The organism is Idiomarina zobellii (genome assembly GCF_900100855.1).
GTDB classification, from domain to species: domain Bacteria; phylum Pseudomonadota; class Gammaproteobacteria; order Enterobacterales; family Alteromonadaceae; genus Idiomarina; species Idiomarina zobellii.
On record NZ_FNCB01000007.1, the window covers coordinates 1 to 98,309 of the forward strand.

At 46.2% G+C, this 98,309-nt stretch carries 95 protein-coding genes, 1 tRNA gene and 2 pseudogenes; 65 read left to right on the plus strand and 33 right to left on the minus strand.

Translation table 11 applies throughout. From position 1 onward, the window contains the following. Positions 1 to 162 precede the first annotated feature (162 nt). From BLT32_RS07585 to BLT32_RS07595, 3 genes are read right to left on the minus strand one after another with little or no spacing between them, the layout of a single operon-like run. On the minus strand, positions 163 to 1,227 hold the full coding sequence (locus BLT32_RS07585) for an HD domain-containing protein (RefSeq protein ID WP_053953845.1): 1,065 nt from the start codon (positions 1,225 to 1,227) through the stop codon (positions 163 to 165). Between the two features lie 4 nt (positions 1,228 to 1,231). Beyond that, the gene (locus tag BLT32_RS07590; RefSeq protein WP_053953844.1) at positions 1,232 to 2,416 is read right to left on the minus strand and encodes a site-specific integrase; all 1,185 of its coding nucleotides are present in this window, start codon (positions 2,414 to 2,416) and stop codon (positions 1,232 to 1,234) included. 12 nt (positions 2,417 to 2,428) lie between these two features. Next, complete coding sequence (locus BLT32_RS07595; protein ID WP_053953843.1) at positions 2,429 to 2,638, minus strand: hypothetical protein; 210 nt, start codon at positions 2,636 to 2,638, stop codon at positions 2,429 to 2,431. Positions 2,639 to 2,763: 125 nt separating this feature from the next. Between BLT32_RS07595 and BLT32_RS07600 the strand changes: the two genes are divergently transcribed. Further along, entirely contained in the window at positions 2,764 to 2,970 is a 207-nt protein-coding gene (locus tag BLT32_RS07600) for a helix-turn-helix domain-containing protein (protein ID WP_053953842.1), read from the plus strand. A gap of 235 nt (positions 2,971 to 3,205) precedes the next feature. Here the strand turns inward: BLT32_RS07600 and BLT32_RS07605 are convergent. Together BLT32_RS07605 and BLT32_RS07610 are read right to left on the minus strand one after the other, a co-directional pair. Next, positions 3,206 to 3,282, minus strand: a tRNA-Val gene (locus BLT32_RS07605). A gap of 98 nt (positions 3,283 to 3,380) precedes the next feature. Continuing rightward, a complete protein-coding gene (locus tag BLT32_RS07610) occupies positions 3,381 to 4,424 on the minus strand; it encodes a DUF3080 domain-containing protein (RefSeq protein WP_053953841.1) in 1,044 nt (347 codons plus the stop codon). 30 nt (positions 4,425 to 4,454) lie between these two features. Between BLT32_RS07610 and BLT32_RS07615 the strand changes: the two genes are divergently transcribed. After that, entirely contained in the window at positions 4,455 to 5,063 is a 609-nt protein-coding gene (locus tag BLT32_RS07615) for a riboflavin synthase (RefSeq protein ID WP_053953840.1), read from the plus strand. Here BLT32_RS07615 and BLT32_RS07620 read toward each other — a convergent pair. Then, positions 5,057 to 5,266, minus strand: a complete 210-nt coding sequence (locus BLT32_RS07620) for a CPXCG motif-containing cysteine-rich protein (RefSeq protein WP_053953839.1) — start codon at positions 5,264 to 5,266, stop codon at positions 5,057 to 5,059. The genes BLT32_RS07615 and BLT32_RS07620 overlap by 7 nt on opposite strands. Positions 5,267 to 5,548: 282 nt before the next feature. Between BLT32_RS07620 and thrS the strand changes: the two genes are divergently transcribed. The 7 genes from thrS (at position 5,549) to BLT32_RS07655 (ending at position 12,495) form a co-directional block, all read left to right on the plus strand. After that, the gene (gene thrS / locus BLT32_RS07625) at positions 5,549 to 7,462 is read left to right on the plus strand and encodes a threonine--tRNA ligase (protein ID WP_053953838.1); all 1,914 of its coding nucleotides are present in this window, start codon (positions 5,549 to 5,551) and stop codon (positions 7,460 to 7,462) included. A 22-nt stretch (positions 7,463 to 7,484) separates the two neighbouring features. Then, positions 7,485 to 8,030, plus strand: coding sequence for a translation initiation factor IF-3 (gene infC, locus BLT32_RS07630; protein ID WP_074668937.1), 546 nt, complete (start codon positions 7,485 to 7,487; stop codon positions 8,028 to 8,030). A gap of 73 nt (positions 8,031 to 8,103) precedes the next feature. Then, positions 8,104 to 8,301: a 50S ribosomal protein L35 gene (rpmI, locus tag BLT32_RS07635; protein ID WP_053953836.1), complete on the plus strand. Its 198-nt coding sequence runs from the start codon at positions 8,104 to 8,106 to the stop codon at positions 8,299 to 8,301. Between the two features lie 14 nt (positions 8,302 to 8,315). Beyond that, complete coding sequence (gene rplT, locus BLT32_RS07640; RefSeq protein WP_053953835.1) at positions 8,316 to 8,669, plus strand: 50S ribosomal protein L20; 354 nt, start codon at positions 8,316 to 8,318, stop codon at positions 8,667 to 8,669. Positions 8,670 to 8,803: 134 nt separating this feature from the next. Next, positions 8,804 to 9,784 carry a phenylalanine--tRNA ligase subunit alpha gene (gene pheS / locus BLT32_RS07645; RefSeq protein WP_053953834.1) on the plus strand — a complete coding sequence of 327 codons (981 nt, stop codon included), beginning with the start codon at positions 8,804 to 8,806 and terminating at the stop codon, positions 9,782 to 9,784. 26 nt (positions 9,785 to 9,810) lie between these two features. Further along, positions 9,811 to 12,198: a phenylalanine--tRNA ligase subunit beta gene (gene pheT / locus BLT32_RS07650; RefSeq protein ID WP_053953833.1), complete on the plus strand. Its 2,388-nt coding sequence runs from the start codon at positions 9,811 to 9,813 to the stop codon at positions 12,196 to 12,198. A 3-nt stretch (positions 12,199 to 12,201) separates the two neighbouring features. Beyond that, on the plus strand, positions 12,202 to 12,495 hold the full coding sequence (locus BLT32_RS07655) for an integration host factor subunit alpha (protein WP_053953832.1): 294 nt from the start codon (positions 12,202 to 12,204) through the stop codon (positions 12,493 to 12,495). Between the two features lie 27 nt (positions 12,496 to 12,522). On the opposite strand, the gene BLT32_RS07660 is transcribed toward BLT32_RS07655, so the two are convergent. From BLT32_RS07660 to BLT32_RS07670, 3 genes are all read right to left on the minus strand, one after another. Continuing rightward, entirely contained in the window at positions 12,523 to 13,203 is a 681-nt protein-coding gene (locus tag BLT32_RS07660; RefSeq protein ID WP_053953831.1) for a ChrR family anti-sigma-E factor, read from the minus strand. After that, entirely contained in the window at positions 13,193 to 13,813 is a 621-nt protein-coding gene (locus tag BLT32_RS07665) for a sigma-70 family RNA polymerase sigma factor (protein ID WP_053953830.1), read from the minus strand. Before BLT32_RS07665 ends, BLT32_RS07660 begins: the two co-directional genes overlap by 11 nt. A gap of 82 nt (positions 13,814 to 13,895) precedes the next feature. Next, on the minus strand, positions 13,896 to 14,477 hold the full coding sequence (locus tag BLT32_RS07670) for an LON peptidase substrate-binding domain-containing protein (RefSeq protein ID WP_053953829.1): 582 nt from the start codon (positions 14,475 to 14,477) through the stop codon (positions 13,896 to 13,898). A gap of 137 nt (positions 14,478 to 14,614) precedes the next feature. Here BLT32_RS07670 and BLT32_RS07675 point away from each other — a divergent pair, with 137 nt between their 5' ends. The 5 genes and pseudogenes from BLT32_RS07675 (at position 14,615) to BLT32_RS07695 (ending at position 18,172) form a co-directional block, all read left to right on the plus strand. Beyond that, positions 14,615 to 15,583, plus strand: coding sequence for a YbgA family protein (locus BLT32_RS07675; protein WP_053953828.1), 969 nt, complete (start codon positions 14,615 to 14,617; stop codon positions 15,581 to 15,583). 12 nt (positions 15,584 to 15,595) lie between these two features. Next, entirely contained in the window at positions 15,596 to 17,002 is a 1,407-nt protein-coding gene (gene phrB / locus BLT32_RS07680) for a deoxyribodipyrimidine photo-lyase (protein ID WP_053953827.1), read from the plus strand. Next, a complete protein-coding gene (locus tag BLT32_RS07685; RefSeq protein ID WP_053953826.1) occupies positions 16,995 to 17,429 on the plus strand; it encodes a nuclear transport factor 2 family protein in 435 nt (144 codons plus the stop codon). Before phrB ends, BLT32_RS07685 begins: the two co-directional genes overlap by 8 nt. Before the next feature lie 110 nt (positions 17,430 to 17,539). Next, positions 17,540 to 17,775: pseudogene (locus BLT32_RS13050) on the plus strand (FAD-dependent oxidoreductase); the annotation flags it as partial. Between the two features lie 139 nt (positions 17,776 to 17,914). Continuing rightward, positions 17,915 to 18,172, plus strand: coding sequence for a DUF3912 family protein (locus BLT32_RS07695; RefSeq protein ID WP_053953854.1), 258 nt, complete (start codon positions 17,915 to 17,917; stop codon positions 18,170 to 18,172). Between the two features lie 74 nt (positions 18,173 to 18,246). Here BLT32_RS07695 and BLT32_RS07700 read toward each other — a convergent pair whose 3' ends face one another. Further along, positions 18,247 to 18,663 carry a hypothetical protein gene (locus BLT32_RS07700; protein WP_053953824.1) on the minus strand — a complete coding sequence of 139 codons (417 nt, stop codon included), beginning with the start codon at positions 18,661 to 18,663 and terminating at the stop codon, positions 18,247 to 18,249. Between the two features lie 139 nt (positions 18,664 to 18,802). On the opposite strand from BLT32_RS07700, the gene BLT32_RS07705 reads away from it, so the two are divergent. Genes BLT32_RS07705 through BLT32_RS07715 form a run of 3 tightly spaced genes read left to right on the plus strand, consistent with a single transcriptional unit; the run spans position 18,803 to position 21,221 of the window. After that, positions 18,803 to 19,564, plus strand: coding sequence for a Nif3-like dinuclear metal center hexameric protein (locus tag BLT32_RS07705; protein ID WP_053953823.1), 762 nt, complete (start codon positions 18,803 to 18,805; stop codon positions 19,562 to 19,564). A gap of 11 nt (positions 19,565 to 19,575) precedes the next feature. Then, positions 19,576 to 20,355 (plus strand): methyltransferase domain-containing protein, encoded by a 780-nt coding sequence (locus BLT32_RS07710; protein ID WP_053953822.1) that lies wholly within the window; start codon positions 19,576 to 19,578, stop codon positions 20,353 to 20,355. Next, the gene (locus tag BLT32_RS07715; protein ID WP_053953821.1) at positions 20,352 to 21,221 is read left to right on the plus strand and encodes an NAD(P)-dependent oxidoreductase; all 870 of its coding nucleotides are present in this window, start codon (positions 20,352 to 20,354) and stop codon (positions 21,219 to 21,221) included. Before BLT32_RS07710 ends, BLT32_RS07715 begins: the two co-directional genes overlap by 4 nt. 117 nt (positions 21,222 to 21,338) lie before the next feature. On the opposite strand, the gene BLT32_RS07720 is transcribed toward BLT32_RS07715, so the two are convergent. Beyond that, positions 21,339 to 22,688 carry a DUF1329 domain-containing protein gene (locus BLT32_RS07720; protein WP_053953820.1) on the minus strand — a complete coding sequence of 450 codons (1,350 nt, stop codon included), beginning with the start codon at positions 22,686 to 22,688 and terminating at the stop codon, positions 21,339 to 21,341. 162 nt (positions 22,689 to 22,850) lie between these two features. On the opposite strand from BLT32_RS07720, the gene BLT32_RS07725 reads away from it, so the two are divergent. Further along, entirely contained in the window at positions 22,851 to 24,026 is a 1,176-nt protein-coding gene (locus BLT32_RS07725; protein WP_053953819.1) for a WD40/YVTN/BNR-like repeat-containing protein, read from the plus strand. A 2-nt stretch (positions 24,027 to 24,028) separates the two neighbouring features. Further along, entirely contained in the window at positions 24,029 to 26,362 is a 2,334-nt protein-coding gene (locus BLT32_RS07730; protein WP_053953818.1) for an efflux RND transporter permease subunit, read from the plus strand. Positions 26,363 to 26,391: 29 nt separating this feature from the next. Here the strand turns inward: BLT32_RS07730 and BLT32_RS07735 are convergent. Both BLT32_RS07735 and sbcB read right to left on the minus strand, forming a co-directional pair. After that, positions 26,392 to 26,526 (minus strand): annotated as a pseudogene (locus tag BLT32_RS07735) (GMC oxidoreductase); the annotation flags it as partial. 71 nt (positions 26,527 to 26,597) lie between these two features. Further along, positions 26,598 to 28,049 (minus strand): exodeoxyribonuclease I, encoded by a 1,452-nt coding sequence (gene sbcB / locus BLT32_RS07740; RefSeq protein WP_053953817.1) that lies wholly within the window; start codon positions 28,047 to 28,049, stop codon positions 26,598 to 26,600. Between the two features lie 228 nt (positions 28,050 to 28,277). On the opposite strand from sbcB, the gene BLT32_RS07745 reads away from it, so the two are divergent. Further along, complete coding sequence (locus BLT32_RS07745; protein WP_053953816.1) at positions 28,278 to 28,598, plus strand: type II toxin-antitoxin system RelE/ParE family toxin; 321 nt, start codon at positions 28,278 to 28,280, stop codon at positions 28,596 to 28,598. Then, positions 28,579 to 28,866, plus strand: coding sequence for an addiction module antidote protein (locus tag BLT32_RS07750; RefSeq protein WP_053953815.1), 288 nt, complete (start codon positions 28,579 to 28,581; stop codon positions 28,864 to 28,866). The genes BLT32_RS07745 and BLT32_RS07750 overlap by 20 nt, the downstream gene beginning before the upstream one ends. Positions 28,867 to 28,882: 16 nt before the next feature. Here the strand turns inward: BLT32_RS07750 and BLT32_RS07755 are convergent, their stop codons facing one another. Further along, positions 28,883 to 29,122: a hypothetical protein gene (locus BLT32_RS07755; RefSeq protein WP_053953814.1), complete on the minus strand. Its 240-nt coding sequence runs from the start codon at positions 29,120 to 29,122 to the stop codon at positions 28,883 to 28,885. Positions 29,123 to 29,211: 89 nt separating this feature from the next. On the opposite strand from BLT32_RS07755, the gene BLT32_RS07760 reads away from it, so the two are divergent. Continuing rightward, positions 29,212 to 30,243, plus strand: coding sequence for an isoaspartyl peptidase/L-asparaginase family protein (locus BLT32_RS07760; protein WP_053953813.1), 1,032 nt, complete (start codon positions 29,212 to 29,214; stop codon positions 30,241 to 30,243). Between the two features lie 11 nt (positions 30,244 to 30,254). Then, positions 30,255 to 34,181: an ATP-dependent RNA helicase HrpA gene (gene hrpA / locus BLT32_RS07765; protein ID WP_053953812.1), complete on the plus strand. Its 3,927-nt coding sequence runs from the start codon at positions 30,255 to 30,257 to the stop codon at positions 34,179 to 34,181. A 35-nt stretch (positions 34,182 to 34,216) separates the two neighbouring features. Here the strand turns inward: hrpA and BLT32_RS07770 are convergent, their stop codons facing one another. The 6 genes from BLT32_RS07770 to ubiG all read right to left on the minus strand — a co-directional run bounded on the left by BLT32_RS07770 (position 34,217) and on the right by ubiG (position 40,036). Then, positions 34,217 to 34,483 (minus strand): GrxA family glutaredoxin, encoded by a 267-nt coding sequence (locus BLT32_RS07770; protein ID WP_053953811.1) that lies wholly within the window; start codon positions 34,481 to 34,483, stop codon positions 34,217 to 34,219. 115 nt (positions 34,484 to 34,598) lie between these two features. Next, positions 34,599 to 34,859: a class I ribonucleotide reductase maintenance protein YfaE gene (gene yfaE, locus BLT32_RS07775; RefSeq protein WP_053953810.1), complete on the minus strand. Its 261-nt coding sequence runs from the start codon at positions 34,857 to 34,859 to the stop codon at positions 34,599 to 34,601. Positions 34,860 to 34,862: 3 nt separating this feature from the next. Continuing rightward, complete coding sequence (gene nrdB / locus BLT32_RS07780) at positions 34,863 to 35,996, minus strand: class Ia ribonucleoside-diphosphate reductase subunit beta (protein WP_053953809.1); 1,134 nt, start codon at positions 35,994 to 35,996, stop codon at positions 34,863 to 34,865. Between the two features lie 17 nt (positions 35,997 to 36,013). Next, on the minus strand, positions 36,014 to 38,344 hold the full coding sequence (gene nrdA / locus BLT32_RS07785) for a class 1a ribonucleoside-diphosphate reductase subunit alpha (RefSeq protein ID WP_053953808.1): 2,331 nt from the start codon (positions 38,342 to 38,344) through the stop codon (positions 36,014 to 36,016). 270 nt (positions 38,345 to 38,614) lie between these two features. Then, positions 38,615 to 39,301 carry an HAD family hydrolase gene (locus tag BLT32_RS07790; RefSeq protein WP_053953807.1) on the minus strand — a complete coding sequence of 229 codons (687 nt, stop codon included), beginning with the start codon at positions 39,299 to 39,301 and terminating at the stop codon, positions 38,615 to 38,617. A gap of 3 nt (positions 39,302 to 39,304) precedes the next feature. Further along, entirely contained in the window at positions 39,305 to 40,036 is a 732-nt protein-coding gene (gene ubiG, locus BLT32_RS07795; RefSeq protein WP_053953806.1) for a bifunctional 2-polyprenyl-6-hydroxyphenol methylase/3-demethylubiquinol 3-O-methyltransferase UbiG, read from the minus strand. Positions 40,037 to 40,185: 149 nt separating this feature from the next. Here ubiG and gyrA point away from each other — a divergent pair, with 149 nt between their 5' ends. From gyrA to BLT32_RS07850, 11 genes are all read left to right on the plus strand, one after another. Further along, entirely contained in the window at positions 40,186 to 42,813 is a 2,628-nt protein-coding gene (gene gyrA / locus BLT32_RS07800) for a DNA gyrase subunit A (protein ID WP_053953805.1), read from the plus strand. Then, positions 42,813 to 43,898, plus strand: a complete 1,086-nt coding sequence (serC, locus tag BLT32_RS07805) for a 3-phosphoserine/phosphohydroxythreonine transaminase (protein WP_053953804.1) — start codon at positions 42,813 to 42,815, stop codon at positions 43,896 to 43,898. The genes gyrA and serC overlap by 1 nt, the downstream gene beginning before the upstream one ends. Before the next feature lie 54 nt (positions 43,899 to 43,952). Further along, complete coding sequence (gene hisC, locus BLT32_RS07810; protein WP_053953803.1) at positions 43,953 to 45,056, plus strand: histidinol-phosphate transaminase; 1,104 nt, start codon at positions 43,953 to 43,955, stop codon at positions 45,054 to 45,056. Then, positions 45,049 to 46,338 carry a 3-phosphoshikimate 1-carboxyvinyltransferase gene (gene aroA, locus BLT32_RS07815; protein ID WP_053953802.1) on the plus strand — a complete coding sequence of 430 codons (1,290 nt, stop codon included), beginning with the start codon at positions 45,049 to 45,051 and terminating at the stop codon, positions 46,336 to 46,338. Before hisC ends, aroA begins: the two co-directional genes overlap by 8 nt. A gap of 110 nt (positions 46,339 to 46,448) precedes the next feature. Next, the gene (gene cmk, locus BLT32_RS07820) at positions 46,449 to 47,141 is read left to right on the plus strand and encodes a (d)CMP kinase (protein ID WP_053953801.1); all 693 of its coding nucleotides are present in this window, start codon (positions 46,449 to 46,451) and stop codon (positions 47,139 to 47,141) included. Positions 47,142 to 47,251: 110 nt separating this feature from the next. Beyond that, positions 47,252 to 48,928, plus strand: coding sequence for a 30S ribosomal protein S1 (gene rpsA / locus BLT32_RS07825; RefSeq protein WP_053953800.1), 1,677 nt, complete (start codon positions 47,252 to 47,254; stop codon positions 48,926 to 48,928). Between the two features lie 44 nt (positions 48,929 to 48,972). Then, positions 48,973 to 49,248 carry an integration host factor subunit beta gene (gene ihfB / locus BLT32_RS07830; protein ID WP_053953799.1) on the plus strand — a complete coding sequence of 92 codons (276 nt, stop codon included), beginning with the start codon at positions 48,973 to 48,975 and terminating at the stop codon, positions 49,246 to 49,248. 80 nt (positions 49,249 to 49,328) lie between these two features. Further along, positions 49,329 to 49,586 (plus strand): lipopolysaccharide assembly protein LapA domain-containing protein, encoded by a 258-nt coding sequence (locus BLT32_RS07835; protein ID WP_053953798.1) that lies wholly within the window; start codon positions 49,329 to 49,331, stop codon positions 49,584 to 49,586. An 11-nt stretch (positions 49,587 to 49,597) separates the two neighbouring features. Then, positions 49,598 to 50,755 carry a lipopolysaccharide assembly protein LapB gene (lapB, locus tag BLT32_RS07840; RefSeq protein WP_053953797.1) on the plus strand — a complete coding sequence of 386 codons (1,158 nt, stop codon included), beginning with the start codon at positions 49,598 to 49,600 and terminating at the stop codon, positions 50,753 to 50,755. Positions 50,756 to 50,759: 4 nt separating this feature from the next. Beyond that, the gene (gene pyrF, locus BLT32_RS07845; RefSeq protein WP_053953853.1) at positions 50,760 to 51,452 is read left to right on the plus strand and encodes an orotidine-5'-phosphate decarboxylase; all 693 of its coding nucleotides are present in this window, start codon (positions 50,760 to 50,762) and stop codon (positions 51,450 to 51,452) included. Positions 51,453 to 51,562: 110 nt separating this feature from the next. Continuing rightward, positions 51,563 to 51,868: a ComEA family DNA-binding protein gene (locus BLT32_RS07850; protein WP_053953796.1), complete on the plus strand. Its 306-nt coding sequence runs from the start codon at positions 51,563 to 51,565 to the stop codon at positions 51,866 to 51,868. Positions 51,869 to 51,926: 58 nt separating this feature from the next. Here the strand turns inward: BLT32_RS07850 and rne are convergent, their stop codons facing one another. Then, a complete protein-coding gene (rne, locus tag BLT32_RS07855; protein ID WP_082343228.1) occupies positions 51,927 to 54,794 on the minus strand; it encodes a ribonuclease E in 2,868 nt (955 codons plus the stop codon). A gap of 456 nt (positions 54,795 to 55,250) precedes the next feature. On the opposite strand from rne, the gene rluC reads away from it, so the two are divergent. From rluC to BLT32_RS07940, 17 genes are all read left to right on the plus strand, one after another. Next, entirely contained in the window at positions 55,251 to 56,198 is a 948-nt protein-coding gene (gene rluC, locus BLT32_RS07860; RefSeq protein WP_053953794.1) for a 23S rRNA pseudouridine(955/2504/2580) synthase RluC, read from the plus strand. A 14-nt stretch (positions 56,199 to 56,212) separates the two neighbouring features. Continuing rightward, entirely contained in the window at positions 56,213 to 56,872 is a 660-nt protein-coding gene (locus BLT32_RS07865) for an HAD-IA family hydrolase (protein ID WP_053953793.1), read from the plus strand. Continuing rightward, the gene (locus tag BLT32_RS07870) at positions 56,869 to 57,462 is read left to right on the plus strand and encodes a Maf family protein (RefSeq protein WP_053953792.1); all 594 of its coding nucleotides are present in this window, start codon (positions 56,869 to 56,871) and stop codon (positions 57,460 to 57,462) included. The genes BLT32_RS07865 and BLT32_RS07870 overlap by 4 nt, the downstream gene beginning before the upstream one ends. 76 nt (positions 57,463 to 57,538) lie before the next feature. After that, positions 57,539 to 58,066 (plus strand): 23S rRNA accumulation protein YceD, encoded by a 528-nt coding sequence (gene yceD, locus BLT32_RS07875; RefSeq protein WP_053953791.1) that lies wholly within the window; start codon positions 57,539 to 57,541, stop codon positions 58,064 to 58,066. A 16-nt stretch (positions 58,067 to 58,082) separates the two neighbouring features. Beyond that, positions 58,083 to 58,253, plus strand: coding sequence for a 50S ribosomal protein L32 (gene rpmF, locus BLT32_RS07880; protein WP_011234590.1), 171 nt, complete (start codon positions 58,083 to 58,085; stop codon positions 58,251 to 58,253). Between the two features lie 8 nt (positions 58,254 to 58,261). Then, the gene (plsX, locus tag BLT32_RS07885) at positions 58,262 to 59,287 is read left to right on the plus strand and encodes a phosphate acyltransferase PlsX (protein WP_053953790.1); all 1,026 of its coding nucleotides are present in this window, start codon (positions 58,262 to 58,264) and stop codon (positions 59,285 to 59,287) included. Between the two features lie 14 nt (positions 59,288 to 59,301). Continuing rightward, positions 59,302 to 60,261, plus strand: a complete 960-nt coding sequence (locus BLT32_RS07890) for a beta-ketoacyl-ACP synthase III (RefSeq protein ID WP_053953789.1) — start codon at positions 59,302 to 59,304, stop codon at positions 60,259 to 60,261. Between the two features lie 10 nt (positions 60,262 to 60,271). Next, complete coding sequence (gene fabD, locus BLT32_RS07895; RefSeq protein WP_053953788.1) at positions 60,272 to 61,189, plus strand: ACP S-malonyltransferase; 918 nt, start codon at positions 60,272 to 60,274, stop codon at positions 61,187 to 61,189. 14 nt (positions 61,190 to 61,203) lie between these two features. Further along, the gene (gene fabG, locus BLT32_RS07900; protein WP_053953787.1) at positions 61,204 to 61,938 is read left to right on the plus strand and encodes a 3-oxoacyl-ACP reductase FabG; all 735 of its coding nucleotides are present in this window, start codon (positions 61,204 to 61,206) and stop codon (positions 61,936 to 61,938) included. A gap of 117 nt (positions 61,939 to 62,055) precedes the next feature. Next, the gene (gene acpP / locus BLT32_RS07905) at positions 62,056 to 62,295 is read left to right on the plus strand and encodes an acyl carrier protein (protein ID WP_053953786.1); all 240 of its coding nucleotides are present in this window, start codon (positions 62,056 to 62,058) and stop codon (positions 62,293 to 62,295) included. Between the two features lie 35 nt (positions 62,296 to 62,330). Beyond that, positions 62,331 to 63,140, plus strand: a complete 810-nt coding sequence (gene pabC, locus BLT32_RS07910; protein WP_235443985.1) for an aminodeoxychorismate lyase — start codon at positions 62,331 to 62,333, stop codon at positions 63,138 to 63,140. Beyond that, positions 63,137 to 64,156, plus strand: coding sequence for an endolytic transglycosylase MltG (mltG, locus tag BLT32_RS07915; RefSeq protein WP_053953785.1), 1,020 nt, complete (start codon positions 63,137 to 63,139; stop codon positions 64,154 to 64,156). Before pabC ends, mltG begins: the two co-directional genes overlap by 4 nt. Positions 64,157 to 64,158: 2 nt before the next feature. Next, positions 64,159 to 64,776, plus strand: coding sequence for a dTMP kinase (gene tmk / locus BLT32_RS07920; RefSeq protein ID WP_053953784.1), 618 nt, complete (start codon positions 64,159 to 64,161; stop codon positions 64,774 to 64,776). Further along, positions 64,776 to 65,642 carry a DNA polymerase III delta subunit-related protein gene (locus tag BLT32_RS07925; RefSeq protein ID WP_053953783.1) on the plus strand — a complete coding sequence of 289 codons (867 nt, stop codon included), beginning with the start codon at positions 64,776 to 64,778 and terminating at the stop codon, positions 65,640 to 65,642. The genes tmk and BLT32_RS07925 overlap by 1 nt, the downstream gene beginning before the upstream one ends. Before the next feature lie 28 nt (positions 65,643 to 65,670). After that, positions 65,671 to 66,012: a hypothetical protein gene (locus BLT32_RS07930; RefSeq protein ID WP_053953782.1), complete on the plus strand. Its 342-nt coding sequence runs from the start codon at positions 65,671 to 65,673 to the stop codon at positions 66,010 to 66,012. A 17-nt stretch (positions 66,013 to 66,029) separates the two neighbouring features. After that, on the plus strand, positions 66,030 to 66,818 hold the full coding sequence (locus BLT32_RS07935) for a TatD family hydrolase (protein ID WP_053953781.1): 789 nt from the start codon (positions 66,030 to 66,032) through the stop codon (positions 66,816 to 66,818). A gap of 311 nt (positions 66,819 to 67,129) precedes the next feature. Then, the gene (locus tag BLT32_RS07940; protein WP_053953780.1) at positions 67,130 to 68,614 is read left to right on the plus strand and encodes a bifunctional 2-methylcitrate dehydratase/aconitate hydratase; all 1,485 of its coding nucleotides are present in this window, start codon (positions 67,130 to 67,132) and stop codon (positions 68,612 to 68,614) included. Positions 68,615 to 68,664: 50 nt separating this feature from the next. Here the strand turns inward: BLT32_RS07940 and BLT32_RS07945 are convergent, their stop codons facing one another. From BLT32_RS07945 to sppA, 3 genes are read right to left on the minus strand one after another with little or no spacing between them, the layout of a single operon-like run. Then, entirely contained in the window at positions 68,665 to 70,011 is a 1,347-nt protein-coding gene (locus tag BLT32_RS07945) for a sodium-dependent transporter (RefSeq protein WP_053953779.1), read from the minus strand. Positions 70,012 to 70,051: 40 nt separating this feature from the next. Then, a complete protein-coding gene (ansA, locus tag BLT32_RS07950) occupies positions 70,052 to 71,071 on the minus strand; it encodes an asparaginase (protein ID WP_053953778.1) in 1,020 nt (339 codons plus the stop codon). 43 nt (positions 71,072 to 71,114) lie between these two features. After that, complete coding sequence (gene sppA / locus BLT32_RS07955; RefSeq protein WP_074668941.1) at positions 71,115 to 72,977, minus strand: signal peptide peptidase SppA; 1,863 nt, start codon at positions 72,975 to 72,977, stop codon at positions 71,115 to 71,117. Positions 72,978 to 73,085: 108 nt separating this feature from the next. Here sppA and BLT32_RS07960 point away from each other — a divergent pair, with 108 nt between their 5' ends. Further along, a complete protein-coding gene (locus BLT32_RS07960; RefSeq protein ID WP_053953777.1) occupies positions 73,086 to 73,652 on the plus strand; it encodes a nitroreductase family protein in 567 nt (188 codons plus the stop codon). Here the strand turns inward: BLT32_RS07960 and asnS are convergent. Then, the gene (asnS, locus tag BLT32_RS07965) at positions 73,649 to 75,049 is read right to left on the minus strand and encodes an asparagine--tRNA ligase (RefSeq protein WP_053953776.1); all 1,401 of its coding nucleotides are present in this window, start codon (positions 75,047 to 75,049) and stop codon (positions 73,649 to 73,651) included. The genes BLT32_RS07960 and asnS overlap by 4 nt on opposite strands. Positions 75,050 to 75,155: 106 nt before the next feature. Here asnS and BLT32_RS07970 point away from each other — a divergent pair, with 106 nt between their 5' ends. After that, positions 75,156 to 75,515 (plus strand): hypothetical protein, encoded by a 360-nt coding sequence (locus BLT32_RS07970; RefSeq protein ID WP_053953850.1) that lies wholly within the window; start codon positions 75,156 to 75,158, stop codon positions 75,513 to 75,515. On the opposite strand, the gene bioA is transcribed toward BLT32_RS07970, so the two are convergent. Then, a complete protein-coding gene (gene bioA, locus BLT32_RS07975; protein WP_053953775.1) occupies positions 75,512 to 76,804 on the minus strand; it encodes an adenosylmethionine--8-amino-7-oxononanoate transaminase in 1,293 nt (430 codons plus the stop codon). The genes BLT32_RS07970 and bioA overlap by 4 nt on opposite strands. 102 nt (positions 76,805 to 76,906) lie before the next feature. Here bioA and bioB point away from each other — a divergent pair, with 102 nt between their 5' ends. From bioB to BLT32_RS08010, 7 genes are all read left to right on the plus strand, one after another. Then, the gene (gene bioB, locus BLT32_RS07980) at positions 76,907 to 77,944 is read left to right on the plus strand and encodes a biotin synthase BioB (RefSeq protein WP_053953849.1); all 1,038 of its coding nucleotides are present in this window, start codon (positions 76,907 to 76,909) and stop codon (positions 77,942 to 77,944) included. A gap of 11 nt (positions 77,945 to 77,955) precedes the next feature. After that, on the plus strand, positions 77,956 to 79,092 hold the full coding sequence (locus BLT32_RS07985) for an aminotransferase class I/II-fold pyridoxal phosphate-dependent enzyme (protein ID WP_053953774.1): 1,137 nt from the start codon (positions 77,956 to 77,958) through the stop codon (positions 79,090 to 79,092). Further along, positions 79,089 to 79,874, plus strand: coding sequence for a methyltransferase domain-containing protein (locus BLT32_RS07990; protein WP_053953773.1), 786 nt, complete (start codon positions 79,089 to 79,091; stop codon positions 79,872 to 79,874). Before BLT32_RS07985 ends, BLT32_RS07990 begins: the two co-directional genes overlap by 4 nt. A gap of 12 nt (positions 79,875 to 79,886) precedes the next feature. Next, entirely contained in the window at positions 79,887 to 80,561 is a 675-nt protein-coding gene (gene bioD, locus BLT32_RS07995; protein WP_053953772.1) for a dethiobiotin synthase, read from the plus strand. Positions 80,562 to 80,618: 57 nt separating this feature from the next. Beyond that, positions 80,619 to 81,476: a protease HtpX gene (gene htpX, locus BLT32_RS08000; RefSeq protein ID WP_053953771.1), complete on the plus strand. Its 858-nt coding sequence runs from the start codon at positions 80,619 to 80,621 to the stop codon at positions 81,474 to 81,476. A gap of 71 nt (positions 81,477 to 81,547) precedes the next feature. Continuing rightward, a complete protein-coding gene (locus BLT32_RS08005; protein WP_053953770.1) occupies positions 81,548 to 82,906 on the plus strand; it encodes a class II 3-deoxy-7-phosphoheptulonate synthase in 1,359 nt (452 codons plus the stop codon). Between the two features lie 40 nt (positions 82,907 to 82,946). Next, positions 82,947 to 83,744, plus strand: coding sequence for a DUF1338 domain-containing protein (locus BLT32_RS08010; RefSeq protein ID WP_053953769.1), 798 nt, complete (start codon positions 82,947 to 82,949; stop codon positions 83,742 to 83,744). 31 nt (positions 83,745 to 83,775) lie between these two features. Here the strand turns inward: BLT32_RS08010 and ppsR are convergent, their stop codons facing one another. Next, positions 83,776 to 84,585, minus strand: coding sequence for a posphoenolpyruvate synthetase regulatory kinase/phosphorylase PpsR (gene ppsR / locus BLT32_RS08015; RefSeq protein ID WP_053953768.1), 810 nt, complete (start codon positions 84,583 to 84,585; stop codon positions 83,776 to 83,778). Positions 84,586 to 84,693: 108 nt separating this feature from the next. Between ppsR and ppsA the strand changes: the two genes are divergently transcribed. Both ppsA and ydiJ read left to right on the plus strand, forming a co-directional pair. Beyond that, on the plus strand, positions 84,694 to 87,060 hold the full coding sequence (ppsA, locus tag BLT32_RS08020) for a phosphoenolpyruvate synthase (protein WP_053953848.1): 2,367 nt from the start codon (positions 84,694 to 84,696) through the stop codon (positions 87,058 to 87,060). A gap of 2 nt (positions 87,061 to 87,062) precedes the next feature. Next, positions 87,063 to 90,092, plus strand: a complete 3,030-nt coding sequence (gene ydiJ, locus BLT32_RS08025; protein ID WP_053953767.1) for a D-2-hydroxyglutarate dehydrogenase YdiJ — start codon at positions 87,063 to 87,065, stop codon at positions 90,090 to 90,092. A gap of 22 nt (positions 90,093 to 90,114) precedes the next feature. Here the strand turns inward: ydiJ and BLT32_RS08030 are convergent, their stop codons facing one another. The 6 genes from BLT32_RS08030 to BLT32_RS08055 all read right to left on the minus strand — a co-directional run bounded on the left by BLT32_RS08030 (position 90,115) and on the right by BLT32_RS08055 (position 96,207). Beyond that, a complete protein-coding gene (locus BLT32_RS08030; protein WP_053953766.1) occupies positions 90,115 to 91,152 on the minus strand; it encodes a Glu/Leu/Phe/Val dehydrogenase dimerization domain-containing protein in 1,038 nt (345 codons plus the stop codon). A gap of 126 nt (positions 91,153 to 91,278) precedes the next feature. Then, positions 91,279 to 92,427: a cupin domain-containing protein gene (locus tag BLT32_RS08035; RefSeq protein ID WP_053953765.1), complete on the minus strand. Its 1,149-nt coding sequence runs from the start codon at positions 92,425 to 92,427 to the stop codon at positions 91,279 to 91,281. Further along, positions 92,424 to 93,794, minus strand: coding sequence for an adenylosuccinate lyase (gene purB, locus BLT32_RS08040; RefSeq protein ID WP_053953847.1), 1,371 nt, complete (start codon positions 93,792 to 93,794; stop codon positions 92,424 to 92,426). The genes BLT32_RS08035 and purB overlap by 4 nt, the downstream gene beginning before the upstream one ends. 23 nt (positions 93,795 to 93,817) lie before the next feature. Continuing rightward, the gene (gene hflD, locus BLT32_RS08045) at positions 93,818 to 94,438 is read right to left on the minus strand and encodes a high frequency lysogenization protein HflD (RefSeq protein WP_053953764.1); all 621 of its coding nucleotides are present in this window, start codon (positions 94,436 to 94,438) and stop codon (positions 93,818 to 93,820) included. After that, entirely contained in the window at positions 94,435 to 95,550 is a 1,116-nt protein-coding gene (mnmA, locus tag BLT32_RS08050; RefSeq protein ID WP_053953763.1) for a tRNA 2-thiouridine(34) synthase MnmA, read from the minus strand. Before mnmA ends, hflD begins: the two co-directional genes overlap by 4 nt. A 78-nt stretch (positions 95,551 to 95,628) precedes the next feature. Next, positions 95,629 to 96,207 carry a pseudouridine synthase gene (locus tag BLT32_RS08055; RefSeq protein ID WP_053953762.1) on the minus strand — a complete coding sequence of 193 codons (579 nt, stop codon included), beginning with the start codon at positions 96,205 to 96,207 and terminating at the stop codon, positions 95,629 to 95,631. Between the two features lie 105 nt (positions 96,208 to 96,312). On the opposite strand from BLT32_RS08055, the gene BLT32_RS08060 reads away from it, so the two are divergent. The 3 genes from BLT32_RS08060 to BLT32_RS08070 all read left to right on the plus strand — a co-directional run. Next, positions 96,313 to 97,065, plus strand: coding sequence for a DUF2189 domain-containing protein (locus BLT32_RS08060; RefSeq protein WP_053953846.1), 753 nt, complete (start codon positions 96,313 to 96,315; stop codon positions 97,063 to 97,065). 22 nt (positions 97,066 to 97,087) lie between these two features. Beyond that, on the plus strand, positions 97,088 to 97,939 hold the full coding sequence (locus BLT32_RS08065) for a glucosaminidase domain-containing protein (protein WP_053953761.1): 852 nt from the start codon (positions 97,088 to 97,090) through the stop codon (positions 97,937 to 97,939). A gap of 88 nt (positions 97,940 to 98,027) precedes the next feature. Continuing rightward, positions 98,028 to 98,309 (plus strand): transposase (locus BLT32_RS08070; protein WP_176764950.1); only part of this gene is annotated, 282 nt, incomplete at its 3' end.

The window sequence follows — 98,309 nt, forward strand, 5'->3', positions numbered from 1 at the left end:
GTTGTGTATACTGCTCTTATGGAACAGTGAAATGCCCACCAATTCAAGAAGGCCAAAGTTGTTGTAAGAGCTAAGTGAATGTCTCTTAATGGCACATAGCAGACATTTAGTTTATAAAGGTGAGAAGCGCAATCGGTAAATTGGCTTCTCATTGGGGACACATCAGGCTAGTCGACAGTACTCTAATTGACCAAGCCTCGCTAGGTTCTGGTGAGTTGAGGCGGACGCAAATGCGGCGTTTTCATTACCGAATTCGGCACTAATTCTATCTGCCGTTGCAACGACATGTCCGATTGCAAATTTAGTAGGGCGGCCATAACGAGACCCTGGTGATGAACACGTCCAAATATGGCGTAGTGTTTCAGCCAAATTGTAGTTGTCGGAGTCCAGCTCTTTTAGTGCTTCGGCACAAATTTCTAGCGTTTGAGCATTGTGGTCGGTTAATTTCCCATTAAGGCTCATACTTCCGTAGTTATTGTAACTTCGGACCTTTCCAATATCGTGCAGAAGACCGCCTACAATAGCCAGCTCTTTCTCATTAGGACTACGGTAAAGTTCAATATTATTTATAATACAAGCAACTTCAACGGAATGCTCTAAAAGACCACCTGGGTAAGAATGATGATACTTAGTACTGGCAGGTGCTTGTAAGAACCTTTGAAATACTTGATCTTGATTGAGAACGCGACAAACAAATCGTTTCAACGGCGGGCTTTCTAGTTCTCTGGCGGTACTGATTAACTTATCGAATACATCTTTATTTGGGCAATATAACCGGGGTAAAGTAGTTAACGCTGGCGCTTCATGAAGTTCATTTTCTGTTGCTAAACGAATTTCGTCAATAACGATAGTTGGTTTCTTTTCAGCAGGATTTTTATTACATGAAGTAAAATAATTAACAGAGCCCGAGGCATAAACACAAGTGTTCATTGAATTTCTGTAGGGCGGGTTCCAATCAAGTGGTTTTCGCTCAGGCCATATAACGGCATGGACGTCACCTGTTGAATCACTCAGTCGGATGCTTACGTATGGCTCACCGTTTTTGGCGATTTTAACTATGACACCGGTAATGCGATACAAACCCGTGAGATAGCCATCGTTAATGCTTTGTGCAATAGTTTTAACGTGCACGTTTTCATTTTTTTGATTGACGGGCGAGGGATTATCACCCCAGTTAGTGATGTTATGATTATTAACGTAACTTGCATTTGCTACTGAATTTAACATTGTATTAATCCTCCGACTTATTTAAGTCATTTAAATGTTCAGTAAGTACCTTGTCTAAAAGAGAGCCGTCTTTGCGTGTAAGGTTTGGAACATAACGAGAGTAAACTTTGAAGAGCATCTGGGTATTTGCGTGACCCAATTGCCGGGCAATCCACTCTGCATTTTCGCCAGCAGCGAGCCATAAAGAAGCTGCTGTATGCCTTGTTTGATAGGGTTTGCGTTTGGCAAGCCCAAGGTACTCTAGGGTTGGATACCAAACACGTTTTGTCACATTGTTGTGCTGGAGGGGGGAACCGTTCGGCGAACAAAACACAAAGTCGGATTTTCCGTATGTGATTTTCATTTGTGATTTTAGTGCGTCAAAAACAGTTTGGCTCATGTCAATTTGCCGAAATGAACCGTCAGTTTTGGTGTCAACAAGCTCATCCATGACTTTAGAGTGACGCACTAAAACCTGACGCTTGTTAAAATCAATATTATCCCAATGGAGCCCATCTATTTCGCCTGTTCTCATGCCGGTAAAGAAACGAACGATGTAGTAATTTTTGAAATCCGGCCGAACAGCATTGATAAAACGTTTGATTTCCTCTAGCGAAAACGGGTTTACATCTGTGCGTTTAATTTTAAGTGGTTTGATATTTAGCCACGGGTTGGGGAAGTCAAATCGGTCAGATGCTTCCACTAAGATCATTCTAGCGATGCTCATGATTTTATTGATGCGAGCGTTACTTAAGTTGGTACCAAGATGCGAGGTGGTCTTGAGTAACGACGCTCGAAACTCCATAATCACCGCTTTAGTGATTTCATTTACTTTTGACTTGCCTAGCTGCGGGATCAAATATGAATCGAGCGTATACCGAACTGTTTGTATATAGCTTTTTCTCCATTCGCCTTCGCGCTCCCGAAACCAAAGCTCAGAGAAGTCAGAAAAAAGTGGCGCAGTGTTAGTTTGTGAGGCCGCTCTTAATTGGTTTAACTGAGATAGCTTTCGACCGCGTTCGGAGTTGGGAAAATATTCCTCATATTTGAAGGTTCCCAGGATAAGTTCAGCTTCCATCCGCTCGATTATTTTTTTAAGTTTTTTTCTGTTGCTTGGGGTATCAACGTAAACGGTCGTTTCTCTGCACCGCTGTTTTTCATACCTAAAATCTACGACTAGCTTTCCAGCTCTCGAATTGATTGATGCCATTATCAGTTCTCCTTATCCAATCGCTTTGCTATCCAAGAAGGTATCTCTCATCATTTCAGATTCGACTTTTTCCCAAATAAATAGGATCTTTCGGCCACCAAAAGGGTGAAAGTAATGGATGCCCTCAAGAAGCACTGAGTCTTTAAGGTAATTGCGGATAGTGCGTGGCTCATATTTAATGCGTTTAGCAAGCTCATCAGTTGTCAGATATGTGCGACTCATAGTAATATCTCCAATCAACAAAAAGTATTTTTAGTAGATTAAAATTGTCTACAGGAGATAATTTAGCATATATAAAATCCCCTGCAAGCATTTTTTGTCTATAGAAGATAAAAAAGGTCTATTGAATGATAAAATCTAACATTGCTGTTCTTTTAGCTGAGAGAAAGTTAAAGATGTCAGATCTTGCCAAGGCGACAGGAATTAATAGGGGTACGATCCAGCGGATTTACCACGATGAAGCAGCTCGAATAGAACTAGAAGTTATGAACAAAATGTGTGAATTTTTTGAATGTACGCCTGGTGATCTATTTATTTACAGCCCTGATGAGTAATTATTCTTTTTGCTTATCGATAGATTTTTTGTAAAGCCGTATTCATAAAAATGAATAATTAGTCAGGTTAGCTTTTGAGTGCATGGTACAAAAGGTTTTGAAAAAAGCGGGTGGTAAAATAGGCCAGGGCACTGAATGGTCACCGTTTGGTCACCAATAAAATTTGTGGCTGAGATAGTGGATTTATCGTGGTTGCCAACTTGTTGAATATTTGAGATTTTTCTTGATAAGAGAGTGGTGCGTCCGAGTTGACTCGAACAACCGACCTCTGCCATGTCAAGGCAGCGCTCTAACCAACTGAGCTACGGACGCACATTTTTGAGGTATGTCGTGAAGACGGGCGGTATATTAGTTATTTGCGGCCGCTCGTGCAAGTCATTTTTTGCAAAAAGTGACTGTTTGTCGAATTTCTAGTCAGGCGCTGGTGTGAAGTTGCACGCGCTGTAAAAACGCTGCCAGGGCCGAACAAAGTGAACGGTGGCATCGGTCAACACTTTGCTGAGCTTACCGAGCTCTGCAATATAGCCTTTCAGCGCCGGTTGTGGGGCTATTCCCTGAAGGTTTTCCAGTGTCATTAACAGGCGCTGATGTTGCTCAATAACTTCTGCAATGTCGCCCTGCATTTCTTTAATGTATATGTTGTTAAACGAGTCTCTCAGCTGTTCTGCTTTTTTGGGGACGCTGCCATTAGGACAGTGCAGGGCTTCCGGAATTTCCGGTAACTGGTCACGCATGGCCTCTAGCTTGTGTTCGTAGTCCAACATGGTTCTGAATAAGTCGGGTAAATAGTTACTGCGCTCAAGTCGTCCCAGCATTTTTATCATTTCGGACGGGTCATCCGCTTCTTTCGTATAGTTCCAGCGCTCCAAAATTCGGGTGAAACGCTCCAGAGCATTAACGGCGTAGTTATATTCGGTAACATGAATTTTCGGCAGAGAATTGTTGCCAACAGACAAGGCTCTGCGAAGGCCCTCTTCAAATGCGAAGGCATTGGCCAGGCTTGCGTTTAACTGCGACTTTTTATGTGCTAGTGCTTCTTCTAGTTGTGCTTTTACGTTAGCGGACTCAGGGTGTTCAATGCAGTCTTCCAACGCCTGTATCATGGTTAAATCTGCATGGTATTTACTGAAGCCGTCTTTTAACTTGCCTAGCGAGCTGTTGTTTTCGGCAATTTCCTGACCCAGCCGACAATGATTCAGACGCATACTGTCCATAAAGCCGAGGCTGGTGCGCTCAACATCACGCTTTAACTCACTTTTTGCAGGATACTGCAGCACTGGCTTCTCTGGAGTGATGGAGCGGGCCGGTAACTCGAGTGTGTCATGCACGTCGCTGTGCAGTTTGTCCGCGTACTCGGTTAACCCGGGATTGTCTGAGCAAGCGACCATTCCCAGTGCGCTAAAGGCAATGAGTGCATAGCCAACGGGCCTAAAAATAAGTACACTTCGAGTCATTTCTCCGGTTCCTTGTCACACGGGTGGTTCATGTTTACAGGTATTGTACAAACACAAGCTACGATATTTTCGGTCTCTGACCAAGCTTCTTTTCGACATATTGTGGTCGGAACTGAACCTAAATTTTTAAAAGACTTAACCATTGGTGCCAGTATTGCTATTAACGGCTGTTGTTTAACGGTCGTTGAATTCAGTGACACGCAGGTGCATTTTGATGTTATCGATGAAACCCTGCGTTTAACGAATTTAGGCAAGTTGAAAGAAGGTGACAAGGTTAACTTTGAGCGGTCACTGAAAGTTGGTGATGAAATTGGCGGCCATGGTGTATCGGGACATATTCATTGTTCAGGTAAAGTAACTGACGTGGCACTGTCGGAAAATAACTGTGCCATGTGGATCCAAATACCAGAAAAGCATAGCAGTTACCTGTTTGATAAAGGCTTTATAAGCGTTAATGGCGCCAGTTTGACCATTGGCCAGGTTAAGGGAAATTGTTTTTCATTGCACCTTATTCCAGAAACGTTGCGCATTACCAACTTAGGTGAGTGCGAAGTGGGCTCAGAAGTCAACATTGAGCTTGACCAGCAAACCATTACAACGGTCGATACGGTTGAGCGTGTCTTGGCTAAACGTCAGTAAAACTGTTCGTCATTGCCGTCGACTTTAATACGCGCCTGTTGATTGATTTCATCGACCTGTAATTGCACGTGAATGAGATCACCACAGGCGGAGCACTCCTCCTGGTAATCCTGGTTTCCCTCGGAAGCATCAATATCTAAAAAGGTATTGTGGCCGCAATGCGGACATTTCACTGGCACACTTTTTAGGTTCTCTTCGTTCATTGTTTTGTCCTGCTCTTTGAGTCTTTCTGTAACTATAGAAATAAAATGCCAATTCCGCCTAATGAGACTAAGGCACCTGTGACAGAGCGAGCAGTAATTCGTTGTTTTTTCAGAAAAGAAATAGGTATTAAAAAGAGCGGCGCGGTAGGCTCTAAGGTTGCTCAAAAGTAAGCGGTCGATTATAGTAGCGTCTTGCGTTCGATGGTACCGAACGCACCAAATTTCAATAAATAGAGCATGTGGCACTTGGTAGGTGTCACCACTGGATAGGAAGGAAGTTTCATGCCTGTAATTACTCTCCCTGACGGAAGTCAACGCGAATTTGATAAACCGGTTTCAATCATGGATATCGCTATGGATATCGGGCCTGGTCTGGCGAAAGCGACTGTTGCTGGTCGCATCGACGGTGAGTTGGCCGACGCCTGCGATAAGATTGAACACGATGCTAAAGTAGAAATTGTCACACCGAAAGACGATGACGGCGTGCATATTATTCGCCACTCGTGCGCGCATTTAATGGGTCACGCGGTTAAGCAACTGTGGCCAGACGCGAAAATGGCGATTGGTCCGGTTATCGACAACGGTTTTTACTATGATATCGACGTTGACCATACCTTCACCGACGAAGATTTAGAGAAAATTGAAAAGCGGATGAAGGAGTTGGCGAAAACCAACTACCAAGTCATTAAAAAGAACGTCAGCTGGAAAGAGGCGCGTGAAACTTTCGTAGACCGTCACGAACCCTACAAAATTGAGATTTTAGACGAGAATATTCCGACCGACTCGCGTCCGGCGCTTTATCATCACGAAGAATACATTGATATGTGCCGTGGTCCGCATGTACCTAGCATGAAGTTCTGCGAGCATTTTAAAGTGATGAAAATGGCGGGTGCGTATTGGCGCGGCAACTCTGACAATAAAATGTTGCAGCGTATTTACGGCACTGCCTGGGCAGACAAAAAACAATTAAAAGCCTATTTGAAACGCTTGGAAGAAGCCGAAAAACGCGACCACCGTAAAATTGGTAAGAATCAGGATCTATTTCACTGGCAGGAAGAAGCGCCGGGTATGGTGTTCTGGCATCACAATGGTTGGACTATATTCCGTGAACTCGAAGAATTTGTGCGCGAGAAACTGCGTGAGTACGACTATCAGGAAGTAAAAGGTCCAATGATGATGGACCGTGTGTTGTGGGAAAAGTCGGGTCACTGGGAGAAATTCTCTGATTTGATGTTCACAACCGTTTCAGAACACCGTGAATATGCCGTTAAGCCCATGAACTGCCCGGGACACGTGCAAATCTTTAACCAGGGGCTTAAGTCATACCGCGATTTACCGTTGCGCATGGCAGAGTTTGGTTCGTGCCATCGAAATGAACCTTCTGGGGCATTGCATGGTCTGATGCGTGTACGTGGCTTTACTCAGGATGACGCGCATGTTTTCTGTACTGAAGGCCAAGTTCAGCCTGAGGTTGCAGCCTGTATCAAAATGGTTTACGAGACCTATGAAACTTTTGGTTTCGACAAAATCGACGTAAAACTGTCAACGCGTCCTGAAAAGCGTTTAGGCGACGATGCAACCTGGGATCGCAGTGAAAAAGCCTTGGCCGACGCACTGAAAGCGCACGATATCGACTTTGAATACCTGCCGGGCGAGGGCGCATTCTACGGTCCGAAAATTGAATTTACTTTGTTCGATTGCTTAGGCCGTGCGTGGCAGTGCGGAACGATTCAGCTGGACTTTGCACTACCAGGCCGCTTAGGTGCGACCTACGTGGGTGAAGACAACGAGCGTCATACTCCGGTGATGATTCACCGTGCTATTCTGGGCTCGCTGGAGCGCTTCATGGGTATTCTTATTGAAGAATACGCAGGGCATTTCCCGGTTTGGTTAGCACCGACGCAGGTTGTTTTGATGAATATCACCGATAATCAGAGCGATTATGTGAAAAAGGTGGTAAAATCACTGAATGAAAAGGGAATTCGTGCCACGGCTGACTTGAGAAATGAGAAGATTGGCTTTAAAATCCGTGAGCATACTCTTAAACGAGTTCCTTATTTGCTGGTTGTCGGCGACAAAGAAGTCGAAGCTGGCGAGGTTGCGGTTCGTACTCGTAGCGGTGAAGACCTGGGTAAACTGGCTCTGGAAGACTTCATTGCAAAAATTGAAGACGAAGTACGTACACGCAAAATTTAATAATTAGTTGGAGGAATAAACCATTAAAGGCGGAAAAAGAACTCAAAAAGCTGCAGATAAAAACCGTATCAACGACCAAATTACCGGCGTTGATGAAGTTCGCTTAATCGGAACCGATGGTGAACAAGCTGGTGTCGTCAGTATTAACGAGGCTCTTGATGCAGCAGCAGAAGCTGGTGTTGATTTGGTGGAAATGAGCCCTAACGCGGAGCCACCTGTCTGCCGCTTAATGGATTACGGCAAGTTCCTCTTCGAGAAGAGTAAAGAACAGAAAGAGCAAAAGAAAAAGCAGAAACAGATTCAGGTTAAGGAAGTTAAATTCCGACCTGGCACAGATGAGGGCGACTACCAGGTAAAACTGCGCAACCTGCGTCGCTTCCTCGAGGGAGGTGACAAAACTAAAGTCACTATCCGTTTCCGTGGCCGGGAAATGGCACACCAAGAGTTGGGTATTGACCTGCTAAACCGTGTTAAAGCGGATTTAGAAGAAATCTCAACTGTTGAGTCGTTCCCTAGAAGGGCTGAAGGTCGTCAGATGATTATGGTTCTGGCACCGGTTAAGAAGTGATCGTGGTTTACAAGTAGGCAGCTTGCTGTCTCACCCTTTCACACTTTCAATCAACAATGCGGAGTTTAATTTCATGCCAAAAATGAAATCAAACAAAGGCGCTTCTAAGCGCTTCAAAAAGACTGCTTCAGGCGGTTATAAGTGCAAGCAATCTCACTTGCGTCACATTCTGACTAAGAAAACTCCTAAGCGTAAGCGTCAGCTGCGTGCTAAGAGCATGGTCCACGAAGCGGACATTAAATTAGTCGATCGTATGTTACCGTACGCATAAGAGGAGATTAGCAAATGGCACGAGTAAAACGTGGTGTAATCGCGAGAGCGCGTCACAAGAAAGTCCTGAAGCAGGCGAAAGGTTATTATGGTGCCCGTAGTCGCGTTTATCGCGTTGCGGTACAGGCAGTCACTAAAGCAGGTCAATATGCGTACCGTGACCGTCGCAACAAGAAACGTCAATTCCGTCAATTATGGATTGTGCGTATCAATGCTGCGGCACGTCAAAACGGTTTGTCTTACAGCCGCTTTATTAACGGTCTTAAGAAAGCATCAGTAGAAATCGATCGCAAGATCCTTGCTGATATCGCAGTTCACGATCAAAACGGCTTTGCTGCTTTGGTTGAGAAAGCGAAAGGCGCACTGTAAACAACGACTTTTTAAGTTCGTTTAAACAGATTTCAAAGGGAGCCATTAGGCTCCCTTTTTTGATCGTTTTTCTGATAGAATAACGCCTTTAAAAATCACGCTATAAAAGCCTATTGTCAGTGTTGAGGGAAACAATGCAATTAGAGGAAATCGTCGCACAAGCCGAAGCGGCCATCGCCAATGCGGATAACCCGCAAGCGTTGGATGACGTTCGTGTTCAATACATGGGGAAAAAAGGCCAATTAACAGAGCTGTTAAAAGGCTTAGGAAAACTTGACCCGTCAGAGCGTCGCGAAGCCGGCCAAAAAATTAATGAAGCTAAGCAACAGGTTCAAACCAGCATCAATTCGCGCAAAGAGTTGCTAAAAGCCGAAGAGCTAAAAGCCAAGCTAGAAGCAGAGCGTATTGATGTCACATTGCCTGGACGCAACTCTGCGGTTGGTGGTGTCCACCCGGTTACGCAGACTATTCGCCGTATTGAACAGTTCTTTGGTGATTTGGGCTTTAGTGTTAAAGAAGGTCCTGAAGTGGAAGACGGTTTCCATAACTTCGATGCATTGAACATTCCGGCGAACCATCCGGCTCGTGCAGACCACGATACCTTCTATTTTACTCCCTCAACGATGCTGCGTACTCAGACTTCGGGTGTTCAAATTCGTACCATGGAAGTGGAAAAGCCGCCATTGCGTATTATTTCGCCTGGTCGCGTTTATCGTAACGATTACGATCAGACCCACACCCCAATGTTTCATCAGGTCGAAGGCTTGATGGTAGACACTGACGTATCCTTTACGCAGTTAAAAGGCATTTTAGAAGATTTCCTGACTCACTTTTTTGAAGAGTCATTGCAAGTGCGTTTCCGTCCGTCCTACTTCCCATTCACAGAGCCTTCAGCAGAAGTGGATGTCATGGGTAAAGACGGTAAATGGTTAGAAGTACTGGGCTGCGGCATGGTGCATCCTAACGTGTTGAAAGCGGTTGGCATTGACCCGGAAAAATACACCGGCTTTGCCTTTGGTATGGGCGTTGAGCGCCTAACCATGTTGCGCTACGGCGTAACCGACCTGCGTGCGTTTTTCGAAAACGACTTACGTTTCTTAAAACAATTCAACTAATCCAGAATTCAGAAGGCATTTGCAGCATGAAATTAAGTGAACAGTGGTTAAGAGAGTGGGTTAACCCAGCCGTAGACAGCAATGAGCTTAGCGAGCAACTGAGCATGGCTGGTCTTGAAGTAGACGGTGTCGAGCCAGTTGCAGCAGACTTCCATACGGTAGTGGTGGGTGAAGTGGTCGAGTGTGGCCCTCATCCCGATGCGGACAAGTTGCAGGTTACCAAAGTGAACACCAACGACGGCGAGTTGCTAGACATTGTGTGTGGTGCGCCAAACTGTCGTCAGGGTATTAAGGTGGTTGTCGCTAAGGTTGGCGCAGTTCTGCCGGGCGACTTCAAAATTAAAAAAGCAAAACTACGTGGGCATCCGTCGCACGGTATGCTTTGCTCATTCAAAGAGCTGGGCTTAATTGACGACCATGTAGGTATTATAGAGTTGCCGGAAGACGCACCGGTTGGCAAAGATTACCGAGAGTATTTAGGCCTTGAAGACCACAGTATTGATATCGACTTAACGCCAAACCGCGGTGACTGTTTAAGTGTTCGTGGTATAGCTCGTGAGCTGGGTGTATTGAATCGACTGGATGTTAACGAGCCCGAGATTAACGACGTGTCAGCTAAAATTGATGAGCAAAAGGCGGTTCATTTAGACGCGCCTGAGCAATGTCCACGTTATTTAGGTCGTGTGATTAAAGGCATTGATGTGTCACGTCCAACGCCTATCTGGATGAGTGAAAAGCTGCGTCGCAGTGGTATCCGTAGTATTGATCCGGTGGTGGATATTACCAACTACGTATTGCTTGAGTTGGGCCACCCAATGCACGCGTTTGACTTAGATACGCTACAAGGCGATATTCACGTGCGTTTGGCAGCAGCGAAAGAAAAGCTGACACTGCTAGACGGTGAAGAAGTGGAACTCGATGACGATGTTCTGGTCATTGCTGATGAGCAAAAAGCCTTAGCAATGGCAGGCGTTTACGGTGGTAAAGACAGTGGTGTGACCGTTGAAAGCAAAAACATTTTCTTAGAAAGTGCGTTTTTTGCGCCGGACGCTATTTTAGGTAAAGCACGTCGCTTCGGCCTGCACACGGATGCATCTCACCGCTATGAGCGTGGTGTCGACCCGCAATTGCAACGTACTGCTATGGAGCGTGCAACGCAGTTATTGCTGGATATTTGCGGCGGCGAAGCAGGGCCGGTTACTGAAGCGGTGTCTGAGAAGCACCTGCCCGAGCGTGCTAACGTAAAATTACGCAGCGCTCGTTTGGCCAAAGTGCTGGGCGTGCAAATTGCCGATGACGAAGTAACAGAAATTCTTCAGCGTCTGGGCCTGGAAGCAACCTATAACAGCGGCGAATGGCAGGTTCAGGTTCCGTCATACCGTTTCGACATCGCTATTGAAGAAGACTTAATTGAAGAAGTGGCGCGTGTGTACGGTTACAATGCGATTAAGGCAGCGGCGCCGGCGGCACAGCTTCGCATGACTGATCGCAAAGAAGCTTCGATTAGCCGCCATACCTTAACGAATGCGCTGGTTGAGCGTGGTTATCAGGAAGCTATTACTTACAGCTTTGTTGATCCTAAACATCAGGCCATGTTGTTTAACGAAACCGCAGCATTAACCTTGCCGCACCCAATTTCGGTCGATATGTCGTCTATGCGTGTCAGCCTTTGGCCGGGTTTAGCTGGCGCTGTTGCGCACAACCAGAAACGCCAGCAAGCTGTATTGGCGTTTGTCGAAACAGGCTTACGTTTTATTCCAGATGAAAGCGCTGAAAATGGCGTTCGTCAGGAACCGGTGCTTGGCGGTATTCGTGCCGGAAAAGCACATACGGAACACTGGTCAGAAGGTGAGCGTGCTGTCGACTTTTTCGATGTAAAAGGCGACGTTGAAGCTTTATTGGAAAAAACAGGCGAGGCGCACTTATTCCGCTTTGTGGCTGACCAGCACGATGCATTACACCCAGGGCAGTCTGCGGCAATTTATAAAGGTGAGCGTAAAGTCGGTTTCATGGGTGCTTTGCACCCACAGCATGAAAAGGCGCTAGGCTTAAATCAGCGTGCTTTTGTGTTTGAAATTGAGCTGGACGCGATAGCTGTACGTCGTATTCCGGTAGCGCAGCCTGTGTCGCGTTATCCGAGTATTCGTCGTGACTTAGCCGTTATCGTTGATAAGCATATTGCGGCGGGTGAACTCTTAGCTGCGATGGAAAATATTGGCGTAAAACAGTTAGTTGACCTAAACTTGTTTGATGTATACGAAGGTGACGGTGTGCCGGAGAACAAACGTAGTTTGGCATTGTCTGTAACATTACAGGATGCCGATAAAACGTTAGAAGAGGCAGACGTTACCGAAATAATGACTCAATTTGTAGAGATCTTAAAAAGTGAGTTTAATGCAACACTGAGGGATTAAACTATGGCGCTAACCAAAGCAGAATTGGCGGAAGTCCTGTTCGAGAAACACGGTATTAGTAAGCAAGACGCTAAAGCGCTTGTTGAAGATTTTTTTGAGGAAATACGTTCTGCTTTGGAAAGCGGTGAGCAGGTCAAATTATCAGGTTTTGGTAACTTTGAGCTGCGAACTAAGGGCCAACGTCCAGGTAGAAACCCTAAAACGGGTGAAGAAATTCCAATTAAAGCTCGCCGTGTGGTGAGCTTTAAACCAGGACAGAAATTTAAGAGTCGTGTAGAAAATGCAGAGCCTGAGTAAAATCAGGCTTCCTTTTTATGGAAGCAGTTAAGCTCTAAAAAATAAGCTGCTGAATGGATTAAGCAAACGGCTGATACCAGAAGTGAAATGCAGCGGGTCATCAAGCGTTGCCAGAGTCAGGCAGTCTTGCTCCCGAGTTTCGGGCGTATGTGTTTTAGACGGATCCAGCAACACAAAGTCACCATCCCTGTACTCATCTCTCTCGTCATTGAACACACCATCTAATACAAGTGTCGCTTCTTGACCCTTATGAGTGTGCTCCGGCACTTTGGCGCTGGGCGCCATGTATATCAGGTTCGTCTGATTACCGTTATCTAAAGTCAAAGGTGCACGCCACAATTTACCAACCAACTTCGACCATTCGCCAATACGATGACTGTTATGGGCTAAGGTTCGGGGCAGGGTGAAACAGCGACCTTCAAGATACAATGTCTCATTAGGCTCGTTTTCAAGCTTACTGCAGACAGACGACTCGAAAATGGCTTCCAGCATTTGGTCGCATTGAGCTTTTGTCATTGCGTTGCTGGCCACATTAACAATAGTGTCGAGGTTGTCCTCACACAGCTTTTGTTCAATGTCGCACACCGTGCGGCGACATGCTTTACACATATCGACGTGAGTTCCCACGACTATCGCCATTGCTGCGCTGACATCACCAGCAGCGTATTGATATAAAAGGCCTTCGCCCGGGTGCGATTTAATCATCATTTACTATCAACTCTTTTAATTTCTTAAGTGCTAACCGAGTTCGGGATTTAATAGTCCCTAAAGGCACGCCAAGCGCATCAGATACTTCCTGCTGCGACTTACCTTCAATGTAAATTTTCTCAATAACAACACGTTGAGCGTCAGGAAGTTGCGCATAATATTGCGAAATTTCCTGCATCAACACATCGTTATCCAGACTGTAACCATCATCTAAATTATCGTTTTGCTCTGACAAAATAGGCCAAAGATCATCGGCACTGATGTCGTCCTTACGCTTTTTATTTTTGCGTAAAAGGTCAAAACGAATATTACGCGCAATGGTGAATATCCAAGTTGACGGCGAACCTTTGTCCGGCTTGAACAAATGAGCTTTATGCCAAACGTTAGTCATGGTTTCCTGAACCAGGTCCATGGCGGTTTGTTCATTGCCAAATTGCCGTGTTGCGTAAGATTGCAGTTTAGGCGCGAAATGTCGGAACAGCTCACTAAATGCCGCTCGACTTCGCGTTTCCGCTATACTTGCAAGCAGTTCCGCTGCACGTTCTGCAGCGTCTGTTTGGGTGGTATTCATAGACCCCCGGGTCGATGTTCTTCCTGACACCATCTGCATAATTAGACCTGCTATCTTTCCACAATGTACTAATTAATACTTACGACCTGAGTATTCAGATCACTCGATGACAGAAATTTATTTATTTGCCCATTAAGTCTAGCAAATATTCCTTCGTTTTTAGACAGTTTTCCTCTTTTATTAAGGTTTGTTTCGTCTCTGTATCGAGTGGCAGAATCTCAAGCCAGCGAGAACAAAGCCAGTCAAGGCGTTCATAATTTAAGCTAGGCAATAATTCAGACAATTCAGGGTAGGTTTCGTAAGCCTCCTGAAGCTTCTCCATTAAGTTTTTACAGGTTTCCGGAAGTTCCGCTTGTGGCCATGGCGGCAAGTACTCAACGTTGCCGACCCGAAGATTGTCTGACTCTAACCAGTGTCCGAGAATGCGAACGCGGTTTTGTCCTTCAACCGTAATACCCAATAAGCCATCGTCACGTGGTTCGAAGTCAATAATTTTGACGGATGTTCCGTACGGAGGAATGTAGTCGTCCTCTGACGGTGATTTATCGTTGTCAAACATGGCAATAACGAACTCGGCATCGTTCTGAAGCGAGTCTTTAACCAGCCGGATGTAACGAGGCTCAAATATGCGCAGTTTCATGCGCCCCTCAGGCAACACTTGGGAGGTGAGGGGAAAAATCGGTAACTGCTTAGACAACGACATAACACCTCATTTCGTTGAATTCGTATGAATTACCCTCTTCTACGTGCGTTAAATCAAAGTTGGATCTATTTTTGTTACAACAAACGAAACTATTTTTTACAAAGCGTCGTAAATTAGACCAGCACAACACTGGAACGATGTTACAAGAGGGAAGCACAGTGCGTTTGAAAGTTGGTATTAGCTCCTGCCTTATGGGTGATGAAGTACGGTTTGACGGTGGACACAAACGGTCCGCGTTTGCCACGGACGAATTGACTCGCCACATTGATTTAGTTCGCTTTTGTCCCGAAGTTGGCATTGGCATGCCAGTGCCCAGACCTACGATTCGATTGGAAAAGCACGCTAACGACGGCAGCGAGACCGTTGAAGCGGTAGTGCCTAAAACCGGTGAAATAGTCACAACGAAGCTGTCTGAGTTTGCTGACAAAATTCAGATTAAGGCAAAAGATTTGAGCGGCTATATTCTTTGCGCAAAGTCACCCAGTTGTGGAATGGAGCGTGTGAAGCTTTATGACCCTGAAACGGGCCATGCTCGCAAAGAAGCCACAGGTATTTTTGCTTCTCGCCTGCAAGAAAACAATCCGGCCATGCCGCTAGAGGAAGACGGTCGCTTAAACGACCCTCATCTACGCGAAAACTTTATCATGCGGGTTTATGTGTATGGGCAATGGAAGCAAATTGAGGACACACCAACGAAGAATAATCTGTTGAGTTTCCATAGTTCCTGCAAGCTTTTGCTGTTAGCACACAACCAGCAACGCTACAGAGAGCTGGGGAAACGACTGGGCGAGGCAGATACTGTCAATGCTGAGTTTGCTACGCAGTATATCCGGGACGTAATGGAAGCGTTATCAGAGCCGGCATCGCGTCGTAACCACACTAATGTGTTGCAACATATTCAGGGTTATTTTAAAGGCGATTTAGAGCATCAACAGCGGGAAGAGCTCAGCGATATTATTTTGCAGTACCACGATGGCATTCTACCGTTAATGTCGCCGTTAACGCTTATAAAGCACTATTTACGCGAGTTTCCGAAAGAGTACCTTGAAAACCAGTGGTACCTGAACCCGTACCCGGTCGATTTGAAACTCCGTTATGGTCTATAAAGGGCTGAACCAATGAAAAAAGCAATTTGGTTTCGAAGCGACTTACGGACACTGGATAACGAAGCGCTGTACCTAGCTTGTCAGTCTGAAAGTGCTCCTGAAGCTATTTTTCTGGTGTGCGAGGACACTTGGCAACGTCATCATTGGGCGCCTGTAAAGCAGGACTTTTTGTGGCGCACTTTAGAGGTGTTGAATGAAAACTTGTCGGCTCTGGGTATTAAACTGCATATAAAGAACGCCGGGCGCTTCTCAAACGCTGGTGGTGCGCTTCGGGAGTTTTGCAAAGAACACAGTATCGATAAGCTTTATTTTAACGCCGAATACGCACTCGATGAGAAAAATCGTGACAGGGCGGTTACTGCGGTACTGGAGAACGACGGCGTTGAGGTAAGTCAGCATCACGGCAACCTGTTAATTAAGCCCGGCATGGTTAAAAACCAGCAAGGTGAGTACTATAAAAAGTTCACGCCTTTTAATAAGCGCTGGCGGGCGGTTTTAGCGAAGGAAGTTGACGTAACGCCGCTTAAACCGAACTCTTTCCCGAACGTTAATACCGAACCTTTACCGAACATTTCTTTAAAAACAGAAGATTCGTCGCACTATCCAGCAGGGGAAGATGCAGCATTGAGTAAGCTCGGACAGTTCGTTGGTCACTCTGTAGAGACCTACAAATCGGGGCGCGACCGTCCTGACCAACGCCATACGTCTGAACTTTCTGCCTACCTTGCAGTTGGAGCTATTTCTCCTGTCACCGCAGCAAGAGCGTTGCAGCAATTCTCGCCGGAGTTTCCTTATGGCTTACCGGAGGGGGCGGATACCTGGCTCACAGAGCTTGCCTGGCGAGAGTTTTATCAGCATTTAATGGACTTTGAGCCTAGACTATCAAAAGGGGAGAGCTTCCAGAGAGAAACCGACTGTATTCAATGGCGCGACGACGAAGAAGAGTTTAAGGCCTGGTGCGAAGGGAAAACCGGCTACCCCATTGTCGATGCCGGTATGCGTCAGCTGAAAGAAACCGGCTGGATGCATAATCGATTACGCATGATAACGGCTAACTTTTTAGTCAAAGACCTACTCATTGACTGGCGCAAAGGTGAGGCTTTTTTCATGCAACACTTAATTGACGGAAGCTTTCCGGCAAACAATGGTGGTTGGCAGTGGAGTGCGTCTGTAGGCACTGACGCGGTGCCATATTTTCGAGTATTTAACCCGGTAAAACAGAGCGAGAAATTTGATCCGCAGGGTACGTACATTCGTAATTGGGTTAAAGAGTTGGAGAGTGTGCCGGACAAACACATTCACTGGCCACATGAGTGGTTAAGTAAGAATCAACAAAATGAATATTGCCCACCTATCGTCGAGCACAAAGCTGCTCGCGAACGTTTTTTAGCAACCTTTAAGCAGGTGAAACATGGATAACAAAGAGTTGGTCGACGCATTAAAGTCTTTTTATGACGAATTAAAAACCGACAACCTTGATGATATGGATGATATGTATCACGACGAGGTGAGTTTCACAGACCCTATTCATCAGGTTGTTGGGTTAGAAGACTTAAAAGAGTACTTCAAAGGCACAATGGAAAACGTCGAATACTGCCACTTCACGTTTGACGACGAGTGCGTTAGTGAAGACAAAGCCTATTTGTCCTGGCAGATGCGCTACGCACACCCGAAAATTGGCAATGGTATGGAAGTGATATTACCTGGCGTGTCTTATATTAGCTTTGAAGACGGCAAAATTAGAGAGCAACGCGACTACTACGACTTAGGCGCGATGCTTTATGAACATGTACCACTAGTGGGCTACGTGATAGATAAAATTAAAAGCAGGCTAGTAGGCGAATGAGTATTCTAATTACGGGTGCGTCGTCGGGTATTGGACGTCAGCTGGCGTTGGACTATGCCGAAAAAAGTGTCTGATTATTACCTGTTACCCATGGTGTCTGCCATTTAATCGTCAACTTTGACCTTTGCCGATGGCAAACAGCAGTTTTTGATGAGGTAGTTTTCGCTTGTCATAGTGACCAGGCACTACAACTGTTGGGTGATACCACAGATGATGAAAAAGTGTATTGGGTAACATTCCATACCAGCCTAATGAGGTCGTGTTACACACCGATACCTCGCTGTTACCTCAGAAAAAACGCGCTTGGGCGAGTTGGAACTATTTATTGAGAACGGATGAGGGGGCTGAACAACAACCCAGCTCTGTGACCTATTTGGTGAAATCACGCTTTATATTGGTAAAAAATAAAGGTTAAGAAACGCTGTCATAAGCCGATAACAGACGTATAATGCACGTAAGTGTTAAACGTAATCTGGGAATCGGCTGTGGCAATTAATTATCCGTCATTTACTTACAATAATCCGCGTATACAGGGACAAACTGTATTCATTAAGCGTGGCCCGCATCAGGGTAAGCTGGGTATTATTGCTAAGGTAATGGACAACGAACGTTTCCTGGTATCTCAGGCGGACTTTGGCTCCGAACAGGTTATTTTCAAGCGCAGTGACTTTTTAGTGCACCGTTACCGTAAAATTAAGGTGCCTATTGACCGTGTGGCGGGTAAAAACCCCGACGTGTTATAGCAATAGCCAAGAGTTAGGCATTAAAAAAGCGACATTGTAACAATGTCGCTTTTTGCGTTTCTGACCAGCAAAAATTAAGCAGAGCCGCGCGGTAAACGACAGTCAGTGCCTTTGCTTTCCAGCTTCTGCTTCCACAGCTCTTTTGCTGTTAAGCCGCCAGAGTTTGACTTTTTAACAGCCGGCTTTTTAGCGGCTGCCTTTTTAGGCGCTTCTTTCTTAGCTGCTGTTTTCTTAGGCGCAGCCTTTTTAGTATCAGACTTAGTTTCGGTTTTCTTTGCTGCCGCTTTTTTGTCTGATGCTTTTTCGGCTTTAGCCGGTTTACCTTTTGCTAAAGCTTTCGCTTCTTCGTCCAACTGCGCAAGACGAACGTTTTTACCGCCGTCAACGCTGTACCAGCCATTACTTGCTTCAATCTTTGGCTTTTTACCATGAGCTTTTTCATAAGCTTCGGTATATTCTGCCAGTACCTTTTCTTTATCCAGTTTGCTCATGCAAATTTTCCTTTATTCAAGGGTTACTTTAAAACTCTGCTTAAAAAAGCTTCACACTTCGTTTATACCGTTTTTTCGGATTATTGTCTAATTTACGTTAATATAACGTTTTTTCAGGCCTTTTAAGCGAGAAAGCAGTATGACAATTAAGCGTTCTGAACTTCACCATTATTTGAATTCGTATTTGAACAGCGGGGCGATAAAAGACTATTGCCCAAACGGGTTACAGGTAGAGGGCTCTGAGTCTATAGGCAAAGTTATTACCGGAGTGACAGCGTGTCAGGCGTTAATTGACAGAGCTGTTGATGAGCAAGCCGACGCTATTCTCGTGCATCATGGTTATTTCTGGAAGGGCGAGCCTGAGCCTATAACAGGCATGAAAAAAGCACGTATCAAACAACTGCTGAAGCACGACATTAATTTATTTGCGTATCACTTACCGCTCGATGTTCATCCTGAGGTGGGTAATAACGCCCAGCTGGCAAAGCTTATGGGTTGGCAAATGGAAGGGCCGGTAGATGCGAATGATCCGGCGTGCCCTTTAGTCATGGGCGCATTAAAAGAGTCGATGACAGGGCAGCTGCTGGCGAAGGAGCTTGAACAGAAACTCCAGCGCCCACTGACCTGCTGGGTAGAGCCTATTCGGCCTATTCAGAAACTAGCCTGGTGTACAGGGGGCGGACAAGGCTTTATCGACCGCGCGGCGGCGCTGGGTGCCGATGCGTTTATTACTGGCGAAGTATCAGAGCCAACCATTCACAGCGCCCGCGAACAAGGTATCGGTTTTTATGCGGCCGGCCACCATGCTACAGAGCGCTACGGAGCAAAGGCCTTAGGTGAACATATTGCTCAGAAGTTTAGCCTGGACGTTCAATTTATTGACATAGACAGCCCAGCTTAGGCAGAACGTAAATGAAAAATGAAAAACGCTCGCGTGGCGACTTTAGCGGTATCAGTAAAAAGTTCTCGAAAAACATTTACGATAGTACGAAAGGCCGCTTGAGAATGGCGGTTCTTAAGGAAGACTTACAACCGCTATTAAACGGCGAGCCTTGTCGGGTACTGGATGTTGGTGCCGGCCTAGGGCAGGCCAATGAGTGGTTTCTGGAAAAAGACTTCGAGGTTTTGCACACTGACATTTCAGAAGAGATGGTTGAAGCCGCTCTCTTGCGCCACAAAGAGCTAGGGTTAGCCGATAACTGTCGCTACCAAACGGCCGATTTAGCGACGTTAGCAAGTAATGAAGACCAATTCCCAATAGTGCTCTGCCATGCGGTTTTGGAATGGATGCCAGATGCCGAGACAGCGTTAACCCAATTAAAGACGTTATTAGCACCGGGCGGTACACTTTCGCTGATGTTCTATAACCGCAATGCAAAGCTGTTTGCTAATGCAATTTACGGTAATTTTGATTACATAGAACGAGGGTTAAAGGTTAAGAAAACAGTACGGCTAAGTCCGCAGAATCCGTTAGTGCCGGACGATGTTCAAAACATACTGAATAAGCTTGGACTCGAGGTTATTCAAAAAACCGGTGTTCGTTGTTTTCATGACTACCTGAGAAATCTAGATGATCAGCAGCGCTTTGACGAACTGCTGGCGATTGAACTGAAATATAATCAGCAGCCGCCTTATCGTGATTTAGGGCGCTACCAACATTGGTTGATTAAGAAACCGGAGAACGAACAATGACAACACAGTGCGCATTTATTGGTTTAGGGGTTATGGGCTATCCAATGGCCGGACATTTGCAAACGAAAGGCTTTGATACCTGCGTGTATAACCGTACTGAAAGTAAAGCAAAAGCCTGGGTTGAAGAGTATCAGGGGCGTTATGGTGCAACACCAGCACAAGCGGTGAAAGATGCGGATATTGTTTTAGTCTGTGTGGGTAATGATGACGATGTGCGTAGCATGTTTTATGGCGACGACGGCATTCTAAGTGGTCTAAAAAATGGCGCTACTGTGGTTGATCACACCACGGCGTCAGCAGAACTGGCCAGAGAGCTTAACGAAGCGGTACGTGAGCAAGGTGGTCAGTTCCTTGATGCGCCTGTATCGGGCGGACAAGCAGGCGCAGAGAATGGTGTTCTGACAGCCATGATCGGTGGCGAACAGTCTGCTTTTGATGCAGTTAGCGACGCGTTAGCGTGTTATACCAAAACGCGTGAGCTGATGGGTGAAGCGGGAGCCGGGCAGTTGGCTAAAATGGTGAACCAAATTTGTATTGCGGGTGTGGTACAAGGGCTATCTGAAGGCCTTCAGTTTGCGCGCAAGGTAGGGTTAGACCCGGACAAACTTATTGCGGCTATCAGCCAGGGCGCCGCTGGCTCCTGGCAAATGGAAAACCGTTATAAAACAATGTGGAATAACGAATATGAGCATGGCTTTGCGGTAGATTGGATGCGCAAAGACTTGAAAATTGCTTTGAACGAAGCCGACAGACAAGGTCTCTCCATGCCATTAACTGCATTAGTCGATCAGTTTTACGCTGACGTACAGAAGATGGGCGGCAACCGCTGGGACACTTCAAGTCTGTTGGCTCGCCTGGAAAAATAATCTAACCGCGGTGGCCTGATGCTACTGCATCAGGTGAGATGTCAAAAAAGAGCATCTGGCAATAAAAAAGGAGACTCATGTGAGTCTCCTTTTTAGTGGTTTATCACCAGTATCGGCTTATCTAAAGCCTTTACGGCGCAGGGAGTTAGTCGTGAATTCGTCACGGCTTACTTCAATATCCCACTCCATGTATGGGTCTTCTTCGTTACCCAAGCCAAGCGAGATATAACGACCAGAGTTTAAGTCGTACAATGCTTCGGCAGCCATCCATGGTACGTCTTGGTTATAGAACTGAGTATTCAGAGCTTCACCAACAAGCCATAGTTCGCCACGACCGTCATAATGGTCGATGATAGACGCTGTCCAGCTATCTTCGTCAATGTACATAGTACGTTTTGAGTAGATGTGGCGTTCGCCTTCTTTCAGGCTGCCTTCCACAACCCAAACGCGGTGTTTTTCATAACGGATAAGATCCTGGTTCATGTGACCTGCCTGGATAATGTCTTCATACTCCAACTCAGGATCCATGATTTTAAAGTTGTTATAAGGGATATAAATTTCTTTTTTGCCCTTAAGCTCCCAGTTGTACTTGTCTGGGGCACCGTTATACATATCCAGGTTATCTGAAGTACGCAGACCATCTGCCGCTGTACCCGGACCGTCATAGGCGACGTTAGGTGCACGACGGACACGACGCTGACCGGCGTTGTAAATCCATGCGCGGCGGCCTTCTTTTACCTGGTTAATGGTTTCATGAACCAACAGAACAGTACCGGTTAAGCGAGAAGGCGCTTCAACTTCCTGCATGAAATAAAACAGAATGTTGTCATCGGCTTCCTGACGACCGGTCTCAAGGTACTCAGGGAACGCCAGAGTTTCTTTCAGCTCTACCGTCACATAGTCGCCATTTGAAAGTACCGGGAACTGTGCAATGTTACGAGTCACAGCACCACCACGGTAACGAGTAATGTGGTTCCAAACCACTTCCAGACCGTTTTGCGGAATAGGAAATGGAATGGTGGTATCGAAATTCTCTAAGCCGTTACCACCGGCAACCATTTCTGCGTTTTCCGCGTTTGACTTAATTTTTGGCCACAGCTCATCCGGGTAGGTTGCTGTACGGTGAGTTGGGTAAACGTGCATTTTGTAGCTCGAGTATTTCTCGAACATAGCCACTTGACCTGGCGTTAAGTTGTCTTTGTATTCGTCCAGGTTGTCGTGAGTAATAGTAAATAACGGTTCTTCATTGGCGAAAGGGTCGTTACCGCGAACAACTTCAACGGAGTGATCAGAGTAACCACCGTCCCACGCAGGGATTGAACCATCGGCATTTGCCGCTTTCTCAGCACCAATTGGTGTTAAGTCTTGACCAAGCCGTGCGGCTTCTTCAGGTGATACTTTAGCCGCAACGCTCGCGGAAATCACCGACATGGCGAATACGCCAGCTTTTAGCATCAGTTTATTCATTATGATTTTCCTTGTTGTTCTACTTTCCAACATCACTTTGCCAGAGGACTGACCTCTCAGGCAACACTTTAACGAAAAAAAGCACGAAATTAACGAAAAAAGGTTTTCAAATTATCTTGAGCTTATACAATCCTATGACATTTTGAGTACCCAGGAGGTTCCATGCGTTCGTCTTTTGCCCAATTCGGGCTGTTGTTGGGTGCGTTGTTTAGCACCGCAGTATATGCCCAGGATGGCAATACAACAACAAACACTGATTACGAGGTTATCAGTGCACCGGCACTGTCGTCTGATGAAATAGAAAGAGAAGTTCTCATTGAAATCGCATCAAATGGTCAACAATTGGTTGCTGTTGGCGCACACGGTAATGTGATTCGTCAGGACGAGAGCGGTAGCTGGATACAGGCCAATGTGGATAGCAGCGTATTAATTACCAGTGTGGACTTTGCGAGCGAGGAAAAGGGCTGGGCGACCGGACATCACGGCGTTATTTTAACAACTGAAGACGGCGGTCAGACTTGGACGCGTCAACTGGACGGCTTTCAGTTAATGGAGCTGGAAAAAGCGTTTTACCAGAAAAAAGTAGCTACTCTTCAAGAGCGTCTGGAAACCGAAGAAGATAAAGAGGTTATCAGCGAACTTGAATGGCAGCTAGAAGAAATGCAATTCCAAATCAGCAATATTGAAGTTGCAGAAGAAGAAGGCCCAAGCAAACCGTTTTTGGATATTTTAGCGGTAGACGAGCAAACAGCTTTCGCAATAGGAGCTTATGGCACCTTCTTAAAAACCTCTGACGGTGGTGCTAACTGGCAGGTTATTTCTGACAAGCTGGAAAACCCAGGCGGTTACCATTTAAATGCGATTATTGCTCGCAACAGTGACTTCTTCATTGTTGGAGAGGCGGGCTTGCTGTTTAGTAGTGAGAATAGCGGAGAGGACTGGACGCGCTTAGAGTCACCGTATCGCGGCTCCTTATTTGGGGCGCACTTAGATAATGCCAACAACTTATGGGTGTATGGCTTGCGTGGCAACGCTTATGTGTCGGAAGACAAAGGACAGTCATTTGAGCAAATAGAAACCGGTACTCGCGTGAACTTATCGGCTGGTGTAGCAACAGACTCAGGAGAACAACTAATCGTTGGCCACTCTGGAACCATTTTAAAAGTGGATGCAGCTCTTAACGTTGAATTGTTAAGACACCCAAGCGGCTCGGTAATGACTGATATTGTTGTGGTCAATGACGGCGAATGGCTCATGACAGGACGCAGTGGTCTATTACACTGGCCCGCTAAAGTCACCGAAGAAGAAGCGTTGGCATCTCAACAAGGAGCGCAGTAACAATGGATAATCCAATATCAAAAAAGCCCGCGGGAATTATTGAGAAGTTACTTTTTGGTTTTCGAGCGCCCTGGCTGGTCATATTTTTACTGATCACCGTTTTTCTTGGTTACAACGCCGCTCAGGTGCGCCCGGACGCAAGCCTGACTAAGATGATTCCAACGCATCATCCGTTTATTCAAAACTACTTTGAGTATCAGGATGACTTAGCCAGCTTGGGTAACGTGGTCCGTATTGCTGTTGAGCACAAAAACGGCGATATTTTTGACGCCGAATTCCAGCAAGAACTTCAGGAAATAACTGACGAAGTCTTCTTCATTCCGGGGGTTAACCGCTCTGGTTTAAGAAGCTTATGGACACCTAATGTTCGCTGGATGGAAGTAACAGAAGAAGGCTTTGTGGGTGGCCCGGTTATTCCTGACGGCTATGACGGCAGTGAGCAGTCGTTAGAACAGCTGCGTACAAACGTACTGCGCTCTGGTGAAGTGGGCAACTTGGTGGCGAATAACTTTGAGTCCACTATTATTTATGTTCCGCTTGACGAAGTTCACCCTGAAACAGGCGAGAAGCTGGACTATCAGGAGTTTTCAGAAAAGCTGGAGACCCTGGTTCGCGATAAATATCAAAGTGATGATATTGGCATTCACATCACGGGGTTTGCTAAGTTAATTGGTGACCTTATCGAGGGCGCTGAGCAGGTCGGTTTGTTCTTCTTGCTGGCCATCGCTATTACGTTAGCTATGCTGTATGCCTACAGCCGTTGCTGGCGTAGCACTTTCACTGTACTAGGCTGCTCTATTATCGCGGTACTTTGGCAGCTGGGTATTATTAAGCTTATTGGTAGTGGTATTAACCCGTACTCCATGCTGGTGCCGTTCCTGGTCTTTGCAATAGGGGTCTCGCACGGTGTTCAGGTCATCAACGCCATTAGCCATAATAGAGTTGCAGGCTTCGACAAGCTTGAGTCAGCCAAACTGGCGTTTCGCGGCTTGTACGTGGCGGGCTTAACGGCGCTTGCCAGTGATGCTATTGGCTTTACCACGCTAATGGTCATTGATATCGAAGTCATTAAAGAGCTAGCCATTGCCGCCAGTATTGGTGTGGCTGTTGTGGTTCTGACCAACCTCGGCTTGTTACCTATTCTTATGTCATACCTGGGCACCTCAAAAAATGGTGTTGAGTATGAGAAACGCATTGAAGGCGAACGTCACCCAATATTTGAGCTGTTCTCCAAGTTTACCCAACCCAAGTGGGCGTATTCCGCAGTAGCGGTTGCCTTAGCGATGTTGGCCTGGGGCTTAATAAACAGCCAGAACATGGAAATTGGTGACCTCGACAAGGGGGCTCCGGAATTACGTCCTGACAGTCGTTACAACCAGGACAACGCCTTTATTGTCGACAACTACAGCTCAAGTACTGATATTTTTGTTGTTATGGCAGCTTCAGCCCCAGAGCAATGCATTGCTTACGACAACTTAGAGCTAATGGAGCGCTTCAGCTGGCACATGGAGAACACCCCAGGTGTGCAAGACGTTAAATCAGTCGTTTACGTGTCAAAAATGGGCATGTTCGGCATTAACGAAGGTAACCTGAAGTGGTTCAGCCTGAACCGCAACAAGTATGTCATTAACGCCTCATTAAGCCGCATTCCAGATGGTTTAATTAATAACGACTGCTCAATGGCACCAATCATCATTTACCTGGATGATCACAAAGCCAAAACGCTGCAAACGGTCGTAGACTCTGTGGAAAGCTTTAATGGTCGCTACCAACAGGAAGGTCTTGATCTGCTAATGGCTGCCGGTAATTCCGGTATTGAAGCGGCAACGAACTCCGTTATTGAAAAAGCCCAGCATAAAATGTTGTTGTGGGTTTATGGTGTCGTTATTGTGCTGTGCTTCATTAGTTTCCGCAGTTTACGAGCGGTTGCTTGTATTATCTTACCTCTTGCCTTTACGACTGTAATGAGCCAAGGCTTAATGGCGGTGCTGGGTATTGGTATTAAAGTGGCTACTTTGCCGGTTATTGCCTTGGGTGTTGGTATTGGTGTCGACTACGGCATTTATATTTACAGTAAAGTGAAAGAAGGCTTACAGCAGGGAATGTCGTTGCAGGATACGTACAAGTATTCGCTGGATAATACGGGTAAAGCGGTTGGTTTCACCGGCCTAACGCTGGCCATAGGTGTCGCAACCTGGATATTCTCGCCCATTAAGTTCCAGGCGGATATGGGCATACTGCTGACTTTCATGTTCCTCTGGAATATGTTGGGCGCGCTCATTCTTATACCGGCACTAGCTCGTTTATTCCGGGTAGGTAATAATAACCAGCAGTAACTGCAGTTAGTTAACAAAAGCGGTAAAAACTAGGCGTCGGCTTTTATTAAGTCGGCGCCTTTTTCTGCAATAGCGATAGTGGGAGCGTTGGTGTTACCGCTTATAACGGTGGGCATAATTGAGGCATCTATTACACGCAAGTTCTCTACCCCTCGTACTTTCAGTAAGCCTATTGACAAGCGTACAGCCGGCAGAGCCGGCACCGACAATAATATAGTCGAAAGACTCTTCTGTATTAGAGCGAAGCGACGTAGTCATACAGTGACTTTAAAAGACGCAACTTGTGGGCGTCTTCCTGATGCTGGTTAGCCAACTCTTCCAGACGCAGCGCAAAAGCGTCCGCAGAGAGCATACCTTCTGGCGGATCAATAAGGCGTTGCTGACAAAATTGACGCCACTGGTTCAGCTCTTTGTCCGTTAATGTCGACGGATAGTTACGAGCACGGTATCTCAGTAGCAGCTTTTCCATACGCGGGTCTTCAAAGGCTAAATCCAACCCAGCTAATTGTTGCGGCTCGGACGCTCGAATAATTTCCATGTGCTTTTTGTCTTGCGGCGAGAAAAATCCGTCGTAAATTTGGTGGTCAACATCGGTCCTTGGGGCAAACTCTTTGGTTTGCTCGAACACTTGCATTAACTTGTCTCTGAACGCACTGTTTTCCTGCAGCCACTGCGCATTGGCAGCTACGGTTTCCATATTGAGGTCAGCTCGTGCAGAAGCATCCTCAGAGATTGTTTTAATAGGCGCAAGAAACGGACTGCGGCCTAGATGAATGTTTTGTAGACCACTTTTTTGCTGTCCTTGAGCTTCCAGCTCTTTGCGGCTGGTGTAAGTCAGTTCAACGAGTTCATCGACTGAATTATCAGCAAAGAGTTTAGGATCAATGCGTAAGTCCCAGGCTATGACGTTACTGTTTTGCTTAGGGTGAAAGCCTAGTGGCAATATGGCGGACAAATACCGGTTTACGGTGCCGTAAAAGCCGCTGACGTGTGCTAGAGGCTCAGGTGCTTGCCAGTTAAAAAGGTTAAGAAGCTTTTGCTTACGGCGAATACTATACGCCCACTGCCATAACTTTGGCTGCTTTTCTTTAATGAGTTTAGCCAGACCAATGGTGGCGTAAACATCGGACATTGCATCGTGCGCCTGGCCGTGTTCAATGTTATTCGCCACACTTAAGTGTTCGAGTTTCAGGCTAGGCTGACCATCATCATTATCCGGCCAGTTAATACCTTCAGGACGCAATGCAAAGCAGGCTCGGGTTACGTCAATTAAGTCCCATCGTGAGTTGCCATTTTGCCAGCTGTATTCATAAGGGTCATAGAAGTTACGATAGAACAGGGAGCGGGTTACTTCGTCGTCAAAACGAATATTGTTGTAACCAATAATGGTGGTGTTGGGCTGTTGAAACTCTTCGGCAATGGCTTTGCTGAACGCAGCCTCACTAACACCTTGCTTTAATGCGAGCTGCGGCGTTATTCCGGTAACTAAGGTTGCCTCAGGGTTCGGCAGAAAATCAGGCGTGGGCTGAACATACAGCGTTAACGGGCGGCCAACCACATTAAAATCAGTGTCGGTGCGAAGCCCCGCAAATTGCGCCGGACGGTCAATCAGCGGGTTAGCCCCCCAAGTCTCATAATCGTGCCAGTAAAAAGTCTCTTGTTCTTTATTATTTGAATTTGGCTGCATGTCTTATTTCGCACGGCTTTTGATGTGTTTGTCTGAATGGTGATTTGTTCTTTTTTAGCTAAAGTATAGGCCAAAGCAACGTCAACAAGTGAGTGGCTCACGATCATGACCCAAATGAGGCTACACCATTGGCTTCATAGCTGCAAGAAGGTGATTTCACATGCTTGATTTCTCAATATCTTATTTAATTTTGTCAATGTGTAGCCTGTAAGCTACAATAGGGGTGTTATGAAGTATGAGATAAGGAAGTCTTATGCATTCGACGCTTGGCTTCGCCACCTAAAAGACCGCAGGGCGGTAATGTTAATAGCTAAGCGAATAGTCCGAGCTATAAATGGTAATTTTGGAGACGTACGAAGCTTGGGCGGTGGGTTATATGAAATGCGACTTTTTGTCGGGAAAGGTTATAGGCTTTACTACACAGTGAGATATAACCAAGTAGTATTTTTGCTTTATGGCGGCCATAAAGGCCAACAAAGTGAAGATATAAAGAAAGCCAAGAGGCTACTGAAAGAATTAGGGGAAAGTCATGACTTTAAAAACAACTGAGTTTAATCCATTCGACTATATGGAAACGCAACAGGAAATAGAGGTGTTTTTACAAGAGTGCCTGGCTGATGATGATCCAAATACTTTTATTGAAGCGCTTGGTTTGTTGGTTAAAAAGCATGGGGTGAGCTACATATCACAAGCGTCAGGCTTGAACCGTGAAAGTCTATACAAATCATTTAGTGGCAAAACTAAACCTCGGTGGGATACGGTCTTTAAAGTAATGAAAGCACTAAATTTTAATTTTACGACACATCACGCTGTTTAGTTATCATAAGCGGGCTTTATACCCGCTCATACCCCTCAATAATTAAGTCGTAAGCTTTCTTCAATTTTTCTGTCAGTGTTCTGTTGTCGTCATGACGAAAGGCGAGCTCAGCGTGTGGCAGCACGCGTTCGCCTACGCGACGGGCAATGGCATCATCTAGTTGCTGCTGGTCGCCCGATGTCGCTTCGGTTGGTACTTCAACGGTAATGTCGCCTTTCGAGCCAATGTGCTCATAGTTAACACGATAAGTTGGCATAATCCCTCCATCAATCGCATTGCTAAATGCGTGTTTATCCCCTCTAATAAGACTAGACGAAATACAATAAAAAGCAGGGGATATTAGTTATGAAAAAAACACTTCTCTTATCGGTACTGGCTGGCGCACTGATTGGATCAGCGCCGCTGCAGGCGGATGACCACGGCGTTGAATACGCAATGGCAATTCACGGTGGTGCCGGTACTATCACGCGTGCGAATTTAACGGATGAACAAGAGCAAGCTTACAAAGACAAACTCAACGAAGCTTTGGAAGCGGGCCGGGCAGTATTGAAAGACGGTGGTGACAGCACCACTGCGGTTATTGCGGCTATCCAAGTGATGGAAGAGTCCCCTTTGTTTAACTCGGGCAAGGGCGCTGTTTATACCTGGGACGGTGAACACGAACTGGATGCGTCATTAATGGAAGGTGAGAGAGGTAACGCCGGCGCGGTGGCTGGTGTAAAAACCGTGAAAAGTCCTATTGAACTGGCACGTGAGGTGATGGAAGAGTCGGTACACGTCATGCTTAGTGGCGAAGGGGCTGAGCAGTTCGCTAAGCAACAAGGTTTAGAGCAGGTTGATAACAGCTATTTTAATACTGAACGTCGTTATCAACAGCTGTTAAAAGCCAAGGAAAAAATTAAGGCCAGTGAGCAGCCTGAACAGCAAGCCTGGGAATATCTCGACTTAGACTATAAATACGGTACTGTCGGCGCAGTTGCGGTTGATAAAAACGGACTATTAAGCGCGGGTACGTCAACAGGCGGCATGACGGCAAAACGTTATGGTAGAATAGGCGATTCACCTATTATTGGCGCTGGCACTTGGGCGGACAACGACAGTTGTGCGGTATCCGCTACTGGACACGGTGAGTATTTTATTCGCTTTCACGTGGCGGCAGATATCTGTTCGCGGGTTAAATACAAAGGCCTGTCGGTCAGTGAGGCTGGCGACGAAGTCATTCATGGCGTGCTGGAGCAAGCAGGTGGTACCGGTGGCGTGATTATTATCGACGCCGACGGCAATGTGGCCATGCCGTTCAATACCGAAGGCATGTATCGCGGTTACTTTAAAGGTGACGGTGACACGCACATTGCTATTTATAACGAGGAAGAATAAGTTCGGAGTTTATGAGTCGTAACAAAACGAATACCAACCCTTTCGTTAAGCAGTATCAGTCTCAGCTCGAGCAATGTACTTACCAAAAGGCCGCGCAACTGCGCGGTCGTTTGCGTGGGCTGGTTAAAATAAAAGATGAAAAGAAGCAGCAAAAAGTGCTCAGTGCCATTAAGGCAGACATTGAGCAGGCGGAGCTGAATTACTTACAGCGCTCTGAGCAGTCTTTTCATATTGAATACCCTGAAAACCTGCCGGTTGCGCAGCAGCGAGACGATATAAAAAAGGCCATTGAGGACAACCAGGTGGTTGTTGTCGCGGGTGAAACCGGGTCTGGTAAAACGACTCAGTTACCGAAAATGCTGCTGGAGCTTGGCTATGGTCGCAAAGGTGTCGTTGGCCATACGCAGCCACGACGTTTAGCGGCCCGAAGTGTTGCCGCGCGCATTGGTGAAGAGCTTCAGGATTACTCTAAACAGCAAGTCGGTTACAAAATCCGCTTTCAGGATGAAACGGCACCGACTACTGCTATTAAGCTAATGACGGACGGTATGCTGCTTTCCGAGCTGCAGCAGGATCCGTTATTACTGCAATACGACGCCATTATTATCGATGAGGCGCACGAACGCTCGTTAAATATCGACTTTTTGCTGGGTGTATTACACACCTTGCTACCCAAACGTCCGGACTTAAAAGTTGTTATTACCTCGGCAACTATTGAAACCGAGCGTTTTTCTAAGCACTTTCATGATGCACCGGTATTAACGGTTAGCGGCCGGACTTATCCGGTGGAAGTGCGTTATCGCGACCCGTCAGAAGGGAATAAAACCTCTGAAACGGATATTCTGCAAGGTGTTTGCGATGCGGTAGAAGAGCTGCAAAGTGAAGGGGTCGGCGATATTCTCATTTTTGCGAGCGGTGAGCGGGAAATTCGTGATTATGCCGACGCTATTGGTGATTTAAAACTGAGAAACACCGAAATACTGCCGCTTTATGCCCGGTTGTCCTCTCACGAGCAAAACCGAGTGTTTCAGTCACACTCTCAGCGCCGTATTGTCATTGCTACTAATGTGGCGGAAACGTCATTGACGGTGCCGGGCATTCGCTATGTTATCGACCCGGGAACAGTACGTATTAGTCGTTACAGCTACCGAACTAAGGTTCAGCGCTTGCCGATTGAGCCAATCTCTCAAGCCAGCGCGAATCAGCGTAAAGGACGTTGTGGACGTATTGGCCCGGGCATTTGTATTCGCTTGTACAGTGAGGATGATTTTTTACAGCGCCCGGAATATACCGACCCGGAAATACTACGGACGAATTTAGCGGCCGTTATTTTGCAAATGTCGGCGTTGCGCCTCGGCGATATTCGAGACTTTCCGTTTGTGCAAAAGCCGGATGAACGCTTTGTTAAAGACGGTTTGAATTTGTTGGAAGAGCTTAACGCCATAGAGCCGGGTAAAAAGCGGGAAAAGCCGAGGCTAACTGAAATAGGCCGGCAGCTTTCTCGTTTACCGTTAGACCCTCGGTTGGCGCGAATGGTATTGGCCGCCAAGCAGTATGGCTGTGTGAGGGAAATGCTGGTGATAACAGCAGCGTTAAGCATACAGGATCCGCGTGAGCGCCCGCACGAGTTTAAACAAAAAGCCGATGAGTGGCATCAGCGCTTCCACGATAAACATTCCGATTTCATGGCGTACCTCAACCTGTGGAATTACATAAAAGACAAGCAAAAAGAGCTGTCAGGTAATCAGTTTCGCAAGCAAGTGGCGCGCGAGTTTATTCATTTTATGCGGCTGCGAGAGTGGCAGGACATTTACACACAAAGTCGGCAGACGGTGCGGGAACTGGGTTTTTCGATTAATGAAGAGCCGGCGACTTATGAGCAGGTGCATCGCGCGCTCATTTCCGGCTTGCTGTCGCAAGTGGGTATGAAAGAAGACCGGCATGAATATCAGGGCACGCGACAAACTAAATTTCATATTTTCCCTGGCTCCGGACTCTTTGGTAAACCGCCTAAATGGGTGGTGACCGCTGAGCTTGTCGAAACCTCGAAGCTGTATGCGCGCATTAATGCGGATATAGACCCATTATGGGTTGAGGAAGCGGCTTCTCATTTGGTGAAGAAAAGCTATTTAGAGCCACACTTTGAGAAGAAAAAAGGCAGTGTGGTGGCAGACGAGCAAGTCACTATGTTGGGCCTGGTACTGGTGCCTAAACGACGTGTGCAATACGGGCCGGTCGCGCCGGCGAAGGCGCGTGAGATATTTATACGCGAAGGCTTAGTGAACAGTCAATTGCAACGTAAGTTGCCGTTTATTCAACACAACTTAAAACTAATTCAAGATGTTCAGGCTCTGGAAGCCAAGTCGCGCCGCCGTGATATTCTGGTGGACGAGGAAGTCCTTTTTGAAGCGTATGAACGGCACATACCGGAAGGCATTTATAACGAAAAGCTGTTAGCCGGTTGGTGGCATAAAGCTGCCAAAAAAGAACCGAAGCTATTGTTTTTTGAGCGAGATGATCTCATTGCCGGTGAGACTGAGCACATTACCGAAAACGATTACCCAGAGTTCTGGCGACAGGGTAACTTGCGTTTGCCGTTAACCTATCACTTTGAGCCCAATGCGGTTGATGATGGGGTGAGCGTCAATATTCAATTAGGTGTGTTGAACCAGGTAAAACCAGAAGGCTTTGATTGGCATATACCGGCATTACGCGAAGAGCGCATTGCCCATTTAATTAAGTCACTACCAAAAGCGTTGCGCAGAAACTTTGTGCCTGCCCCTAATTTTGCTGGCGCCATAATGGCCGACGTTGAACCCTTTGAAACGTCGTTGTTAGAGGCTATGACGCACAAACTGCGCCGTATGACGGGTGTTACCGTACCGGATGACAGCTGGGACGAAAGCAGTTTGCCAGTGCATTTACGCATGAACTTTAAAGTATTAGACGGAAAAAAACTCGTAAAGCAGGGCAGAGATCTACAACAGTTGCAGGACGAGTTGTCCGGTAAGGTTCAGCAACGTCTGGAAAAGGCGGCCGGTGATGACATCAGCCGCGATGACGTTGAAAGCTGGGACTTTGATGAATTGCCGGAAGTTGTGACGGAAGCGCAGCAGGGGTTTGAAATTAAGGCTTATCCTGGCTTAGCGATTAAAGGTAGCCGTGAGGTTGCGTTGCAGTTGTTTGACTCGAAAGAAGAAGCCGAACAGCAGCACCGACAGGGCTTGCGTCGACTGTTGTTAAAGCAAATTCCGTCACCGGTAAAGCATTTGCAAAAGTCGCTATCGAATAAAGCGAAGCTGGCGATGTACTTTAACCCCTGGGGTAAGGTAGAAACTCTGATTGAAGACTGTATTGCCGCAGCGGTTGACGCGGTTATTGATGAGCAGCTTGCGGAGGGAAATAAGCTAAGAGACGAACAAGGCTTTGAGCGCTTAAAAGAGCAAGTGCGAGGAGAATTGAACGAACGAGTTGAACAGCAGATAGCTCTTAGGGTTGAACAATGTCTGACACATTCGCAGGATGTTCGCAAAGCGCTGAAAGGTAAAATTCCGCTCGATCAAATTCAGTCGCGAGGTGACATTCAGGACCAACTGGATAACTTAATTTTTCCGGGCTTTGTCTCGAGGTTTGGTGAACACCGGCTCGACGATATTGTGCGCTACTTAAAAGCCATGCAACGTCGTTTGGAAAAACTGCCGGTGGATCCCAATAAAGATCGCTTAATAACCATAGCGCTCAGTAATTTACAGGAAGCCTATAGTGCGGTCTTAAAACGTTATAAAACCGGCGCTTTGATTCCTGAAGATGTGGCTGAAGTTCGCTGGATGATAGAAGAGCTGAGAGTTTCGTTCTTTGCTCAGACGTTAGGAACAAAGTATCCGGTGTCTGAGAAGCGAGTGAAACAGGCAATAGAGGCGATCAAAAAAGGCGGCTGAAATAAGCCGCCTTTCTTACGCTAACACTTACAACATTAAGCCGTGTACAAGCCTAAGTTCTCTTTTGCGTATGCTTCAAACTCAGTGAAGCCGCCAACGTGTGACTCGTCGACAAATATTTGAGGTACTGTGTGTACCGGCTTACCAACGGTTTTTTCTAAGTCCGCTTTAGAAATACCTTCTGCGTGAATATCAACGTAGCGATAATCGAAGTCATCGCGGTCTGCTTTTAATTGATCGGCAACTTCTTTTGCGCGTACGCAGAACGGGCAGCCAGGACGTCCAAAAATTACTGTAAACATGAAATACCTCTTCCTTAATCAGTGTTACCGGGAATTATCCATTTTTTAGGCATAAAAACAAATGGGTCTTACCGATGACTGTAATCGATTCTGTGAATAGCCAATACGCTCGGTGCTAGTGCTCAATATCTAAGTCAGACTCTGGCACGCAACAACAGGGCAGAATGTCGCCTTTTCGAACGTAAGCTAACGGCTCAGTGGTATAACGTACTTGACCGGAATTTAGTTTAGTCCTGCATGCACCACAAAATCCACTACGACAATGGTAGTGCATTTCCAGCTGGTGTTTTTCCAGCGCTTCGAGCAGGGTTCCTTCAGTCGCGTCAACGGCAAGCTCAGGCCCGCCGTTAACGATGACTTTAAAGGTTTTAGTCATAGCTTAGAGGTCAAAGTCCCCAAGATCAGAGGCATTAACTTCACTGTCTATCTGGCCAACCAGGTAAGAGGTAATTTCCGCTTCCTGAGGAGCCACCTGTACATTGTCTGAAACTAAGTACTTGTTCATCCACGGTAATGGGTTAGAGCGCATATTTTCGAACGGAGCATCAAAGCCAATAGCCTGCATACGTAAGTTGGCTATGTACTCAACGTACTGGCATAACATGCTCTCGTTCAGGCCAATCATTGAACCGTCTTTGAACAGGTAGTGAGCCCACTGTTTTTCCTGTTTCACTGCGGTCATGAAAATCTCATAAGCTTCGTCACGCAGCTCTTCGGCAATTTCTTTCATTTCCGGATCATCTTCACCGTATTGCCAAAGGTTCAGAATATGCTGAGTTGAGGTTAAATGGACGTTTTCGTCACGCGCAATCAGCTTAATGATTTTTGCGTTACCTTCCATCAGCTCGCGCTCTGCAAAAGCAAATGTACAAGCGAAACTGACGTAGAAGCGAATGGCTTCCAGTGCGTTCACTGAGTTAATGCACAAGAACAGTTTCTTTTTAATTTCGCGCTGAGTCACATTGTATGTTTCACCGTCGACCGTTACTTCACCTTCACCGTGGGTTTGCCACAGCTGAGTGTAGAAAATAAGGTCGTCGTAGTATTGTGAAATATCGTTCGCACGAATTTTAATTTGTTCGTTAATAACAATGTCTTCAAACACTTCGCTTGGGTCAGTAAACAAGTTACGCAGAATATGCGTGTACGAGCGTGAGTGAATGGTCTCAAAGAATGACCAGGTCTCAATCCAGGTTTCAAGCTCTGGAATGGATACAATGGGCAACAGCGCAATATTTGGTGAGCGGCCCTGAATAGAATCCAGCAGTGTTTGATATTTCAGGTTTGAAATAAACACGTGCTTTTCGCTGTCAGTGAGTTTATTAAAGTCGACTCGGTCACGGCTTACGTCAATTTCTTCAGGGCGCCAGAAAAAGCTAATTTGTTTTTCTATAAGCTTTTCAAAAATACTGTGCTTTTGTTGATCGTATCGAGCCACGTTAACCGAATTACCTAAAAACATAGGCTCGGTTAACGGATTCGTTTGTTCCTGGTTAAACGTTGAGTACGACATTTCGCAAAATCCTTCTTTTAAATTTTACAAGCGCCGCCGGCACAATCGTCATCTTCTTCGATGATGACTTCAGATGGCTGTGCACCAGGCTTTTCTGATTGTTGACGTGCCGCGATATCAGACTGGTTATCGGCTGCACCGTCGCGCGTGTTGTGATAATAAAGTGTCTTAACGCCCAGCTTGTATGACGTTAGCAGGTCTTGTAATAGCTGCTTCATAGGCACTTTGCCCGCGTCAAATTTGCTTGGATCGTAGTTGGTGTTGGCAGAAATAGTTTGGTCGACAAACTTCTGCATAATGCCCACCAACTCTAGGTAGCCTTTGTTGCTCGGAATTTGCCACAGTAGCTCGTACTTATCCTTAAGCGTCTCGTAGTCAGGTACTACCTGCTTAGTAACGCCGTCTTTAGACGCTTTTACGCTGACAAAGCCACGCGGTGGCTCGATACCATTCGTCGCATTTGAAATTTGCGACGACGTTTCAGATGGCATTAACGCTGACAGGGTAGAGTTGCGCATACCGTGCTGTTTGATGTCGGCGCGCAGCTGATCCCAATCCAGGTGCAATGGTTCATTACAGACAGCGTCCAGGTCTTTCTTGTAAGTGTCTGTTGGCATAATACCTTGTGAATAGGTGGTCTCGTTAAACTTCGGACATGCACCTTTTTCTTTCGCCAGGTTCATTGAGGCTTTCATCAGGTAAAACTGGATAGCCTCAAAGGTCTTGTGAACCAGACTGTTTGCTGAGCCGTCAGAGTATTTAACACCGTGCTTAGCCAGGTAATAAGCGAAGTTAATGACACCAATACCCAGAGTACGACGATTCATAGTTGCGTTGTAAGCCGCAGGTACCGGATACTCCTGATAGTCGAGTAGGCTATCCAGAGCGCGAACGGCTAAGTCAGCCAGCTCTTCAAACTCGCCCAGGTCGTTAATTTTACCCAGGTTGAATGCTGACAGGGTACATAGCGCAATTTCACCTTCTTCGTCGTTGACGTGCTGTAACGGCTTAGTTGGCAGAGCAATTTCCAGACACAGATTGCTTTGACGAATAGGCGCAACTTTCGAGTCAAACGGGCTATGCGTATTGCAGTGGTCAACGTTTTGTACGTAAATACGACCTGTGCTGGCACGCTCCTGCATAAACAGGCTGAATAGTTCAATGGCTTTAATGCGTTTTTTACGAATGCTTTCGTCTTGCTCGTACTGAACATACAGCTGCTCGAACTTCTCTTGATCTTCAAAGAAGGCGTCATACAGGCCTGGCACGTCAGACGGGCTGAATAGAGTAATGTAGTCGTCTTTAACTAAGCGCTGATACATTAAGCGGTTAAATTGAACACCGTAGTCCAAATGACGAACACGGTTTTCTTCAACACCACGGTTGTTCTTAAGTACCAGCAAGCTTTCTACTTCTAAATGCCACAATGGATAGAAGAGGGTTGCCGCGCCACCACGAACACCGCCTTGCGAACAGCTTTTAACCGCAGTCTGGAAGTATTTGTAGAATGGAATACAACCGGTATGAAACGCTTCCCCGTTTCGAATTGGGCTACCAAGCGCCCGAATGCGGCCGGCATTAATACCAATACCAGCGCGTTGAGAAACGTATTTCACAATGGCGCTAGCGGTGGCGTTGATAGAATCCAGGCTGTCGCCAGTTTCAATTAATACGCATGAGCTGAATTGACGCGTTGGTGTACGAACGCCGGACATAATTGGCGTTGGTAGTGAAATTTTAAACTCAGATGTCGCATCATAGAAGCGCTTGATGTAATCCATGCGCGTTGCTTTTGGGTAGTTCGCGAACAAGCAGGCTGCAACTAAAATGTACAAGAACTGGGCGCTTTCATAAATATCGCCTGTCACACGGTTTTGAACCAGGTATTTATTCTCAAGCTGCTTGACCGCTGCGTATGAGAAGTTCATGTCGCGCCAGTGGTCGACAATCTCATCCATTTGGTCGAACTCAGCTTCGCTGAAGTCTTCCAACAAGTGCTCGTCATAACGGTGCTCTGCCACCATTTTCTTGACGTGATCAAATAAACGAGGTGGCTCAAACTTTCCATAAGCGCGTTTGCGTAAATGGAAAATGGCCAAACGGGCTGCCATGTACTGATAGTCTGGAGCGTCTTCAGAGATTAAATCCGCCGCAGCTTTGATAATGGTCTCGTGGATATCTTCGGTTTTAATGCCATCATAAAACTGGATATGAGACTTAATTTCTACTTGAGAAGCGGAAACATTATGCAGACCTTCTGCTGCCCACATAATGACTCGATGGATCTTATCTAAGTTGAGCGGTTCACGTTCGCCGCTACGTTTGGTGACATACAGTTGCTCGTTCATTTTGCGCCGACTCTTAGCTTTTTGTTATAGAGATGTAGCCACAAGATATTGTGGTCATTAGTTATACAGAGTGAAATTCACACAATATCTAGTGTCTTTGATTTTTCAGTATGCTAGGTCTTAGTCAGACTTTGATCAAGTGAAATTCTGTAGAAAAGCAAAAGAAAATTAGCGTTTAATTGTTGATTTTTTTCTAGCCTTTAATAGACGTGAGTTTGCGAGGACCTCGGCTTTTTATAACTTTTTTGTCTTTAAAAATGGGTTAATAGATCAAGGTTGTGGTAGCCCAATAATATTCAGCAACTCAAGCGGTGTGCTGATGCCGTAGTCGGCCTTCCAGTCAGCGGGTGAGTCGCTGTCGCTAATATAGCCATAATGAGCCAGTACCGTTGTCATTGCAGCATTGCGGCCAGCCTGAATATCACGTTCAGCGTCACCCACGTAAATGCAGTTTGTCGGGTTAACTCCCAGCTGTTCTACTGCCAGCAGTAAAGGCGCAGGGTCAGGCTTTGATACACTCAAAGTGTCCCCGCAGACAACTGATTCAAAGACATCAAACTCGGGAAAGCTTGGCAGCAACTCTTGGGTCAACTGCTTAGGTTTGTTGGTAACAATGGCCACTTTTATTTGTGCCTGAATGAGAGCATTCAGTAGCGGTACAACACCTTCGTACACATGGGTCTTAGCGGCAATGCTGTTCGAGTAGGCGTCTAAGAAAGCCTTTCTTAACTCACTTTCATGGGTTTCCAATTCTTTTGAAAAAGCCAGCTTTAATAAGCCTCTGGAACCATGTGAAGCAACAGGCGTATAGGTGTCTTCATGAACAGGTTCTTTCCCATATAAAGCGCACACATTGTTGAGTGCGGCTCCAAGATCAGGGGCGGTGTTCAGCAAGGTGCCGTCAAGATCGAACAGCACGCCTTCGGGAAGCTTGGCGTTCTTTGCGAGATTCGTCATGAGCTAGGTCAGAGGCTTTTGTAAAACAGTAATGTAATTCACATCGATATCGGTATTCGACAGAGTGAACCCTTTTAATGGATGGAAAATTAATCCATTAATATCAACCTCATTAAGCCCGGCTTCATCGGTCATGCGGAAGAGCTCTGACGGCTTAATAAAACGCTGATGCTGGTGTGTGCCTTTGGGCACCCAACCAAGTATATGTTCAGCAGCCAAAATGCCCAGCAGCCAGGACTTAACGTTACGGTTTAGAGTTGAGAAAAACACCAAGCCGCCGGGTTTAACCGCTTCTGCGCATGCCTTAACTATAGAGGCAGGGTCGGGCACGTGTTCCAGCATTTCCAAACAGGTAACTGCGTCATACTGACCTTTATGGTCGGCTGCGTGATTTTCTACGGCGACACATTGGTAATCAACAGAGACTTCGCTTTCTAGTGCATGTAGGCGCGCTATTTTTAATGACTCTTCGGCTAAGTCGATACCGGTAACCTTAGCGCCGCGCTCGGCCATGGCTTCACTTAGCAGACCACCACCACAACCGACATCAAGAATGTTCTTTCCAAATAATCCATTGGCGTGTTGCTCAATAAAAGACAGCCGAACCGGGTTAATTTGGTGCAACGGTTTGAATTCGCCTTCAGGGTCCCACCAACGCGAGGCGAGGGCAGAGAACTTAGCGATTTCTTCTAAATCGACGTTTTTTTGTTCAGTATTTTTGTTTTCTTGTGTCATGGAGTGCACTGTTGTGAGCGATAAATAACGCGGCTAGTCTACCCTAGCTAAAGAATAAGAAAAAGAGGGTGCGAGACTCGTTTCGGATGGGTACAATGACTGCATCAAAATAACAAAGATATGCGGATTTTTATTTTAGGGACTGAACTATGAGCGATCTAGCCAGAGAAGTGTCACCGGTTAATATCGAAGATGAATTAAAAAGCTCTTATCTCGATTATGCGATGAGCGTTATTGTCGGGCGTGCACTGCCTGACGTCAGGGACGGACTAAAACCGGTACACAGACGTGTCTTATTCGCAATGAACGAGTTGCGTAACGACTACAACAAACCCTATAAAAAGTCAGCGCGTGTGGTCGGTGATGTCATTGGTAAATATCACCCACACGGTGACAGCGCGGTTTACGACACTATTGTTCGTATGGCGCAGGACTTTTCATTACGCTACATGTTGGTTGACGGGCAGGGTAACTTTGGCTCGGTCGATGGTGACTCTGCAGCGGCAATGCGTTATACCGAAATTCGCATGGCCAAAATCTCTCACCAGCTACTGGCCGACTTAGACAAAGAAACGGTTGATTTTGTCGATAACTACGACGGTACTGAGCGCATTCCTGATGTACTACCAACCCGTGTTCCTAACCTGCTAGTCAACGGTTCTTCCGGTATCGCGGTTGGTATGGCAACGAACATTCCGCCGCACAACCTCACCGAAGTCATCAATGGCTCACTGGCGATGATCGACAACCCGGATATCGATGTTGATGGGTTAATGGAATATATCCCGGGTCCGGACTTTCCAACGGCTGCAACAATTTCAGGCCGCAGCGGCATTGTTGAAGCGTACAAAACGGGTCGTGGTCGCATTCACTTACGTGCTAAAGCAGAAGTGGAAGTCGACGAGAAAACAGGCAAAGAGACCATCATTGTTACGGAAATTCCGTACCAGGTGAACAAAGCGCGCTTGATTGAAAAAATTGCTGAATTAGTCAAAGAGAAGCGCGTTGAAGGTATTAGTGCACTGCGCGATGAGTCTGACAAAGACGGTATGCGCATTGTCATCGAAATACGCCGTGGTGACGTTGGCGAGGTTGTACTTAACCACTTATACGCAAACACCCAATTACAAGTGGTGTTTGGTATTAACATGGTGGCACTGGATAAAAATCAGCCACGCCTATTTAATCTGCGCGATATGCTGGACTGCTTCATTCGCCACCGTCGCGAAGTAGTGACTCGCCGCTCGGTTTACGAGTTACGTAAGGCGCGTGAGCGTGCTCATATTTTGGAAGGCCTGGCGATATCGCTGGCGAACATAGATGAAGTTATTGAATTAATTCGTCGCTCTCCAACACCAGCAGAAGCGAAAGCCGGTCTTATTTCCCGCGCTTGGAAGCTAGGTGATGTTGCAGCCATGCTAGAAACGGCTGGTGTTGACGCGGCACGCCCGGATCATTTGCCGGAAGAATACGGCATTAAAGGTGATAACTATCATCTGACCGAAGCACAAGCACAAGCCATTCTTGATTTACGCTTACACAAGCTCACAGGCTTAGAGCACGAGAAAATTCTTGACGAATACAAAGGCCTGTTAGAGCAAATTGCTGAATTGCTACATATTTTGCGTAGCTCAGAGCGCCTCATGGAAGTTATTCGTGAAGAGTTAGTCGAAATTCGCGATAACTTTGGTGACGAGCGTAAGACGGATATTACTGCCGCAGCGCATGATATCAGCATGGAAGACCTTATTAACGAGGAAGATGTTGTACTAACACTGTCTCATGAAGGCTACGTGAAGTATCAACCACTGACTGAATACGAAGCTCAGCGCCGTGGTGGTAAAGGTAAAGCGGCAACGAAAATGAAGGACGAAGACTTCATTGAACGTCTGTGGGTTGCTAACACCCACGACACCATTTTGTGCTTCTCGACTCGTGGCCGTATCTACTGGATGAAAGTGTATCAGCTGCCATTAGCCAGCCGTGCGTCACGAGGCAAGCCTATTGTTAATTTGCTGCCGCTTGAAGCGGATGAGCGCATTACCGCTATTCTACCAACGCGTGACTACCCTGAAGACAAGTTCGTGGTTATGGCAACGAAGAAGGGTACGATTAAGAAAACGCCACTGCCTGAGTATTCCCGCCCACGTAACGGAGGTATTATTGCCCTGAACCTGGTGGAAGATGACGAGCTTATCGGTGTTGATATTACTGATGGTAATGGTGACATCATGCTGTTCTCTGATGCCGGTAAAGTGGTTCGCTTTGCGGAAGAGCAGGTTCGTTCTATGGGGCGTACTGCAACGGGTGTTCGCGGTATTCGTCTGGAAGAAGACCAGCGTGTTGTGTCACTCATAGTGCCGCGTGAGTACGAAGACCAGGAAGCGGCCGTTCTGACAGTTACAGAGAATGGTTATGGTAAACGTACGCCGCTGACTGAATACCCAGCGAAAAGTCGTGCAACCAAAGGTGTCGTTTCTATAAAAGTGAGTGAGCGTAATGGCTCTGTGGTCGGTGCTATGGAAGTTATCGACGGCAACGAAATTATGCTTATTAGCAATAAAGGCACACTGGTTAGAACTCGTGTTAACGAAGTGTCTACTGTTGGCCGTAACACTCAGGGTGTGCGTTTAATTCGCACCGGCGATGACGAAAAAGTCGTTGGCTTGCAGCGCATTGATGAAATTGATGAAGACGAAGAGCTGATTGAAGGTGAAGTTGTTGCCGATAATGGCGAAGAAGATGGAGCCAACGAAGAAGGAGCTTCTGAAGAATAATGAGTGACGTATTTAACTTTTCAGCAGGACCGGCAACATTGCCGGTCGATGTGTTAAGGCAAGCTCAGGACGAACTTCTTAACTGGAATAATCAAGGCGTTTCCGTCATGGAAATGTCTCACCGTGACCCTGCGTATGTGCGCATGGCTCGTGAAGCAGAGCAAGACTTACGCGACTTACTGGACGTTCCGGACGACTACGAAGTTTTGTTTTTGCAAGGTGGCGGGCGCGGCCAGTTCTCAGCCGTTCCGCAAAATATCGCGGCGCCTGACTCAACAGTCGACTACCTCGACACCGGTATTTGGTCTGGCTTTGCTATACGGGAGGCCGAGAAGTTCGTCGCTAAAGTAAATGTGGCCGGACACGTAAAAGAGGGCGTTAAAGGCAAGGAGATTCAGTCTCCGGACGACTGGCAGTTGTCTGACAATGCGGCGTATTTTCATTACTGTCCTAATGAAACCGTTGATGGCATTGCACTTCACGATATTCCTAATGTTAATGCTCCCATTGTGGCGGACATGTCGTCGAATATTTTGTCAGAGCCACTGGATGTGTCTAAGTTCGGTGTTATCTACGCTGGTGCGCAAAAGAATATAGGTCCGTCAGGTTTTGCTATTGCCATCGTTAAGCGAGATTTGTTGGGGTCACCGCAGAAGCAGGTTTCATCGATTATGGACTATCAGTTACAGGCTAAGGACGGGTCTATGTATAACACCCCCAATACCTTTGCCTGGTATTTAGCTGGGTTGGTGTTCAAATGGCTTAAGGTACAAGGTGGTTTGTCCGAAATGGGTCGAATTAACCATGAAAAAGCGCAGTTATTGTACGACTTTATCGACAAATCTGACTTTTACCGAAATACCGTTAACCCGCAGTATCGTTCTATTATGAATGTGCCTTTCCAGCTTGCCGATGACAAACTGGATGCTGAGTTTTTAGCTCAGGCTGAAGCCGCAGGCTTCAAAGGCTTGAAAGGTCATCGTTTTGTGGGTGGTATGCGAGCAAGTATATATAACGCGATGCCGGTAGCCGGTGTTAAAGCGTTACTCAGCTTTATGGCGGACTTTGAGAGAAGTCAAAGCTAGGCTCAAAATAGAGTTAAGTTCCAAAAATAATAAGACAAAAGGCTTACGAGAATTATGAGTAATTTTGATGCATTGTCATTAGTTAACCCCGGTGTAAAACAGCTCCGTCCTTATCAAGCGGGCAAGCCAGTGTCTGAATTGCAGCGCGAATTGGGTTTGCAGCACGTTGTTAAATTAGCGTCAAACGAAAACCCTCTCGGTTTGAGTGAGAAAGTAAAGACGGCGCTGGAAGCCGAGCTTAATGATCTGGTTCGTTATCCGGACGCAAACGGGTACTACCTGAAAAGTCGCCTAGCTGAGTTGAACTCAGTGACAACGCAACAAATTACTCTGGGTAATGGCTCTAACGATGTGTTGGAAATTTTGGCACGGACGTTCGTGTCAGACCAGGACGAAGTCATTTTCTCACAGCATGCGTTTGTGGTTTATCCGCTAGTCACTCAGGCTATTGGTGCAAAACCTGTTGCAGTACCAGCGGTTGACTACGGTCACGATCTTGATGGCATGGCAGCAGCAATAACCGACAAGACGAAGATGATTTTCATCGCAAACCCCAACAACCCAACGGGCACTTTTTTAACGACAGCGGCAATTAAAGCGTTTTTGGATAAAGTGCCTCAGAGCGTTATTGTTGTGTTGGATGAAGCTTATTACGAATACGTACCTGAAGGTGAACGCGCACCGTCGGTTGAATGGATTAAAGAATACCCGAACCTTGTCATCAGCCGCACGTTTTCAAAAGCCTACGGGTTGGCAGGATTACGCGCAGGTTATGCAGTAAGCCATGAAGGCATTGCCGATGTCCTAAACCGTATTCGTCAGCCATTTAATATGAATTCACTGTCCTTAAAGGCGGCAGAAGTGGTGTTGGATGACCATGCTTACTTGCAAAAAGCGGTTGAAGTTAATGCGCACGGCATGAAACAGCTAACTGACTTTTGTGAAGGTGCAGGCTTTAACTACATTCCGTCTTACGGTAACTTCCTGACTATTGAAGTCGGCCCAGATGCAGAGAAGCTGTACGATGAGTTGTTGCATGAAGGCGTTATTGTGCGTCCGGTTACTGGCTATGAGCTGCCGAATCACTTACGTGTCAGTATTGGTTTACCCGCAGAAAATGAAGCCTTTATTAAGGCAATGAAAAAACTGCGTGGCTGAATCGATTTACCTTAAACCCCGGGCGCAGTGTCGTGGAACTATTGTTCTTCCGGGGTCTAAGAGCATTGCTAACCGAGCGCTGCTGATGTCAGCGCTTTGTTCTGAGCCTGTCAGCTTGCATAATCTGCTCGACAGTGAAGACACAGAACATATGCTACGCGCATTGGCGGGCTTAGGTATCAGATGTGAAAACTCAGATAATACAACACGTGTTACTGGTCGTTCAGGGCAGTGGCAACTGAATGACACCTCGCTGCATTTAGGCAATGCGGGTACCGCCATGCGACCGTTAATTGCGGTTTTGGCGGCAACGTTAAGTGCGAATCAGCAGGTCGAGCTCACCGGCGACTCTCGTATGCAGGAACGGCCTGTTCAGCATTTGGTCGAAGCTTTGCAAGCGCAAGGCGCCGAAATAACCTATCAAAAAACACCAGGGTATCCGCCGGTATTAATTAAGTCCGGACTTAAAGCTGGCAATTTTTCCATAGACGGCTCGGTTTCCAGCCAGTTTATTTCGGCGTTGCTCATGGCGCTGCCACTGCTTAAAAGCGACTCTACCTTAACTTTAGTAGGGGACGTGGTTTCTAAGCCATACATCGAGTTAACGCTCAAAATGTTGGCTGACTTTGGAATCGTAATAGAGCGTGTCTCTGAAAGCCGTTTTCATGTAAAAGGCAGCCAGTCTTATGTATCTCCCGGTAATTATCATGTTGAAGGCGATGCTAGTGGCGCTTCGTATTGGATGGCAGCAGCATTGCTCGGTGGCGGGCCGATAACTATTGAAGGTGTGGGTGCTTCTTCTATTCAAGGCGATAAAGCGTTTACAGAAGTCATTCAGGCAATGGGTGGCAGCGTAGATATAGGTGAGCATCAAATGACAGTGACCGGTTCAGGGGTTATAAAAGGACTGGACAAAGATTTTAATGCTATCCCAGACGCAGCTATGACGGTTGCTCCTTTAGCACTTTTTGCAGACAAGCCGACTATTATTCGTAATGTTGCCAACTGGCGTGTTAAAGAAACGGATCGGTTATCGGCGATGGCGACAGAACTGCGAAAACTAGGCGCCGACGTGGAAGAGGGGGCTGATTTCCTAAAAGTATATCCTGTTCAGCACTGGCAAAATGCTAAAATAGACACCTACAATGACCACCGTATGGCAATGTGCTTTTCCCTGGCCGCATTTTCGCCCGTAGGCGTAACTATTAATGATCCTGACTGTTGTCGTAAAACCTACCCCACTTATTTCCAAGAGTTTTCACGAATTTGTCAAAGTGACTGAGTAAACTCAGCTTTCCCGTTATTTCGTGCTCCTGATTAATGCAATTTTTTCACAAATGCGTATAATTGCGCCGCTAAAAGCTGCAATACGCAGAGCAAATTGAGGATTTTATGGCAATGCATATCCCCGTCATTACAATTGATGGTCCTAGTGGTGCAGGGAAAGGCACTATCAGTCGGTTACTCGCAGAAAAGCTGGGTTGGCACTTGCTTGATAGCGGTGCGATATATCGTGTACTGGCTTTGGCTGCGATTCATCATGACTTCACGCCGGAAGATGAGGAAAGCCTGGTGGCTTTAGCCGCTCATTTGGATGTTAAATTTGAAGCAGACGAAGAAAAGTCACTAACGCATATTATTTTAGAGGGTGAAGACGTCACCATGACGATACGCACTGAAGAAGTCGGTAATATGGCCTCTAAAATTGCGGCTTTACCGCGTGTACGAGAGGCGTTGTTGCGCCGCCAGCGCGGCTTTAAAGAGTTGCCTGGCTTAGTGGCAGACGGCCGGGATATGGGGACCGTGGTATTTACCGACGCAGACGCCAAAGTGTTTTTAACTGCGTCGCCGCAAGAGCGTGCCCAAAGACGTTTTGATCAATTGAAGGAAAAGGGCTTTGATGCTAATATTGATCAATTAGTGAACGAAATTAAAGAACGCGATGATCGCGATATGAATCGCTCTGTGGCGCCATTGAAGCCCGCGGAGGATTCTTTGTATTTAGATTCTACCGACACGCCTATTGATGACGTGTTGGAACAAGTATTGACGTTTGCCCACAGCAAACTCTCAGAAACTAGCTAGGGCTTGGCCCTAATTAGGGGTTCACAGTAAGGATACAGGTGAACATTTTTAATAACCCCGCTGCATACGGAATTTCAGTGGACGTCATTTATTAAGCGAAGTTAATTATTATGTCAGAAAATTTTGCACAGCTGTTTGAAGAAAGCCTGAAAGAAGTCGAAACTCGTCCGGGCTCGATCGTAAAAGGCACAATCGTCTCTATCGCAAAAGACTTGGTATTAGTTGATGCCGGTCTTAAGTCTGAAAGTGCGATTCCTGCAGAACAATTCCGCAACGCTGAAGGTGAGCTGGAAATCAACGTCGGTGACGAAGTTGACGTAGCCCTTGACGCTGTTGAAGACGGCTTCGGTGAAACCGTGCTTTCTCGTGAAAAAGCGAAGCGCTATGAAGCTTGGCTGCAGCTGGAAAAAGCTCACGAAGAAAACGCAACTGTTACCGGTTATATCTCTGGTAAAGTTAAAGGTGGCTTCACAGTTGACCTTGGCGGCGTTCGTGCGTTCTTGCCTGGTTCACTGGTTGACGTACGTCCAGTACGTGAAACAACGCACCTTGAGAACAAAGACTTAGAATTCAAAGTTATCAAGCTTGATCAGAAGCGCAACAACGTTGTTGTTTCTCGCCGTGCTGTTATCGAGAAAGAAAACAGTGCAGAACGCGAAGAGTTGCTTGAGAACTTGCAAGAAGGTCAGGAAGTACAAGGTATCGTTAAGAACCTGACTGACTACGGCGCATTCGTAGATTTAGGCGGCGTAGACGGCCTGTTGCACATCACTGATATGGCTTGGAAACGTGTTAAGCACCCAAGCGAAATCGTGAACGTTGGCGATGAAATCACTGTTAAAGTATTGAAGTTTGACCGTGAGCGCACTCGTGTATCTCTTGGCCTGAAACAATTGGGCGAAGATCCTTGGGCAGATATCGCAAACCGTTACCCAGAAGGTCACCGTTTAACTGGTCGTGTTACGAACTTGACTGATTACGGCTGCTTCGTTGAAATCGAAGAGGGTGTTGAAGGTCTTGTTCACGTTTCAGAAATGGATTGGACTAACAAGAACGTTCATCCTTCTAAAGTGGTTAACCTTGACGACACTGTTGAAGTTATGGTTCTGGAAATTGACGAAGAACGTCGTCGTATTTCTCTTGGCCTTAAACAGTGCAAGCCTAACCCTTGGGAAGAGTTTGCTAAGAACCACAATAAAGGCGAGAAAGTTACTGGTAAGATCAAGTCAATCACTGACTTCGGTATCTTCATTGGCCTGGACGGTGGTATCGACGGTCTGGTTCACTTGTCTGACATCAGCTGGAACACTCCAGGTGAAGAAGCGGTTCGCGACTACAAGAAAGGCGAAGAAGTTACCGCTGTTGTTATGCAAGTTGACGCAGAACGTGAGCGTATCTCTCTAGGTATCAAGCAATTAGAAGAAGATCCGTTTAACAATTACCTGGCAGCTAACAAAAAAGGTGCTATTGTTGAAGGTACAGTAACTGAAGTTGACGCTAAAGGTGCTAAAGTTGAATTAGCAGAAAGCGTTGAAGGTTATGTACGTGCAGCAGACATCGCGCGCGACCGCGTTGAAGATGCAAGCACTGAGTTAAGCGTTGGTGATAAAATTGAAGCGCGCTTCATGGGCGTTGACCGCAAAAACCGCACTCTGAGCCTGTCTATCAAAGCGAAAGACGAAGCTGAAGAGAAAGAAGCGGTAGAAAGCGTCAACAAACAGCAAGACAGCTCTGGTATCAACAGTGCTATGGCTGACGCGTTCAAAGCGGCGAAAACTGACGACTAAGACAGTTTTTCGTCGTAATAAACGGCTTTATCAGGAGGTAAGTTATGACAAAATCAGAGCTAATTGAACGGTTAACTTTGAAACATGAGTTGCCTCCTAAGCAAGTTGAGGCTTCTGTTAAAGAAATTCTTGAACAAATGGTGCAGTCCCTGTCTCAGGGGAAACGCGTTGAAATTCGAGGTTTTGGAAGCTTCTCTTTGCATTATCGTGCGCCACGTGTTGGTCGTAACCCAAAAACCGGTGACCCGGTTAATTTAGATGGGAAATACGTTCCTCATTTTAAAGCGGGTAAGGAACTGCGCGAGCGCGTCGATTTATAAAGTAGTTTTTTACGCTCGATTGATAAAAACGGCATGCTATACTGGCATGCCGTTTTTTTATAAATAACAGGTAAGCGAACATGCTCAGGAAGTTGCTTATTCTTATTCCCGTTTTGGCTATATTCCTTTTAGCCATGGCGTTTGGAGCCCAAAATACGCAAGTTATTAACGTCAATCTACTGGTTCTGAATGCTGATATGACCGTTGCGTCGCTGTTAGCAATTTTCTTTGGTGGCGGCGTTCTTGTGGGATTATTGGCCATGTTACTTTCTAACCTTTACTGGCGTTATCGCTGCCGAAAACTGTCGAAACTCGTCGCTAAGCAGTCGAACCAATGAGACAGAATTAAATGTTAGAGCTTCTTTTCTTACTTCTGCCAATTGCTGCCGCCTATGGTTGGTTCATGGGTCGCAACAGTGTGCGTTCAGAAGAGAGAAGAGAGCAAAAACGCTTTTCAAAACAGTACGCGACAGGTATTAATTTACTGCTCTCCGATCAGCCTGATAAGGCTGTCGATTTATTCGTAGAGTTGCTTGACGTTGATAGTGAAACTATTGAGACTCACTGGACGTTGGGCAAATTATTTCGCCGCCGAGGTGAAGTCGAGCGGGCAATAAAAATTCATAAGAATCTTACCTCACTCCCTAATTTATCTGAAAGTGATCGCCTAACCGCTATGTACGAGTTAGGCAAAGATTATTTAGCTGCCGGTATTTATGATCGCGCAGAGAAAATGTTCCAGGGGCTGCAAAGTAATAAGCTGTTTAAAGAGCGCAGTCAAAAGCACTTGCTTGAGCTTTATGAAGCAACTCATGAATGGGATAAAGCCATTATTGTTGCTTTAAAACTGGTTAAACAGAACGCATCGATAAAAGTCATTCTGGGACAATTGTATTGCGAGGTTGCTGACACGGCCGATCACTCGTCAGTAAGAGTGAAGTATTTTAATAAGGCATTAAAGCAGGATCCAAACTGTGTAAGGGCATCTTTGTCCCTGGGACGTATTTATCTGGAGCAGGGCGATAATAACCAGGCAATAGAGTACCTCACGAAAGTAATAGACCAGGACAAAGCCTACGTTTGTGAAACAATTCCGTTACTAGAGCAAGCGTATGAAGCGAAGAGAAACAGTCATGGCTTTATCGACTTTTTACACACTTGTGTAGAACAAGAAGCGGGAATTACTGCGGTTATTAAGCTGTCTGAGAAAATGGCTGAGTCACAGAGCATTGAAGATGCTGAAAGCTTCATGGCAAACGCGTTGGAGAAGCATCCAACCATGCGCGGCTTTCATCACTTAATGGGTCTGCATATAAAAGCAGCCGACGTGGGCAGTGCTCGAGACAGTCTTAAGCGTCTGCAGCGCATGGTACATGAGCATATTGTGCAGAGACCCAATTATAAGTGTTATCACTGTGGTTTTTCAGGACATACCCTTTATTGGCAATGTCCGTCGTGTAAGAGCTGGTCAACAACAAAACCGATATTTGGATTAGATGGTGAATAATCGAATGGAATTACCAAAAATTTATGTAGCGCTAGATTATCAAAATGCTTCGGACGCAGATGCGTTAATTGAACAATTACCGTCAGGGAAAGTAGGTTTAAAGGTAGGAAAAGAATTATTCACCTCAGCCGGACCACAATGGGTTTCGAGCCTGGTAGAAAAGGGCTTTTCTATTTTTCTGGATTTAAAGTTTCACGATATTCCTAATACCGTCGCTAAAGCCGTCACGGCGGCAGCAAAGCTTGGGGTCGATGTTGTTAACGTTCATGCCAGTGGTGGCAGCCGTATGATGAAAGCAGCTGCAGATGCGCTGAAAGAAACGGATAACCCGCCCTTGCTTATCGGTGTGACGGTGTTGACCAGTATGGATGAAAGCGACCTAAAAGAGCTGGGTATTTCTAAGAGCGTCAATGAGCAGGTTGAGTATTTAGCGAAACTGGCTAAGTCATCGGGCCTGAAAGGTGTTGTTTGTTCGGCTCAGGAGGCAAAAATGCTAAAAGCAGCCTGCGGTAACGATTTTAAATTAATGACTCCCGGCATAAGACCTGAAGGCAGCAGCAAAGATGACCAGCGTCGCACAATGACGCCTGCTGAAGCGGTAACGGTCGGCGTTGATTACATGGTGATAGGACGACCTATTACGCAGTCTCCAGATCCAGCACAAGCTGTCGAGAACATACTTGCAAGTATAGCTTAGTGGCGTATTGAGCTGTCTTATAAATCGTAATTTGAGAGAGCGCCGGCAAAAAGCGTTTATAGTATGGCCACTGCAGTGACGCAGTGGTTATCAAAAAGGATGAACATACTATGAAATTTAAAATGCTACCTATTGTTTTGGCGTCATTTATTGGCTTTTCAGCTCATGCAATGCCAACAGTTTCCCCTTCGCCAATTGCATTACAAGCTGAAGCGCAGACGGGGGTGAATATCAATACGGCATCGGCTCAGGAAATAGCATCAGCGTTAGTGGGTATCGGCATTAAGAAAGCAGAAAAACTGATTGAAGTGCGCGAGCAGCTCGGCGGCTTTACTGAAGTAGAGCAGTTACTTGATGTAAAAGGTATAGGCCTTAAAACACTTGAAAAAAACCGCTCGAATATTCGCTTGAATTAGCAGTAATGAAGATAAAAAGAAAGCCAGTAAACAGGGATTGTTTACTGGCTTTTTTGTGCTAGTCACATTTCGTCATTTCAGCAAATGAACGGGAACGGGCATTGGCATAGCCTGCCGTTTGTTCATCTCTGACGAACGTTAAACGACTTTCTCCTGAGGCAACATTCAGAGCCTGGAAAGGTGTTTGTCTTTCAACGGCAGATGCCTTAGTCATTGGAGAAAAGGCTGAGCCACTAAGATCACGAGCTGGAATTATCGGAGTCTCGTTAGACGCTTTATTTTCCCGGTTTTGCTTACGTTGCTGTCCCGCTGCTCTTTGATGTCTTGGAGAACGGCGTGAACGGTTGCGCGCTTTTTTCTCAGAGACGTCTTCTTGAGCTTGTTCCGCAACTGGCTCCGAAGCTTCACTTTCCACTGAAGGAGCTGACTCTGATTCAGTCTCCGCCACTTCAGCAGGTTCTGTCGTATCGCTAGCGTCTGTTGCTGCAACAGTTTCCGGTTGCTCAGGCTGTGATTCCTCGGCACTTGGCTCAGGAGTCTGAACCTGGTTTTCCGGAGCTTCTGAGGCTTCAGGAGCAGGTTCCTCAGCAGACTTTTGCTCGTTAACCGGTAAGTGCTCTTTGTTTTCAACAAGTTCAGCAGCTGCCTGAATGCGAGGATCTAAAGTACGCTGTTGAGTTTGCTCATTGGTATTTTTCTCTACCGGTGCTGATGACTCGGCATTTTGCTCAACTGGCTTTTTCGCTTCAGCTTCTTTAGCGACAGAATTATCTTTCTGAGCCTGAGGAGCTGGCTGTTGTGATGCCTGGTTCTCAACTGAACCATCGCCTTTAACGCGAACGGATTTTTCCATTGGTTTACGTTGGCGGCGAGGCTTAACTTCTTTCGGTTTCTCAGGCGCTGTCTCAGTTTGCGGCGCTTGCTCAGCGCTTTGCTTCACCTGAGCATTAGCACCTTGAGCATTCTGTTGCTGGTTACGATTACGTCCGCCGCGACGTCTACGATCGTTTCTACCGCGGTTCGGCTTGTTATTTGAACCTTTCGTTTCATCTGCGCTCTTATCCGATTTCGCAGAATCTGCAGCCGCTTTGTCCGCCGTATTATTACGACCTTGCTGCTGACGATTAGCAGGACGACGACCACGGCCACGGCGGTTATTGTTGTTTCGACGCTGGTTTGGTCTACTCTGATTAGAGCTTTGCTTGTTCTTATCGGTTTCTTCTTCACTCTCGAAAAGTTTACCCAGCCAAGTCGATAAGCGTTTTAATAAAGACGGTTTCTCAGGCTGTTTCGGTGTTGGCGCAGGAGCAGGGGTAGGTGCTGCACTTGGCGCTTGTAAACCTTTTAGTGCCGGTTCGTCAAACTTAGCAGACTCTTGAGTTAAGGTAATAGAAACCGATGACTCATGTTGTTCTGGCTTTTGTACCAACTCAAAGCTTGCTGCTTCTGGCACTTCATCATCACGGATACGCAGTACTTCGAAGTGTGGCGTTTCTAAGTGATGGTTTGGAATAATCACGATTTTAACATCATGACGCTTCTCAATATGATTTAGCGACTGACGTTTTTCGTTCAACAAATACGTTGCTACGTCTACCGGTACTTGTGCATGAACCTGTATGGTGTTGTCTTTCAGCGCTTCTTCTTCAATGAGACGCAGAATAGACAAGGCTAACGAGTCACTAGAGCGAATAGTACCCTGACCATTACAGCGAGGACATACATTGTTTGCCGACTCACCAAGTGACGGACGCAGACGCTGACGAGACATTTCCATTAAGCCAAAACGCGAAATGCGAGCCACCTGAATACGGGCACGGTCTTGTGCAAGACTGTCACGTAGTCGATTTTCAACATCGCGTTGGTGTCTGGCGGGTGTCATGTCAATAAAGTCGATAACGACTAAGCCACCAACATCACGAAGTCTCAGTTGCCGCGCAATTTCTTCAGCCGCTTCTAGGTTTGTTTGCAGCGCCGTTTCTTCAATATCGCCGCCTTTAGTTGCGCGTGACGAGTTGATATCTATTGAAGTTAGAGCTTCGGTCGGATCAATAACAATTGAGCCACCTGAAGGTAGACGAACTTCACGTTGGAACGCTGACTCAATTTGGCTCTCAATTTGGTAATGGCTGAATAATGGAACATCGCCTTCATATTGCTTAACGCGCTGCAAGAAGTCAGGACGAATAATTTGAATATGATTACGTACCTGCTCATAGACTTTCGGGCTATCGATAAGCACTTCGCCAATGTCACGACGTAAATAGTCACGAAGGGCGCGGAAAATGACGTTACTTTCCTGGTGAATCAAGAATGGAGCAGGGCGCTCGGTAGCCGCTTTGCTAATAGCTTCCCAATGATGAATAAGAACGTTTAAGTCCCACTCTAATTCTTCTTTTGATTTGCCAACGCCTGCGGTACGGACAATAAGGCCCATTTCTTTCGGCACGTTGATTTCTGACAATGCTTCTTTTAAGGCAGAGCGCTCGTCGCCTTCAATACGGCGAGAAATACCGCCGGCACGAGGGTTATTTGGCATTAATACCAGATAACTGCCTGCCAAAGAAATAAAGGTTGTTAGTGCCGCGCCTTTCTGACCACGCTCTTCTTTGTCGATTTGAACAATGACTTCCTGACCTTCAGAAACAACGTCTTTAATGTTTGGACGTCCCTGGAAGGTATATCCCTCTGGAAAGTAAGTCTTGGCAATTTCTTTTAAAGGAAGGAAACCATGACGCTCTGCGCCATAATCGACGAAAGCGGCTTCGAGGCTGGGCTCTATACGGGTTATTTTACCCTTGTAGATATTCGCTTTCTTTTGTTCATGTCCTGGACTTTCAATATCCAGATCGTAAAGGCGCTGGCCGTCGACCAACGCAACACGCAACTCTTCTAGTTGCGTGGCGTTTATTAGCATTCTTTTCATTACTGTGACTCAATGTTTCCGGGCCACAATATGACACACACACTCTGGTGCTCGTGCGATTATCGAATTCGTCTGTTGTACAGGCTTAGCGCCTGTGCCACCCGTCATTGAAACGTGTGGTTAAAATGATTTTGACTGTGCCGATAACACCATTACATCCGGTGTCATATTGTCGCTATATGTTACGTCTGCAATCGCTCTTTCTTTTGAGCGAGGTTTCTCTGTTCTTTTTCCGTGCCATCAACATCTCGGATTTTTGCTTATTCTCTTTGATTAAGACTTTTCAACCGTATGCTGATGTGGATAATGCGTCGCTCTGTTGACACGATTGCGCGAATTAGTTTCTTTGTCTGCCATCCACGATGGACTTTGACACTTAATTATTTCACGAAAAACGCCGAAAATACAAGCGCTAATTTCACTGAATATTGCTAGGAAGCGTGCTAAAATACCGCCATGAAGAGCATTCAACAAAAAGTCCGCTGGCATACCGTACTGACCGATGAATCGGGGCAGCGCCTGGACAATTTCCTTATTGCCCAATTAAACAAAGTGCCAAAGTCACTGGTTTATCGAATTATTCGTAAAGGCGAGGTGCGGGTTAATAAAAAACGGGCTAAGCCAGACTATAAAATAAATAGTGGCGACTTAATTCGCATTCCGCCGGTAAAAGTTGCTGAAAAGGCACCTTTGCCTTCGGCTAAACTCGATAAAATAGCCCGGCTGGAAGAGCATATTCTGTACGAAGATGCGTCTTTTATTGTCGTCAATAAACCTTCGGGTCTTGCCGTGCACGGCGGTTCGGGATTAAATTTTGGATTGATTGAAGGGCTTAGGGCACTAAGACCTAATGACAAGCACTTAGAGTTGGTGCACCGAATAGACAGGGACACCAGTGGCATTCTTTTGGTTGCGAAAAAGCGCTCAGTGCTGAAGTTACTGCATGAACAGTTGCGCAACAAAGAAATGAATAAGCAGTATTTGGCGTTAGTTAGAGGACAGTGGCAAAAAAGGGTGCGTATGGTAGAAGCACCTCTACAAAAGAATACGCTTCAATCTGGTGAACGGGTTGTTCGTGTCAGTGCAGAAGGTAAACCGTCGCAAACGCGCTTTCGTATTTACCAGCGCTACGCCGAGGCGACCCTTGTAGAAGCATCGCCGTTGACTGGCCGGACGCACCAAATTCGAGTGCATTGCTTGCACGCAGGACACCCTATCGCTAAAGATCCTAAATATGGTGACACTGACTTTGACGAGTTAATGGCGTCTAAAGGACTGACGCGACTATTCTTACACGCCTGGAAGCTTTCATTTAAGCACCCAGAAACGGAAAAAGACGTGCAGTTCGAAGCGCCCTTAGATGAAAACCTCAGCGCGACGCTGTCGAAGCTAACCAAACAATGATGTAGGTTGCCGTAATGTCGAAATTTCAATTCGTTGTTTTTGACTGGGATGGAACCTTAATGGATTCCATTGGCCGTATCGTTTCGTCAATGCAGCGGACTGCCGAACACATTGGTTTAGCTGTACCCTCAGAGCAGGCGACAAAAGATATCATAGGGCTTAGTTTGGAGCCTGCTATTGAAAGGCTTTTTGGTGTTTTGGACTCCCAAAAAAAGCAGATTTTTTTAGAGCGTTACAAAGACGAATACGTCACACTGAACACAGTAGCATCGCCCATGTTTGACGATGCCGTTAACTCGCTTGAAGCGTTGCGTTCAAGCAATGTGCAACTTGGGGTTGCAACTGGCAAAGCTCGAAGAGGCCTGGACAGAGTGTGGCAGGAAACGAATATGGCCCAGTTCTTTCCTTATTCCCGTTGCGCCAATGAATCAAAAGGCAAGCCGAACCCAGATATGCTCATAGAATTAATGCATGAGGCAGGCTATTCGCCTGACAATACAGTTATGGTGGGCGACTCAATACATGATATGAAAATGGCCAGTGCCGCTGGTGTTTTCCCTATTGGAGTGACTATGGGCGCGCACCGGGCCGACCAACTAAAAGCGGCAGGCGCTGAATATATTGCGTCATCTCTGACTGAACTTTCGAACTTTATTTTAAAGGAGAGGTTATGACACTCCCCCTAGTGCTTGGCTCTGGTTCAAAATACCGTCGGGCTATAATGGACAAACTGCACTTAATTTATAACGTCGTAAAGCCAGACATTGATGAGTCTGCAGTTAATGAAGAGCAGCCAGAGCAGCTGGTAGGGCGTTTAGCGGAAGAAAAAGCACAAGCTGTGGCGAGAAAACTTAATGGTGAACCATCTATTATTATTGGTTCCGATCAAGTCGCGGTATGCGACGGCTTAATTCTTGGCAAGCCGGGTACCGAGGAAAAAGCCATTGAGCAGCTAAAAAGCTTTGTGGGCAAAACGGTGACCTTTTATACAGGGCTTGCTGTATTAAACTCCCAAACTTCTCAGTGCGAAGTAAGAATTGAACCGTTCTTCGTAACCTTTCGGGATAATATAACGGCTGATGAAATAGCTCGTTATGTTGAATTAGAGCAACCGCTTGATTGTGCCGGCAGTTTTAAAAGTGAAGGCCTGGGCGTCAGTTTGTTCAGTGAAATGAAAGGGAATGACCCTAATACTCTTATTGGACTTCCGACGATTGCGCTACTGGATATGCTAAGATCTCAGGGAATTAATCCACTGAGTTAATTAATTGTAGATAATTGTCGGTAACGTCCGATTTATCTTGCCACTGAACACCAACTTAAGGTAACATTCGCGCGCTATGCAAAAGGTTCGTATTCCCGTAACGGTAGACCCCGTAAAATGTGCCAATAAAAAGGTCATTTACGAGGGCTTAGTACCAGCAAAAACGTTAACTCGGTTTCAGGAGTTGCTCGTAGAGTCATGTCCTGATCCTGACGTCAAAGTTGAGTTTGGTATTGATGAACAAGGCATAAGCTATTTTGCAGGTGACGCAAAGGTACATGTTCAAGTACGTTGCGAACGCTGCAATACGCCTTTAGCAGTTGATATTTTTGCGCAATTTGCGTATGCTCCTGTCACTAAGCGGCAGGTGGCTGATGACTTCCCTGAAAGCTATGAAGCTATCGAGGCGAATGAATTCGGTGAAATCAATCTGCATGGGCTTATCGAAGATGAATTAATTCTGGCAATGCCTTTAGTACCTAAGCACGACGCTAAGTCTTGTCAGGTAGACCGTGATGCGATGACATGGGGCGAAATCGACGAGTCTGATAAAGACGAATCTGATAACCCATTTGCCGTATTACAAGAATTAAAGCGTAAATAATCAGGAGATAGCGTAAATGGCTGTTCAAAAAAGTAAGAAAAGTCGTTCAAGACGCGACATGCGTCGTTCACACGATGCGATAGACGGCCCAACACTGTCGGTTGACTCAACTACGGGTGAGACGCATCGTCGTCACCACGTAACAGCCGACGGTTATTATAAAGGTCGCAAGGTCGTTAATAAGTAAGACAGGCCATGCCTGAACTTAATATAGCGATTGATGCAATGGGGGGCGATAATGGCCCCTCTATTGTTATTGAAGCTCTGCAAAGAGCGGTTTCAAACTATCCCAATACTCACTTCACAGTTTTTGGTCACCAAGACCAGATAAATCCGCTATTAAAGCAATATCACCTTAAAGAAAGCACTGCTGTCAGCGTGGTTCATGCTGAGCAAACCATTCTCATGGATGACAAGCCTGGTCAGTCTTTACGTAGCAAACCGAATTCGTCTATGCGTCTTGCACTGCAAGCCCTTGCCAATGAACAATGCCATGCAATGGTCTGCGGCGGTAATACCGGCGCATTAATGACGAATGCGTATTTTACGGTAAAAACCTTACCCGGAGTTTTAAGGCCTGCGCTGATGACGGCGATTCCTAACCGTGTCGGTGGCAAATCGTTTTTGCTTGATTTGGGCGCAAACGCTAGCTGCGATTCTGACACCTTGTTCCAGTTTGGTGTAATGGGCTCGGTAGCTGCTGAGTATTTGCTGGACATAGAAAAGCCGAAAATTAGCTTGCTCAACATGGGCGAAGAAGAAATTAAAGGCAGTGATGTGGTTCGTAATGCCGCTGCCAGACTTTCTCAGTGTGAAGGTTTAAATTACAACGGCTTTATTGAAGGCAACCATTTATTCAGTGGCCGCTCCGACGTTATCGTTTGCGATGGTTTTGTCGGTAACATTGCGTTGAAAAGCTGCGAAGGCTTAGCAACCTTTATTATTGAGCAAATGAGAGAAACACTAAACTCTCATTGGCTGTATCGATTTTTCTTCAAATTCTTACAACGACGTACGCATAAATCGTGGGACAGGCTGAAGCCCGACCACTACAACGGAGCAAGTTTGATAGGATTGCGCCAAGTGGTGATTAAAAGCCACGGAAGTGCCAATGCGGAAGCATTCTACAGCGCTATCCAGCAAGCTGTAGCAGAGGCGCACGAGCAGCTTCCTGACCGAATCAAAAATAGGGTCGAAGCGGTCTTATCTGAACAGCCTTAAAATGCAGAGTTGTTATGACATACTCGAGAATTGTTGGTACCGGTCATTATTTACCGGAGCAACGTCTTACAAATGATGATCTTGCCACCCGTGTTGACACATCAGACGAATGGATTACTGAACGTACTGGCATTAAAGAACGGCGAATTGCAGCTGCGAATGAGTCAGCCGCAACGCTTGGCTATGAAGCCGCGAAACAAGCCTTATTAAGTAGTCAGCTAAACGCTCGGGATATCGACGTTATCGTTGTGGCGACAACTTCGGCTGAGCACGCGTTTCCAAGTGCTGCATGCGAAATTCAGCGAATGCTCGATGTCACAAATATTCCCGCATTTGATATTGGTGCGGCTTGTTCAGGCTTTATTTTTGCGCTATCGGTCGCCGATAACTTCATTAAAACCGGTCAATATAAGCGTGCTTTAGTTATTGGCACCGATGTTCTGGCGCGACTGTGTAACCCCAACGACAGAAACACCTTAGTTCTGTTCGGTGATGGGGCCGGTGCAGTCATACTCGAGCAAAGTAACGAGCCGGGCATTGTTTCAACGCATTTGTACAGCGCGGGTGAATACAGCCATTTACTGGGGGCGAAACAGGCAAACCGCAAAGCTAACCCGCAAGACGATACCTGGATGTACATGAAAGGCAATGAAGTCTTCAAAGTTGCTGTGGCAAAACTGAGTAGCTTGGTTACCGATACATTGTCGGCGAATAAGATGTCACCGGAAGAATTGGATTGGTTGGTACCACACCAGGCAAACTTGCGAATTATTAAAGCGACGGCAAAAAAATTAAACATGTCGATGGAACAAGTGGTTATTACTTTGGACAAAACAGGTAATACATCTGCCGCATCGGTGCCAATTGCGTTAGACTGGGCAGTTAAAGATGGTCGCGTTAAACGTGGGCAGAACCTATTATTAGAAGCCTTTGGTGGTGGATTCGCCTGGGGCTCAGCATTAATTCGATATTAAGAGGGTGGTTATGACGACAGCGTTATTTTTCCCGGGGCAAGGCTCGCAGAGCGTTGGTATGCTTGGTGAATTAGCCGACGAGTTTGGGATCATAAAAGAGACGTTCGCACAGGCAAGCGATGCACTTGGTTATGACGTGTGGGAGCTTGTGCAGCAAGACCCCAATAACCAGCTCAATGAAACACAGTTCACTCAACCTGCGTTACTGACTGCCAGCGTTGCGTTATATCGCGTTGCCAAAGACAAAGGTCTAGGCGATGACCTGGTCATGGCAGGGCACAGCCTGGGAGAATATTCGGCGTTGGTTTGTGCAGGTGCTATCGACTTTAAAGATGCAGTTAAACTCGTTGAAGCACGCGGCAAGTTTATGCAGGAAGCTGTTGCTGACGGTGAAGGGGCAATGGCAGCCGTTATCGGTTTAGATGATGATGTTATTAAGCAAATCTGTGAAGAGCAGGCCCAGGGCGAAGTTGTCACTCCGGTAAATTATAACTCACCGGGGCAAGTCGTTATTGCCGGTCATGCCTCAGCAGTTTCCCGTGCCGGCGAAGCCTTGAAAGAAGCAGGCGCTAAACGTGTTTTACCTCTGCCTGTTAGCGTGCCTTCGCACTGTGCGTTAATGAAGCCAGCAGCCGAAAAATTAAAGCAGGAATTGGAGAATATTACCGTTAAGTCACCGGTAATTGACGTTATCAATAATGTTGATGTCATGGTTGAAACAGATCCGGCAGCGATAAAAGACGCATTGGTCCGACAGCTTTATTGTCCGGTGCGTTGGACAGAGTCTGTTGAGAAAGCTGCTGATATGGGCGTGGAAAAAGCATTCGAAGTCGGTCCGGGGAAAGTATTAACGGGCTTGAATAAACGTATAACTAAATCATTTAATTGTTCAGCGTTAAACAGCGCTGATGCATTGAATTCAATTTAAAAGGTGAATAAGTGATGAGCTTGGAGAATAAAGTTGCGTTAGTAACAGGAGCTAGTCGTGGCATTGGCAAAGCAATCGCGCAGCAGCTTGTTCAGCAAGGAGCAACAGTAATAGGCACCTCAACCTCAGACAAAGGGGCGGCCGCTATTTCCGATTACCTTGGTGATAAAGGCAAAGGTATTGCTTTGAACGTAACTGACGCTGATAGCGTTCAGGAAACAGTAAAGTCGCTTGAAAAAGAGTTCGGTAGTATCGATATTCTGGTCAATAATGCCGGTATTACTCGCGACAACTTAATGATGCGCATGAAAAACGATGAGTGGAACTCTGTTATCGACACCAATTTAACGGCTATTTTCCGTGTCTGCAAAGCCGTGGTTCGTGGCATGATGAAACGTCGTAATGGTCGCATTATTAATATCAGTTCAGTGGTTGGTACCACAGGGAACCCTGGGCAGGTTAACTATTGCGCCGCGAAAGCGGGGCTGGTTGGCTTCAGTAAGTCTTTGGCCAAAGAAGTGGCAGCACGAGGTATTACCGTGAACTGCGTGGCACCAGGATTTATTGATACGGATATGACAAAAGCGTTAACGGAAGAGCAAAAAGAAAGTATTTTTGCTAATATTCCTGCTGCACGATTAGGCAAGCCAGATGAAATTGCGTCTGCGGTGACATTCTTGGCGTCAGATGGAGCAGCTTACATTACCGGTGAAACCATTCACGTTAATGGCGGAATGGCGATGGTTTAAGCGGTCAGCGGTACGACCTCTTAACTTTATCGGAATTTTTACTTTATTAATGGGGCTGGTTTCACTAAACTACGGCCAACTTTCACTCTCGCGACGACTATTTGAGGGATATTATAAATGAGTACTATTGAAGAACGCGTAAAGAAAATCATTATTGAGCAACTGGGTGTTAAAGAAGAAGAAGTTAAGCCTGAAGCGTCATTTGAAAATGACCTGGGTGCTGACTCTTTGGACACAGTTGAATTGGTTATGGCTTTGGAAGAAGAATTCGAAACTGAAATTCCTGATGAAGAAGCTGAAAAAATCAAAACTGTTCAAGCAGCAATTGATTACGTAAATAATCACTCTGACGATTAATTTTTCAGAGAATTATTGAGACAATAGGCGGAACCTTGGTTCCGCCTATTTTCGTTATGACACTGATAAAACAGTTTTTTAATAATCATCCAACTGATCTCGATGCTCTTGATCGAGGGCTTCAGTTTGGCGATGGCCATTTCACCACTCTTCGTATTGTTAATGGTGTTCCAGAGCACTTAGACGCACATGTAGCCCGATTAGCTCATGCCAACGACGCTTTACGCATCCATTACCCGGCAATAAGCACTTTACAGGTTCGGTTGAAGACATTGGCAGCAGAGGTTGAGGAAGGGGTGTGTAAAGTGATTATAACTCGGGGAAATAGTGCCCAGGGTTATGGCTTTGATAGGCGCGCAGAAGCCAATGAATACATTCAGGTAAGCTCATTACCGACACCTCAAAAACCTCTAGATATTGAGTTGGCTGACTTTGTTTTGGCGCAACAGCCTATGCTTGCGGGACTAAAAACATTAAATCGCTTAGAACAAGTGTTGCTCAGTGCTGAAAAGTCGGAAAAAGGCGTTGATGACCTAATTGTTTGTACCAGTGACGGCACTGTTATAGAGGCTATTCAAGGTAATGTATTTTGGCGGATGGGTGACCAGTGGTTTACACCGTCACTGACAACGGCAGGGGTTAATGGCGTTATGCGGCAATACATCATAGAAAGCAATGCGCTCGCTAACCTTAGCGTAAAAGATTGTACAGCGACTGAACTGGCGTGCGCAGAGCAAATTTTCATTTGCAACAGCGTCCGAGGCGCTGTCCCTGTTCACTCATTTAATGGTAAAGTATTCGAAAATAATCCGTTACCCAATAAGATACAACGCCTGGCTTTATGACTTTACTTAAACGTTTGTTTTTAATTGCTCTTTTTTTTATTGTCATTGGCGCAGGGGTGCTTGGCTACGGTTACTATTATTTGTCTCAGCCTTTTGGAAGTGCTCATCAAAATGAAGCGCTTGTATTTGAGTTTCCCAAAGGAAAGCATGCTCGATACGTCATTGAAGAAATTACCGAATATTATTCACTTGATAAATCTGTTCTGAATAATACACAGCTGAGTTATGGTTTTAGCCGCTTACTTGGCGGGGTAAGTCATTTAAGAGCAGGTGTTTACGAGATTAAGCCAACGCATAATTGGTTTGATGTATGGAGAAAACTCGCAAACGGCGACGAGCTTCAATTCTCAGTGACGTTGGTGGAAGGTCACACGCTTGAGCAGTGGCTGTTAAAGTTGAACGAGGCAACTTATTTAACGGGTAACGCGAAAGCCGCTGCCGACACTTTAAGAGCCGAGTTAGGGGCGTCTTATGACTCATTAGAAGGTCTTCTATTGCCCGAAACTTATACTTATCGAGCGTATTCGTCAGCTGAGAGCATTTTAAGAGACGCATACGAGTCAATGCAGCGCACATTAGCTGAGGTATGGAGTGAACGCTCAGATGATTGTCCGGTTGACTCGCCTTATGAATTATTAGTTTTAGCGTCAATTATTGAGAAAGAAACGGGCATAGCGGGTGAGAGAAGTTTGGTTGCCAGCGTTTTCGCAAACCGACTTGCTATTGGCATGCGGTTGCAGTCCGATCCGACAACAATATACGGTGTTGAAAACTTCGACGGTAATCTAACACGCGCACATTTACGTGAGAAAACGGCTTATAACACCTATAGAATTAATGGATTACCGCCGACACCTATCGCTATGCCAAGTCGGGCGTCGTTAGAAGCAGCCGCCAACCCTGACGAGTCGCCGTACTATTACTTTGTTGCTGATGACACCGGTGGTCATGTGTTTTCAAAAACGCTGGAAGAACATAATAAAGCCGTGCGCCGCTACCAACTAAATAAAGAGTAAATATGAAAGGGAAGTTTGTTGTTATTGAAGGTCTGGAGGGAGCAGGTAAAAGTTCTGCTATCGCCAATGTGATCACGCATTTGCAAGCTAAAGGTATTGAAACTGAAGCCGTGCGCGAACCCGGTGGAACGCCGTTGGCTGAGTCGTTACGCGACTTGGTCAAGAAAAAGTGGGATGAAACCTTAGTCCCGACAACCGAGCTGCTGCTCATGTACGCTAGCCGTGTACAGCTAGTCGAAAATGTCATTAAGCCACACTTAATGAATGGCACTTGGGTTATTGGTGATCGTCATGATTTATCATCGCGGGCTTACCAGGGTGGTGGTAGACAGCTTGGCGATGAACTTTTACAAAAACTGCGTGGGTTAACATTAGGCAGTTTTTATCCCGATTTGACCATCTTACTGGATGTTGATGAGGAAGTGGGTCTTGAGCGAGCCAGGGAGCGAGGTGAGCTGGATAGAATAGAAGAAGAGGACTTGGCGTTTTTTAAACGAACACGGCAGGCCTACCTGAACATTGCGGCGAAAGATCCGTCGATTTTCGTGATCGATGCGAATCAACCTATGTTAAAAGTGCATAAAGCCATTCTAAGAACCCTTGAGGAGAATTTGTTTTAATGGCCGCTCCCTGGTTACGCGACGCATGGTTACGTTTAGTGACTGCTTTTGAAAGCAATCGGTTAGCCCATGCATATTACTTAAAACACTACCCGGACAAAGGCAGTAACAGCTTCATTGAGCAGTTCACCAAGTATTTGCTTTGCCAGTCGAAAGGGAAGAGTGCTTGTAACCAATGTAAATCGTGCTTGCTGTACGCCGCGGGAAACCATCCGGATACCTGGATACTCGATGGCACAGAAGCCAGTCGCATCGGGGTCGATGAGGTTCGTGACCTACAAAAAAACATTGTGAATAAGGCAAACCAGGGTGGTTTTAAAGTTGCCGTTATTTTACAAGCTGAAAAAATGACTGAGCAGGCCTCTAATGCTTTACTGAAAGTACTTGAAGAGCCGCCTGCTGATACCTGTTGGCTAATATCAACGAAAGAGCCTGAGCAATTATTGCCAACATTGCGAAGTCGCATGCAGTGGCTCAGCATTCCTTACCCTGAAGCCGAACAAACTGATGAACAAACTGCGCAAGCTGCGGAGCTATTCGACGCTTTGCATAAGCTGACCCCACTACCTGAGCTAAAAGACAAAGCAGTTGCGGCAGAGTGGTTGAATACGTCTGAGCGATTAGCATCCGATATGCTCGCTCAGTTAAACCGGCTTCCCGCTGAGCGTTTTTACTTTCCTGGCGTGCGCGAGCGGTATGAACGATTAACGCAATGCTCTTGGTTGACTGCGCCGCATCTCAGTCAATGGGTATCGGAATGCCGACAGTTACGTCAGACATATCAGGGCTCCCCCGGCGTTAATTTGCCGTTATTATTAACCCTTATCTGGAGCCGTTGGTCACACTTTTTGCTGGGTGAAGAATAAGGCTCCTGTTGCAATAAACGGAGCCTTTATGTCCCACGTTATATCTGTTGAGCTTGAGTCTGCTCACGAGTTGGCAACGCGAATGGTGCCACTCTTTAAATACACATCATTTTTAATGCCTGAAACCAGTGAACATTACTATAAGTTGGGCGAAAGACTTGATGTGTCGCTGACATTGCATGATCGGCCGTGTCCTTTTTACTTCAGCACACAAGTGACCTGGCTGTTTGAAAACAGGCAGTTGCCCTGCGTTTTAACCTTGCTCCCCAAAGACCTGGCGACAGGGCATCGATTAAACTATCTGACTCACAAGCATAAGTCTGAATATGGTAAACTGTTCCGTTCATTATTAAATTCTTGCGCAACTTAATTGCAACGGAGCACTGGATGTTTGTTGATTCGCATTGTCATTTAGATCGTATTGACCCAGAGAAAGTCGGTACAGACTTGGCTGGATTAGTAGAAAATGCCCGCAAAAATAATGTGGAGCATATGCTGTGTGTTTGTGTCACGCTTGATGAGTACCCGCAAATGCGCGATACCGTTTCTGCGTATGACAATGTTTCTATATCCTGCGGTGTGCATCCCCTTTACGTCAATGAAGAGAGTATGGGCGCTGATGAAATGGCGGCAAAGTTAACAGAGCTAGCCAGCGAACCAAGGGTTGTTGCCATTGGTGAAACAGGGTTGGATTACTTTTATGATCCGGACTCGAAAGTGAAACAACAAAACAACTTCGAGCAGCACATTGCTGTAGCAGGGCAGTTGAATAAACCTCTTATTATTCATACCCGGGAAGCCCGTGAAGATACCCTGGCTATGTTAAAACAAGGCCACGCGGATAAACCTGGCGGTGTTTTACATTGCTTTACCGAGTCTTACGAAATGGCAAAAGAAGCCATCGACTCATTAGACTTTTATATTTCCATTTCTGGTATTGCGTCTTTTCGAAATGCGTCGGAATTAAGAGACACAGTTAAAGCATTGCCTTTAGACAAACTACTCATTGAAACTGACAGCCCCTGGTTAGCACCGGTGCCTCATCGTGGGAAAGTGAATCAGCCAGCCTACGTTACTGATGTCGCAAAATGCGTAGCGGACGTTAAAGGTATTACGCTGGAAGAGGTTGCACGCGTGACCACTGAGAACTTTTATAAGCTGTTTAAAGCATCTTAATGAGCTGTGTATAACTTGTCGATAAAACATTTTTAATTGTTCAAAAACATAAAGTTAAAAGAAACTGTAAAAAAATTAGACATCCTTCGATTATTGTCTAAACTAAAAATTGTTGGATGAATTTTAAGCAGGATAAATGAGACTGTTTTATCATGAGTTAGCGCACGGCTCATCACATGAGCCATTCCCCTATACCCGGAACAATCTGGATTGGTTCCGGGTTTTTTTTATCCAAAATAAACGAAAAGGGCGATCAATCAACCGATTAGCTCCGTAGCTATTTGAGTCACCCTTTGAATTAAGGAGTCATAATGCCTACGACTGTCGAACAAAATAAACGTCCCGATTACGACGACGTCATTGTCGATATCGCCGACTATGTAATGAACTATAACGTCACAAGCGAAGAAGCCTGGAGTACCGCGAAGTACTGCCTTATGGATACGCTGGGCTGCGGTATGTTGGCATTAGGTTATCCGGAATGTGCCAAACATTTGGGACCGCTTGTACAAGGGACACAGGTTCCCAATGGCGCTCGTGTTCCTGGTACACAGTTTTCTTTAGACCCCGTTAAAGCTGCGTGGGATATAGGCTGCATTGTTCGTTGGCTGGATTTCAATGATACCTGGCTGGCGGCAGAATGGGGACACCCGTCTGATAATTTAGGTGGCATTTTAGCGACCGCCGACTTCATTTCTCAGCAGCGACGCAGCCGTGGGCTTAAGCCTCTTGTTATTAAAGACGTGCTGGAAGGCATGATAAAAGCCCATGAAATACAGGGTAACCTGGCCATAGAAAACAGCTTTAACCGAGTTGGGCTTGACCATGTTGTACTGGTAAAAGTGGCGTCAACAGCTGTTGTTAGTTGGCTAATGGGTGCCAGCAAAGAGCAAATTATGGCAGCGCTGTCTCAGGCTTGGGTAGATGGTCAGTCATTGAGGACCTATCGCCATGCACCCAATGCGGGCTCCCGTAAATCGTGGGCAGCGGGGGATGCCACCTCTCGGGCAGTGCGTCTGTCAGATATAACGATGCGTGGTGAAATGGGAATTCCCGGCGCTTTGACTGCGCCACAATGGGGGTTTTACGATGTTCTCTTTAGTAAGACAAATAAAGATCAGAAGCTGAAAGACGAAGAAGATCGGAAATTTAAGTTTCAGCGCGATTACAGCAGTTACGTTATGGAAAACATTCTGTTTAAACTGTCTTTCCCGGCAGAGTTTCATGCTCAAACAGCGTGTGAAGCTGCGGTAACACTTCACCCCGATGTAAAAGGTAAGGTAGACGACATAGAGAAAGTCGTTATTACGACACATGAATCTGCGATTCGTATTATCTCCAAAGAAGGGGAGCTGGCTAACCCCGCAGATAGGGATCATTGCTTACAGTATATGACCGCAGTGCCCTTAATTTGGGGGGAACTGAATGCTGATCACTATGAGGACGGATTTCATCAGGCACATCCGGAAATCGATGCTCTTCGAGAAAAAATGGTCGTCGAAGAAGACCTTCAGTACAGTGAAGATTATCTGAATCCGGATAAGCGCTCCATTGCCAACGCGGTACAAGTTTTCTTCAAAGACGGCACTAAAACAGAAAAAGTAGCGGTGGAGTATCCAATAGGACATCGTAACCGTCGTGACGAGGGTATTCCTGTACTCAAAGAAAAATTTAAAGCGAGCTTAAGTAAGCGGTTCCCGGCAAGTCAGGCGAATGAGATATTTAAGCTGTGTACTGAAAACGACTCGTTTGACCAAATGCAGGTCGATAGCTTTATGGATAAATGGGTTATTTAATGGCAATAAAGGCTGTCGTCACTTGCGACAGCCTTTATTCTTAAAGCGATTCAGCCCTGCCAAATAATCAAAAGAATAAGTATCGGGCAAACAAATTTGACATACCAGGGCCATATTTTCCAAAACAAGCTCTTATCGATATCCGGTGAACCTTGCTTTAAAGCTTTCAGCAGGTGATTCTGGCGTAAGACCCAAGTCAGCATAATAGCGAACACCAGAGCCATTATTGGCTGCATATAAACGGTGCTGAATGTGACTACTGCCCCGAATAAGACCTCAAAATTATAAATAATGGTGGTCGAAATAGCGGTGACAATAAGAGTGACTATCCACACCCCTGAGCTTCTGTCGCAGCGTGCTTCTTCGCGCAATGCGTTTACCGGTGCTTCCAGCATAGAAATAGAGGATGTAATGGCTGCTATAACCATCAATAAAAAGAAGCCGAACGAGACGAATAAACCCGCTGTTCCAAGTGTGTCAAACATTGCGGGTAATACGGTAAATACCAGTGTATCGGCGGAGAGCAGGGTACCGTCATCTGCGTATATTTGAACGCCATTGGACTGAGCAACGAACATAGCGGGTAAAATTAAAAGCCCGGCTAAAAATGCTACGCTGGTGTCAATTCCGGCAACCCAGGCTGCTGTTTTCGGAATATTTTCTTTATTTGAAAGGTAGGCGCCGTAGGTCATCATTACGCATACGCCCAGCGATAATGAGAAAAAGGCCTGGCCCATGGCTCGTATGATAAGTTGAGGGTCGCTAATTTGGGAAAAGTCAGGGACTAAATACATTTTAAGGCCTTCAAGAGCGCCTTCCTGAGTCAGAATGTATGCTGACATACCAATTAAGAGGACAAACAGCATTGGCATGAGCCGTCGTGACCAGCGTTCTATGCCGTTATTGACACCTGAACGCACCACGTAGACGGTTAACAGCATAAAAAAGATCATAGTCGCCATATTTCTGGCTTCTGAAAATTCGACAAACCATGCGGCAGTGTCCGGCAGGCCAACAAAGATAAGTAGCGGCGATATCATGTACGAGATAAGCCAGCCGGATACAATGGCATAAAAACTTAAAATCAAACTAAGGACGATAAGCCCGACGACCCCGGCTATAGCTCCGGTTCCTCTGAAGAAGGCTTTATCTGATAAATTTCTTAACGCTTCAATTGGGTTGTTTTGACGAATTCGGCCGATAGTGACTTCTGCCACAAGCATAGGGTAGGCGAGAATGGCAATCATAATGAGGTAAACCAGTAAAAAGGCACCTCCGCCGTTACTGGCCGCCTGGGTTGGAAAGCCCCATATATTGCCAACTCCAACGGCGGAGCCAGCAGCAGCGAGAATAAAGCCTAATCGTGAGGCAAAAGCCGGAGACGTATTTTTAGCCATAGTAATATTGTTATTATTATTGATTTGAGTCAGTGCTCGATTATGGCGGAGTTAATTCGCCGCGTAAATTCTTCTGTAACAGTTTTTGAATTTCATTGTGAGAAATGTCTTGCGACAGTAGGTAATGTAACTTGGTTAGCGCGGCTTCAATGGTCATATCGGAGCCGGACACTAAGCCGAGCTTTGCCAGCGCATTGCCGGTAGCATAACCATCCATATCGACACGCCCACGGAAACACTGTGTACAATTTAAAATTGTAATGCCGTTATCGATACCGCGCTTTAAAACAGAGAGCAGAGCATCGTTTTGCGGCGCATTGCCGACGCCATAACTTTGCAGAATAAGTGCCTTCACCGGCTGCTTTAACTGGTTGTCGATTATGTCAGGTGAAATGCCCGGATAAAGCATGACCACGCCGATAGGCTGTGGCGTCATTTCAACCACGTTGAGCTCACTCGGTTTGGCATCTGTTTCGGAAAGTTGACCGGCATTTAAGCGAATTTGTATGCCAGCTTCCAGCAACGAGGGGAAATTGGGCGATGAAAACGCATTAAAGCCATTAGCATCCGATTTCGTTGAACGGTTTCCGCGAAATAAGGTGTTATTAAAAAACAGGCCGACTTCTGGAATCGGGTAGTTAGCAGCAACGTAAAGGGCATTCAGCAAGTTCGTTTGACCATCGGAACGCAGTGCTGCTAAAGGAATTTGTGAGCCGGTAACAATGACCGGTTTATTGAGGTTTTGCAACATGAACGATAGCGCTGATGCTGTATAGGCCATGGTATCGGTACCATGGAGGATGACGAATCCGTCATAGTCCGAGTAATTGTCCTCAATATCCCGGGCTATTGTGACCCAGTCAGCCGGGGTCATGTTTGAGGAGTCCATCAAAGGACAGTATTCATGAATAACAAATTCCGGCATTTCCTCCCTGAAAAACTCCGGCATTTTTTGTACGCAATCACTTAAGTGCCCCGCAACCGGAACGTATCCTTGTTCCGATTTTTTCATACCTATGGTTCCGCCGGTATAAGCAACATATATCTTTTTACGAGGCACTTGCGTCTCCTGTCGACATTCTTAGTAACGAATGTCGATTATTCTAACGCGGTTGCGGGCACAGTGCACAGTATGAGTAAACGTTTTTCGGGTCGTTGAAGTTTCTCAGTACGGCAGTTTCTGACTGCACGTCACTGAATAGCTTCAATAACCAATCACTACTATTGTCACGACTCACCTTAGGTAACAAGTCGCTAGCAGCACTATTGTTAAACAGTTCAGCAAAGAACTGCTCTTGTGGTGATAATTTCTGCTGAACAACATTCACATCATACTTTTCAATAGAGGCTAGCTCTGCTGCCAGTTTAATGGCGTCGTCGTAATCACCTAAAGTATCAACCAGACCACGTTTCATTGCTTGACGACCTGTCCAGATTCGGCCCTGAGCTATTTCATGTACGTCATCTTTGCTCATATTACGGGCGTTAGCGACAAGGCTTAAGAAGTTGTCGTAGGTATTTTCCACCGACTTTTGAATCATCGTTTGCTGGTACTCTGTCATTTCTTCCATAGGGTTTATGGATTCAATTTCAGTGGTGCTGATAGAGTCACTGTGAATACCAATAGCCGCAAGGCTGTCTTCCAGGTTCATCAGTAATCCAAACACACCGATAGAGCCGGTAATGGTAGTAGGGGAAGCAATGATTTTATCAGCATCTGCGGCAATCCAGTAACCGCCTGAGGCCGCGACTGAGCTCATTGATGCTACAACCGGAATACCATCTTCTTTTGCTTGCAATAACTCCTGACGAATAATTTCTGATGCGAAAGCGCTGCCACCCGGGCTGTCAATGCGAAGCACAATGGCTTTGGTGTTTTCGTCATTACGGGCATCGCGAATAAGTTTAGCGGTACTGTCGCCACCAATCATGCCGGCTTTTTGAGAACCGTCGACAATTTGGCCTCGCGCAACAACAACACTGATCTTCGGTTTGTCTTTTGCTTTTGGTGCCGGCATTGGTGGTTTTTGCGCGGTCAGGTAGTTATCAAAAGTAATGTGCTTGAACGTTTCTTTCTCTTCGTCAAGCCCCGCCAAATTAATAAGCTCATTACGAACCTCAGTGCGTGTTTTCAGTGCATCGACTAAGTTGTTGTCTAATGCCATGCGTGCCATGTCGCCGTTTGCTTCGTCAAACGCGGCCATGTAATCATCAATTTTGCCACTGGTTAAGCGAGGGTTGATATTACGAGTGGTAGTCACGCTATTACGAAACTCGGCCCATAACTCGCTATATAACGTTTCATTGGCTTCTCGGGCTTCGTCTGACATGTCGTTACGAATAAAGGGTTCAACCGCAGCCTTGAATTTACCGACTTTAAAAACGTGCGGCTTAACTTTTAGCTTCTCAAGCAACTCTTTAAAGTAAACTTGGGTGTAATCAAGGCCTTCAAAAACGACACCACCCATTGGGTTTAAATAAAGCTGATCAGCGTGGGCTGCAATATAATACTGATGCTGCGCATAGTAATCGGCGTTACTAATAATGGGCTTACCTGAGGTTCTGAACTCTTCTAATGCCTCAGTAACAGCGCTCAGTTTATTAATGCCACTTGGGTAGAGATCCTGAAGATCTAAGTAAAGTGCGCCAATACGGTCATCGTTCTGAGCCATCTCAATACTTTCGACAACATCGGTCACTAATACTTCGGGAATATCATTACCACTACCTAAAGCTTCTGAAAAGAATTTATCAATAGGGTCGACCCAGGTTTCTTCTTCGACGAGAATACCTTGTGGGTTGAGCACCAGTATACCGTTCTCAGGTACTTCGATAGGATCTTCGCCACTTATCATGCTGGCCAGGAAAATAGCCAACACAATAAAGAAGACTAAATTGATAATGACCTTTCGGGTACCGTTGATTATTCGCCAAATATATTTAAAGATTGAGCTCACTGAACGCATAGCTATCACTCATTGTTATTTAAGAAATGTCTTAAGCATATCGAAAGTGGTCTATGCAAGCTAGCCGGAGAATGTAACGAACCGTTACATAATGATAAAGGTTGATATATGGATGCAGTAGAATTATTAACAACGCGCTCTTCAATGCCACGGCTGATAGAGCCTGGGCCCAGTGTTGAACAATTGGAGCTAATAAAAAAGTCAGCGGTGAGAGCGCCCGATCATATGTCGTTAGCGCCGTACGAATTTATACAATTTCAGGGAAAGGATCGTGGAATTCTGGCTGACATCTATCAGCAGGCGGCACGTATTAATGACTTTTCTGAAACCATTGTTGAGCAGGCTGGGCAATTACCGTTTCGGGCTCCACTTGTTATTGCGGCTTGCTTGAGGTATCAGGAACACCCGAAAGTACCAAGAGAAGAGCAGTTATGTACCGTTGCCTGCGCTACTCACGCTATGCAACAGGCGGCTTTTGCCCAAGGTTTGGGAGCTATTTGGCGTACTGGCTGGACGGCGGAAGATGCGCACGTCAAAGAGCAATTGGGACTAACCGAAGATGATGCCATTGTTGGCTTTTTGTACGTAGGCACGCCTGCTGTACCTACGCCAATAAAACCTGAAAAAGATGCTGAACCGTATTTTGTGTCAGCAAAAGATAAAGTGCTGAGTTAAAACTCAGCACTTTTAGGAGCACGTGGGAAAGGAATAACATCGCGGATGTTTTGTACGCCGGTAACGTAAGCAACTAAGCGTTCAAAACCAAGCCCAAAGCCTGCATGCGGGACGGTACCGTAGCGGCGAAGGTCACGATAAAATTCATACTCTTCCATTGGCAGATTCATTTCTTCAATACGCTTATCAAGAATATCTAAACGCTCTTCGCGAGCAGAACCACCAATAATTTCACCAATGCCCGGGGCTAATACGTCCATTGCAGCAACGGTTTTGCCGTCTTCGTTTTGACGCATATAAAAGGCTTTAATATCACGTGGATAGTTTTTCAGAATAATCGGGGCGCCAACGTGCTCTTCTGCAAGATACCGTTCGTGCTCAGATTGTAAATCAACCCCCCATTCAACCGGGTATTCGAATTTCTTGCCGCAGTTTTTCAGAATCTCAATAGCGTCTGTGTAATCCATGTGGACGAAGTTGCTGTTCACAATGGCTTCTAAACGGCTGACTGCTTCCGAGTTAATGCGCTTAGCGAAAAACTCCATGTCGTCAGGACGCTCTTGAAGGACTGCTTTGAAAACATACTTAAGCATGTCTTCAGCCAAGTCAGCGACATCATCAAGTGATGCGAAAGCAAGCTCTGGCTCGACCATCCAAAACTCGGACAAGTGGCGGCTGGTATTCGAGTTTTCAGCACGGAACGTTGGCCCAAAGGTGTAAACTTTAGACAGCGAACACGCATAAGACTCAACGTTTAGCTGACCTGATACGGTTAAAAAGGCTTCTTTACCAAAGAAGTCTTCAGAAAAATCGACTTCACCCTTTTCTGTTTTCGGTACATTAAGTAAATCTAACGTCGATACACGGAACATTTCACCAGCGCCTTCACAATCTGACGTGGTGATAATAGGGGTGCTAACCCATAAATAGCCGTTCTCGTGAAAGAAGCGGTGAATAGCCTGAGACAAAGAGTTACGAACACGCATCACTGCGCCGGTAATGTTTGTTCTAGGGCGTAAATGAGCGTATTCACGCAAGTATTCCATGCTGTGACGTTTCGGCGCCATTGGATAGGTGTCTGGATCTTCGACCCAGCCATAAACATGGACTTTCGTCGCTTGCAGCTCGAACGACTGACCTTGCCCCTGAGAAGGAACGACCACACCGGTAATAGCAACAGAACAACCCGTAGTCAGCTTTTGCACTTCATTACTGTAGTTAGGAAGCTCAGCAGGAACAACGGCTTGAACGGCTTCGAAACAGGAGCCATCATGCACATTAATAAACGAAATACCCGCTTTTGAGTCACGGCGCGTACGCACCCAACCGCGAACCGTTACCGTTTCATCGACGGGAATTTTGCCTTCCAGAATATCCACTACAGAAGCATACGACATGGGTTTCTATTCTCCGAAATTTACACTATTTTGCGAATCAAAGGTTGCTATGTTACCTCGGATTGGCGCAGACTCAAGTATAACCCCGTTAACAGAGAGAAAAATTATGAAAAGGGGCTCTATAGACGACTTGAAAAAAGTACCATTTTGGTCAAGGGTGCTTGGCTTATTATGCATCTCTGGCTGGGTCATATTTGTTATTGCCACTATTGTTTTTAATTACGCAAAGCCCGAGCGTAATACCATACTGACACAAATCTTTGGTATTCCGGTTCGGGATTACTGGCATATAACACTAGGCGACTTATTTGTTATCACACTTTTCATTGGCTTAGTGATTAGCCTGATAAGCCTGGCGCTCAACTTTGTGCTCTTCAGGCAGCATAAACAGCATATTTGGGTGAACCTGGTGATACTTATTTTAAGCTGCCTGGGTGGCTTATCACTTTATTTCTTCGGCTTTTAAACGCTTTTTGCGTAGTCAGCCATTGCCGAGCATAATGTTGATAACTCCTGCTCGCTAATAATATAAGGCGGCATAATATAAAGCAGCCGACCAAAAGGGCGTATCCAAACGCCGTGTTTAATGAATAAACGCTGCGCTTCAGCGACGTCGATTCTCTGTTCCATCTCCAGCACTCCAATAGCACCAAAAACTCGTGCGTCGCGCACGGAACTTAGCTCATTTAAGGGCAGTAACTTATCTTTTAGGTACTTCTCTATGATACTCACTTGCTGCTGCCAATTGCCGTCGCTAATTATGGCTAATGACTCGGATGCAACAGCGCAAGCCAGGGGGTTCCCCATAAAAGTAGGTCCGTGCATGAGCGCGCCACCGGCAGGACCTTGTCCGATAGTTTCAGCGACCTTTGCGGTCGTGACGGTTGCTGCTAACGTCATATAGCCACCCGTTAACGCTTTACCAAGGCAAATGATATCGGGCGTTACTTCCGCGTGTTCGCAGGCGAATAATTTTCCGGTTCGACCAAAGCCAGTGGCAATCTCATCGGCAATGAGCAGTACGTCGTATTTATCACAAAGCGCTCGTATAAGCTTCAGGTAGTTAGGGTGGTAAAAACGCATGCCGCCGGCACCCTGAACAATAGGCTCAAGAATAACGGCGGCTAACTCTTTATGGAACTGCTCGAACCATAGCGTTAATTGCTGGCCAGAAGTTTCGTCCCATTCATCATCGGGTGTTAATTCAGGAGCATCAGCAAAAATTTGCGTAGCAATGGCTTTATTAAAAAAGCTGTGCATGCCATTTTCCGGATCACACACCGACATAGCTTTGAAGGTGTCACCGTGATAACCGCCTTTTATGGTTAACAGCTTAGACTTCTCAGGGCGTGACTGCGCCAACCAGTACTGCAGGGTCATTTTTATGGCCACTTCGACACTGACAGAGCCTGAATCTGCAATAAACACTTTCTCTAACGGAGCGGGCAGCATATCAACCAGTTGTCTCCCCAGTTTAATTGCCGGCTCGTGAGTCAGCCCCCCAAACATCACATGGCTGACGGTATCTATTTGTTGATGGGCAACCTTATCCAACCGTGGGTTACGATAACCGTGAATGACCGCCCACCAGGAGGACATTCCGTCAATAAGCTGCTCGCCGCTTTTAAGGGTAATAGTGGCACCTTTTGCTGAGCTCACTTCATAGGACGGTAGCGGGTGGCTCATTGAGGTATAAGGGTGCCATAAATGTTGGCGGTCGAAGGCTTCATTACTTAAATGGCTTGGTGAGGTCATAAATTACCCAGTTGTAAAGTTTCTATTCTTGTGTAAATTGACAGGGCAATGATAACGCATATTCTATGCGACATTAACTGTTCAAATGACGAGATTATTATTATGTCTGCCATTCGCAATGACTGGACCATTGAAGAAGTCCAGAATTTACTACAGCTTCCGTTTAATGACTTAATGTTCAAAGCCCAGAGTGTTCACAGAGAGCACTTTCACCCGAATGAAGTACAGGTCAGTACGCTGCTTTCTATTAAAACCGGAGCGTGTCCTGAAGACTGCAAATATTGTCCACAGAGCGCGCATTACCATACCGGACTTGACCGGGAGCGCTTAATGGCTGTTGAAAGTGTCTTGCAGGAAGCGCAAGCGGCGAAAGACAAAGGAGCCAGTCGTTTTTGTATGGGGGCTGCATGGCGTAACCCGAAAGACAGAGATATGCCTTACATTATGGAAATGATTAAAGGCGTTAAAGAGCTGGGTTTAGAAAGTTGCATGACACTGGGCATGCTGAGTGCAGAGCAAGCGAAGCTGCTGCAACAGGCCGGGCTTGATTACTATAACCATAACTTGGACACCTCGCCGGAGTTTTATGGCGACATTATTACCACACGAACTTATCAGGACCGCATTGATACCCTGACCAATGTTCGTGACGCTGGTATGAAAGTTTGTGCAGGCGGCATCGTTGGTATGGGAGAAAGTGTGAAAGATCGCGCTTCATTGTTGGTGCAGCTGGCTAACTTACCTAAGCACCCTGAAAGTGTACCCATTAATATGTTGGTGAAAGTTGAAGGAACGCCTTTCGCTAAGCTCGAAGACCTAGATAACTTTGAGTTCGTACGTACCGTTGCTGTTGCCCGTATTCTAATGCCGCAATCGCATGTTCGCTTGTCGGCTGGCCGTGAAGATATGAATGATGAAATGCAGGCGTTATGCTTCTTAGCAGGGGCTAACTCGATATTTTATGGTGAGAAATTACTAACCACAGCCAACCCCGAAGCAGATGCTGATCTTCGTTTGTTCGAGCGCTTAGGCATTACACCAGAGCAGACCGATGGCTATGATGACGAGGTACACACAGCAGTGATTGAAGATGCCATTGCTGAACAAGAGCAGCCGGTTCGTTTCTACGACGCATCTTAAAACAATAAGCCATGCACGAGTCGTTACGTCACAAACTTAAGCAACGAATGTCGTCGCCGCAAATGCGACGGCGGCGCTGCCGAGCAGCAAGGGAAAGCAGTGTTGTACTCGACTTTTCTAAAAATGATTATCTGGGGTTAAGTCAGCACCCAGAAGTTAAGAAACAGTTCGTTGATGCGGCTAATGAATGGGGCGTCGGAAGCACCGGCTCTCCGTTATTAAGTGGCTATAGTTTGGCGCACCAACGGCTCGAATCGGAGCTTTCAGAGTGGCTCGAGAAGCCGGCTGGATTACTCTTTTCTTCTGGCTTCGCGGCAAATGTCGGGGTTCTGAGCACTTTGGTTAGTGACACCAGCAAAATATATGCGGATAAACTGGTTCATGCGTCTTTGATTGACGGTATAACGCAAAGTCGTCAGCGGTTTAAGCGCTATGCCCACAGTCAACCACTGACCATTGCTGAGGCATTGAAGCCCGGCGACTGGCTGGTGACAGAAGGTGTCTTCAGCATGGATGGTGATGACGCCGGCATTACACAATTAATCGAACTTAAAAAACGTCAGTCGAACACCACAGTTATGGTGGATGATGCGCATGGCATTGGTGTTCTTGGTGATAGCGGCAAAGGCGCATTATCGAATGATTTGGGCGTTGCTGACATCATGACAGGGACTTTCGGCAAAGCTTTTGGCGTTGGCGGAGCGTTTGTTTGTGCAGGCCAAGACACCATTGAAGCGCTGATTCAGTTCTGCAGAGAATACATCTATTCAACCGCAATGCCACCGGCACAAGCGGCCGCAGCGAGCGCAGCCTTAATGGTCATAAAGGACCAGGAAGGGCGCGAGAAGCGAGAGCACTTGGCACAATTGGCGCAGCAGTTTCAATTAGAGATGTCTCGTCGCGGGTTAGTCTATATTGAGTCTTCAACTCCAATTCAAAGCTGGCTGCTTGAAAGCGAAGATTCTGCCAAGCGAATGGCTGGCGAGCTAAGCAGTTTAGGTTATTTATGCCGTGCCATTGTTCACCCCACGGTACCTAAGCATTCACCCCGAATTCGCTTTAGTCTAAACAGCAATATGCAGCCTGCTCATATAAGTCAGTTTTGGCATGTGGTGGATGGGTTACTGGAGCGCGACAACGCATTATGAAGCCGCTTAATTTTGATAAAGCCGTTGCTCAGCATTTTGATCGTGCGGCGACAAGCTATGCCCAGCATGACGAAATTCAAAGAAAAGCCGCTCACGACTTATTGGGCTACGCCAACGCAGTCAAGCCTATCAGTCCGGAAACAATTGTTGATATTGGCTGTGGTCCTGCCGCTGAAACAACGCGGCTTGAACGTTACAGCCAGCAATACCTTGGTATTGATATTTCAAGAGAGATGCTGGCACAGGCTCAGACGTTAAACCCTCACTTGAGCTGGTTACAAGGCCATTGGACTGCGCTGCCTTTAGCCAATGAGAGTGTCGACTGGGTATTTGCGAATTTATCATTGCAATGGGTGGATGATTTAAACATCGCGTTTGCGGAAGTTTACCGTGCGCTTAAACCCGGTGGTATTGCCACGGTGAACACATTGCTTCCGGGTACCTTTTCTTCTTTACAAAACAGCTGGGCTGAGGTCGACAACAAACCTCACATCAATAGCTTTTCAACGCTCGCGAATATTACCCAAGCGACAGAAGCATTCCCGTGGTTGCATAAAACCTTTTATACGCATAATTACATTCAGTATTTTCCTAACTTACGCGCATTGCTAGCAAGCATAAAAGGGGTGGGGGCCAGTTTGGTAAAACGAGATAACAGTTCAGGTTTGATGACAAAATCTAAGTTCCAAACTTTAGAAAATGCTTATGAGACCTACAGAACAAGTGATGGATTACCATTGGAATGGCATATTATCAATATAGTTTTAGTTAAGCATGGTTGATTAATAGTTAACATGGACATTTATTTTATAACTGGTACCGATACAGATGCAGGTAAAACAGTCGCAGCGTGCGGTTTTGTTCAGTATTTAGTAGGGCGCGGACAAAAAGTCGCTGTTATGAAGCCAGTTGCCTCTGGTTGCGAGATGACCGATGGGCAACTAAAAAACTCAGACGCCTTAGCGTTAAAGAAGGTTGCTAACGTTACTCAACCCTATGAGCAGGTTAATCCTTATACCTTTAAACCTGCAATTGCGCCCCATATTGCCGCTGCTGACGAAAATGTAGAAATATCTTTGGATAAGCTTCAACAGGCGGTTGACGAAATTCGTCAAAGTAACGTGGATGCTTTAGTCATAGAGGGTGCAGGGGGCTGGCAGTTGCCTTTATCTAATTCTCACTTTATGCCAGAGCTGGTTAAGCGCTTGTCTGCAAAAGTTATTTTAACGGTGGGCTTAAAGTTAGGGTGCTTGAATCACGCGTTACTTAGCGCACAGTCAATTAAAGCGTCTGGGTGTGATTTAGCAGGCTGGATTGCTGTGCAAACGACAGAAACTCCCATGCCCAGACAAACCGAAAACCTGGAAACATTAATCGCTGTATTGCGGTCAAAACCGATAGCAGTGCTGCCTTATATTCCTGATTGGCAGACACAAAATTTAGCCAGTAAATTTTCACTGGTGTATTGAACTTAAGGCTAAGCGCCTACATATCGGTAACTGTGACTATTTTTAACGGAGACTAGGATGAAAAGAATCCTGCTGTTTTTAGCAACTAACATAGCTATTTTATTGGTTGTTAGCGTTGTTTTTAATATTGTCATTGCGGCGACCGGAATCGATGCTCGTGGGTCTGCTGGGCTGTTGATTTTCTGTGCATTGTTTGGATTTGGTGGTGCATTTGTCTCACTGTGGATCTCGCGCTGGATGGCTATCCGTTCAACCAGAGCGCGGGTAATTGAGCAGCCTCAGAACCAGTCAGAAGAATGGCTGATAAGAACAGTTCAGCAGCAAGCACAAAAAGCAGGCATACCGATGCCACAAGTAGCGGTTTACCAGTCTCCATCGCCTAATGCCTTTGCGACCGGGCGCAGCAAGAACCATTCATTGGTTGCGGTAAGTACCGGTCTTTTACAAAGCATGAACGCAGACGAAGTGGAAGCTGTGCTGGCGCACGAAGTCAGCCACATCGCTAATGGCGACATGGTCACACTGACCTTAATTCAAGGTGTGGTGAATACCTTTGTAATGTTTTTTGCCCGCATTATCGCCAGTGCAATCGCGCGAGGTGATAATCAGCGTGGTGGCCTGGCTTATTATGGCTTAGTCATGTTGCTGGAAGTTGTTTTTGGTATTCTGGCCAGCGTGATTGTGATGTGGTTCTCGCGTCAGCGTGAGTTCAGAGCCGACGCAGGCTCCGCAGACTTAGCGGGTAAGCAGAAAATGATTGCCGCATTACGCCGTTTGCAGCGAGGTCGCGAGTCTGAGCTGGACGGCACCATGTTGGCTTTTGGCATCAAAGGTAAACGTTCGACTATTGGAAAATTATTTATGAGCCATCCGCCTTTAGAAGAGCGTATTCATGCGCTGGAGCAACGGCGTTAGTCGTTGCTTTTCAGCGGCGGACACCGTACATTCGTACCTCTTACAGAGCAAAAAAATCGGAAGTTAATTTTATGGCACAGTGGAGTGCGCGCAGCTGGCGCGATAAGCCAATTCAACAACAACCCAGCTATCAAAACGAACAGCAGCTGCATGATGTCGAGAGGCAATTAAGTCAGTTCCCACCGTTAGTCTTTGCAGAAGAGATTCGGGCACTAAGAAATCAGCTCAGCGATGTTTGTCAGGGCAATGGTTTTTTGTTGCAAGGCGGTGACTGTGCCGAGTCCTTTAGTGATTTTAATGCCCCTAAAATAAGAGACACCTTTAAAGTCATTCTGCAAATGGCCATTGTTATGACTTTTGCAGGCTCATGTCCGGTGACCAAAGTTGCAAGAATGGCGGGGCAATATGCCAAGCCTCGTTCAAGCGACTTCGAATCGATTGATGGTGTCAGCCTGCCAAGTTATCGCGGTGATATTATTAATGGCTCTGATTTTAACCAAGCATCCCGTGAACCAGACCCTGAGCGCATGCTTAAGGCGTATCATCACTCGGCGGCAACCTTAAACCTACTGCGAGCCTTTGCGCAGGGCGGTTTGGCAAACCTGCATAAGGTTCACAAGTGGAACTTAAGCTTCATAGCTTCAAACCCGCTGAAAGAACGTTATCAGCAAATTGCGGAAGAAATACAATCAGCGCTGCGCTTTATGGAAGTGCTTGGTATTAATGCCGATAACAATGCAACCATTCATGAAACATCGCTGTTTACGTCGCACGAAGCCTTATTACTGCCATACGAGCAAGCCTTAACACGTACCGACACTCTTACAGGCTTACCTTACGACTGTTCGGCACACATGGTTTGGATAGGGGAACGTACGCGCCAATTGGACCATGCTCATGTCGAGTTTATGCGCGGCATTAATAACCCAATTGGTGTGAAGGTAGGTTCGAAAATGCCGGAGGACGAGCTTATTCGCCTTATCGATGCGCTTAATCCGGATAATGAAGCAGGGCGCTTAACACTCATTACTCGAATGGGCGCAGACAACCTGGCAGAAAACATGCCACGCCTGGTGCGCCGGGTAAAAGAAGAGGGTCGCAATGTTATATGGTCCAGTGACCCAATGCATGGCAACACCATAAAAGCCGATAATGGCTTGAAAACGCGATCGTTCGACGCCATTCATAAGGAACTGAGACAGTTCTTCGCCATTCATCAGTCTGAGGGTACGTATCCTGGCGGGATTCACCTGGAAATGACCGGGGAAGACGTAACTGAGTGCACTGGTGGCGCCTATAAAATCAGCGAAGAAGACTTATCGAGCCGCTACCGCACGCAGTGCGATCCACGACTTAATGCCGATCAAGTGTTAGAATTGGCATTCTTAGTGGCCGAATCGCTGAAAGCAGCCCGCAATGGCGAAGGCTAAATTTTCTATTTCATTGAATCTATAAGAGGACAACCGTTGTATGTCACAGCAGGTAGAGCAGTTATTTGAGAATTTGTGGCAAGATTACTTATCGCGCACGCCGTCGGCAGAAAAAGTTCACAAAATACTGGGTGAAGGACACCCGATCATTAACGATCACGTGGCTTTCAGAACATTCGATATTGCTCCGGTTGGTTTAGAAGTTCTGGCACAGCACTTTCTTAATTTAGGTTACAAGGAAGGCGGCGATTATCACTTTGAAGCGAAAAAGCTTCGCGCTAAACATTTTGAACATGACGACCCTGAGCTGCCAAAAGTCTTTATTAGTGAGTTAATGACCAGCGAGTTTTCTGACGAGTTGCAAGCTAAAGTGAAGGATATGGTTGCGCAAGTCTCTGAAGAAGACACTAAGAAACCTGACTTTTTGTACTCAGGAACCCACTGGAAAGTCAGCCATGAAGACTATCAGGCGCTGTTAGAAGAAAGTGAATACGCTGCTTGGATGTCGGCGTTCGGCTATTGCGCAAACCACTTTACTGTCAGCGTTAACCAACTTCCGGGCTATGAGTCACTGGAACAGGTTAATCAGAAGCTAAAAGACAACGGCTTTACCCTGAACACCTCTGGTGGTGAAATCAAAGGGTCTCCTGAGGTCTATCTTGAGCAGTCATCGACTATGGCTGACCGCCATGATGTTGAGTTCTCTGATAAAACGGTCAGCATTCCCAGCTGTTTCTATGAGTTTGCGAAACGCTATGAAATAGAACCTGGTAAGCTCTACACCGGTTTTGTTGCGGCGTCTGCAGACAAAATCTTTGAAAGTACTAACGCAAAATAAGCGCAAAATAAGCGTTAATAACGGAACGGCACTAATAGCGGTGCCGTTCTAAGTTGGTCTTCGCAAGAATCTTCGCAGCAATTTCTTCGACCGAATAATGCGTTGAATTGATAAAAGGTATTGCTTCCCGGCGGTACAGCTTTTCAACCTCGGCTAATTCAAATCGACACTGTGCTAACGACGCATAACGACTACCTTCCCGGCGTTGACTGCGTATTTCATGCAAGCGCTGAGAGCTAAGCGTTAAGCCAAAAATTTTGTGACGGTGCATTTTGAGTTCTTTTGGCAATTGCAGCCGCTCAAAGTCGTCATCGTCCGTAAGAGGGTAGTTAGCCACTTTAATGCCGTATTGCATCGCCAAATAGAGGCTGGTTGGTGTTTTTCCGGTTCTCGATACACCTACCAGAATAAGATCGGCTTTATCGAGTTGGTTAAGACGCTTACCGTCGTCGTTATCCAGCGCATAGTTAATGGCATCTATTCGGAAGTTATAATTCTTATGGACACCGTGAGTACGGTGGGTCTTCGGCTCAGCTTTAACGTTAAGCTCTTTCTCAACGGGAGCCACAAAGTGGTCGAGGAAATCATAGCAAACACCACCACAGTGGGTTATTTTTGATTTTAGAGACTCGTTAACAAACGTATGAAAGATAAGTGGTGGCTCGCCACTTTCTTCTTGTGCTTTTTGAATGGTTTTACAGACATCTTCTGCTTTTTTTTCGGTATCAATAAATGGCAGGGTTTTATGCTCAAAGGTGACCGGAAACATAGAAAGCAAGGCATGGCCAAAGGCCTCGGCGGTCAGTGCCGTACCGTCAGAAATATAAAAGGCGTAGCGCACGTTAAGTCTCTTTTACAAAGGATTAATACAGCGATATTAACTTGTTGAGCTATAAAGTGTAAAATAACCGGCACTTCCATGCCTAAAAAATTAATTGAGGACTGTGACGTGCAAGAATACGTAGCGTGGTACCAAGATCTGGGAATGCAGGACGTTAATCGTGTGGGAGGCAAAAACGCCTCTCTGGGTGAAATGATCAGCAACTTATCGGGCGCCGGTGTTGAAGTTCCCGGAGGTTTTGCAACCACAGCCGAAGCTTATAATCAGTTTTTGGAGCAAAGTGGTCTTAACGATCGCATTCACGATTTGCTCGACAGCCTCGATGTCGATGATGTTCAAGCGCTTGCTCAGGCGGGTCAAAAAATTCGCCAATGGATAATCGACACACCATTCCAGAGCGAGTTTGAAAATGCCATTAAATCAGCATTTGAAACACTGAGCGAAAACAACGACGAATTTAGTTTCGCTGTACGTAGCTCAGCGACGGCTGAAGACATGCCTGATGCATCATTTGCCGGACAGCAGGAAACATTCCTGAACGTTCGTGGCTTAGACAATGTGATGGAAGCCATTAAACATGTCTTCGCTTCATTATTTAACGACCGGGCAATTTCTTACCGAGTTCACCAGGGCTATGACCACCGTGGTGTTGCGCTTTCGGCGGGCATTCAGCGTATGGTGCGTAGTGATATTTCTTCCTCGGGCGTTATGTTCAGTATTGATACCGAGTCAGGTTTCGAAGATGTTGTCTTCATCACCTCGTCTTTTGGACTTGGGGAAATGGTCGTGCAAGGCGCTGTAAACCCTGATGAATTCTATGTTCATAAGCCAACGTTAGAAGCAGGGCGCCCGTCGGTATTGCGACGCACACTAGGCAGCAAGAAAATCCAGATGATTTTCTCAGAAGACCGCGCGCACGGTAAGCAGACATTAATTGAAGACATCGACACACAGAAAAGCCGCACGTTCTCAATTACTGACGACGAAGTTGAAGCTCTGGCCAAACAGGCGCTTATCATTGAAAAGCACTATGGCCGTTCAATGGACATAGAGTGGGCAAAAGATGGCGTTGATGGAAAGCTGTATATTGTTCAGGCACGTCCTGAAACGGTGCAGTCTAACCAGAAAGGCCAGGCTATTGAGCGTTTTGCTCTGAAAAGCAAGAGTGACGTAGTTTGTCAGGGTCGTGCTATTGGTCAGCGTATTGGTCGTGGTGTTGCACGCGTTCTCAATGATATTAGTGAAATGGACAAGGTTCAGCCGGGTGATGTGTTAGTGACCGACATGACTGACCCTGACTGGGAACCGATTATGAAACGCGCCGCTGCCATTGTTACTAACCGCGGTGGTCGTACTTGTCACGCGGCTATCATTGCGCGTGAGTTAGGCATTCCGGCGGTCGTAGGTTGTGGCGATGCAACAGATCATATTGCGAATGGTCAGGAAGTTACCGTTTCTTGTGCAGAAGGTGATACCGGTTATATCTATCAGGGACAGCTTGATTTTGACGTCACCGAGTCACGGATTGATGCTATGCCTCCGTTGCCGCTAAAAATTATGATGAACGTTGGCAACCCCGACCGCGCGTTTGATTTTGCCAGTTTGCCTCATGCGGGTATTGGCTTAGCGCGTTTAGAGTTCATTATTAACCGCATGATAGGCGTGCACCCGAAAGCACTGCTCAACTATGACGCACAAAGTGATGACCTGAAAGCGACTATCGACCAAATGATGGCTGGCTACAGCAGTCCACGCGAATACTATGTTGCGCGTTTGGCAGAAGGTATTGCCACCTTAGGTGCTGCTTTCTCACCCGAACGAGTCATTGTTCGTATGTCTGACTTTAAGTCTAACGAATACGCTAACCTTATTGGCGGTAGTCAGTACGAACCGGGCGAAGAGAACCCTATGCTTGGGTTCCGCGGTGCTTCCCGCTATATCTCTGAAGAATTCCGTGACTGCTTTGCATTAGAGTGCGAAGCCATTAAACGGGTTCGTAACGACATGGGACTGACCAACGTCGAAATTATGATTCCGTTCGTGCGAACTCTTGAAGAAGGTCGCAAAGTTATTGAGCTTCTGGAAGAGCAGGGTTTAAAACAAGGCGAAAACGGTCTGCGCGTCATTATGATGTGTGAGTTGCCGTCGAATGCACTGCTCGCTGACGAATTCCTCGATATATTCGATGGTTTCTCTATTGGTTCTAACGACTTAACTCAGTTAACCCTGGGGCTTGATCGTGACTCCGGTGTGATTGCGCATTTATTTGATGAACGCAATGAAGCCGTTAAAAAACTGCTTGCTATGGCCATTCAAACGGCTAAGAAACGTGGTAAATACGTTGGAATTTGTGGTCAGGGGCCGTCGGATCATCCCGATTTTGCCGCTTGGTTGGTTGAGCAGGGCATTGACTCTGTGTCACTGAACCCTGACACCGTTATTGAAACCTGGATGTATTTGTCGGAACACCTATAAGTATGACCGCATTACCGAAAGTTTCAGCGGAAAGTGCGTTACCGGAAAACTACCAGAGTTTTTTAAAGTCATTAAAAGACTCTGGATTCTCCGGCGAAATAGATGTGAGTTATTCGGGGCGGCTTATTGCCGCTACCGATAACAGCGTTTATCAACAGTTACCTCAGGCAGTTTTATACCCTCAAAAGCAATCTGATCTTGTTCTGGTGATGAAATTAGCCGGCCAGGATGAGTTTTCTGATATTCAATTTTCTCCCCGAGGCGGTGGCACTGGCACCAATGGTCAGTCATTAACCTCCGGCATTGTGGTCGACATGAGTCGACACATGAATAAAGTATTGGAAGTGAATGCAGAAGAGGGCTGGGTTCGCGTGCAGTCCGGAGTGGTAAAAGACCAGTTAAACGATGCGTTGCGCCCGCATGGCTATTTCTTCTCGCCTGACTTATCAACCAGTAATAGGGCAACACTGGGGGGCATGATTAACACCGATGCTTCCGGGCAGGGCTCTTTGGTTTACGGAAAAACCAGCGACCATATTCTCGAGCTTAAAACCGTATTGCTTGACGGAAAGGTTCTGGACAGTGGTCCGGTGTCTCTTGAGCAGGCTGAAACCATTGCTCAAGGTAGTGACAGGGTAGCAAAAATTTACCGTCAGGTTATAGACACCTGCGTTGGTGAAGAGCACTTAATTGCCGATAAATTCCCGCCATTGAATCGCTTTTTAACGGGCTATGACCTGAAGCACGCTTATGACCCCCAAGAGCAGGTTGTTGATGTTTCGAGAATTATTGCCGGTTCAGAAGGAACGTTAGGCTTTGTCAGCGAAGCCCGGCTGAACATTACGCCAATTCCCAAACACCGCGTGCTGGTTAACGTTAAATACTCAAACTTTCAGGCGGCTTTAGAGAATGCACCATTCCTGGTGGAGGCAAATGCGACGTCGGTCGAAACTGTTGACAGTAAGGTGCTGAACCTTGCGCGGGAAGATATCATCTGGAAGTCTGTGTCACACTTGCTTGAAGACGTTGAAGGCAAGCGCATGGACGGCATTAATATGGTCGAGTTTACCGGACTTGACCAAGATGACATAGATACTAAGGTCAATACGCTTTGTCAGCGTTTGGATAAACTCATTAAGAGTAAAGACAATCAGGGCGTTATTGGCTATCAAATTTGTGATGACTTGCCGAGCATACAACTGATTTACGCAATGCGTAAAAAGTCAGTTGGTTTACTGGGCGCAACAAAAGGACGCCGCAAGCCGGTCGCTTTTGCCGAAGACACAGCCGTGCCGCCTGAAAAACTGGCGCCATTTATTAATGAATTCCGGGCATTACTCGATAGCAAAGGTTTGGATTATGGCATGTTTGGCCACGCTGATGCCGGAGTCCTGCATGTTCGTCCGGCACTCGATTTAACCGAGCCTGCTGATGAGAGTTTACTGCGTGAGGTCAGTGATGAAGTCGCTAAGCTGACGCAAAAGTATGGCGGTTTGATGTGGGGAGAGCATGGCAAAGGCTACCGCTCGGAGTATGCCCCTAAGTTCTTCGGTGACGATCTCTACAAAGAGCTACAAAAAATAAAAGCCAGCTTTGATGCTTGTAACCAGTTGAACCCCGGTAAGATCTGTACACCACTAAATACGGAAGCAGAGCTGGTTTCTGTCGACGCAATAAAGCGTGGCTACTATGACCGGCAAATCCCCGTAGCTACGCGCGAGAGCTACCAAAACGCAATGGATTGTAACGGTAACGGCTTGTGTTTTAACTATGACACGTCGTCGGCTATGTGTCCGTCTTATAAAGTCACTCGCGATAGACGATATTCTCCGAAAGGTCGGGCGGGTCTCGTGCGCGAATGGTTACGACTGACTCAGAAAGAAGGCTACGATGCAGCGCAATCCCCTCAGCGAAGCCACTTTTTTGAGAAGCTTTCACGTCAACTTAAGACATCGGATGACTTTAACCATGAAGTGAAAGACTCCATGGATAAGTGCTTAGCCTGTAAGGCGTGTACCAATCAGTGTCCGGTCAAGGTCGATGTGCCGACGTTTCGGGCGCGTTTTTATGAACATTACTACAGCCGCTATTTCCGTCCATTAAAAGACTACCTGGTCAAGAACGTCGAGAAAACCGGACGCATAGCCAGCCGCTACCCAACAGCCAGTAATGTGCTGATTAATAACCCCGTTTCTCGCTGGGTGCTTAAACATATTGTGGGTTATGTTGATACGCCGAGCTTCTCGACGCCGGACTTACTAACGGGGTGGAGCCAAAACGGCTTCGATATTTTAGATACCGGCGATATTCTGGCGTTAAGTGAAACGGAAATAAGCAAGACTGTTGTTATTGTTCAGGATCCATTTACCAGTTTTTACGAAGCTGAGTTTGTTTTAGCTTTGGGTCACTTGGTATCGAAGTTGGGTTATAGACCAGTACTACTGCCTTTTGCAGGGCATGGTAAAGCGCAACATGTGAAAGGCTTTTTAAAAGACTTTGATGAAACCGCGCGCAAGGTCACTGAACAGTTACAACCGCTTTCAGAGGCGGGTATTCCTTTAATTGGCCCCGATTCGTCGACAGCACTGATTTTTAGGGATGAATATCGAAAGGCCTGTAATGGCGAATTACCATCAGTCAATGTCAGCACCGTGATTGAGTGGCTTATGTCTGTGGACTTTGAGTCGCACGATCAAAAGCGATCAAGTCATTATGGGCTGCTGCTGCACTGTACTGAACAAAGCTTTGTTCCTGAGTCAGCGAAACAATGGCAAACGCTGTTCGCTAAGCTGGGCCTCACTCTGGATATTGTTAATGTTGGTTGCTGTGGTATGGCAGGTACTTTTGGTCATGAGGTTAAAAACCTGGATGACAGTATGGGCTTGTATCACATGGGTTGGCACGACGCTGTTCAACGTTACGGTAGTTCAGGAGTTTTGGTAACGGGGTTCTCCTGCCGCTCGCAAGTTAAGCGGGTAGAAAAAAAGCGGGTGAAACACCCGCTTGAAGTTATCTTACAAAGCCTGGTTTAATCACCAGGCTTTTTTATAGGTTTTACTGCTTACCTTTGGCGATGATCTCTCTTGCCATTTCATCAGCAATAACGCCGGTTGGGCGGTCTTCTTCTTTAGCTCGTGAAAACAGCTTGTCTAGCGTGTCGTGAATAGCGCGAACACGCTTATCCGTTTCTTCTAAGCTCATGTTTGCCGCTTCAGAGCAGACATGAATAACACCGCCAGCATTAATGACATAGTCTGGTGCATACAAAATGCCCATGTCTTTGACTGCCTGATCATGCTTAGGATTTGCTAATTGGTTGTTAGCGCTGCCGGCAATAACTTTCACCTTAAGTTGCTTCAGTGTTTCATCGTTAATGGTTGCGCCTAATGCACAAGGTGCGTAAATATCAGCATCAACGCTGTATATTTCATCCAAACCAACGGCTTTCGCGCCTAACTCGTTAACTGCACGCTCAACAGACTCTTCGTTTATATCGGTAACGATAAGCTCAGCGCCGTCTTCTGCACAGTACTTAGCAAAGTCATAACCGACCGAGCCTAAACCTTGCACAGCAATTTTTACGCCTTTTAAGTCTTCGCTGCCTAAACGGTGTTTTGCTGCCGCTTTTAAGCCCAGGTAAGTACCCAAAGCTGTGTGTGGAGAAGGGTCGCCGGCCTTGTCAGCAGTACCTGCTACGTGGCTGGTTTCTTTTGCAACGATGTCTATGTCTTCAGTACGGATGTTGACGTCTTCTGCGGTAATGTAACGACCACTTAACGACTCGATGAAGCGCCCATAAGCACGGAATAGCTCTACGCTTTTAATTTTTTTTGCGTCGCCAATGATAACCGCTTTACCGCCACCTAAAGGCAGGCCTGCCATTGCACTTTTATAGGTCATGCCACGAGACAGACGTAGTACGTCAGTTAAAGCTTCACCTGACGAGCTGTAATTCCAAAGGCGTGTACCACCAAGGCTTGGGCCTAAGGTTGTATCATGAATGGCAATAATAGCTTTCAAGCCAGACTCTTGGTCGTGACAGAATACAACTTGCTCGTGATTATCAAATTCAGGATGCTCGAATAGAGACATGAATTTCAATTCCTTATTGCTTAAAAAATTGCGCGAACATTACCACGTAGGGCAACCGTTCGCTACTGAATAAAATCAATAAATACGCGTATTCAAACAGGTGTTTATCAACTTCTCTTTACAGAATTATTCAGGTGCTTCATCAATGAAGAAATAGTAACCACCCAGGTTAATGACCTCGGCCAGAACTGCCTGGCTTTCCGGCGTTGAGAAGGTGGCTTTCAGCTCTGTAACATGAGCGCTGCCGTGCATTTTAGCCAGTTGCGTAGCGGCTTGCTGTGCCGCTTCAGGCACCTCGAGTTTTTCACCGTTTAAATAAAAAGTGTCATTATTTAAGCGCAGTAATCGGGCACCGGGAGCGCGTTCAATAAAAGCAGCGCCTTGCTCGAGCATTGCAGGTATTTGCTCTGCTGTTACAGGTAACTCTGGCTCTACCAAAGGACGCTTCGATTGCGATAGTAACCGGGCAATCAGGTCACTGGACTCGTCCGATGATATTGCTTCTATTAATAATGACTTAACGGCGTCTAGCTGTTGTTCGGTAACCTCATAGCCAGACGATGGGGCTTGGCTATCTGGATCTGTGTAGCGCTTGGTTAGCACGTCATTAGCCATAGCGCTGTCACCCAGTTGCCACAGCAACTCAGCTTGAGAAGGGGCTCTAAAGCCAACGGAGTAATTCAGCGACGGCTCAAGTGCTATGCCGTCGTGTGGGCTGCCTGCCGGAATATACAACACGTCACCGCTTTCGAGTTCTTCGTCAATAACGACGTTAAAATCATTATTGACTAAGCAAAGATCCTCAGTGGGTTGCAACTCCTGTAACGGTTGACGGTTGCCCACGCGCCAGCGTCGCTTACCTGTGCCCTGAATAATAAAAACATCGTATTGATCGACATGTGGACCAACACCACCGTTTTCACAGGAAAAGCTAACCATGACATCGTCCAGACGCCAGTCTGGCAGGAAGCGAAAGGGTTGCAGAAGTTCGCCGACTTCTGGCACCCACTCATTAACGGACTGAACTAATAACGTCCAGTCCGACTCACCAAATGATTCATATTCTTCGAAGGGACCATGAATGACCTGCCAGCCTGAATCGGTATTGGCATTTGTCTGCACAATACGGGAATCCGCACCTTCTTCCATGGCTAAGCCCGCCAGTATTTCAGGGCTAATAAGGTCTGAAAATGCAGCAAAGCCTTGCCTAATTAAACAAGGCTTTTTCTGCCAGCTATTCGCCAGAAAGTCTGCTATATCGAGGTTTAATGTCATACTAAATCATCAACAAACTGAATAGCACGGCCAATGTAGTTTGCCGGACTTAGCGCTTTCATTTCATCTTTTGCTGCGTCAGGAATATTTAACGCATCAATAAAGTCACTTAAGTCAGCTGGGGTAATGCGCTTACCGCGTGTTAACGCTTTGAGTTTTTCATAAGGTTTTTCGACGCCGTAGCGACGCATCACGGTCTGTACCGGCTCCGCCATTAGCTCCCAGTTGTCATCCAACTCGGCGGCTAGTTTGGCTTCATTAACTTCCAGCTTGCTGAGACCTTTTTGAGTCGCCTGATAAGCAATAACCGCATAAGCTAAACCAACACCCAGATTACGCAATACTGTTGAGTCCGTAAGGTCACGTTGCCAGCGGGAGATAGGCAGTTTTTGTGCCAAATGCTGCATAATGCTATTAGCTATACCCAGGTTGCCTTCTGAGTTCTCAAAATCAATGGGGTTAACTTTGTGAGGCATGGTCGAAGAGCCGACTTCGCCTTCAATCGTTTTTTGTTTGAAGTGGTTCAGAGCAATGTAACCCCAGACATCGCGATCAAAATCGATAAGTACAGTATTAAAGCGTGACAGGGCGTCAAAATACTCAGCAATGTAATCGTGCGGCTCGATTTGAGTGGTGTATGCATTCCAGTTCAGACCTAAAGACTCAACAAAACGCTCAGAAATGCCGTGCCAGTCAACATTTGGATAGGCCGCAAGGTGAGCGTTGTAGTTACCCACCGCTCCATTTATTTTGCCCATAATGTTAACCGCTTTAAATTGCTCAATTTGACGCTCTAAGCGAACAGCAACATTGGCAAACTCTTTACCCATTGTTGTTGGCGTAGCCGGTTGACCATGGGTACGAGCCATCATTGGAACAGCGCGGTACTCTTTAGCTTTAGCTTTCACGTCGTCGAGCAGTTGAGTCATCATTGGCAACAGTACGTCTTCTCGCGCTGTTGCCAGCATTAAGCCGTGTGACAGGTTGTTGATATCTTCTGAGGTGCACGCAAAATGAATGAACTCTGATACATTATTGAGTTCGTCGTTTGATGCCACTGACTCTTTTAAAAAGTACTCGACCGCTTTAACGTCGTGGTTCGTCGTTCTTTCAATTTCTTTAATGCGCTCCGCATCTTCAACAGAGAAGTTTTCAACAATACCATCGAGTACCGCGTTCGCGTCGGCGCTTAATGCGGGAACTTCTTTAATGCCATCAACAGTTGCTAACAATTGTAGCCAGCGCACTTCAACAGTAACTCGGAACTTGATTAAGCCGTATTCACTAAAAATAGGGCGCAGCATTTCTGCTTTTGAAGCATATCGACCGTCAACAGGGGATATCGCAGTGAGTGAAGATAAGGGCAACATACAAAGTTCTCCGAGTTTAATTAAGCAATTTGAAGGAGCTGCTGAGCGGCTTTCAGCATCTGCTTTCTTGAAAATATGAAATGGCGGCGCTTACCGCCGACTTGATTCCAGAGTATGGCACTGCGCACTCCCGCAAGCAGCAGGGCACGGATATGATGCTGGTTAGCATCGGACTTTAACACCTCTGGTTTACCGTTTATTCGAATAGGCTGACCTAATGGGCTTATTAACTCACGGTATACGCCAGCCATACTTTCTAAAATACGATACTGTTCAAAGCCAAACTCTTCTTTTTGGCGCTTTATTTGAGAAATGCGCTGACCCAGCTCGTCCAGTACTTTCGGCTCTTTTAATAAGCGTCTTGAAAGGTGCAGCATTCCAATTAAATAGCGTGTGACTTCAACATCTTTCTGAGAGCTGCTGCCAATTTGGCGCACAAATGTTTGTAAGCCGGGCTGTAAATTTACTAGCCCACCGTAAACCTGTTCGATGGAGTCGGGCGACTGCTGTAAGACACTATGAACTAATGTGTCGGTAATGGACTCTGGGTATAAACTGCCGCTGCGCGCTATTTTCTGTACCGCAGCGGCACTTAATGACATACCGGCTAATGCAATAACTCGCTGCTGCCAGTCGTTCATAGTTTTACCTCAAAGTCGGTCAGACGCTTTTCGATAATGCCGCCACCAAGGCAAACGTTATCAATATAAAACACGGCTGACTGACCTGGCGTCACTGCCGCAACAGGCTCGTCAAACTCAACATGGACGTCGCCATTGTCTAATGGAGTTACCTGACAGGCGATATCGCTCTGGCGATAACGCGTTTTTACGGCACAGCGGAAAGGTTCCGCAGGTGTTTCCCGGTTAACCCAATGCAGCTGGCCGGCAATTAAACCTTTAGAGTACAGGCGAGGGTGGTTCTTGCCTTGTGCAACAATCAGTACGTTACGTTCAACGTCCTTATCGACCACATACCAAGGGTCGTCAGAAGCGTTAGCCAGTCCACCAATATGTAAACCTTTGCGTTGACCAAGCGTGTGGTACATCAAGCCTTCATGTTGCCCAAGAACATCACCGTCGACGGTTTCGATGTCACCAGGTTTAGCCGGCAGATACTGCTGTAGAAAATCTTTAAACTTACGTTCACCAATAAAACAAATACCGGTAGAGTCTTTTTTATCCGCCGTTACTAAGCCTTGTTCCTCGGCAATACGTCGAACTTCTGGCTTTTCCAGTTCCCCCACGGGGAATAGTGTCTGGGCAATGTGCTCATGACTGAGCGTATAGAGAAAATAGCTTTGATCTTTGTTGTTATCCAACCCACGTAGCATTTGCCACTTCTTGCCGTCATATTGGCGGCGAACATAGTGGCCTGTGGCGATATAATCGGCGCCCAGCGCTTCGGCAGCAAACTCAAGAAACGCTTTAAACTTAATTTCTTTGTTGCACATGATGTCCGGGTTGGGAGTACGGCCGGCTTTGTATTCTTCCAGAAAGTACTCAAAGACGTTATCCCAGTATTCCGCAGCAAAGTTAATGGTGTGAAGCTCAATACCCAGGGTTTCGCAAACTTTTTCTGCGTCAGCCAGATCATCGGCGGCCGCGCAATACTCGTCCGTGTCGTCTTCTTCCCAGTTTTTCATAAACAGGCCCTCAACATGGTAGCCCTGTTGTTTTAGAAGATAAGCTGAGACAGAGGAGTCGACCCCTCCGGACATGCCGACAATGACTTTTTTTACTGCATCACTCATAAATTTGCTCGGACGTTTTGGCGTACTAAAATTGGCGCATATTCTATCATTTCCACCGTCACAGCGGTAGTCAAAGGTTTACCAAACTGGTGGCTCTTCACGCCATTGTCCTGGTTGCAGGCCTTTTAATTGAAACGGTCCGACTGCAGCTCTTATCAGTCTTAACGTTGGTAGGCCAACATGCGCTGTCATACGGCGAACTTGCCTGTTTTTGCCTTCACGTATCTTTATACAAAGCCAGGTGTCGGGCACAGACTTTCGCTCTCTAATAGGCGGGTTACGGGGCCATAAGTTATTGGGCTCGGGCATAACAAAGGCTTCGGCAGGGCGCGTCATTCCGTCTTTGAGCTCGACACCGTTACGTAGCTGCTCCAGTTGTTCTTCCGTCGGTTCACCTTCTACCTGAACCCAGTATGTTTTCCATACTTTATACTTGGGGTTCGCGAGCCGTGCCTGATACACACCGTCATTGGTCAGCAATAACAAACCTTCACTGTCTTTATCGAGTCGCCCGGCAGGATAAACGTCTTTATGAGGAATATAGTTTTTTAAGGTATCATCGTCTGCTTCGCCGCTAAATTGCGATAAAACACCGTAAGGTTTGTTAAGTAAAACCAGCTTGGGGTTCGCAGGACGTTCTTTACGTTTTTTCTGCATGAGACTCCTTAAGTGTTTATCGAAATTATTGGATTGTCGATGTGGATGCTCTAGTATAGCGGGCGCTATTTTAACCGACTCAGCAATTAAAGTGTGGTAATTTTTGTGAATGATAACAAGCTAATAGTAGGCGGCTCATTGACCGATGCTTTGACCGGCAAATACGACTTCTCTTTAAAAAGCGTCATAGAGCAGTCTTTTAATGTTACTAAGAACCATCTTGGCTCTTTATTAGGCGGCTTTTTAATTCTATTTGGCATTAACGTTTTAATGGTGTTGGTGCTGATTAATTTCTTCTCGCTGGAAAGTTTTGAGAACTCCCTAGAGCTGCAATTTTTAACCAGTATTATTCAAGCGGTTATTAACGCTCCACTTCTCGGTGGACTTATGTTGATGGGCATAAAACACAGCGTCGACATAAAAACAAAAACGACTCAAGTGTTTGATGGGTTTCAACGTTTAATGCCGCTTATTGTGGTGTCACTTATTGCAACGGTCTTAAATATTATTCTGACCTTACTTTTAGGACAGCTGCACCCGAACTTAGGGTTGCTCGGGTCTTTGTATTTAACGGTAGTGCTTGCGTTAGCCATGCCTCTTGTTATTGAGCGAGGTGTCAGTCCGTTAAATGCGTTGTACTATTCTTTTCGTATTACTCATTACAAGTTACCTAAATTTATTGTCCTGTTCTTGCTTATTATGGGCGCACTATTTTTGGCCATTATTCCATTCGGCTTAGGGCTTATTTGGATGCTGCCTATGATTTATAATCTGATAGGTGTGGTCTATAAAGAGATTATTGGCGTAACAGTTATAGAGAAAGGCAGACCAGAGCCGTCTGACAATATTTCTATTTAAGATTATTTTCCTGAGGAAAAGTATGCGAATAGCTACGATAATTTTATTTATTATTTTATGTGTTGCGGCGCTATTAACGCCTTGGTTTATTCCAAAAGAGCCACCTAAAAAGGAAGACGCTTCGGTCGTTGCACACTTACCGCCTATTCCGGATGTCGAGATTAAAACAACCATGCCTGAGTTTTCGGCAATGACAGATGTGTCCGAGAAAAAAGAGGCGTTTTTTCGCTTTTTGCTGCCTATGGTTGAAGCGGAGAATATTCGCATATTGCATGAGCGAGCTTATCTAAAAGACGTTTATGGGCGTTTTCAGGAAGGGCGCTTAACCGCAGACGATAAGCAAAAAATTGATGAGTGGATCGAGTATTATCGTTTAGAAGAAGACATAGCTATTGATGACAACTTATTCGGCTTGTTGAAACGTCGTATGGACATCATTCCTGAAATGATGGTGCTGGTTCAGGCTGCTAACGAATCGGGTTGGGGAACCTCGCGCTTTTCCCGTATGGGTCTTAACTTATTTGGTCAATGGTGTTACGTAAAAGGTTGTGGGCTTGTGCCAACCGGGCGTAGTGAAGACGGCCGTCATGAAGTGGCTAAGTTTGACTCAGTCAATGAGTCCGTAAAAAGCTATATGCGAAACATTAATACCCACGGTGCATACTTAGACTTACGTTTATTGCGTGAGCAGAAGCGTTTAGATAATGAAGATATAACGGCAAATGACTTAATTGTCGGTTTGGAAAGTTATTCTGAACGTGGTGTTGAATACATTGAAGAGTTACGTGCGATGATACGGATTAACCGTCCTATTGTGAAAGAAGTGCGCCAGGAGCTAAACGCTGAAACAAGTAGTGAAGCTGCTCCTCAATAACTTCCATTAGAAATACAAAGAGCCCCGAAAGGGGTAGTGTTCAGAATTCTGTGTCATTTCGTTAAACTAAGCAAAAAAGAGATGACATATGACCAAAACCAATTTCGACATGGATGCCGCTTTAAAGCAGTTGCGTGAAGGCAAAGACCTCACCGGCAAAGACGGCATCCTGACACCGCTTATTAAACAACTCACCGAAGCCGCGATGCAGGCTGAGCTTGAAGAGCATCTCAGTGATAAAGAGCAATCTAACCGCAAGAACGGTTCGACGTCAAAAACAGTCAAGAGTCCTGCCGGCAGCTTTGAATTAGATACGCCCCGCGACAGAGCCGGCTCATTTGAGCCGAAACTGGTTAAAAAACATCAGACG

Bases quoted from the DNA above. Each gene is read 5' to 3' on its own strand.
- BLT32_RS07585 (WP_053953845.1), bottom strand. From the start codon at position 1,227: ATGTTAAATTCAGTAGCAAATGCAAGTTACGTTAATAATCATAACATC.
- BLT32_RS07590 (WP_053953844.1), bottom strand. From the start codon at position 2,416: ATGGCATCAATCAATTCGAGAGCTGGAAAGCTAGTCGTAGATTTTAGG.
- BLT32_RS07595 (WP_053953843.1), bottom strand. From the start codon at position 2,638: ATGAGTCGCACATATCTGACAACTGATGAGCTTGCTAAACGCATTAAA.
- BLT32_RS07600 (WP_053953842.1), top strand. From the start codon at position 2,764: ATGATAAAATCTAACATTGCTGTTCTTTTAGCTGAGAGAAAGTTAAAG.
- BLT32_RS07610 (WP_053953841.1), bottom strand. From the start codon at position 4,424: ATGACTCGAAGTGTACTTATTTTTAGGCCCGTTGGCTATGCACTCATT.
- BLT32_RS07615 (WP_053953840.1), top strand. From the start codon at position 4,455: ATGTTTACAGGTATTGTACAAACACAAGCTACGATATTTTCGGTCTCT.
- BLT32_RS07620 (WP_053953839.1), bottom strand. From the start codon at position 5,266: ATGAACGAAGAGAACCTAAAAAGTGTGCCAGTGAAATGTCCGCATTGC.
- thrS (WP_053953838.1), top strand. From the start codon at position 5,549: ATGCCTGTAATTACTCTCCCTGACGGAAGTCAACGCGAATTTGATAAA.
- rpmI (WP_053953836.1), top strand. From the start codon at position 8,104: ATGCCAAAAATGAAATCAAACAAAGGCGCTTCTAAGCGCTTCAAAAAG.
- rplT (WP_053953835.1), top strand. From the start codon at position 8,316: ATGGCACGAGTAAAACGTGGTGTAATCGCGAGAGCGCGTCACAAGAAA.
- pheS (WP_053953834.1), top strand. From the start codon at position 8,804: ATGCAATTAGAGGAAATCGTCGCACAAGCCGAAGCGGCCATCGCCAAT.
- pheT (WP_053953833.1), top strand. From the start codon at position 9,811: ATGAAATTAAGTGAACAGTGGTTAAGAGAGTGGGTTAACCCAGCCGTA.
- BLT32_RS07655 (WP_053953832.1), top strand. From the start codon at position 12,202: ATGGCGCTAACCAAAGCAGAATTGGCGGAAGTCCTGTTCGAGAAACAC.
- BLT32_RS07660 (WP_053953831.1), bottom strand. From the start codon at position 13,203: ATGATGATTAAATCGCACCCGGGCGAAGGCCTTTTATATCAATACGCT.
- BLT32_RS07665 (WP_053953830.1), bottom strand. From the start codon at position 13,813: ATGCAGATGGTGTCAGGAAGAACATCGACCCGGGGGTCTATGAATACC.
- BLT32_RS07670 (WP_053953829.1), bottom strand. From the start codon at position 14,477: ATGTCGTTGTCTAAGCAGTTACCGATTTTTCCCCTCACCTCCCAAGTG.
- BLT32_RS07675 (WP_053953828.1), top strand. From the start codon at position 14,615: ATGTTACAAGAGGGAAGCACAGTGCGTTTGAAAGTTGGTATTAGCTCC.
- phrB (WP_053953827.1), top strand. From the start codon at position 15,596: ATGAAAAAAGCAATTTGGTTTCGAAGCGACTTACGGACACTGGATAAC.
- BLT32_RS07685 (WP_053953826.1), top strand. From the start codon at position 16,995: ATGGATAACAAAGAGTTGGTCGACGCATTAAAGTCTTTTTATGACGAA.
- BLT32_RS07700 (WP_053953824.1), bottom strand. From the start codon at position 18,663: ATGAGCAAACTGGATAAAGAAAAGGTACTGGCAGAATATACCGAAGCT.
- BLT32_RS07705 (WP_053953823.1), top strand. From the start codon at position 18,803: ATGACAATTAAGCGTTCTGAACTTCACCATTATTTGAATTCGTATTTG.
- BLT32_RS07710 (WP_053953822.1), top strand. From the start codon at position 19,576: ATGAAAAATGAAAAACGCTCGCGTGGCGACTTTAGCGGTATCAGTAAA.
- BLT32_RS07715 (WP_053953821.1), top strand. From the start codon at position 20,352: ATGACAACACAGTGCGCATTTATTGGTTTAGGGGTTATGGGCTATCCA.
- BLT32_RS07720 (WP_053953820.1), bottom strand. From the start codon at position 22,688: ATGAATAAACTGATGCTAAAAGCTGGCGTATTCGCCATGTCGGTGATT.
- BLT32_RS07725 (WP_053953819.1), top strand. From the start codon at position 22,851: ATGCGTTCGTCTTTTGCCCAATTCGGGCTGTTGTTGGGTGCGTTGTTT.
- BLT32_RS07730 (WP_053953818.1), top strand. From the start codon at position 24,029: ATGGATAATCCAATATCAAAAAAGCCCGCGGGAATTATTGAGAAGTTA.
- sbcB (WP_053953817.1), bottom strand. From the start codon at position 28,049: ATGCAGCCAAATTCAAATAATAAAGAACAAGAGACTTTTTACTGGCAC.
- BLT32_RS07745 (WP_053953816.1), top strand. From the start codon at position 28,278: ATGAAGTATGAGATAAGGAAGTCTTATGCATTCGACGCTTGGCTTCGC.
- BLT32_RS07750 (WP_053953815.1), top strand. From the start codon at position 28,579: ATGACTTTAAAAACAACTGAGTTTAATCCATTCGACTATATGGAAACG.
- BLT32_RS07755 (WP_053953814.1), bottom strand. From the start codon at position 29,122: ATGCCAACTTATCGTGTTAACTATGAGCACATTGGCTCGAAAGGCGAC.
- BLT32_RS07760 (WP_053953813.1), top strand. From the start codon at position 29,212: ATGAAAAAAACACTTCTCTTATCGGTACTGGCTGGCGCACTGATTGGA.
- hrpA (WP_053953812.1), top strand. From the start codon at position 30,255: ATGAGTCGTAACAAAACGAATACCAACCCTTTCGTTAAGCAGTATCAG.
- BLT32_RS07770 (WP_053953811.1), bottom strand. From the start codon at position 34,483: ATGTTTACAGTAATTTTTGGACGTCCTGGCTGCCCGTTCTGCGTACGC.
- yfaE (WP_053953810.1), bottom strand. From the start codon at position 34,859: ATGACTAAAACCTTTAAAGTCATCGTTAACGGCGGGCCTGAGCTTGCC.
- nrdB (WP_053953809.1), bottom strand. From the start codon at position 35,996: ATGTCGTACTCAACGTTTAACCAGGAACAAACGAATCCGTTAACCGAG.
- nrdA (WP_053953808.1), bottom strand. From the start codon at position 38,344: ATGAACGAGCAACTGTATGTCACCAAACGTAGCGGCGAACGTGAACCG.
- BLT32_RS07790 (WP_053953807.1), bottom strand. From the start codon at position 39,301: ATGACGAATCTCGCAAAGAACGCCAAGCTTCCCGAAGGCGTGCTGTTC.
- ubiG (WP_053953806.1), bottom strand. From the start codon at position 40,036: ATGACACAAGAAAACAAAAATACTGAACAAAAAAACGTCGATTTAGAA.
- gyrA (WP_053953805.1), top strand. From the start codon at position 40,186: ATGAGCGATCTAGCCAGAGAAGTGTCACCGGTTAATATCGAAGATGAA.
- serC (WP_053953804.1), top strand. From the start codon at position 42,813: ATGAGTGACGTATTTAACTTTTCAGCAGGACCGGCAACATTGCCGGTC.
- hisC (WP_053953803.1), top strand. From the start codon at position 43,953: ATGAGTAATTTTGATGCATTGTCATTAGTTAACCCCGGTGTAAAACAG.
- cmk (WP_053953801.1), top strand. From the start codon at position 46,449: ATGGCAATGCATATCCCCGTCATTACAATTGATGGTCCTAGTGGTGCA.
- rpsA (WP_053953800.1), top strand. From the start codon at position 47,252: ATGTCAGAAAATTTTGCACAGCTGTTTGAAGAAAGCCTGAAAGAAGTC.
- ihfB (WP_053953799.1), top strand. From the start codon at position 48,973: ATGACAAAATCAGAGCTAATTGAACGGTTAACTTTGAAACATGAGTTG.
- BLT32_RS07835 (WP_053953798.1), top strand. From the start codon at position 49,329: ATGCTCAGGAAGTTGCTTATTCTTATTCCCGTTTTGGCTATATTCCTT.
- lapB (WP_053953797.1), top strand. From the start codon at position 49,598: ATGTTAGAGCTTCTTTTCTTACTTCTGCCAATTGCTGCCGCCTATGGT.
- pyrF (WP_053953853.1), top strand. From the start codon at position 50,760: ATGGAATTACCAAAAATTTATGTAGCGCTAGATTATCAAAATGCTTCG.
- BLT32_RS07850 (WP_053953796.1), top strand. From the start codon at position 51,563: ATGAAATTTAAAATGCTACCTATTGTTTTGGCGTCATTTATTGGCTTT.
- rne (WP_082343228.1), bottom strand. From the start codon at position 54,794: ATGAAAAGAATGCTAATAAACGCCACGCAACTAGAAGAGTTGCGTGTT.
- rluC (WP_053953794.1), top strand. From the start codon at position 55,251: ATGAAGAGCATTCAACAAAAAGTCCGCTGGCATACCGTACTGACCGAT.
- BLT32_RS07865 (WP_053953793.1), top strand. From the start codon at position 56,213: ATGTCGAAATTTCAATTCGTTGTTTTTGACTGGGATGGAACCTTAATG.
- BLT32_RS07870 (WP_053953792.1), top strand. From the start codon at position 56,869: ATGACACTCCCCCTAGTGCTTGGCTCTGGTTCAAAATACCGTCGGGCT.
- yceD (WP_053953791.1), top strand. From the start codon at position 57,539: ATGCAAAAGGTTCGTATTCCCGTAACGGTAGACCCCGTAAAATGTGCC.
- rpmF (WP_011234590.1), top strand. From the start codon at position 58,083: ATGGCTGTTCAAAAAAGTAAGAAAAGTCGTTCAAGACGCGACATGCGT.
- plsX (WP_053953790.1), top strand. From the start codon at position 58,262: ATGCCTGAACTTAATATAGCGATTGATGCAATGGGGGGCGATAATGGC.
- BLT32_RS07890 (WP_053953789.1), top strand. From the start codon at position 59,302: ATGACATACTCGAGAATTGTTGGTACCGGTCATTATTTACCGGAGCAA.
- fabD (WP_053953788.1), top strand. From the start codon at position 60,272: ATGACGACAGCGTTATTTTTCCCGGGGCAAGGCTCGCAGAGCGTTGGT.
- fabG (WP_053953787.1), top strand. From the start codon at position 61,204: ATGAGCTTGGAGAATAAAGTTGCGTTAGTAACAGGAGCTAGTCGTGGC.
- acpP (WP_053953786.1), top strand. From the start codon at position 62,056: ATGAGTACTATTGAAGAACGCGTAAAGAAAATCATTATTGAGCAACTG.
- mltG (WP_053953785.1), top strand. From the start codon at position 63,137: ATGACTTTACTTAAACGTTTGTTTTTAATTGCTCTTTTTTTTATTGTC.
- tmk (WP_053953784.1), top strand. From the start codon at position 64,159: ATGAAAGGGAAGTTTGTTGTTATTGAAGGTCTGGAGGGAGCAGGTAAA.
- BLT32_RS07925 (WP_053953783.1), top strand. From the start codon at position 64,776: ATGGCCGCTCCCTGGTTACGCGACGCATGGTTACGTTTAGTGACTGCT.
- BLT32_RS07930 (WP_053953782.1), top strand. From the start codon at position 65,671: ATGTCCCACGTTATATCTGTTGAGCTTGAGTCTGCTCACGAGTTGGCA.
- BLT32_RS07935 (WP_053953781.1), top strand. From the start codon at position 66,030: ATGTTTGTTGATTCGCATTGTCATTTAGATCGTATTGACCCAGAGAAA.
- BLT32_RS07940 (WP_053953780.1), top strand. From the start codon at position 67,130: ATGCCTACGACTGTCGAACAAAATAAACGTCCCGATTACGACGACGTC.
- BLT32_RS07945 (WP_053953779.1), bottom strand. From the start codon at position 70,011: ATGGCTAAAAATACGTCTCCGGCTTTTGCCTCACGATTAGGCTTTATT.
- sppA (WP_074668941.1), bottom strand. From the start codon at position 72,977: ATGCGTTCAGTGAGCTCAATCTTTAAATATATTTGGCGAATAATCAAC.
- BLT32_RS07960 (WP_053953777.1), top strand. From the start codon at position 73,086: ATGGATGCAGTAGAATTATTAACAACGCGCTCTTCAATGCCACGGCTG.
- asnS (WP_053953776.1), bottom strand. From the start codon at position 75,049: ATGTCGTATGCTTCTGTAGTGGATATTCTGGAAGGCAAAATTCCCGTC.
- BLT32_RS07970 (WP_053953850.1), top strand. From the start codon at position 75,156: ATGAAAAGGGGCTCTATAGACGACTTGAAAAAAGTACCATTTTGGTCA.
- bioA (WP_053953775.1), bottom strand. From the start codon at position 76,804: ATGACCTCACCAAGCCATTTAAGTAATGAAGCCTTCGACCGCCAACAT.
- bioB (WP_053953849.1), top strand. From the start codon at position 76,907: ATGTCTGCCATTCGCAATGACTGGACCATTGAAGAAGTCCAGAATTTA.
- BLT32_RS07985 (WP_053953774.1), top strand. From the start codon at position 77,956: ATGCACGAGTCGTTACGTCACAAACTTAAGCAACGAATGTCGTCGCCG.
- BLT32_RS07990 (WP_053953773.1), top strand. From the start codon at position 79,089: ATGAAGCCGCTTAATTTTGATAAAGCCGTTGCTCAGCATTTTGATCGT.
- bioD (WP_053953772.1), top strand. From the start codon at position 79,887: ATGGACATTTATTTTATAACTGGTACCGATACAGATGCAGGTAAAACA.
- htpX (WP_053953771.1), top strand. From the start codon at position 80,619: ATGAAAAGAATCCTGCTGTTTTTAGCAACTAACATAGCTATTTTATTG.
- BLT32_RS08005 (WP_053953770.1), top strand. From the start codon at position 81,548: ATGGCACAGTGGAGTGCGCGCAGCTGGCGCGATAAGCCAATTCAACAA.
- BLT32_RS08010 (WP_053953769.1), top strand. From the start codon at position 82,947: ATGTCACAGCAGGTAGAGCAGTTATTTGAGAATTTGTGGCAAGATTAC.
- ydiJ (WP_053953767.1), top strand. From the start codon at position 87,063: ATGACCGCATTACCGAAAGTTTCAGCGGAAAGTGCGTTACCGGAAAAC.
- BLT32_RS08030 (WP_053953766.1), bottom strand. From the start codon at position 91,152: ATGTCTCTATTCGAGCATCCTGAATTTGATAATCACGAGCAAGTTGTA.
- BLT32_RS08035 (WP_053953765.1), bottom strand. From the start codon at position 92,427: ATGACATTAAACCTCGATATAGCAGACTTTCTGGCGAATAGCTGGCAG.
- hflD (WP_053953764.1), bottom strand. From the start codon at position 94,438: ATGAACGACTGGCAGCAGCGAGTTATTGCATTAGCCGGTATGTCATTA.
- mnmA (WP_053953763.1), bottom strand. From the start codon at position 95,550: ATGAGTGATGCAGTAAAAAAAGTCATTGTCGGCATGTCCGGAGGGGTC.
- BLT32_RS08055 (WP_053953762.1), bottom strand. From the start codon at position 96,207: ATGCAGAAAAAACGTAAAGAACGTCCTGCGAACCCCAAGCTGGTTTTA.
- BLT32_RS08065 (WP_053953761.1), top strand. From the start codon at position 97,088: ATGCGAATAGCTACGATAATTTTATTTATTATTTTATGTGTTGCGGCG.